General features: G+C 36.3%; 115 protein-coding genes, 1 tRNA gene, 1 pseudogene and 2 riboswitches (2 of these 119 running past the window's edge). Of the genes and pseudogenes, 36 read left to right on the forward strand and 81 right to left on the reverse strand.

Translation table 11 applies throughout. The annotated features are described in order from the left end of the window. The 12 genes in view from HCB45_RS02380 to HCB45_RS02435 are tightly spaced (at most 46 nt apart) and all read right to left on the reverse strand, a layout consistent with a single transcriptional unit that may run on beyond the window. On the reverse strand, positions 1-496 hold the 5' portion of the coding sequence (locus HCB45_RS02380) for a flagellar motor protein MotB (protein WP_185318165.1). 332 nt of this gene lie to the left of the window's left edge; the window shows 496 of its 828 coding nt (coding positions 1-496); it begins with the start codon at positions 494-496; the stop codon falls past the left edge of the window. Next, complete coding sequence (gene motA / locus HCB45_RS02385) at positions 456-1307, reverse strand: flagellar motor stator protein MotA (RefSeq protein ID WP_003760939.1); 852 nt, start codon at positions 1305-1307, stop codon at positions 456-458. The genes HCB45_RS02380 and motA overlap by 41 nt, the downstream gene beginning before the upstream one ends. Before the next feature lie 26 nt (positions 1308-1333). Continuing rightward, positions 1334-1669 (reverse strand): DUF3964 family protein, encoded by a 336-nt coding sequence (locus HCB45_RS02390; protein ID WP_185318164.1) that lies wholly within the window; start codon positions 1667-1669, stop codon positions 1334-1336. A 25-nt stretch (positions 1670-1694) separates the two neighbouring features. Further along, positions 1695-2483 (reverse strand): CheR family methyltransferase, encoded by a 789-nt coding sequence (locus HCB45_RS02395; protein WP_185618577.1) that lies wholly within the window; start codon positions 2481-2483, stop codon positions 1695-1697. A 28-nt stretch (positions 2484-2511) separates the two neighbouring features. After that, complete coding sequence (locus HCB45_RS02400; protein WP_185318162.1) at positions 2512-3291, reverse strand: flagellar basal-body rod protein FlgG; 780 nt, start codon at positions 3289-3291, stop codon at positions 2512-2514. After that, positions 3288-4511: a flagellar biosynthesis GTPase FlhF gene (flhF, locus tag HCB45_RS02405; RefSeq protein ID WP_185318161.1), complete on the reverse strand. Its 1224-nt coding sequence runs from the start codon at positions 4509-4511 to the stop codon at positions 3288-3290. The genes HCB45_RS02400 and flhF overlap by 4 nt, the downstream gene beginning before the upstream one ends. A gap of 21 nt (positions 4512-4532) precedes the next feature. Next, the gene (locus tag HCB45_RS02410) at positions 4533-6608 is read right to left on the reverse strand and encodes a flagellar biosynthesis protein FlhA (RefSeq protein ID WP_003721800.1); all 2076 of its coding nucleotides are present in this window, start codon (positions 6606-6608) and stop codon (positions 4533-4535) included. A gap of 46 nt (positions 6609-6654) precedes the next feature. Then, positions 6655-7701: a flagellar type III secretion system protein FlhB gene (flhB, locus tag HCB45_RS02415; protein WP_065419682.1), complete on the reverse strand. Its 1047-nt coding sequence runs from the start codon at positions 7699-7701 to the stop codon at positions 6655-6657. Positions 7702-7716: 15 nt separating this feature from the next. Next, the gene (locus tag HCB45_RS02420; protein WP_185318160.1) at positions 7717-8478 is read right to left on the reverse strand and encodes a flagellar biosynthetic protein FliR; all 762 of its coding nucleotides are present in this window, start codon (positions 8476-8478) and stop codon (positions 7717-7719) included. A 2-nt stretch (positions 8479-8480) separates the two neighbouring features. Then, positions 8481-8753, reverse strand: coding sequence for a flagellar biosynthetic protein FliQ (locus HCB45_RS02425; protein WP_003718817.1), 273 nt, complete (start codon positions 8751-8753; stop codon positions 8481-8483). Positions 8754-8765: 12 nt separating this feature from the next. Then, on the reverse strand, positions 8766-9533 hold the full coding sequence (locus HCB45_RS02430; RefSeq protein ID WP_003721796.1) for a flagellar type III secretion system pore protein FliP: 768 nt from the start codon (positions 9531-9533) through the stop codon (positions 8766-8768). Next, entirely contained in the window at positions 9526-9840 is a 315-nt protein-coding gene (locus HCB45_RS02435; RefSeq protein WP_003729398.1) for a hypothetical protein, read from the reverse strand. Before HCB45_RS02435 ends, HCB45_RS02430 begins: the two co-directional genes overlap by 8 nt. Positions 9841-10211: 371 nt before the next feature. Here HCB45_RS02435 and mogR point away from each other — a divergent pair, with 371 nt between their 5' ends. Then, positions 10212-11132: a motility genes transcriptional repressor MogR gene (gene mogR, locus HCB45_RS02440; RefSeq protein ID WP_185318158.1), complete on the forward strand. Its 921-nt coding sequence runs from the start codon at positions 10212-10214 to the stop codon at positions 11130-11132. A 20-nt stretch (positions 11133-11152) separates the two neighbouring features. Next, positions 11153-11362, forward strand: coding sequence for a lmo0673 family protein (locus HCB45_RS02445; RefSeq protein WP_003721793.1), 210 nt, complete (start codon positions 11153-11155; stop codon positions 11360-11362). A gap of 40 nt (positions 11363-11402) precedes the next feature. Here HCB45_RS02445 and HCB45_RS02450 read toward each other — a convergent pair whose 3' ends face one another. The 8 genes from HCB45_RS02450 to HCB45_RS02485 form a co-directional block, all read right to left on the reverse strand. Continuing rightward, positions 11403-11825, reverse strand: coding sequence for a DUF805 domain-containing protein (locus HCB45_RS02450; RefSeq protein WP_185618579.1), 423 nt, complete (start codon positions 11823-11825; stop codon positions 11403-11405). Positions 11826-12370: 545 nt separating this feature from the next. Then, positions 12371-12547 (reverse strand): DUF2188 domain-containing protein, encoded by a 177-nt coding sequence (locus tag HCB45_RS02455; protein WP_185318156.1) that lies wholly within the window; start codon positions 12545-12547, stop codon positions 12371-12373. Positions 12548-12564: 17 nt separating this feature from the next. Beyond that, on the reverse strand, positions 12565-13449 hold the full coding sequence (locus tag HCB45_RS02460; RefSeq protein WP_185318155.1) for an SDR family oxidoreductase: 885 nt from the start codon (positions 13447-13449) through the stop codon (positions 12565-12567). A gap of 263 nt (positions 13450-13712) precedes the next feature. Next, a complete protein-coding gene (locus HCB45_RS02465; RefSeq protein WP_185318154.1) occupies positions 13713-14483 on the reverse strand; it encodes an ABC transporter permease in 771 nt (256 codons plus the stop codon). Beyond that, positions 14476-15411, reverse strand: a complete 936-nt coding sequence (locus HCB45_RS02470; RefSeq protein WP_003765547.1) for an ABC transporter ATP-binding protein — start codon at positions 15409-15411, stop codon at positions 14476-14478. Before HCB45_RS02470 ends, HCB45_RS02465 begins: the two co-directional genes overlap by 8 nt. Positions 15412-15524: 113 nt before the next feature. After that, on the reverse strand, positions 15525-15902 hold the full coding sequence (locus HCB45_RS02475) for a DUF423 domain-containing protein (protein WP_185318153.1): 378 nt from the start codon (positions 15900-15902) through the stop codon (positions 15525-15527). 9 nt (positions 15903-15911) lie between these two features. Next, positions 15912-16175 (reverse strand): DUF5327 family protein, encoded by a 264-nt coding sequence (locus tag HCB45_RS02480; RefSeq protein ID WP_185618581.1) that lies wholly within the window; start codon positions 16173-16175, stop codon positions 15912-15914. Then, positions 16172-16735 carry a maltose acetyltransferase domain-containing protein gene (locus HCB45_RS02485; RefSeq protein WP_185318151.1) on the reverse strand — a complete coding sequence of 188 codons (564 nt, stop codon included), beginning with the start codon at positions 16733-16735 and terminating at the stop codon, positions 16172-16174. The genes HCB45_RS02480 and HCB45_RS02485 overlap by 4 nt, the downstream gene beginning before the upstream one ends. A gap of 173 nt (positions 16736-16908) precedes the next feature. Between HCB45_RS02485 and HCB45_RS02490 the strand changes: the two genes are divergently transcribed. Together HCB45_RS02490 and pdxK are read left to right on the forward strand one after the other, a co-directional pair. Next, complete coding sequence (locus tag HCB45_RS02490; protein ID WP_185318150.1) at positions 16909-17775, forward strand: Cof-type HAD-IIB family hydrolase; 867 nt, start codon at positions 16909-16911, stop codon at positions 17773-17775. A gap of 25 nt (positions 17776-17800) precedes the next feature. After that, entirely contained in the window at positions 17801-18616 is an 816-nt protein-coding gene (gene pdxK, locus HCB45_RS02495; protein WP_185318149.1) for a pyridoxine/pyridoxal/pyridoxamine kinase, read from the forward strand. Positions 18617-18674: 58 nt separating this feature from the next. Here pdxK and HCB45_RS02500 read toward each other — a convergent pair whose 3' ends face one another. The 4 genes from HCB45_RS02500 to HCB45_RS02515 form a co-directional block, all read right to left on the reverse strand. Beyond that, on the reverse strand, positions 18675-20318 hold the full coding sequence (locus HCB45_RS02500) for a MucBP domain-containing protein (RefSeq protein ID WP_185618583.1): 1644 nt from the start codon (positions 20316-20318) through the stop codon (positions 18675-18677). Between the two features lie 187 nt (positions 20319-20505). Continuing rightward, positions 20506-21159, reverse strand: coding sequence for a cyclic nucleotide-binding domain-containing protein (locus tag HCB45_RS02505; protein WP_185318147.1), 654 nt, complete (start codon positions 21157-21159; stop codon positions 20506-20508). Between the two features lie 195 nt (positions 21160-21354). Beyond that, positions 21355-23835 carry a LapB repeat-containing protein gene (locus HCB45_RS02510; protein WP_185618585.1) on the reverse strand — a complete coding sequence of 827 codons (2481 nt, stop codon included), beginning with the start codon at positions 23833-23835 and terminating at the stop codon, positions 21355-21357. Between the two features lie 280 nt (positions 23836-24115). Beyond that, on the reverse strand, positions 24116-24397 hold the full coding sequence (locus tag HCB45_RS02515; protein WP_003765800.1) for a transposase: 282 nt from the start codon (positions 24395-24397) through the stop codon (positions 24116-24118). 232 nt (positions 24398-24629) lie between these two features. Here HCB45_RS02515 and HCB45_RS02520 point away from each other — a divergent pair, with 232 nt between their 5' ends. After that, positions 24630-25526: an Rgg/GadR/MutR family transcriptional regulator gene (locus HCB45_RS02520; protein ID WP_185318145.1), complete on the forward strand. Its 897-nt coding sequence runs from the start codon at positions 24630-24632 to the stop codon at positions 25524-25526. On the opposite strand, the gene HCB45_RS02525 is transcribed toward HCB45_RS02520, so the two are convergent. Together HCB45_RS02525 and HCB45_RS02530 are read right to left on the reverse strand one after the other, a co-directional pair. Beyond that, positions 25523-26152 (reverse strand): endonuclease III domain-containing protein, encoded by a 630-nt coding sequence (locus tag HCB45_RS02525; protein WP_185618586.1) that lies wholly within the window; start codon positions 26150-26152, stop codon positions 25523-25525. The two genes, HCB45_RS02520 and HCB45_RS02525, sit on opposite strands and share 4 nt — an antisense overlap. A 162-nt stretch (positions 26153-26314) precedes the next feature. Next, positions 26315-26731, reverse strand: a complete 417-nt coding sequence (locus HCB45_RS02530) for a hypothetical protein (RefSeq protein ID WP_185618588.1) — start codon at positions 26729-26731, stop codon at positions 26315-26317. Positions 26732-26851: 120 nt separating this feature from the next. On the opposite strand from HCB45_RS02530, the gene HCB45_RS02535 reads away from it, so the two are divergent. Beyond that, positions 26852-27415: a DUF420 domain-containing protein gene (locus HCB45_RS02535; protein WP_003724396.1), complete on the forward strand. Its 564-nt coding sequence runs from the start codon at positions 26852-26854 to the stop codon at positions 27413-27415. A 42-nt stretch (positions 27416-27457) separates the two neighbouring features. Here HCB45_RS02535 and HCB45_RS02540 read toward each other — a convergent pair whose 3' ends face one another. After that, positions 27458-28165, reverse strand: a complete 708-nt coding sequence (locus HCB45_RS02540) for a metallophosphoesterase family protein (RefSeq protein WP_185318143.1) — start codon at positions 28163-28165, stop codon at positions 27458-27460. 73 nt (positions 28166-28238) lie between these two features. Continuing rightward, positions 28239-28448 carry an Lmo0654 family protein gene (locus HCB45_RS02545; RefSeq protein WP_185318142.1) on the reverse strand — a complete coding sequence of 70 codons (210 nt, stop codon included), beginning with the start codon at positions 28446-28448 and terminating at the stop codon, positions 28239-28241. Between the two features lie 189 nt (positions 28449-28637). On the opposite strand from HCB45_RS02545, the gene HCB45_RS02550 reads away from it, so the two are divergent. Then, entirely contained in the window at positions 28638-29612 is a 975-nt protein-coding gene (locus HCB45_RS02550; protein ID WP_185618744.1) for a DUF975 family protein, read from the forward strand. Beyond that, positions 29599-30135: a GNAT family N-acetyltransferase gene (locus tag HCB45_RS02555; protein ID WP_185618590.1), complete on the forward strand. Its 537-nt coding sequence runs from the start codon at positions 29599-29601 to the stop codon at positions 30133-30135. The genes HCB45_RS02550 and HCB45_RS02555 overlap by 14 nt, the downstream gene beginning before the upstream one ends. 8 nt (positions 30136-30143) lie before the next feature. On the opposite strand, the gene HCB45_RS02560 is transcribed toward HCB45_RS02555, so the two are convergent. Genes HCB45_RS02560 through HCB45_RS02575 form a run of 4 tightly spaced genes read right to left on the reverse strand, consistent with a single transcriptional unit; the run spans position 30144 to position 35184 of the window. Beyond that, positions 30144-30791, reverse strand: a complete 648-nt coding sequence (locus HCB45_RS02560; RefSeq protein WP_185618747.1) for a GntR family transcriptional regulator — start codon at positions 30789-30791, stop codon at positions 30144-30146. Positions 30792-30836: 45 nt separating this feature from the next. Then, positions 30837-33527, reverse strand: coding sequence for a YhgE/Pip domain-containing protein (locus HCB45_RS02565; RefSeq protein WP_185618592.1), 2691 nt, complete (start codon positions 33525-33527; stop codon positions 30837-30839). 41 nt (positions 33528-33568) lie between these two features. Continuing rightward, a complete protein-coding gene (locus HCB45_RS02570; protein WP_185618594.1) occupies positions 33569-34210 on the reverse strand; it encodes a GntR family transcriptional regulator in 642 nt (213 codons plus the stop codon). Positions 34211-34233: 23 nt separating this feature from the next. After that, entirely contained in the window at positions 34234-35184 is a 951-nt protein-coding gene (locus tag HCB45_RS02575) for a magnesium transporter CorA family protein (RefSeq protein WP_185318138.1), read from the reverse strand. Positions 35185-35280: 96 nt separating this feature from the next. Here HCB45_RS02575 and HCB45_RS02580 point away from each other — a divergent pair, with 96 nt between their 5' ends. Beyond that, complete coding sequence (locus tag HCB45_RS02580; RefSeq protein ID WP_185618596.1) at positions 35281-35565, forward strand: hypothetical protein; 285 nt, start codon at positions 35281-35283, stop codon at positions 35563-35565. 82 nt (positions 35566-35647) lie between these two features. Here the strand turns inward: HCB45_RS02580 and HCB45_RS02585 are convergent, their stop codons facing one another. Together HCB45_RS02585 and bcaP are read right to left on the reverse strand one after the other, a co-directional pair. Next, positions 35648-36487 carry a VOC family protein gene (locus HCB45_RS02585; RefSeq protein WP_185618598.1) on the reverse strand — a complete coding sequence of 280 codons (840 nt, stop codon included), beginning with the start codon at positions 36485-36487 and terminating at the stop codon, positions 35648-35650. An 88-nt stretch (positions 36488-36575) separates the two neighbouring features. Then, a complete protein-coding gene (gene bcaP, locus HCB45_RS02590) occupies positions 36576-37967 on the reverse strand; it encodes a branched-chain amino acid transporter BcaP (protein ID WP_185318135.1) in 1392 nt (463 codons plus the stop codon). Positions 37968-38201: 234 nt separating this feature from the next. Here bcaP and HCB45_RS02595 point away from each other — a divergent pair, with 234 nt between their 5' ends. Continuing rightward, on the forward strand, positions 38202-40022 hold the full coding sequence (locus HCB45_RS02595) for an LTA synthase family protein (RefSeq protein WP_185618599.1): 1821 nt from the start codon (positions 38202-38204) through the stop codon (positions 40020-40022). Positions 40023-40060: 38 nt separating this feature from the next. Here HCB45_RS02595 and HCB45_RS02600 read toward each other — a convergent pair whose 3' ends face one another. The 5 genes from HCB45_RS02600 to HCB45_RS02620 form a co-directional block, all read right to left on the reverse strand. Continuing rightward, a complete protein-coding gene (locus HCB45_RS02600; protein WP_185318133.1) occupies positions 40061-40711 on the reverse strand; it encodes a transaldolase family protein in 651 nt (216 codons plus the stop codon). 143 nt (positions 40712-40854) lie between these two features. Further along, positions 40855-41583 carry a DUF2238 domain-containing protein gene (locus HCB45_RS02605; RefSeq protein ID WP_185618601.1) on the reverse strand — a complete coding sequence of 243 codons (729 nt, stop codon included), beginning with the start codon at positions 41581-41583 and terminating at the stop codon, positions 40855-40857. A 98-nt stretch (positions 41584-41681) separates the two neighbouring features. After that, positions 41682-43559 (reverse strand): heavy metal translocating P-type ATPase, encoded by a 1878-nt coding sequence (locus HCB45_RS02610; protein ID WP_185318131.1) that lies wholly within the window; start codon positions 43557-43559, stop codon positions 41682-41684. 265 nt (positions 43560-43824) lie between these two features. Next, the gene (locus tag HCB45_RS02615; RefSeq protein ID WP_185618603.1) at positions 43825-44742 is read right to left on the reverse strand and encodes an aldo/keto reductase; all 918 of its coding nucleotides are present in this window, start codon (positions 44740-44742) and stop codon (positions 43825-43827) included. Between the two features lie 63 nt (positions 44743-44805). Continuing rightward, the gene (locus HCB45_RS02620; protein ID WP_185318129.1) at positions 44806-45339 is read right to left on the reverse strand and encodes a DUF3267 domain-containing protein; all 534 of its coding nucleotides are present in this window, start codon (positions 45337-45339) and stop codon (positions 44806-44808) included. A gap of 84 nt (positions 45340-45423) precedes the next feature. Between HCB45_RS02620 and HCB45_RS02625 the strand changes: the two genes are divergently transcribed. Beyond that, positions 45424-45513 (forward strand) — tRNA-Ser (locus HCB45_RS02625). Between the two features lie 406 nt (positions 45514-45919). Here HCB45_RS02625 and HCB45_RS02630 read toward each other — a convergent pair. The 6 genes from HCB45_RS02630 to HCB45_RS02655 form a co-directional block, all read right to left on the reverse strand. Further along, positions 45920-46708, reverse strand: coding sequence for a hypothetical protein (locus HCB45_RS02630; RefSeq protein ID WP_185618605.1), 789 nt, complete (start codon positions 46706-46708; stop codon positions 45920-45922). 367 nt (positions 46709-47075) lie between these two features. Then, positions 47076-47669, reverse strand: a complete 594-nt coding sequence (locus tag HCB45_RS02635; RefSeq protein WP_185618607.1) for a class I SAM-dependent methyltransferase — start codon at positions 47667-47669, stop codon at positions 47076-47078. A 13-nt stretch (positions 47670-47682) separates the two neighbouring features. Beyond that, a complete protein-coding gene (locus tag HCB45_RS02640; protein WP_185318126.1) occupies positions 47683-48099 on the reverse strand; it encodes an Rrf2 family transcriptional regulator in 417 nt (138 codons plus the stop codon). Between the two features lie 110 nt (positions 48100-48209). Beyond that, positions 48210-48914: an HAD family hydrolase gene (locus tag HCB45_RS02645; protein WP_185618608.1), complete on the reverse strand. Its 705-nt coding sequence runs from the start codon at positions 48912-48914 to the stop codon at positions 48210-48212. Positions 48915-49097: 183 nt separating this feature from the next. Further along, positions 49098-49373: a hypothetical protein gene (locus tag HCB45_RS02650; RefSeq protein ID WP_160464148.1), complete on the reverse strand. Its 276-nt coding sequence runs from the start codon at positions 49371-49373 to the stop codon at positions 49098-49100. Between the two features lie 91 nt (positions 49374-49464). Then, positions 49465-54156, reverse strand: coding sequence for a Cna B-type domain-containing protein (locus HCB45_RS02655; RefSeq protein ID WP_185618611.1), 4692 nt, complete (start codon positions 54154-54156; stop codon positions 49465-49467). 488 nt (positions 54157-54644) lie between these two features. On the opposite strand from HCB45_RS02655, the gene HCB45_RS02660 reads away from it, so the two are divergent. From HCB45_RS02660 to HCB45_RS02670, 3 genes are all read left to right on the forward strand, one after another. Then, complete coding sequence (locus tag HCB45_RS02660; protein ID WP_185618613.1) at positions 54645-56324, forward strand: DUF6044 family protein; 1680 nt, start codon at positions 54645-54647, stop codon at positions 56322-56324. Positions 56325-56415: 91 nt separating this feature from the next. Beyond that, positions 56416-57117, forward strand: a complete 702-nt coding sequence (locus HCB45_RS02665) for an SGNH/GDSL hydrolase family protein (protein ID WP_185618615.1) — start codon at positions 56416-56418, stop codon at positions 57115-57117. A gap of 18 nt (positions 57118-57135) precedes the next feature. After that, positions 57136-57585: a GNAT family N-acetyltransferase gene (locus HCB45_RS02670; protein ID WP_312025794.1), complete on the forward strand. Its 450-nt coding sequence runs from the start codon at positions 57136-57138 to the stop codon at positions 57583-57585. Positions 57586-57608: 23 nt separating this feature from the next. On the opposite strand, the gene HCB45_RS02675 is transcribed toward HCB45_RS02670, so the two are convergent. The 5 genes from HCB45_RS02675 to HCB45_RS02695 all read right to left on the reverse strand — a co-directional run bounded on the left by HCB45_RS02675 (position 57609) and on the right by HCB45_RS02695 (position 60001). After that, complete coding sequence (locus HCB45_RS02675; RefSeq protein ID WP_185618619.1) at positions 57609-57884, reverse strand: DUF3116 family protein; 276 nt, start codon at positions 57882-57884, stop codon at positions 57609-57611. Positions 57885-57899: 15 nt separating this feature from the next. Beyond that, entirely contained in the window at positions 57900-58178 is a 279-nt protein-coding gene (locus HCB45_RS02680; RefSeq protein ID WP_185618621.1) for a hypothetical protein, read from the reverse strand. Between the two features lie 83 nt (positions 58179-58261). Beyond that, on the reverse strand, positions 58262-59002 hold the full coding sequence (locus tag HCB45_RS02685; protein ID WP_185618623.1) for a sulfite exporter TauE/SafE family protein: 741 nt from the start codon (positions 59000-59002) through the stop codon (positions 58262-58264). 96 nt (positions 59003-59098) lie between these two features. After that, on the reverse strand, positions 59099-59491 hold the full coding sequence (locus HCB45_RS02690; protein WP_185607580.1) for a DUF1398 domain-containing protein: 393 nt from the start codon (positions 59489-59491) through the stop codon (positions 59099-59101). A 54-nt stretch (positions 59492-59545) separates the two neighbouring features. Beyond that, complete coding sequence (locus HCB45_RS02695; RefSeq protein WP_185318115.1) at positions 59546-60001, reverse strand: hypothetical protein; 456 nt, start codon at positions 59999-60001, stop codon at positions 59546-59548. A 106-nt stretch (positions 60002-60107) separates the two neighbouring features. Here HCB45_RS02695 and HCB45_RS02700 point away from each other — a divergent pair, with 106 nt between their 5' ends. Then, positions 60108-61259, forward strand: coding sequence for a serine/threonine-protein kinase (locus HCB45_RS02700; RefSeq protein ID WP_185618625.1), 1152 nt, complete (start codon positions 60108-60110; stop codon positions 61257-61259). Between the two features lie 79 nt (positions 61260-61338). Then, positions 61339-61839 (forward strand): DUF5067 domain-containing protein, encoded by a 501-nt coding sequence (locus tag HCB45_RS02705; protein ID WP_185318113.1) that lies wholly within the window; start codon positions 61339-61341, stop codon positions 61837-61839. 39 nt (positions 61840-61878) lie between these two features. On the opposite strand, the gene HCB45_RS02710 is transcribed toward HCB45_RS02705, so the two are convergent. Further along, positions 61879-63630, reverse strand: a complete 1752-nt coding sequence (locus HCB45_RS02710; RefSeq protein WP_185318112.1) for a glycerophosphodiester phosphodiesterase — start codon at positions 63628-63630, stop codon at positions 61879-61881. 107 nt (positions 63631-63737) lie between these two features. Here HCB45_RS02710 and HCB45_RS02715 point away from each other — a divergent pair, with 107 nt between their 5' ends. After that, positions 63738-63980, forward strand: coding sequence for a hypothetical protein (locus tag HCB45_RS02715; RefSeq protein WP_185618627.1), 243 nt, complete (start codon positions 63738-63740; stop codon positions 63978-63980). On the opposite strand, the gene HCB45_RS02720 is transcribed toward HCB45_RS02715, so the two are convergent. The 3 genes from HCB45_RS02720 to HCB45_RS02730 form a co-directional block, all read right to left on the reverse strand. Next, a complete protein-coding gene (locus HCB45_RS02720) occupies positions 63977-64510 on the reverse strand; it encodes a GNAT family N-acetyltransferase (protein ID WP_185618629.1) in 534 nt (177 codons plus the stop codon). The two genes, HCB45_RS02715 and HCB45_RS02720, sit on opposite strands and share 4 nt — an antisense overlap. Positions 64511-64604: 94 nt before the next feature. Further along, the gene (locus tag HCB45_RS02725) at positions 64605-65546 is read right to left on the reverse strand and encodes an NADP-dependent oxidoreductase (RefSeq protein ID WP_185618631.1); all 942 of its coding nucleotides are present in this window, start codon (positions 65544-65546) and stop codon (positions 64605-64607) included. Beyond that, positions 65543-65998, reverse strand: a complete 456-nt coding sequence (locus HCB45_RS02730) for a MarR family winged helix-turn-helix transcriptional regulator (RefSeq protein WP_185618749.1) — start codon at positions 65996-65998, stop codon at positions 65543-65545. The genes HCB45_RS02725 and HCB45_RS02730 overlap by 4 nt, the downstream gene beginning before the upstream one ends. A gap of 167 nt (positions 65999-66165) precedes the next feature. Between HCB45_RS02730 and HCB45_RS02735 the strand changes: the two genes are divergently transcribed. Continuing rightward, complete coding sequence (locus HCB45_RS02735) at positions 66166-66792, forward strand: FMN-dependent NADH-azoreductase (protein ID WP_185618633.1); 627 nt, start codon at positions 66166-66168, stop codon at positions 66790-66792. 209 nt (positions 66793-67001) lie between these two features. Next, on the forward strand, positions 67002-68726 hold the full coding sequence (locus HCB45_RS02740; protein ID WP_221771063.1) for a LapB repeat-containing protein: 1725 nt from the start codon (positions 67002-67004) through the stop codon (positions 68724-68726). 45 nt (positions 68727-68771) lie between these two features. Here the strand turns inward: HCB45_RS02740 and HCB45_RS02745 are convergent, their stop codons facing one another. The 4 genes from HCB45_RS02745 to HCB45_RS02760 form a co-directional block, all read right to left on the reverse strand. After that, positions 68772-69071, reverse strand: a complete 300-nt coding sequence (locus HCB45_RS02745) for a rhodanese-like domain-containing protein (protein WP_185318107.1) — start codon at positions 69069-69071, stop codon at positions 68772-68774. Between the two features lie 115 nt (positions 69072-69186). Then, entirely contained in the window at positions 69187-71004 is a 1818-nt protein-coding gene (locus HCB45_RS02750; RefSeq protein WP_185618637.1) for an ABC transporter ATP-binding protein, read from the reverse strand. Further along, on the reverse strand, positions 71001-72725 hold the full coding sequence (locus tag HCB45_RS02755; RefSeq protein ID WP_185607574.1) for an ABC transporter ATP-binding protein: 1725 nt from the start codon (positions 72723-72725) through the stop codon (positions 71001-71003). Before HCB45_RS02755 ends, HCB45_RS02750 begins: the two co-directional genes overlap by 4 nt. Before the next feature lie 6 nt (positions 72726-72731). Next, the gene (locus HCB45_RS02760) at positions 72732-73193 is read right to left on the reverse strand and encodes a MarR family winged helix-turn-helix transcriptional regulator (RefSeq protein ID WP_160465110.1); all 462 of its coding nucleotides are present in this window, start codon (positions 73191-73193) and stop codon (positions 72732-72734) included. Between the two features lie 166 nt (positions 73194-73359). Between HCB45_RS02760 and HCB45_RS02765 the strand changes: the two genes are divergently transcribed. The 3 genes from HCB45_RS02765 to HCB45_RS02775 all read left to right on the forward strand — a co-directional run bounded on the left by HCB45_RS02765 (position 73360) and on the right by HCB45_RS02775 (position 75632). Continuing rightward, positions 73360-74700, forward strand: a complete 1341-nt coding sequence (locus HCB45_RS02765) for an MATE family efflux transporter (RefSeq protein ID WP_185607573.1) — start codon at positions 73360-73362, stop codon at positions 74698-74700. A gap of 149 nt (positions 74701-74849) precedes the next feature. Further along, entirely contained in the window at positions 74850-75194 is a 345-nt protein-coding gene (locus HCB45_RS02770) for a magnetosome magnetite crystal formation protein family (protein WP_185618639.1), read from the forward strand. A gap of 51 nt (positions 75195-75245) precedes the next feature. Then, complete coding sequence (locus tag HCB45_RS02775) at positions 75246-75632, forward strand: hypothetical protein (protein ID WP_185618642.1); 387 nt, start codon at positions 75246-75248, stop codon at positions 75630-75632. Between the two features lie 47 nt (positions 75633-75679). Here the strand turns inward: HCB45_RS02775 and HCB45_RS02780 are convergent, their stop codons facing one another. The 4 genes and pseudogenes from HCB45_RS02780 to HCB45_RS02795 form a co-directional block, all read right to left on the reverse strand. Then, positions 75680-76180, reverse strand: a complete 501-nt coding sequence (locus HCB45_RS02780) for a GNAT family N-acetyltransferase (RefSeq protein WP_185318101.1) — start codon at positions 76178-76180, stop codon at positions 75680-75682. Between the two features lie 105 nt (positions 76181-76285). Further along, positions 76286-77386 (reverse strand): DUF4097 family beta strand repeat-containing protein, encoded by a 1101-nt coding sequence (locus HCB45_RS02785; RefSeq protein ID WP_185318100.1) that lies wholly within the window; start codon positions 77384-77386, stop codon positions 76286-76288. After that, complete coding sequence (locus HCB45_RS02790) at positions 77379-77969, reverse strand: HAAS signaling domain-containing protein (protein WP_185318099.1); 591 nt, start codon at positions 77967-77969, stop codon at positions 77379-77381. The genes HCB45_RS02785 and HCB45_RS02790 overlap by 8 nt, the downstream gene beginning before the upstream one ends. After that, positions 77962-78293, reverse strand: a pseudogene (locus HCB45_RS02795) (PadR family transcriptional regulator). The gene HCB45_RS02790 and the pseudogene HCB45_RS02795 overlap by 8 nt, the downstream one beginning before the upstream one ends. Before the next feature lie 192 nt (positions 78294-78485). Between HCB45_RS02795 and HCB45_RS02800 the strand changes: the two are divergent. From HCB45_RS02800 to HCB45_RS02810, 3 genes are all read left to right on the forward strand, one after another. Then, positions 78486-79034, forward strand: a complete 549-nt coding sequence (locus HCB45_RS02800; RefSeq protein ID WP_185318098.1) for a biotin transporter BioY — start codon at positions 78486-78488, stop codon at positions 79032-79034. Positions 79035-79109: 75 nt separating this feature from the next. Next, positions 79110-79802: a Crp/Fnr family transcriptional regulator gene (locus tag HCB45_RS02805; protein ID WP_185318097.1), complete on the forward strand. Its 693-nt coding sequence runs from the start codon at positions 79110-79112 to the stop codon at positions 79800-79802. Between the two features lie 212 nt (positions 79803-80014). After that, a complete protein-coding gene (locus HCB45_RS02810) occupies positions 80015-81349 on the forward strand; it encodes an LPXTG cell wall anchor domain-containing protein (protein WP_185318096.1) in 1335 nt (444 codons plus the stop codon). Positions 81350-81392: 43 nt separating this feature from the next. On the opposite strand, the gene HCB45_RS02815 is transcribed toward HCB45_RS02810, so the two are convergent. Then, on the reverse strand, positions 81393-81920 hold the full coding sequence (locus HCB45_RS02815; RefSeq protein ID WP_185318095.1) for an HdeD family acid-resistance protein: 528 nt from the start codon (positions 81918-81920) through the stop codon (positions 81393-81395). A gap of 238 nt (positions 81921-82158) precedes the next feature. Beyond that, positions 82159-82259, forward strand: a riboswitch (SAM riboswitch). 108 nt (positions 82260-82367) lie between these two features. Between HCB45_RS02815 and HCB45_RS02820 the strand changes: the two genes are divergently transcribed. Further along, on the forward strand, positions 82368-83645 hold the full coding sequence (locus tag HCB45_RS02820) for an O-acetylhomoserine aminocarboxypropyltransferase/cysteine synthase family protein (protein WP_185618645.1): 1278 nt from the start codon (positions 82368-82370) through the stop codon (positions 83643-83645). Positions 83646-83661: 16 nt separating this feature from the next. Then, a complete protein-coding gene (gene metX / locus HCB45_RS02825; protein WP_185618647.1) occupies positions 83662-84768 on the forward strand; it encodes a homoserine O-acetyltransferase MetX in 1107 nt (368 codons plus the stop codon). A gap of 39 nt (positions 84769-84807) precedes the next feature. On the opposite strand, the gene HCB45_RS02830 is transcribed toward metX, so the two are convergent. From HCB45_RS02830 to secA2, 11 genes are all read right to left on the reverse strand, one after another. Next, complete coding sequence (locus HCB45_RS02830; protein WP_003760764.1) at positions 84808-85608, reverse strand: formate/nitrite transporter family protein; 801 nt, start codon at positions 85606-85608, stop codon at positions 84808-84810. A gap of 223 nt (positions 85609-85831) precedes the next feature. Then, positions 85832-86374, reverse strand: a complete 543-nt coding sequence (locus HCB45_RS02835) for a DUF1269 domain-containing protein (RefSeq protein ID WP_003765692.1) — start codon at positions 86372-86374, stop codon at positions 85832-85834. Positions 86375-86500: 126 nt separating this feature from the next. Then, positions 86501-87271 carry a DUF1295 domain-containing protein gene (locus tag HCB45_RS02840; protein ID WP_185618752.1) on the reverse strand — a complete coding sequence of 257 codons (771 nt, stop codon included), beginning with the start codon at positions 87269-87271 and terminating at the stop codon, positions 86501-86503. Then, on the reverse strand, positions 87271-89037 hold the full coding sequence (locus tag HCB45_RS02845) for a DAK2 domain-containing protein (RefSeq protein ID WP_185618755.1): 1767 nt from the start codon (positions 89035-89037) through the stop codon (positions 87271-87273). Before HCB45_RS02845 ends, HCB45_RS02840 begins: the two co-directional genes overlap by 1 nt. Positions 89038-89039: 2 nt before the next feature. Next, on the reverse strand, positions 89040-89453 hold the full coding sequence (locus HCB45_RS02850; RefSeq protein WP_185318092.1) for a DUF2177 family protein: 414 nt from the start codon (positions 89451-89453) through the stop codon (positions 89040-89042). A 137-nt stretch (positions 89454-89590) separates the two neighbouring features. After that, positions 89591-90994 (reverse strand): cryptochrome/photolyase family protein, encoded by a 1404-nt coding sequence (locus tag HCB45_RS02855; protein WP_185618650.1) that lies wholly within the window; start codon positions 90992-90994, stop codon positions 89591-89593. Positions 90995-91106: 112 nt separating this feature from the next. Beyond that, positions 91107-93572: a hypothetical protein gene (locus HCB45_RS02860; protein WP_185618653.1), complete on the reverse strand. Its 2466-nt coding sequence runs from the start codon at positions 93570-93572 to the stop codon at positions 91107-91109. A gap of 17 nt (positions 93573-93589) precedes the next feature. Next, positions 93590-94615: a WxLIP family cell surface protein gene (locus tag HCB45_RS02865; protein WP_185618656.1), complete on the reverse strand. Its 1026-nt coding sequence runs from the start codon at positions 94613-94615 to the stop codon at positions 93590-93592. 70 nt (positions 94616-94685) lie between these two features. Next, entirely contained in the window at positions 94686-95399 is a 714-nt protein-coding gene (locus HCB45_RS02870; protein ID WP_185318088.1) for a WxL domain-containing protein, read from the reverse strand. 270 nt (positions 95400-95669) lie between these two features. Beyond that, entirely contained in the window at positions 95670-96839 is a 1170-nt protein-coding gene (locus HCB45_RS02875; protein ID WP_185318087.1) for an AI-2E family transporter, read from the reverse strand. Positions 96840-96954: 115 nt separating this feature from the next. After that, positions 96955-99285 carry an accessory Sec system translocase SecA2 gene (gene secA2 / locus HCB45_RS02880; RefSeq protein WP_185618659.1) on the reverse strand — a complete coding sequence of 777 codons (2331 nt, stop codon included), beginning with the start codon at positions 99283-99285 and terminating at the stop codon, positions 96955-96957. A 424-nt stretch (positions 99286-99709) separates the two neighbouring features. Here secA2 and HCB45_RS02885 point away from each other — a divergent pair, with 424 nt between their 5' ends. Together HCB45_RS02885 and HCB45_RS02890 are read left to right on the forward strand one after the other, a co-directional pair. After that, positions 99710-101122, forward strand: a complete 1413-nt coding sequence (locus HCB45_RS02885) for an invasion associated endopeptidase (protein ID WP_185618661.1) — start codon at positions 99710-99712, stop codon at positions 101120-101122. Between the two features lie 90 nt (positions 101123-101212). Further along, on the forward strand, positions 101213-102397 hold the full coding sequence (locus HCB45_RS02890) for a class I SAM-dependent rRNA methyltransferase (protein ID WP_185618663.1): 1185 nt from the start codon (positions 101213-101215) through the stop codon (positions 102395-102397). A gap of 36 nt (positions 102398-102433) precedes the next feature. Here the strand turns inward: HCB45_RS02890 and HCB45_RS02895 are convergent, their stop codons facing one another. Both HCB45_RS02895 and HCB45_RS02900 read right to left on the reverse strand, forming a co-directional pair. After that, on the reverse strand, positions 102434-103093 hold the full coding sequence (locus HCB45_RS02895; RefSeq protein WP_185618758.1) for an alpha/beta hydrolase: 660 nt from the start codon (positions 103091-103093) through the stop codon (positions 102434-102436). A 21-nt stretch (positions 103094-103114) separates the two neighbouring features. Next, positions 103115-103324: a YdbC family protein gene (locus HCB45_RS02900; protein ID WP_003741632.1), complete on the reverse strand. Its 210-nt coding sequence runs from the start codon at positions 103322-103324 to the stop codon at positions 103115-103117. 164 nt (positions 103325-103488) lie between these two features. On the opposite strand from HCB45_RS02900, the gene HCB45_RS02905 reads away from it, so the two are divergent. Next, on the forward strand, positions 103489-104241 hold the full coding sequence (locus HCB45_RS02905) for a threonine/serine exporter family protein (protein WP_185618666.1): 753 nt from the start codon (positions 103489-103491) through the stop codon (positions 104239-104241). Between the two features lie 13 nt (positions 104242-104254). Further along, positions 104255-104713 carry a threonine/serine exporter family protein gene (locus tag HCB45_RS02910; RefSeq protein WP_185318082.1) on the forward strand — a complete coding sequence of 153 codons (459 nt, stop codon included), beginning with the start codon at positions 104255-104257 and terminating at the stop codon, positions 104711-104713. Between the two features lie 105 nt (positions 104714-104818). Here HCB45_RS02910 and HCB45_RS02915 read toward each other — a convergent pair whose 3' ends face one another. The 3 genes from HCB45_RS02915 to gmuD form a co-directional block, all read right to left on the reverse strand. Further along, the gene (locus HCB45_RS02915) at positions 104819-106834 is read right to left on the reverse strand and encodes a MucBP domain-containing protein (RefSeq protein WP_185618668.1); all 2016 of its coding nucleotides are present in this window, start codon (positions 106832-106834) and stop codon (positions 104819-104821) included. A 343-nt stretch (positions 106835-107177) separates the two neighbouring features. Then, complete coding sequence (locus HCB45_RS02920; RefSeq protein ID WP_012681135.1) at positions 107178-107906, reverse strand: GntR family transcriptional regulator; 729 nt, start codon at positions 107904-107906, stop codon at positions 107178-107180. Positions 107907-107949: 43 nt separating this feature from the next. Beyond that, a complete protein-coding gene (gmuD, locus tag HCB45_RS02925; protein WP_185608100.1) occupies positions 107950-109344 on the reverse strand; it encodes a 6-phospho-beta-glucosidase GmuD in 1395 nt (464 codons plus the stop codon). Positions 109345-109465: 121 nt separating this feature from the next. After that, positions 109466-109567, forward strand: a riboswitch (purine riboswitch). A gap of 93 nt (positions 109568-109660) precedes the next feature. On the opposite strand from gmuD, the gene HCB45_RS02930 reads away from it, so the two are divergent. Beyond that, positions 109661-110956: an NCS2 family permease gene (locus HCB45_RS02930; RefSeq protein ID WP_003765667.1), complete on the forward strand. Its 1296-nt coding sequence runs from the start codon at positions 109661-109663 to the stop codon at positions 110954-110956. Positions 110957-110997: 41 nt separating this feature from the next. Here the strand turns inward: HCB45_RS02930 and HCB45_RS02935 are convergent, their stop codons facing one another. Next, positions 110998-112029: a nucleoid-associated protein gene (locus HCB45_RS02935; RefSeq protein ID WP_185318079.1), complete on the reverse strand. Its 1032-nt coding sequence runs from the start codon at positions 112027-112029 to the stop codon at positions 110998-111000. A 75-nt stretch (positions 112030-112104) separates the two neighbouring features. Here HCB45_RS02935 and HCB45_RS02940 point away from each other — a divergent pair, with 75 nt between their 5' ends. Then, complete coding sequence (locus HCB45_RS02940) at positions 112105-112401, forward strand: MGMT family protein (protein ID WP_185618671.1); 297 nt, start codon at positions 112105-112107, stop codon at positions 112399-112401. Here the strand turns inward: HCB45_RS02940 and hisJ are convergent. Further along, on the reverse strand, positions 112386-113213 hold the full coding sequence (gene hisJ / locus HCB45_RS02945; RefSeq protein ID WP_185618675.1) for a histidinol-phosphatase HisJ: 828 nt from the start codon (positions 113211-113213) through the stop codon (positions 112386-112388). The two genes, HCB45_RS02940 and hisJ, sit on opposite strands and share 16 nt — an antisense overlap. Before the next feature lie 151 nt (positions 113214-113364). Between hisJ and HCB45_RS02950 the strand changes: the two genes are divergently transcribed. The 3 genes in view from HCB45_RS02950 to hisD are tightly spaced (each overlapping or abutting the next) and all read left to right on the forward strand, a layout consistent with a single transcriptional unit that may run on beyond the window. Then, positions 113365-114543 (forward strand): ATP phosphoribosyltransferase regulatory subunit, encoded by a 1179-nt coding sequence (locus HCB45_RS02950; protein WP_185318076.1) that lies wholly within the window; start codon positions 113365-113367, stop codon positions 114541-114543. Further along, on the forward strand, positions 114543-115184 hold the full coding sequence (hisG, locus tag HCB45_RS02955; RefSeq protein WP_185618678.1) for an ATP phosphoribosyltransferase: 642 nt from the start codon (positions 114543-114545) through the stop codon (positions 115182-115184). Before HCB45_RS02950 ends, hisG begins: the two co-directional genes overlap by 1 nt. Continuing rightward, on the forward strand, positions 115181-115343 hold the 5' end (the start) of the coding sequence (hisD, locus tag HCB45_RS02960; protein ID WP_185618680.1) for a histidinol dehydrogenase. The gene runs 1121 nt beyond the window's last position; only the first 163 of its 1284 coding nucleotides appear in the window; its start codon is at positions 115181-115183; its stop codon lies off the right edge, out of view. The genes hisG and hisD overlap by 4 nt, the downstream gene beginning before the upstream one ends.

The raw sequence follows: 115343 nt of genomic DNA on the forward strand, positions 1-115343 counted from the left end.
CAGCAGATAATTCTGCACTCCCCGACTGAAATAAAATATCATCACGGATAGTAATCAATAGCCCTTCATCCGAGTATTTCGTCGTGATTTTTGCTCCCAAATGCTCTGCCGCTATATAGCTATCGATTTGTTTTTTAAATGCTTCAATCTTTTCTTCGTTTTGCTTTTTAAGTAAGGCCGCTGCTGCTTTTTTGGCTTTCTCTTGTTCATTTGCTTCCTTCTTTTTATCCTGCTCTTCCATCGCCTTCAAGACAGCATTCACATTGGGATCATCTGGTCCTTTTTCTTTGGATACATATGCTTGGTTGCCTGCCGCGCCTTCCTCGACAATTTTCTTAAATGCATTTCCCATTTGTTCAAATTTCTTTGCATCAACGGAACTGGAGGCAAACAGAACGATAAATAGCGCAAGTAAAAGTGTCAGCAAATCACTATATGGAATTAACCACGTTTCATCAACGTGTTCCTCCTGCGGTTTCTTGCGACGCTTGGCCACGCTCAATTTCCTCCACTTCTCTCGTTTTCTTCCCTTTTCCATTTCGCAGCACATCTTTCTCTTTTGGACTTAAAAAAGATAATAAACGTTCTTCCACAACACGTGGTGCATTTCGCTCTTGAAGCGCGACGACTCCCTCAATCATCATATATCTCAAATGCACTTCTTTTTGTGATTTTACTTTTAATTTATTGGCAAATGGCGTCCAAAGTACGTAACCAGTAAAAATACCGAAAATCGTACAAACAAACGCCGCGGCTATTGCTTCGCTAAGTTTATCTGGATTCGACATTTCGCCCATCGCATGAATGAGTCCCATTGCTGCTCCAAGTACACCGAGCGTCGGGGCATATGCTCCAGCTGATGCAAAAATCTTGGCATAAGCAGCATGACGTTCTTCCATGCTCGCCACTTCTTCTTCCAAAACATCCCGTAAAAATTCTGGGGAAGATTGTCCATCTACAACTAGACGCATGCCTCGTTTCATAAATGGATCTTCAATTTCATCGACAGAGTCTTCTAGCGCAAGTACGCCGCTACGCCTAATTTCATCAGCATATTCCTTGTACTGCACAAGTATCTCTACTTTGTCTGGCATCTTTTCTTTAGTGAAAAGAATTTTAAACAGTTTCGGCACTACTTTTACATCACTCCATGGGTGCGCCATCATAACAGCTGTAATTGTCCCAAGAATGATGACAATTAATGCTTCTGCGCTAAATAACATCGCCAGTGATATATTTTGAATCATAAATGAACCCGCAATGACTATCACTGCCAACACAAGCCCTATAATCGTTGTTATTTCCACGTTACTTCATCTCCCACCTACTTTTTTCAGCGAACTAATTCCACTTCGTTTAACCAAAAAGCAATTAACTCATTCTCCATTTCTGGTAAATGAACGAAAAACGCTTTAGCATCCGCTTCACTTGCAAATGCTTGCGAACGGTAGTTATCTTCTTCCACGCCTTTTAAAGCGAGAAAATAAAATGACTCGAGCCGACCAAGAATGACTTCTTTATCCCCGATCTCGTAACCTACTGTTTGTCTAATTTCAAATTCATTTGGTAAAAAAAGTTGCTCTTTCTTTTCAAGCATGAGAATTTGTTCTGCAAGTCCAGGTTTGTCCTCGAAAAACGCTAAATTTTTAATGTTTTCTATTCGTCCCATCTAACCAACTCCATTTCTTTTTTTGCTAAGTTTTTATGTAGAAAAAATTATTTAATGTGGCAAGTCCGTAGTCAGCTGGGTTTAAAATCTGTTCTGATCCTCCGATAAAAAGAACGCCACCACGTCTTAGTGAATCTGCAAATTTTTGGTACGCTTGATGTTTTCCTTCTGCCGTGAAATAAATCAACACATTACGGCAAACAATTAAATCAAAGCCTTTTTCATAATAATCGGTCAGCAAATCGTGCCGTCTAAAACGAATTGACTTTCGATATTTAGGCAAAATCTGATATGTATCCCCTTTTTCGATGAAAGAACTACGTCGTTCTTGTTCGTTTAATTCTTCCATTTGGCGGCTTTGATATTCTCCAATGACCGCGCGTTTTAAAATTGCTGGCTCAAGATCCGTTGCTAAAATATCATAATGTCCTGTGCCAACAGAACGTTCCATCATTATTGCTAGCGAATACGGCTCCTCCCCCGATGAACAAGCCGCGCTCCAAATCCGAAGCTTCCCGCGGCTATCTTCAAGTAACCTTGGAAGGACTAGTTTTTCCAGCGCATCCCAACGATTGCGATTACGGAAAAACGACGAAACATTAATCGTAATCAAACTAATAAATTCATCTAAAAGTCCAGCATCTTTTTTGAGATGTTTGAAAAATTCTCCAAACGTTATATATTTTTTCTTCACAATAAATGACAAAATCCGACGTTTCATTTGTGTTTCTTTATATAGCGCTAAATCTAAACCTAAGTCCCTTTTGACGACACGAGTAAAGTAAAGATAATCCTTTTCCAAATCTGGAATCATTCTTTTTCCCCTCCCCTTAGCTAGGTCGTTACTGACGAATTAATCCGGTTGCTTCTTTGTCGTACACTTTATCAAACATATTAACGACATTTTTGGAAGCTTGTACCATGCGCTGGTTATCCATCAGTTGTACCATCTCAACGCCTAAATCGACATTGGACGTTTCCAGTACACCGTTTTGAATATTCCCTTGTCCAGCTGGTAGATTCATGGTGTTTATTCCATTTACATGAAGCCTTCCTTCTCCGTCTTTCACTAAGTTGTCCACTTGATTTGCTGAAACAAATTTTGTTCCAAGACGTCCCAAGTATTGATTAGTTTCTGCATTATATAAATCACCGTTTGCCTCGGCTCGAATAGCTGTTTTTTGGCCAACTTGAATCGCTTCTCCTGTTGAGCTGAGTATATTGGCGCCGTCTGCCGTCCGCAAGAAACCAAATTGATCAGTATGGAACTGTCCGCCTCTTGAAAGAGAAATCTCACCATTTTTGGCAGTAATAAAAAAATTACTTCCTTGTTCTGGATTTGTGTCTTGCATAAAGAAATCTCGGTCGCGGTTCGTAATGTAACTTGATCCAGCCGTTAAATTAATATGTGCCGCAGCTGGTCGAACGCCGTAATCAATCGTTCCAACTTGCTTAGCGACAGGACTGTTCTGATAGTTCACCTTATTCCTCGAAATAATTTCACTTGTGAGCTGATCAAATTTAAAACCTGGCGTCTGCGCGTTAGCCACGTTATTAGAATGAACCTGAATATGTTGCATATAGTTCATCATTCCAGCTGCTCCAATGTATAATCCTTTCATTCCAGTACCTGCCTCCTATCCGTCCCAACAAATCGTTCTGCCAACCAACGACTTTTTGGTCTGAAAATATTTTCAGTTATATTTTGCCCGTCAGTCATATAGAGCACCGGCAAATTCGTTTCTTGCATCACCGTGTATAAATCACCAATTCGGGTTGTTTCATCCATTTTTGTAATAATAAAACCATCGATTGGAATTTCTGCTAGTTTTGGTAAAATCGTCATCACATCAGCACTTTTCATGCCAGAAGAAAATGTAAAACACGTTAAGTCTGGATGAACGACATTCGTATATGCAGCGATTTCACTTACCGATTCCTCCGCCAAATAGTTCCTGCCAACCGTATCAATCAAAATATGATCCACACCACTAACATACGTCATGTACTGCACGGCTTCTTCTAGTTCAGCCGGGCTCGTCGCAACGATAAGTTCCACATCGAGTTTGTCCGCATAACCTTGAAATTGCTCTACTGCACCTGAGCGGAAAGTATCTGTTGTGATAAAACCAACTGTCCGGTTTTGTTTTAAGAGCTGCCATCCAAGCTTTACAAGCGTAGTCGTTTTACCAACACCCGTCTGCCCTATTAACGAAATGATTCGGTGATTACTTAAATCAAATGAATCTTCCACCGCTAATTTTCCGGATAAATAAGGGACAAACCAATCTGTAATATCATCCAAATGCGCTGTTTCTACTTGTTTAAATTGCTTCCGACCCGCCTGCATAAAGTCCGCCACATACGTATCACTTATTCCTCGGCTCTTCAAAAATTTCACGAAATCACTGTTTTGCTCACGTTCTTCCCGCATTTTCACAGCAAGCTCTCGGTTTAACGCTGCCAGTTCAAGGCGCATAGTCGAAAGCTCTTCTTCCTGTGTTTTGCGTTCCTCAAGGAGTGGTGTTGACTGAGCAAGTTCCGCCCCCGCGGCAAGCATCTCTAGTAGTTTTTCCTTTTTTAATAAATCGTCCGTTTTTGGTCTCGTTTTCACAACCGATTTTTGAAACGTTTCCTGGAAGTCCATTCGACCATCAGCTATCGCCACTTCACTCATAATGACCGCCGTCACTTCATATTGTTTCTTAAAAATCCCAAGCTTTGTGACACGTTCATCCGTAATTTTATATGGCTCACTTGTCGCTAAGCGTATCTTTTTATGTATTTCTCGCTTAGAGTTCGCCTTAAAAATTTCCATCTTTTCTACTAAATGTTTTCCCATTTCTACGGATTACCTCCCTCATCAAGTTGGTTCAATCAAAGCAATTTGCTCCACTTCTGTTTCCGGCGACAGTTCACTAATAGAGAGCACCGGTACATCCAATTGATACCTTTCTAGAACTCGTACAAAGCCAAAACGAAAATCTTTCCGTCTTGTTAAAATGACTGGTTCGCGTCCAGTAAGTTGCGCTTTATTTACGGTATCTCTAACTTTTTGGATGATTGGTAGTTCTTTATCGAGCGCCCAGTTCAGCGCGTAGCCATAATACGGCGTGTTAACAATTTCCGTATCCATCTCAATCGAATCTTGTAAAAGTAGCGCGTAAATTTTGCCATCTTGGTTTTTCGCTTGCTCACAAATGACTTTTGAAATCCGCTCCCTGACAAAAGCTGTAATGCCATCAAGATCATTCGGATAAATCGTTTGTCCATCAATAATCCCTTCGACAATCGTTGGCAAATCGCGAACCGATATCCCTTCTTTCAAGAGTTGTCGTAGCACCCCTTGAATTAGCGAATAATCAATTTCTTTTTTCTTAATTTCATCAATTAAAATTTGATTTTCATCAGCAAGACCATCAATTAAATCTTTAATTTGCTGGCGCATCAGTAGTTCATGCAAGTTCTTCCTTAGCACAACATCCAAATGCGTAATTAAAATACTAAGCGGCTCGAGCACTTGATAGTTTTTCATTTGCGCGTCTTCTAACTCTCCTGGCAAAATCCAGTAACCATCCTCCCCGAATATCGGATCCTTGGTCGGCTCCGCATCGAGGTCCATCATCACACCCGGCGTTTTCAGAGCTAACAAATGACCCGCTTTCAAAACGCCACTCGCAACCGCCACGCCTTTGACTTTAATTTCATATTTTCCACGCGGCTGAAAACTCGTATTATCTTTAAAATTAATCCCCGGAACCCCAATACCTAAATCTTGTAAAATCGATTTCCGCATTAAGACGACTTTATCTTTTGCCGTTTCTCCGTTCATTTTTTGTTTCACGAGTGCCGCGATATTTAAGCCAAGTTCAACAACCACTGGGAATTTTTCTCGTGCTGCGCCAAATGCTTGGTTATGCTCTGCCTCAGCCGAATTTGTTTCCGACTGAATAAGTTCCATTTCTTTTTCCAGTTCCAACTGTTCTTTTTTCTTTAAATTGAATTGCGTACGATAGCCGATTATTCCAAGTACTACGCCAATCCCGACAAATGGAATCGTTGGTAGTGGGCTAAATACACCCATTAAGATAAACATGGCAGCGAGCGTATAAACGACCACCGAGTTTTGCATTAATTCTTTGAAAATCCCGACTGCAACGTTATCATCTGATCCGTCAAATACCCGAGTAACAATAACCCCAGCAGACATCGCCATTAAAAGTGAACCAATCTGGCTCACGATGCCGTCCCCGATTGTTAACTCCGTATATTTCACCGCAGCTTCCCCGAACGAAAGCCCACCTTGGACCATACCGACAATTAAACCGAATACAATATTGACAACTGCAAGCAAAACGGTAAAAAGAACGTCCCCTTTTACAAATTTCCCAGCTCCGTCCATTGCCCCGTAAAATTCGGTTTCCATATTCAAGTATGCGCGTTTTTCTTTCGCTTCCGGTTCTGTAATCAACCGTTGATTCAAATCCGCATCAATCGCCATTTGTTTACCCGGCAAGGCATCCAGCGTAAATCTTGCTGCTACTTCTGCTGTTCGCGAAGAACCATTTGCCACAATAAATTGAAAGACAATTAGAATAATAAAAATTACAATCCCAACAACAAAGTTACTGCCAATAACAAAGTTTCCGAATTGCTTAATTACTTGTCCTGGATCTCCAGTAGTCAAAATCGCTCTCGTTGTCGAAATATTTATCGAAACCCGAAATATCCCCATCAAAAGTAGCAAAGAAGGAAATGACTTTAATTCATTCCAATCTTTAATTGATGTGGCACGCATGTAAACTAACACAGAGAACGCCAAGATCGTCACAAGCACTAAATCCAACACAAATGGAGGTAATGGCACAATAAGTGCAATAACAAACGAGACCGCAATCAAGATAGCAAAATATTTTTTTATAGCACCTAAATTCCCCATTTTGAAACCTGCCTTTTCTAAGTTTAGAAAGGTCGCTCATATGTTGTTAGAACTTGATTTTGTCTGCGTCCATCAATTCTTTCATCACTTCAATAACATCTTTATATAAATCTTCTTGTATGTATTCATCTGGATTCGTCGTATAGTAAATACTTCGTGCCAGTTGTCTATTTGTAATCATTGGCACCCCGTCCGTATCCGCCACCTGACGAATAAATAGTGCCAGCTCGTCTTCCCCTTTAACGAGCAATTTCGGTGCATGATCTTTTGTTTTGTCATAACGCATCACAACGGAAATATGTGTCGGGTTGTTCACCACAAAAGTCGCGTCCGCCATTTTTTTCGTAATCGAACCTTGGAGAAGCCCACGCGCAATGCTTCTTTGGCGCTGTTTCACTTCCGGTCGACCTTCTGAATCTTTCATTTCGTCCTTAATTTCTTGCTTCGACATCCGCAAGCCTTTTTTATAGTCATAGCGCTGGTAAAAGAAGTCAAGCAGCCCAATTACCGCGATTACTAAGAATAAAGCTAGAAATTCATTTTTGAATAAAGCGAAAATTTGCCCGAGGGAGTAAAGCCAATTTTGTCCGGTGTAACTAATGAGCGTATCTAAGTGATCCCGAAAGCCAATGTAAGCTACATAAGATAGTAGTGTAATTAACAGTAAGGCTTTCACAACCTCAACAATTCCTTTGACACTAAACACACGCTTAAAGTAGTTCGCTGGATTTAGTCGTTTGAATTGAGGTTTCACAGCCTTCGCGGAAAATAAAATCCCGACTTGCACCCCGTAGTTCATCAATCCGAAAATCACAACCATCACCATAATTGGAATCAACACTTTGCCAAACTCCATCAAGTAAAACAAACTGTAACTTTCCATGTTCGCAAGCTTTGGAGGCTGTTTCAAAAGAGCAACAAATGCTTGGATTGTGTTTTTAATAAACATTTCTCCAAAAAAATAAAGAAGCCCAGCTACAATCAGCAGTGAAAAAGCATTATTAAGTTCTTTACTTTTCGCCACATTACCTTCGTTTCGAGCTTTCTTAATGCGGCGCGGCGTTGCTTTTTCTGTCTTATTATCCTTCGCCAAGCTTTTTTCTCCTCCCTATTTTTTCAGTAAATAATCAAAAAACGACACATATTGTTGAATCATCTCATCTGTCAAATTTTTAAAAACTGTACTCAAGATAGGAACCGCGCACGCAAGGATGAAAATCCCAAACGTAATTTTTATAATAAATGCATTCATAAAAATGTTGATTTGCGGAGCGCTCTTAGAGATAAAAGCAAGAATAATATTAACGATAAAAATACTACCCATAATCGGAAGTGCAATCGAAACCGCTGATGCGAGCGCAAAACCAAGCGTCCCGAGCAGCAAATCAATAAACCCTTTTTCAAATAAAATCGAAACCGAAGCCGTAAATTCAAACGATTTCATTAAGTAATAAATTAAGTAATCCATGCCTTGAAGTGACAAGAATATTACGACAAAGAAAGTATCTAAAATCGCAGCAGTAATCGAGTTTTGCGTCCCGTAAGATGGATCAATCAAGTTTACTTGCGAAAAACCTAAATCATAATCAATCATAAAACCAGCCATTTTTGGAATTACCGCAATAATTTCCACTAATTTCGCCAGCGCTAATCCAAATACCACTTCAGACGTTACCCGGAGTAGCAAATCAGGTAGCGTTGTAATATTAGAAACATCCACCCAGGTTGCAACTGGAATGGAGATTGCCATTCCGAATACCACTTTGACACTGTTCGGAATGTTACGCCCTTTTAAAAGCGGAAAGAAAAATAAAAAACTGGCAACTCGGCTGAAAACAATCACTACAGCAAGGAAAAATTCAAACTCCATGTTTACACCCTAATCATCAGGGGTAATTTGGAAAAGATTCCTACAAATAAATCCGTCATGTGTTCAAACATCCACGGTCCAAGAATAAAGAGCGCCACTACAAAAGCAATAATCTTCGGTAAAAACGTCAGCGATTGGTCTTGAATCTGCATCATCGCCATCAAAATCGCTACCACAATTACGACCACGATACAAATGAGCGACACCGGCAAAATAAGCGCCAGCCCACTATAGAAAAAATCTTGAAAAATTTGCGTAATCGGCGTTAAATTCATTTTGCTACTCCCTTAAAAGTGAATTGTTTGAAAAATCATGTTGGTAATCAGTCCGTACCCACCGATGAAAATAAAAACAAGAATCTTAAACGGTAAGCTAATGGTCATCGGCGGAACCATCATCATCCCAAGATACATCAGTAACGTACTAACAATTAAATCTATAAAAATAAACGCTAAGTATATAAACATCCCAGTCAAAAAGCCTTGGGTAATCTGTGTCAAAATAAACGCAGGCATTAAAGCCATAAGAGGGGCATCTTCTTTTTTAGTTACTGGGTCTTCTCCTTCTGCTTTCAACATCATGTTAATATCATGCTTATATGTATTTTCCGCGACATATTTTGTTAGAAGTGGTTGTGTTTCGTCCCATACTTTGGATGCGCTCCACTCTTCCTTTTGCGAAGGTTTATATACATCGTCATACCAAGCTGTAATTAAAGGTTGCATCATAAACAAAGATAAAAATAACGCCAGCCCTACAAGCACTTGATTGGGCGGTAAGTTTGTCGCACCAAGCCCCTGCCTCGTTAAACCAAGAACGATAATACAGTAAGTAAAGTGTGTGAACATTAATACAATCGATGCAGACAAAGAAAGGACCGTAACTAGTACAAACAGCGCCACACTAGAATTAACTCCATCCGTCCCATTCACACCAAGTGAGTCCAGCCAACTTTCGGCATGCACATTCACACCTGGCCAAAAGACAACCAATGAAATTGCAAAAATAACAATAAAAGATACTTGAAATACTCGTCTAGAAGCTATCTTACGCATTTTCCTTAGTCTCCTCTTTCAAAAGTAATTCTCGGAAAAGTGCTTCATTTTGGTCATTTTTTCCTTTTAATGACACTGTTCGAATATCATTATTGGAAATAATCGCCAGCACTTTTTCCCCATCTGCCTCTAGAAGAACTGCACGTAACTGATGAGAGATTAAAAGGGTGTCTTTCAACTTTATAAGGTCATTTTCGCTTTTTCTCGTGCGATTCGCTTGCTTGTTTTTCTTAACTAAAAAATAAGAAATTCCAGCAAGTACTGCTAAAAGTACAATAATTTTTAAAAGTGACAAAAAATATTCCATTCAAATAAGGTAAATTCACCTTTCACTCCCTTCATCAGATTACAAAAATAAATCATTTTTTCAAAATATATATCAATAAAGTGTTTTTTGTAACTGCAATATAAAATTTTACACCAAATCCTGAAAAAATCTATACTTTTTTTAAAAAATGAAATTGTGTGTAAAAATAAAAAAACAGCCATTGTAACAGCTGTATCAAAGGAAAACTTCTCATTATTCGATTTATATTTTTCTATTTAACTCAAAAAAAGGTTCTTCATACCCAATCCTTTTGACCTACTCACGTTCCCTTTACACAACCAACATATATTGTTATTATAAAAATAAACAGAAAATCAATAATACTATAGGATAGAGAGGTATGTGATTGTATGCCTAAATCAGAAATAAGAAAATTACTTCAAGAAATCAAAAAACAAGTAGATAATCCGGGGAATTCATCTACTACTGAAATTAAAAAAATGGCTTCAGAAGCTGGCATTAACGAACAAACTGCCGCAGAAATCTACCAATTACTCACTGAATTTTATCAAGCCGTGGAAGAACACGGTGGAATCGAAAAATATATGCATTCCAATATTAGTTGGTTAAAAATCGAATTAGAACTACTTTCCGCATGTTACCAAATTGCTATTTTAGAAGATATGAAGGTCCTTGATATCTCTGAAATGCTTAGTCTAAATGATTTGCGGATTTTCCCAAAGACTCCAAGCCAACTACAAAACACCTATTACAAACTAAAAAAAGAACTTATCCAAGTAGAAGATATTCCGAAAAATAAGCCAGGAAGAAAAAGAAAAACACAAAAGAATACGAAAAAAGAAAAAACCAACATTTTCGGAAAAGTAGTTCCAGCTGAATTCAAAGCGCCAACTTCCATCAAAGAACAAATCAGCTACGACAAATCACGCGAAAAGAATCTAGTTGATTTACTTTCCGGCGTTAAAAGCAATGTTCAACTTTTAAGTGAAAATCAAGGTGAAGAAAACAATGTATATGACTTACTAAAAAGCATCTACTCACTCTCTTCCCTTGCCGTACAAAAAGAAGAACTCGACAAAAAATATCAAGATCTTCAAACAAAATACCATGAATTGGAACAAGAAAACTCCTACTTAAAACAACAAAACGAAACAATGACCGACTCGTTCCATACACTAGTGTTACAAGTAGCTGATTTCGCTTATGCCAGTGATTTAGACCAAATCCAAGCACTACCACTTTTCAGCCAGCAACTTGTTGTAACACTGAATCAACTTGGTGTATTCAAAGAAAATTATAAACAAATGTAAGTTAGGAGAGGGGTGTTACGATGTATATCGAGATTTATACAGTAAATGGTGAATCAATTCGTCTTGATGACGATGCAAAAATTAATAACATCAGCATCCACGAATTATCCAAAGCAGATTTGAAAAACCTTTTTAACGAAAAATGTATCGAGTTAACGAAATACGACTTAACTTACTTTATTAATACAAATCAAGTGAATTGGTTCCTTGTAAGCGAAGGAATCCATTAAAAAAACGAGCTAGAATTAACTTCTAGCTCGTTTTTAATATTTAAATATCAAATTCACTATCTAAATCACCGTATTGGTTTGGTCCATCACTTTCAAGACACATAAAGACAAGCATAATAATTCCACCAACAAACGGAATTAAATTAAACAATACGAATAAACCACTTTTCCCTGCATCATGTAAACGACGAACCATCAGACTAATTGTTGGAAGTAATATCGCTAGTAAGTATAACCATACAAGAACCATCATAAAGAGCGCCCCACCACTACTCGCAATACCAGTTCCCCCGAGAGCACTTTCCATAAATATAGAAATGCCAAAAATAAGAGCTAAAAAGTATAATACTGCAAAAATAATTGTATTCCAAAGAACGACAAACCAATAGGCAGACCGCGGAGCTCGCCCACTAAAGTTAACGTAATTTTTCCAAAATGATTTATAAGCTTCTAAAAATCCCATATTTCCTCCTATGTATATAAATTTACTGTTCTTCTAAGAATATACGTCCCCACTCCATTATACAAGCTTATGCTATAAAAATTCATAAAATGGACACAATTCAATTTCCCTAGAAAACCGAGTCTATATTCACGGGTCTTTAAGCCTATAATTAGCAGAAATAAGGATAATTTAAATATAAGCAATAATAAACCTTTACATAAAAAGAACAATTTAAGATGGCAATAGTTAACAACATAAAATCAATTCCAGACCGCCGTTACTTTTCCACAAAAAAATACTCCTAGTGGTTGCTAACAACCGCTAAAAGTATAAAAGGGAGTTTAAGGTAAGTAAAGACAACCCACTACAAAAAAGGGAGAAAAAGTAATGGCATTGTCGTTGCTTATGGTTATATAATACCCGCCTCACTCAATTCCAACCCTTTTTTAGTATTAAAATTAGATGACGAATTTAACTAAAATGCAACAGAAGCTCTCTACCAATAAACGATTACAACAAAAAAGCACTTGGATAAATATTTCATTCCAAGTGCTTTTTTTAATTTACGATTCCTTATGATTTTTATACCATTCTTCTGCTTTTGAAGTGGCAATTGGGATGGCGCGACTTTCTGGGTAGCCATCTTTTAAGAGCGCATTGCCGATTTCAATAGCTTTTTCGCGTTCGGACTTTCTTAGATTTTTCCACGAATCCGGATAATCATTTTTTGTCCACGGCACGATCTTTCACCTCGCTTTTAATTAATAGGAGCACCGCCAGTAATTCCGTATACTTGACCGGTTGTATAGCTTGCTTCATCTGATGCTAGTAGCACATAAGCGCTCGCAAGTTCCGCTGGTTGACCTGCTCTTCCAAGGGGCTGATCTTGGCCAAATTCTGGAATGCTATCTTGCGGTTGCCCACCAGAAATTTGTAGCGCCGTCCAAATTGGTCCAGGTGCAACTGCATTAATGCGGATTCCTTTTTCACCTAGTTGATCTGCTAAACTTTTTGTCAGCGAAATTAAACTGCTTTTTGTCATTGCATAGTCAACAAGGTGAGCACTTGGTTTAACGCCTTGAATGGAGGACGTTAAAATGATACTTGCTCCTGCTTTTAAGTAATTAAGTGCTTCTTGAATTGCGAACACAACAGAGAAAACGTTCACTTCAAATGTATCACGCAATTGTTCAGCTGGAAGTTTTTGAATATCTAATTGATATTGTTGTAGTCCAGCATTCAGTACTAGAATATCTAGTCCACCTAACTCGTTATATGCTTTTTTCACTAAATCTTTCGCTAAACCTTCTTTTCGTAAATCACCTGGTAATAAGATACATTTCTGTCCAGCTTCTTCAACAATTGCTTTAACTTCCTGTGCATCTACTTCTTCATCCGGATGATAATTTATCGCGACATCAGCACCTTCTCTAGCATAGGCAATAACCGCAGCTCGACCTATTCCGGAGTCGCCCCCTGTTACAAAAGCTTTTTTCCCGGTAAGTTTATTAGCGCCTTGATAACTTGATTCACCGGTATCTGGTACAGGTGTCATTTTACTTTGCAAACCAGGATAATCTTGCCGTTGTTTTTCAAATTTTCCCGTATAGTATTTGTTTACTGGATTTTCTTTATTCATCATTATTCCTCCTATATTTTTGCAACGTAACCCATTACTAGATAAGCTACGAAGATTATTAAAATAGCTAGTATAAGTATCCACCAAATATTAGCACCAAGTTTTCGCTTCACTTTCTTATTCCCCATTTTAATTACCCCCTCTTATTACTTAGCTTTTCCCTAGTAGTTTTGAGCTAAAACGCAAAACATCGAATTGAAAAAGAATTGTAGCAAACTTGAAAAAAAGAGAAAACGGAAACCCGCTCTCTCTTTAAAAAATTTCTATTAACTTCTCAGTCCTCTTCCTTTATTGATTAAATACCAACAAATCGAGTAAAGTACTACAATAAACAAAATGAGAATTGATAACGAAACTACCACTGGTACATCACTAACACCTAGAAAACCATAGCGAAACCCAGAAATCATATAGACAATCGGGTTTACTTTAGAAATAGCTTGCCAAATTGGAGGTAGCATAGAAATCGCATAAAATACCCCACCTAAATAAGTTAATGGCTGTAACACAAAAGTCGGAACAATCGATACATCATCAAATGATCTAGCAAAAATCCCGTTGATTAACCCTGCAAGTGAAAATAAAATGGCAGTCATTAAAAATGTGATAATTCCAATTGACCATGAATGAATGTGTAATGGCACAAAAACCATCGAAATAAGTGTAACGAGCGCACCTACTAAAACACTTCTACCAATCCCACCAATCAAAAAGCCCCAGATAATAATATGGGTTGGTACCGGCGCAACAAGAATTTCCTCAATATTTTTCTGAAACTTCTGCGAGAAAAAAGAAGATGATACATTGGCGTAAGAACTCGTAATAACAGACATCATGATCAGCCCAGGAACGATATATTCCATATAAGAAAAGCCGTTCATATCACCAATCCGACTACCAATCATTTTCCCAAAAATAATAAAGTAAAGCGACGTCGTAATGACTGGTGGCACAAGTGTCTGTACCCAAATTCGCATATAACGGTTGGTTTCTTTCGCCGCTAAACTTTTTAGCGCTGTATAATATAGATTAAACATGTTTCTCCCCCACTTGATGTTTTTCTTCTGTAATTTTTAAAAATAGTTCTTCCAGACGATTCGATTTATTACGCATCGAAAGCACTTTAATACCGTGTTCGCTTAGTTGCTCAAAGATATGATTGACCCCTTGGTTTCGTTCCACCTCAACAGATAATGTTTGTTTATCTTCAAAAACATGATTATAGCCCGTAATTTCGAAAGCTTCTTCATATGGCTCTAAATCGAAAATAAACGTCTCAAATTGTAATTTAGAAAGTAGTGATTTCATGCTGGTATTTTCAATCAACTCCCCAGACTGAATAATACCGATATTACGACAAAGCATTTCCGCCTCTTCTAAATAATGCGTCGTCAAAATAATCGTCGTACCGCTTTCGTTCAATTCTCTTAAAAACGTCCACATCTCACGTCTAAGTTCAATATCAACACCAGCAGTAGGTTCATCTAAAATAAGCAACTTCGGTTCATGCATGAGAGCACGCGCAATCATCAAGCGACGTTTCATCCCGCCTGAAAGCATCCGCGCACGTTCATTACGTTTCTCCCACAAATTCGATTGCTTTAAGTATTTTTCGCTACGTTTGATGGCTTCCTTCCGAGAAACCCCGTAGTATCCAGCTTGATTAACGACGATTTGTTGAACTGTTTCGAATGGATTGAAGTTAAATTCTTGCGGAACCAGCCCGATTTGCTGTTTTGCCCGGACAATATCTGTATCGAGATCATAGCCAAATACGCTTACTTCACCTGATGTTTTATTAACTAGCGAAGTAATAATACCAATCGTCGTTGATTTCCCGGCACCATTAGGACCAAGTAGCGCATAAAAGTCCCCTTCTTCTACCGTTAAATCAACACCGCGTAACGCTTCGACTCCAGTGGAATAAATTTTTCTTAACCCTTTTATTTCAAGTGCATAAGTCATGTAATTGCTGTCTCCTTATAAATTATGATTCCTTTATTTTAGCACTTATTCGCTAATAAGAAAAAATAATCGTCTTTTCACTGAAATGAACGCGAAAAGACGATTATTTTGATTTAATATCTACTCATCGTTCTTCTTGATACTCCTAAAATTAGTAAGAACCAGCCAACGACAAAGCAAACACCACCGATAGGCGTAATCGCACCTAAAACGGATACTTTGGAAATACTTAAAATGTACAAACTGCCGGAGAAAAAGACAATTCCGATCGAAAATAAAATTGCTGCCCAAGCATAAAGCCGACTAGCTTGTTTTTCCATTAGTAATCCAACGATTAAAATACCAACTGCGTGAAACATTTGGTACTGAACCCCTGTTTCCCAAGTACTCGCATAACTTCCAAGCATGTCTTTTAAAGCATGAGCCCCGAAAGCCCCGAGTAAAACTGCCAGCCCTGCAAAAACAGCTCCAGTAATAATTGTTTTTTTCATACTTTCCCCCTAAAAATCAAGCAACGAATCTCCGTTCGCGCCGTCTTCTAACTCTATTTTTTCACCATCCATACTTGCGATTTGCACCGGTTCTGTTGGCTGTATAGCTATCGGTTCTACTGCCGTACTTCTCTCATCGCTCGTTTTTGCAAGCTGAACAAGCAACATCAAACCATGCAAGTGCTTATCTTGGCTCGCTTTGGTAGTTGCTGCTTTTGCTTTCGCTAATTCACTTTCCATTTGTTCAAAAATCTTTGAATCTGAAATAATCATTTTTCCGCAACCTCAATTGTTTTAATTACGCGAGCTGGATTACCTGCGACAACCACATTATCAGGAAAGCTTTTCGTTACAACTGCTCCTGATGCAACCACGACATTATTTCCAAGTGTAACACCCGGATTAATAATTGCTCGACCACCAATCCAAACATTATCGCCAATTTCCACTGGTTTACCAAGTTCAAGCCCACTATTACGTTCTACTGGATCAAGCGGATGCGTGGCTGTATAAATATGAACTCCTGGCGCCATCATACAGTTATCACCAATATGTACTTCACAAACATCTAAAATCACACAATCAAAATTAGCATAAAAATTTTCGCCAACATAAATATTAGAACCGTAGTCTACTCGAAAATCTGGTTCGACATAAACATTTTCTTTCGTTCCGCCAAATAGACGTTTCAGCACGCTTTTACGAGACTCTGAATCCATTGTATCGTTAATCTCTCTGCAGAACTTACGCGCACGACTTCTTCCGTGTACAAGCTCTCTGTCGCTAGGATTATACATTTCTCCTGCAATCATCTTTTCTAGTTCTGTCTTCATCCTGACACATCCAATCCACGTTTTATTCTTATCCATTATAACTAAATGAAAGACAGAAATATAGTAAAGTAATCGCAACACCCAAAAAACTACGCGCAGCTACCTTTTGTGCATTTTTCTTAAAAAAATGATATTCTAGTGAGGTAGGTAAAATTGGGGAGGAATTTAATATTATGATTAAAGTTATTGCTTCAGACATGGATGGCACTTTACTTAACTCTGATATCGAGATTGCACAAGAAAACGTCGAGGCAATCGAAAAAGCTCGCGCCAAAGGAATTCATTTCGTTCTTTGTACTGGGCGTATGTATGATGATGCCATGGGTTTAATTAATAAAGTTAATTTATATGCACCAGCTATTTGTATGAATGGTGCAGAAATCCGCGATGAACATGGCAAAATAATTTTACAACATCCGATAGATAGAAACTTAGCACGAAACACTTACAACACCTTGACAGAACTTGGCATGTATACTGAATTTTTCACTGATATGGGCCCAATCACAACAGATAAAGCTCGCGGTAAAGAATTCATGATTGAAATGCACAAACGCATCCACCCAGACATTCCAGCAGAAACGATTATGGATAAAGTAGAAGAACGCTTTGAATCAAAAGACGTACACGAAATTCCTGATGTAGAACGCATTTTAGGCAATAAAGATTTAACGATCCTTAAATTTATTTCCTTCTCTTCTGATAAAGATATTCTTCTAAAAGCGAAACAAAAATTAGAAAAAGAATCCGAACTATCCGTAACATCTTCTTTTTCCGATAATATTGAAATCACACACCGCGAAGCACAAAAAGGTATTTCTTTACAATATTATGTAGAAAAATTAGGCGTAACACTTGATGAAACTTTTGCAATTGGAGATAATATGAATGATATTTCAATGCTAAAAATGGCTGGTTATAGTGTTGCTATGGGTAACGGCGAAGAAGAGGTAAAAGAATTAGCAGAACACGTAACCCTTTCCAATGATGAACACGGCGTTGCAGCAGCTATTTATAAAATGTTAGAAACAAATGACTAATATTTATTCTTAGGAGGAAATACGAATGACAATCAAAAAAACATTAACCATTGCAGGTTCTGATTCAAGTGGCGGTGCTGGTTTACAAGCAGACTTAAAAACATTTGAAGAATACGGCACTTATGGTTTTAGCGCAATCACAACAATTGTAACAATGGATCCAGACAACAACTGGGCACACGGCGTGACACCAATTGATGCGCAACTTGTTCGTGAACAATTAAAAACAATCCTTTCTGGCGGCCCAGTTGACGCAATGAAAACAGGAATGCTTGGTTCAATTGACATCATTAAAGCAACTCGAGAAGCCATCGACAAATACGATTTAAAAAATGTTGTAATCGACCCAGTTATGGTTTGTAAAGGTGAAGACGAATTAATCCAACCAGAAAACGCCGAGGCTATCCGTGATTTGCTGCTTCCAAAAGCAACAATCACAACACCAAATCTATTCGAAGCAGGCCAATTGTCCGGTCTTGGTAAATTAACTACATTAGATGATATGAAAGAAGCAGCAAAAAAAATCATCGAATTAGGTGCTAAATTCGTAGTTATCAAAGGCGGAAAAGCTCTAGAAAGCGACAAAGCAATTGATTTACTATACGATGGTAAAGAATTTACTATTTATGAAGTAGAAAAAATCTCTCCAAGCCACAATCACGGTGCTGGTTGTACTTTTGCAGCCGCTATCACAGCTGGACTTGCAAAAGGATTAACAGTTGAAGAAGCTGTCGCAAAAGCAAAAGATTTTGTCACTGCAGCTATCAAAGGTGGATTTGCACTAAACAAATTCATCGGTCCTGTTTGGCATGGTGCATATAATAAAGCCGAAAATAGATAATACAAAAACCGCCCAGTGCTCGGGCGGTTTTTTGTTTTCTAAAAATACCATTCTATCTTTATTTTACTTTTTTAGTTCTATGAAGGAATACAAATAATCCACCTAACAAAAGGATGCCCAAGCCTACTAATAAGCTGCTTTCTAATACGTTATCTCCAGTTTTTGGAAGTGATTCTTTTGGTTGTGTTGTAATTTTATTAGAAGCCTTTTCTTGTGTGGTTACTTTTTCTGCTTTAGGACTTTTCACTTGGGGTTGCGCTTCTTCTTTCACTGTACTGTTACTATTATCATCTGTTGCTTTCCTATTATTGGTATCATCTGTTGTCGAAGTATTATCGGATGAATTAGTTTCATCATTTGTATCTGCTGAATTGTCAGGAGCCGGTGTGACATCTGTATCATCATTTTTTTCATAAACATACGTAACCGTTTGTGCCTCTTTACTAAACACTCCAGTTGCATTATTAGGTGTTTCCTTTAAAGTCCAACCATCAATCGTTTTTGCTTCTGAAGTATAGTTATCATCCACATTACCACTCAATGTTTCAACAGATGCTAGTTCATTTCCTTCTGTGTCAACGTATTTTACAGTAATATCCGCTCCAACTTCTACTTTCTTAAATGGTACTTGCAAATAAACTTGATCACCATCTTGTTCAAAAGTGACTAATTTACTTAGATTTTCTTGATACATTGCTTCATCAAATTTATATCCTTCAAAGTTTCGTGTAATATAATCTAAATCAAAATTCGCTGGTGTTAGCCCAACTGCCTCTTCAAATTGAGCGGCATCTATATCTCCGTTCATGTAGTCTACCATGTAATGTAGCAAATCGTTCCATAAAATAGTAGGCGCTTCGGGAGTATTTCTCAAATCTTTATAAGTCGTATTTTTCGCTAAATCACCGAATGTTACGGTGTCAGATGGGACACCATCTGGGTAGGCATAACTTAAGTCTAATGCGGACTTAAGTTCCCGGCGGCTACCATCAGGAGCATAAAACGAAATACCAACCGTTCCTTTATTTACTTCACTTTTCGTTTTTGAGTAGGTGTACGTAACTGTTTGATTAGTTTCAGCAAATTGACCATTTTGATTGCTAGGAAGTTTTGTTTCGTCTACTTCATATCCATCAATCGTTTTTGGTTCTGAGGTATAGGCTGTATTTAAATCACCGGTTTTCACTGTATCCTCTGCTAATTTATTTCCATCACCATCTACATATTGGATAGTTGTTTTAGATTTTGTGTTTACCGAATAATTGAAAACTCCACCGTTACCTGCCCCGTCGTAATATTCAAGGCTAATGCTGCCTGTTCCAGCTTTTGTTGGTGTTCCTGAAAGTATTATGTCTGCATATTGATAGTGCGTGCCGTCTTCACTTAGCGGTCCATATTTCACATCATAACTAATTCCGTTCATATTAGATAATGTTACTTTCACGTCAGAAATATAGCTGCCCCATTCACTATTTGGTAATGCTTGATCTTGAAGATGTATCGTTTTGGTAATTTCTTCTCCAACCGTTTGTTCTAAATCACTGGTAGCAGTTAAGGCTTGCTTGTTTACGGATATTTTTGGCACAGTAGCTTCTTTTTTTACCTGTTCTTCTCCATTTAAACTTGTTGCGAAAACTTGGAATGGTGTCTGGAAAACTAAAGCTGTACCGAGAAATATTGCTCCTATTTTACCTAATTTCATTTTTTTGCCCCTTCAACTTTATAATTTCAAGTTTTCTAAAAGATGTAATTATCGTATAGGTCTTACTTGATTTGTAAAGTATATCAAAGCTGAAGAGAGCTAATATGTGTAAAATACACTCCATAATATCAATCATGTGTCGTTTTTTCGAATTATTAATTTCGCCAGCAATTGCTGCTTTTTTATTCTATAACCAATCCACATTCTCGCTATTTATAAATCGCGAAATGCGGACAAGTATTTGATTACCATTCATTTTAACCTGTCCTTTTCTTTCTAACTTTTGTAGGTATTTGTATAAACTTTTCCTCGAAATATTACTATAAAGCGACAATTTATTCTTATTAATATAATCAGGCAGTAGATAAAACTCATTTTTCACTTCTAATTCTAAACTTTGGCATAACTGCTGTAATGAATATGCTAATCGATCCTCTGATTTAAGATCATTTTTCATTAATTCGAACATAAAACTCGCGGAATTATCCATAATCGCTCGCATTAATTTTTCAGAATAAGAAGGTTTGTTCGCTGCATGATTAAGAAAGAATTCACGATGTAGTAAAACAATTTGAGCAGGTGTTTCAGCAACTAGCTTTAATTTATTTTGCACTCTTAATTCGTATGGAGATTGATATATGACATTATTCTTCCTAAAATAATGCAGAATTTGTTGATGTTCATTTTCCATACGTAAGACACCTTCTAAAACTAAAATAAAATGCGCCTCTAATTTTTGTATTTCAAATACTTCCGATATATTTAGGTCTTCTCTAATAATCCAAACTTTTTCTAGGATATTATGTTCTAACTCTCCTATCAACGTTGACCAATCGTCCATTTGCCTCACCACCATCAAGTTTATATTTTCCTAACTGCATTCATATTTTGTTAATATACCCTTTTATCCATAAAAAAATCGTTTCTCGTGTTTCTAAAAATACGAATGATTCAAATTTGCAATTTATCTCTTCTCTAGTGGTTTTAAGCTGCAACCAGCACAAAAAACGCAAGTGAATTCACTTGCGTTTTTTGTCTATTTTCTTCTAAGCAAATACCATACTCCCAAACAAAGAACCCCACCTAAGATAGCTTTCGAATGTGTATCCCCTGTTCTCGGGAGTTGCGTTGTTTTCTTGATAACAATATTCTCTTTGGTTTTTTGCTTAGTAGGCGTCTCAGCTGGATTTTCTTCTATAACAATTGGCGCTTTTTTTGCTTCTACAATATGCACGATAAACGTTACTGGATCAGCTGGGATACCATCTTCATTTACTGCATTCAGTGTCACAGTATAGCTTCCCGGCGTTTGCCATTTCACTTTATCAGGAGCATCAGAAGTAATAGCTGAGTTATCATTAGTATCTGCGCGAACTTCTTTTAATAGCTCTGTTTCATTTTTTATTATTGTGGAATCATAGGTTATATCTGGATCCACCGTAATAATTGGTGCTGGACTCTTTAAAATATGAACGATAAATGATTTTGCTTCTGCTGCCACGCCGTCTTCATTTACCGCATTCAAGGTAACCTCATAATCACCTGGCACACTCCATTTTACTTTATCATTCATATCTGAAACAAGAGGTGAACCATCGTTTGTTTTGGCGTTCACTTCTTGAAGGAGTTCCGCTTCCGTTTTAGTTATTGTTTTCGGATACGTTATTTCTGGGTCTACTGTAATAATTGGTGCAGGGCTTTTCAAAACATGAACGATAAATGATTTTGCTTCCGCTGCAACGCCATCTTCATTTATCGCGTTCAAAGTAACTTCATAATCGCCTGGCACGCCCCATTTTACTTTATCGTTAATGTTAGAAGTTATCGTCGAATCATCATTTGTTCGCGCATTTACTTCATTTAGTAATGTACTCTCATCTTTTGTCACTGTTTTATCGTAGGTTATTTCTGGGTCTACTGTTATGACTGGTGCGGGATTTTTGGAAATCTTAATTGTTACGGGAACCGGATCTGCTACTTGATTATCCTCATTCACTGCGGTTATAAGAACTGGGTAATCTCCCGGAATCCCCCATTTCACATTCGTTAAATCACATTTTATATCAGCTGGAATATCTGTTTTTGCTTCCACATCTTCTAAAAACTCTTCCATTGTCCTATTCACTGTTTTACTATATTCGATTTCAGGAAGTGCGCTAATGACAGGTTTTTGGAGTGCTTTTATTTTGTATAAAACATCATTTTGGTAGCCACGCTTTATTTGAATACTTAAATTATCCGCTGTTTCAGATAGTTTATTAGGAGAAGTTACCTCTAATAATTTATATTTATTAGTATTCAAAAGAGTATCATAGGCGTGTTTATCCACGTTTTGGACGGAGTTATGTAAAAAAGGTTCTGCTATTTCAAATTTACCGTCTTGATTGACTTTTCCTGGGGTTGTTACAGTACTATAATCATCAAAAGTAACCGGATTGCCTAATTCATCCTCAAAACGTGTCGTTACTTTCCCAAAAAAAGCAGCTGTCATTTTTGTATCAGCATTATTCACTGGATAGAATTCTAATGACTTAGTAGCTGATGATACGGAAGAAAGACTAACCAAGTATGGATCTGTTGTTCCAGGTTTCCCGTCCACATTCGTATCAATATCAAAACTAACACGTGTTTTAGTAGAAATACCTTTAAACGGAATAGTGCAATTCATTTGGAAAATAGGACCGCCTACAAATGGAGTTCCAACATCGTATGTAATCGTGCCATAATCCACGCCTTCTATACCAACTCTATAAATCTCCTTTGCTTCATCCCAAACCTCAACTTTAATATTTTGCACATTTCCAAGCGGAATTCGTTTTTCAAAAAGCGGATATGATACTAAAATTTCTGTTTCGTAATTCACTTTGCTACTCGGCTTTTCATATACTAAAATCGCATGATATAAATCGCCACTTTTTTTAGAAAAATCGCTAATTCCAACTGGTGGCCAGTCACTTGCCATATTTACGTTCAATTCCACACTGCTCGTCCCAATATTTTTAAAATTTTTCGCAGCACCACTATAGGAAAGATTAATAACGTTTTTATCGCCATGCGCCGGCATCACCTGTATTTTAAAATTCGCATCAAAGCTTTTTATAAAAAAAGACTCAGAATCTTCTGTAAAAACAAAGTGCAATGTTGGCGAACCGTTAATTTTTTCTACAGTAACCTTACCAACTACTTGTTCGTTAGTTCCCGCTGTTGGGTCAACATCCACTTTCAAATCATAGGCTTTCTCTGTAGAGAGTAAAGCGTCAGATGATAAAGTAATATTAAAGTAGTCCCCTTTTTGGAAAGAATTCCCTCCAAAAGCTACTTCTAAAAAATAATTGAGTTTTTCATTATAGTTTTCCTTCGCCGTTAGATTTTGACCATTTGATTTATAAAAACTGACAGATTTAATGAGATCATCTCTCTTATTATTAGTATCTGCTTTTGCGGACCAATCCACCGGCGCTAAAATTATCGAACAAATTACACTAAGCGCGATAATAATATGTAAAATTTTCTTCAAATACATCTCCTCCTTTGTAGTATGGTTTGTCTGCCTCAATTTCCCCTGTTTTCTTGCGTATCCTTGTAGCTAACTAAGAACAATTATACCTACTATGAGGCCCGTTTCAGTCCATTAATATAAGCAATTCCATCTTAAATGTGACTAAAAATCAACAAAAAGTACTCCAAAGAAAACATTTCTCTGTTAAACATAAAAAAACAGTTATCCTCTATTTATAATTAAGAGAATAACTGTTTTTCGTGATTTCAATGCAACCACTTTCATTCCAATACAAAATTCAATCTTTACTAGGGGGATTTTCAAAAACCGCAATCGCTTCTGTCAAAATAGACAACTCTTCCTCAAGTAATACTCGCTGTTTTTTAAGTTCCTGTGCTTGCAAGATATTTAAGATTTCGTTCGATTCAATATTATCATCATTATTAAATTTTTTAACCCATTTTCCAAAAGTTGAGTTAGGGACACTAAATTCCTGACAGATACTATGCTTCGTTTTTCCTCTGCGATATAAAGCAACCAAACTTTTTTTAAAATTCTCGTCATATTTTGCTTTAGCCATAAAACTTCCTTCTTTCTATAGTTAAATATCATAAAAAAAGATCTAAACGAATCTGTTCTTCAGTCCTAATATATCAAGTTTTTCAACCATTTTTTCATAAAGTCCTAAAAATAGGACTTCTTCCACCACATTTTCTATGCTACGATTTAAAAGTAAAATGGCTGTTAAACTCCTTGCCACACCTCTTAGATGCAGCCCTCATCTAAATTTTGAAACAGAAGGAGTAACTTGAATGAATGGGTATGGAAAAACAGTGAGAGATATTCGCACTTCGAAAGGAATACATCAAAAAGATTTATACGATAATATCATTTCCAAATCCTTCGCTATCGAATTTGAAAAAGGAAAGCATGATATCACTCTAAGCTTATTTGAAAAAATATTAAAACGAATGAATATGGATTTAGATGAATTTTTCTATATCCATCGAGAGCTTTCTGAATCGGCAGAAAAGAATTATTTGTGCATGAATCAAGAACGAGGAAACATCTATGACCTTGCGAGTTTAGAGCTACTTTATAGTCAATTGTCTCAATATAACGGAGAATTAGCAGAAGTATGGAAAGCGTTTGTTCGCTCAAGAATAAAAATGGTTGAACATCTATTTAAATATAATGAATTCACCGTTGACCTCATTACACCAGAAGATAAATGTACCATCCAAAAATATTTATTTTCGATTGATACGTGGACATTAGAAGAACTCAAGATTTGCGCTAACTCCATCTATTTTTTTGAAGAAGATTTACAAATTCAATTTTTAAATCAAGTCATAAAAGCAATTCATCCTTATAAAAACTACGACCGGGCTAGACGTGTTTTATGTACGCTTTTAATTAATACGATTGAAATGTTTATTTCGCGTGGTCAAGTATCCTCTGCCAGCAAACTCATCATCCTGTTAGACTCTTTATGTATTTATAATGAAAGCGCCTTTTACCGAAATATTTCCCATTTTTTAAAAGGATTAGTAAAAATGCAGAACAATCACATCCAAGAAGGTTACAAGCAAGCAAAAAAAGCCATTCAAATTATGAATGACCTCCGTTTTGAAGAAATTGCTTATTTATATGAAATTTTATTAGATCAGTTTATCAGGTTAAAAGGTATAGATATTCTTAAGAGCTAGCTTTCTAACAGCCACGATTCATTCATACTTTTGTCTTTCCCAAAGTGCTTTCCGTGAACATCAATGACTGAGTGCCATTCTTTACACAGTTTATGTGGAACATTTTCGGTTATCGGCATAAATTCTTCGCGCATTTGTTCGTAGGTTTTAAATTCGCCAAAGCCTAACCTAGTAAATAGTCGTCTAGCGTATAAATCAGCAATAAAAACATTACGTTCAAAAATATACAGCAACATTGCATCGGCCGTTTCTTCCCCTACACCTTTAATACCTAGTAGTTCTTTGCGCAAATCTTCTGTTGCATAAGATCTAAATTTATCCAAACTAGCCCCGTGACCAACAAACCAATCGATAAGTGCTTTAATATAAAGGCTTTTTTGTTTATAAAAACCCGCTGGATAGATTAACTCTTCTAGTTTTGCCGTATCCATCTTGGTTAAACTATCTAAATCTAAATAAGGTGCGAGATTGGCTAAAGCTTGATTAGCATTTTTCTCGGTTGTACGCTGGATTAATATCATCGAAAGCCAGTCAGCAAGACGATTGTCATCTTCCCACCAATCTTGATAACCATAAAGCTCAACTAAATTATTTAAAACCTGCACTTTTTGCTTATTTATATTCAACCATTATCACCTCTCACTAAAACTAGCCTATTAATCCTTTCACTGTAGCATAATATTTTGCTAATATCTATTATCGCTAATCTTTCAAAGTGAACAAAAAAAGAGAAAGCCATTCACATGTTTTCTCTTCAAATAATCTGTTTTAATAACGTACTCGTTCCATCATCCGATAACCCGGAATCCGTCCTTATTACCTATCATATCGGGCATTAATTCAAATAATTTCTTACTATTATCCGGTTTATTTCGAACAATCACTTGCATAAAATAATCATGCACCATTAATGTGTAACCATGTTCTTTTGATGTGATTGCGTATCCTTCTACATCATTTTCAGAAATAAATAGCCAACTCCACTGATACTTTTCACGGACAGCTTCTCCATACAGCGACCCTAAAATATAACCAAGTTCCTCCGCCAAATCGAAGTCTGGTGAGGTATCTTTTAAATATTTGGCTATTTTTTCAATTCGCTCTTCTGGAGTTCCGTCCGTTTCGAGCATCACTTCGCCTTCTTCTTTTAAACGGATAATTTCTGCTTCTTCCGTTTTTGTTAGTTCTCGCGCAATAATCGCCATTAGAAACACCCTTTCCTAACCCATTATACCTTAAAAGTTCAATCTTTCGCATCCGTTATGGTCGTCATGTATAATGAAAGTAGTACAGCAATTTTTTATATTTAGGGGGCTATTTTTTTCATGGAACAAAATAAAGAAAAACTCACAAAACCGACATCAGAAAAAAACTATTTTTGGCCGATAATGATTATTTCATTTGTTGCGGTTGTAGTAATTTTACTACTCTTCTTCTCACCGATTGGGTATCAAGGAGCAGTACATTTCGACATTACTATCTTCCCACGCATGAACGCCATCTTTAATAGTTTTACCTTTGTATTTTTAGTTATTGCACTTTGGGCGATTATAAAAAAGAAAAACATTAAGATGCACCGTGGCTTTATTTTAGCAGCATTTACATCCACTTTATTCTTCTTAGTAACTTACTTAACGTTCCATTATCTCTCAGCAGAAACTTCTACGTTTGGCGGAACCGGGATTATCCGACCAATCTACTTTTTCATTTTAATTACACATAGTTTCTTAGCTGCAATCGTCGTTCCATTAGCGCTATTTGCACTTGTTTGGGGCTGGACAATGCAAATTGAGAAACACAAAAAAATCGTTCGCTGGACTATGCCGATATGGCTATATGTCAGCTTAACTGGCGTACTAGTTTACTTATTTATGGCACCTTATTATTAAAAAAAGTATCAAATGAGCTCTTTTAATGAGCTCATTTGATGCTTATTTTTTTACTGAAAAACTTTTTGTAATGACATTTTCCTCCACAACAACTCCGTGAAGTTCCCCGCCAAAAACAGCGCCGCCATCAATATCAAGTCGAGTTCTATCTTCAGAAACCCATATTCTAGCACTTCCATCATTATGTAAATTTTGCACGGGAGTATGCCCAAAGATAAAGACTTTCCCGGTTTTATTTTTCCCAAATAAAAATGGTTCCCGAATCCAGAAAAAATCACGTTCCTCCGTATCTTGCCAATTTGGTTTAGAAAAATCTACTCCCGCATGGACAAATACATATTTACCTTCTTCATAATAAAGTGGCAAATGTCGAATGAAATCAATGAGTTCAGAAGCTTCTTCTTTTACACGTTTAGCTAATCCTTCTGGCGTCATTTTTTTGTCTGATGAGTCAGCGATTAAAGATTGGATTGTTTCCATCCCACCTTGGCTTAAATAATAATGCATTTTTTCAGAAGGGTTATCTAGAAAATCAAGCAACATTTGCTCATGGTTACCTTTTAAAACTATCACTTCTGTCTTATCAGCCAGCTCTTTCACGCGTCTAAGTACTGCTGCCGGATTTTCCCCGCGGTCAATTAAGTCCCCTACAAATAAAAGCCGCTCTTGCTCTTTATTCCAGTTTTCTAGTAGCTCATCTAAAAGTGTAATTTCACCATGTACATCTCCAATAGCAAAAATAGGCTTCATCGTTATACCTCCAAACCCTCGTAAAAGAAACGCCCTTTCGCTAACATAACATTAGCAAAAGGACGTCTTTTCCTTATTTGGTATTACCTTCTACTTTTTTAATTTTTTTCTCTACTTCAGTAATTTCGTGACGTAATGCACTTAATCTTACTTCAGCAGCGTTAATTGGTCCATTTTGAAGTTGTGGATCTTCAAATTCTCGTGTTTCACTTAAAGCTTCTTGATATTGTTGCCGCAATGCAATTAATTGATCTTCTAACTCTCTTAAATTCTCATGGGCCATCTGCGCCACCTCCAAATTATTCATACCATATAACGTTACTTTTCCCTTATTAAAAGAAAATTAATCCTATTTTAAACATTTTTTTATAACACTTCATATTGCTGTATTAGTGCCTAAAAGTATGCTATTTTAAAAGTAGGTATTTTTGCTATTATACTTAAAATAAATTAAAAAGGAGTTTTCATTATGATGACTATTTCACAAGTAAAACAGACAGCGAAAGAGTCGCTACGTGGCAACTGGGGTATTGCCATTGGGATATTTGTTCTTGCATGGTTAATTGAAACTGTTGGCGGAGGGGTACTTGGTTGGATTCCTGTTGTTGGCTGGATTGCCCTGTTTCTATTGACAGGACCACTTTATACGGGGGTCGCTTGGGTATACTTAGCAATTAGCCGCCGTGAACAACCTGATGTTGCCTATATGTTTAGTGGCTTTAAAGAATTTGGTCGTACGTTTTTAGCTTACTTACTTATTTCCATTTTCACATTCTTATGGAGCTTATTACTCATCGTACCTGGAATTATTAAAGCTTATTCCTATTCGCAAACATTCTTTATTTTACGAGATAATCCTAACATCTCGGCACTTGATGCTATTACAGAAAGTCGCCATATGATGAACGGACATAAAGGCAGACTATTTGGTCTTTCCCTTACATTCCTTCTTTGGTATTTAATTCCTTTAGCTGTAGCAATTGCAGGTTCTGTCATCATTGCTGGTGGTATGGCTACTACTTCTTATACAACTGATCCTGCTGAATTAGTTACCGCACTTGCTGCCGGAGCTACATTTGGTGGTCTCGTATTAATACTTGCCTCTTGGTTAATTACTCTTGGTATTTCACTTTATGTTTATCCGTATTTAATAACTTCTATCGCTGTATTCTATGATGATTTATATGCAGCAAGCGAAGGCACTTATACTGAAGAAACAGTTATTGTGGAAGAAGAAATTGATCCATTTGGTACAAGAGAATCTGATCCTTTTGTAGAAGACACTCATCCAGAGGGATTTGGACCTGAAACAAAGGTAGAACCCGAAACACCAGAAGTTCCAGAAGCTCCTGAAACGAAGGAAGCACCAGAAACTCCTGAGACTCCAGAAACTCCTGAGACTCCAGAAGCTCCTGAGGCTCCAAAAGACAATAATGAACCAAAATAAAATAACAGCTGGCGGACTGGAATTTCTAGTCCGCTTTGCTTTGCCAAATGATCGTTCCGCAATAAATAAATTAATGGTAAATACTGCGCGCTGGTTAAAAGAATCGGGTTCGACCCAGTGGAGCGATATTTTACATGGATTTGATGTTCATAATATTGAACAACGGATTGAGCTTAGCGAGGTTGCCCTTTTTGAGGCGACTGATGGAAAACTAGCTGGAGTAATGATTATCAGAAAAACGCCGAGTGACTGGGATACGGATTTATGGGGTGATAGGCATGAACAATCAGCTTATTACTTACACCGAATAATGGTATCAAGAGATTTTAGTGGCATTTCTTTAAGTAAACAAATGATTAGTTTCGCTGAACAATTGGCGCTTAACATGTCTGTTCCGTTTGTTCGGTTAGATTGCATCAAAACAAACAAAGCCCTTAATCAAATGTATCTGCGTTATGGCTTTATGTTTTCTGGTGAGAAGAACGGGTTTAATTTATATCAAAAAGAGCTGTCACTTTTGTGACAGCTCTTTTATCGATACGCTTGAATTGTAAGTTCAGCAAACATGGATTTAATTGTCTTCCTAGCTATTTCGGTTTTATCTTGCGCGAGTAGCTCATATATTTGGCTGCTTTTTTTATTGGTCCATTCTCTAATTTCAACTGATTTAAAAATATTAATACCATCCGAAAAATGAACCATTTGAAAGAAAATATCTTTTGCAATCTTCACTTGGTATGGGTTTTCAGCGAAACTAATTAAACAAAGAATAAAACGATGATGAGCATCAAAATAGCTTTTGACATCTGTTAAATAAGAAAATCGTTCCATTTCTTGTAAACGTTCATATAATTTTTCTATGTCTACCTTCAAACCGAAGTGTTCTACTTTTACTATTGCTGCATCAACTAAAATATCAATAGTGTCCATTAATTGCACATAGCGATCTGAATCAATAAGTACATCATTTAAAACGGCCCCACTATTTTCGTGATAGCTAACAATACCTTGAGCTGTGAGAGTAGCAATTGCTTTTCGAAGTGGGGAGCGACTAACTCCGAATTCAGTAGCAAGTTTTTCTTCAGCGAGATGTTCATTACAAACTAAATCGCCTTTTTTAATCTTTTCGAGAAGTAAGTTATAAACCATTTTATCTAATGTTTTATATTTATTCACTATTAATTCCGCCCCCTGTTCGCTAGTAATTATATCATAGAAAAATTGTTAGTGAATAAGCTTGCTTCGTTTTGCTTTTTCGGATAGTTTTGGTACTATTTTGTCGAGCGGTTTTTTGAGTAACAAGCCTAATGCAATAAACAAGATGGCAAATCCAGCAAGAACGCTCATGTCAATCCAAACAGTTGGCATATAAAGCCCGCCTACACTTTCCCTGATTAAACTAACAGCATAAGTGAACGGCAAGAACGGATAAATCGCTTGGAAAAATGGCGGTGAAACTTGAATTGGGAAGTTTCCGCCTGCTCCTGAAATTTGTAGCACTAACAAGATAATCGCAATCCCTTTTCCGACGTTATTAAATAAAGATACGAGTGTGTAGACAATCGTCATGAAGACTACACTGATAAACATGCTAAAGAGCACATGAAGTAAAGGTTCGGTGATGGAAACACCAAGCAAGAATATGTTTCCAAGCGTAACAATAAGAGCTTGCATTAACCCGATTGATAAGAACGTTAATAATCGGCCAAAATAACGATGGTAATGACTGAAAATACCCGCTGGCACCTCTACATCAACGCGTAGTAATGAAATAAGTAAGAGCGCCCCAACCCATAAACAAAGTGCTGTATAAAATGGCGAGCTTGCCGAGCCGTAGTTTGGAATCGGATAGTAACTTGTTTCTTTTAAGTTAACTGGGTTCGCAATAAAGGAACTATCTTTATCGGCATCATTTCTAAGCATTTTAATAATACTTTGCAAATCATAATTTTTATCAAAATCGGTAATTTTATTGGCGGCATTATTAATTGCTTTTTCAAATTCTGGCAGTTCTTCTCTGGAAAGATTTGCTGCAATTTTAATGGCTTTTTCGAACTCTGGCATTTTTTCTTGAATAAGATTGGATGCTTGATTTATTTCTTTTTCGAGTCCTGGTAAATCATCGCGAATGAAGTTGGCTGCTTTTTTGATGTTAGCTTTTACGCTTGGATAATCGTTTTGATAAAAATTAGCTGCTTCGTTAATACCCGCGATAATTGTATCTAGTTTCGTATTAATAACTTTAGTTGCTTCATCCAATGTTTTCTGGATTTCTGGCAGTCGCTCTTGAAATTCTTTTAAATACGTTTGCCCAGTTTGCAGTGTTTCTCTGGAATCTTTCAATACTTGAGTAATTTCTGGGATTTTTGCTTGCAAGTTTTGTAGTAATTTTTGGCTGTCTTTTAAGTCACCTTGAATTTGATTTAAGCCAGTTTTGATTGCTGGAACAATCTCCGAATCATAGTTTGCTAAAATTTGGTCTAATTTTGCGCTAACATTTTTGGCTTGTTCATTCAATTGATTTAAAAGTTCCTCAGCCGGTTGTTCGCCATTTTCTAGTGCTGTGCGTATTTTTGTGATTGTTTCTTTTTGTGCGCCTAGTTGGCTATTAATCGTTTTTAAGTTTGCGATTAAATCTGTAAATGGCTTATTCGGTAAAGTTTCATTTAAGCTTTCCAAAGTCGCAGTTTGTTTTGTAATCATTTGTTGTAAGGAATCAATGTCGTTTTCCATTTTCTTCAGTTCTGAAATCGCTTGTTCGGAGTTGATAGAACCATTTTTGATTGCTTCTGTTACTTGATAAATATTATCTGCCATTTGCTTCATTAGCGTTAAGTTTTGTTTAATGGCAGGCGCTAATGTATCAAATGACTTATTAATTTCGTCTGCAAAATCGGATACTTTATCGACATATCCACTACCATTTTCAGCAATTTTTTCAACTGTCGGAATCGCCGCTGTCGCAGTATCAATCACATCAAGCGCCTTGCCTGATTCATTTACTGCGTCATTGACTGTTTTTTTGATCGTTCCGAAGTTTTCATCTACTTCTTTTACTGACTCTGCAATTTGTTTAATTTCTGGGATTTTCTTTTGGAGCACAAGAATATCTTGCCCAAGTTGATCGATTTTCGGTAGCTGTTCTTCTACTAATAAAACGTTTTCTGTCGCTTTATTTAGTTCAGGTATTTTTTCATTTAGCTCAACAATTTGGTTCGCTTTTGTTTTTAGTTCAGGTAATTTGGCTTCAATTTTAACAGCCTCTGCGCCCATTTTTTTAAGTTCTGGTAAAGCATCTTGTACTTGGAATACTTTGGTCTTTAAACGTCTAATTGTCGGAAGCTCGTTTTCAAGGTCAATCCCTGCTTTATTAAACTCTTCTAAAACAGCCTTACTCACCGTCCCTACAAACTCGGAACTAATTTGGTTAACAATCGTTGTTGCTCCACTTTCTGTCATTTTTGGTGCGATAGCATTGATTTTTTCATTAACCGAGTAGTCAATTGTTGGTTTTTTGACGTTATCACTTACAACCGAAACCATATCCTCTGAGAAATTTTTCGGAATATGAATTGAAGCATAATATTTTCCGCTTTTTACACCTTTTTTCGCTTCTTCTTCACTAACAAAAGTCCAACCAAGTTTTTTATTTTTCTCCAGTGTTTTCTTAAGCTGATTCCCAACGTTCACTTGTTGAGGATTTTTTCCTGGTACGTCTACTTCTGCGCCTTCATCATCAATCGAAACAGCTACTTTGATTCCTGATGTATTGGAATAAGGATCCCAAAGAGCTTCAATATTAAACCATGCATATAACGACGGCAAAATAATTAAGGCAATAACTAATAATAAAGCTAAAGGCGCTTTAAAGAGACGGCGCCAGTCTAAAATAAATATTTCGTATACTTTCCGCATCAAAAGCACCTCCTGTATATAAGCAAATCATTTTAGAAATACTATCTAAATGTACGGATAATATACAAATTCACTAATTTTTGCATTACCTCTTTTGCTAAGTCATATTTCTTTTCTACCATGTAAAAAGTAAGTTGTTCTAACGTATCCATCGTTTCTTCTTCCAAAAGCACTGGTATTATTTTAATATCTTTTTGTGCTTTATTAAAGAAATCACGTTTCATTTTCCGTACAATATCTTCTGCATAACTATTAGCTAGTTGTGCGACAAATTGTAAAAGCCATTTGCTCAACAAAGTTAAGTAAGCATCCACGTTTTCTTCTTTTTGAATAATCCTCATTTCTTTTAGCAATTCATTGCCTTGTTCCGGTTTGTAAGTCAAATTTTTACTTCTACATTTTTCAATGGTTTGCGCGACGAGTATTTCTGCCATTTCGAGTAGTTCGATAAAACGACCAGCGCTCATGCTACTTTCAATCACAATTGCCCCCCGGTTCAGCTCATATTCGATTAATTCTTCGGATACTAAAACCGCAATTGCTTTTCTGACAGGAGTTCTACTAATAGATAATTCTTTTGCAATACCCGCTTCTGAAATATGTTGCCCAACATGAAGCTTCCCACTGAGAATTTTTTCTTTGATTGTATAATATGCTAATTTTTCGTATGTTTGTTTTTCCATGCTCATCCCTCGTTTTCTATATATTAAAAGTATTTTCTACGCCAAAAAATCACTGTTACCCCCGTTGTGATTAATAACGTAAATAAAAGAATTAATGCAAACGCGTGATCATTATGCATAAATGGCAACTTAATATTCATCCCGTAAACGCTCGCCACAATAGTTGGTAAAGATAAAATAATCGTAAAAGATGTTAAAAATTTCATCACGATATTCAAATTATTAGAAATAACAGAAGAAAACACGTCTGACATGCCACTAATAATTTGCGTATATGTATCAGTCATCGCAATGGCTTGTTTATTTTCAATAATAACATCCCTAAGTAAATCATGGTTATCTTCTTGTTGCATAAAATGTTCCACATCTTCCATTTTATCGAGTATTGCTTTATTCGATTGAAGTGCTGTTGCAAAAAAAACTAAACTTTTCTGAACTGCCATAAACGCATACAGTTGTTCATTTTTCATCGACTGTTTAATCTGTAATTCTAAATTATTTGTTTGTTTGATGATTTGATTTAAGTATTTGAGGTAATAATAAGATACAGCGTACAATAATTTTAACAAAAATTGTTTATGGTTCGTTGTATCGTAAGTTTCTAGTTTCATGGTACGAACATCTTCTAAGATAAGTAAGTCGCGCAAAGAAATCGTGACTAGATAGTTCCTCGTTAATATGATACCTATAGGCAATGTTTCATACATCGTGTAGCCAAGTTCATCCTCTGATTCATATGGATAGTCGACAATAACTAAGGAGTGTCTTACATCTTGTTCTGCTCGTTTTAATTCTATTCTTGAGCGTTCCTCTGAATCAAGGGCATCTAAGATATAAGGTCTTGGCACATCCATTTCTTTACTTAATTGCTCAATTTCTTCTTCTGTTGGAGCGGTTACCTTTACCCAGCAACCATCTTCTAACTCGGATAATTGCTCCATTTTTTCGTTCGTTGTTTTAAAATATTCAATCATTTGTGTATCTCCTTTCTTCTAAGTTCTTTACAAAATATTTCATTTATGTTACATTATTATTAATAATAATTCATTTATGACGAAGGAGCGATGAAAATGGAATTTATGTCAATGATACTTACTGGAGTTGTTTTAGCAGCAATTATCTCAGGACTATCTTTTATAGTTGGTAAACTAGGTGGCTTATCTTGGTTTTGGATTGCTTTTTGTGCAAACAGCGGTTTCTTTATCATTTTTATCCTTGTACAAAATTCATTTCCAGATAATGCAGCTTTAGCTCTTTCATATTTAAATCTTGGAATCGGCGTAGTTTTAATCGCTTTAACACTTTTCCAATCAAGCAACTGGCTTTTCAAGAAAACAATCCAACGAAAACATTAAAATAAATAATCTAATCTACCTTTCCCTTATTATCGCATCAAAAAACTGTTTAAGCTCATTTTTCGCTTAAACAGTTCTTTTTTTATTTAAAGTGTATCATAATTCCATTTGAATCGGTAACTGAAATTGCTTCGTCTAATTGTTTTACTTCATAACCTTGTTGCTTTAAATTCGTTGTTATCGCTTCTTTGTCTGGGGTGGTAATTGTAAACCAAGCTAGGCCAACTTCATTCTCACGACGATTTTCCAAATTACGCCCAGCCCACATATTTGAGCCAATATGATGATGATAATCACCTGCTGCAAAAAATCTTGCTGATGGAATGGCTGTTGTTAAATTCATGCCAAGCGCTTCTTTATAAAATTGCTCTGCCTTGTCTGCATCAGCTACCTGTAAATGAACATGTCCGATACTTGTCCCACTTGGCATTCCAGTGAAAGGTTTTCCAGTTGCGATTTTTAATAAGTCATCCACATCTACTTGCTCTGTTACCATGGGTAAATTCCCAGCACTATCACGCATCCAACTATTTTTTGGCCGATCAGCGTAAATTTCAATACCGTTTCCTTCAATATCATGTAAGTAAAGCGCCTCACTATATGCATGGTCCCCCGCTCCGTCAATCGGATAACCTGACTGAGCTAAATGCACGAGTACATCTGCTAAACTTTCTCGACTTGGTAATAAAAATGCAGTATGGAATAATCCAATCCTCGGTACTTCTGGAACAACGGCACCCTCTATTTTTTTTAGAACTAGTAATGCCTCATTCGAACCATTTACTCCTAATCTCACCATTCGATCATTTTCTTCTAATAAAGTTAGACCAATTACTTCTTGATAAAAACCTGCCATCTCTTTTAAATGACCTACATTTAAGACAACTTCGCCTAATCGTAATTTTTCATTAATTTTCACCATGTAAAAACGCTCCTTTTATTGTAATACATTCATTACAACACAAGGAGCGTCCAAATACCAACAAAACGACTTACAAAAAGTAAGTTAATTATTTTTTAAGTAATTCACTATGTTTTCTACCATATGCAAAGTACACAATTAATCCGATTACAAACCAAATCCCGCAAAGAATCCAAGTGTGAACAGATAAGCGGCTTATGAGAAAGGCGCATAGTAAAAATGAGATTATTGGTAGCACAGGATAAAATGGCACTTTGAAGCCTGCTTGTTGAATGGAATTATTTTTGCGCAAGAAAATAATTCCGATAGACACCATCATAAATGCTAAGAGAGTTCCAATATTGACTAATTCAGCCAATCTATCAAGTGGTACAAGTCCACTAATAATTGCCACAATGACTGCAAAAATCCAGGTGTTTTTGACTGGGGTTTGATATTTTTGATTAATTTCTGCTAGTACTTTTGGTAATAAACCATCACGTCCCATTGCAAAAATCAATCTTGTAGCACCGTAGCTCATTACTAAAATAACTGTAATCATACCAACTACAGCTCCGAGTGATACAATACCAGCCACCCAATCTTGATTAATCACTTGCAAAGCATAAGCCACTGGATCAGTAACATTTAAAGCAGTATATGGTACCATTCCAGTTAGAACAGCTGAAACAGCTACATATAAAATAGTACAAATAAGTAGCGATCCTATTATCCCAATCGGCATAGTTCGTTGCGGGTTTTTCACTTCTTCTGCGGCGGAGGAAACAGCATCAAAGCCTAAATAAGCAAAGAATACAAGTGCAGCTCCGTTCATTACACCACTAATCCCAAACGGCATAAATGGTTGCCAATTATCTGGTTTCACATAAAATACGCCAACTACTAAGAAAAGTAAAATAACACCTACTTTGATGGCTACCATAATTGTATTCACACGTGTTGATTCTTTTATTCCAAGTGTTAATAAGAAAGCTATCACTAAAACGATAATAATTGCCGGCAAATTAATAAATGTACCTACTTCTGGATTAAAAGACCCAGATACTGCTTCAGGGATGGAAATATGAAAACCTGAAAGTAACGCATTTAAATAAGAAGACCAGCCACTTGCGACAGATGCCACAGCAAGCCCGTATTCTAAAATAAGTGCCCAGCCAAGCAACCAGCCGATTAACTCGCCAAAGACAACATAGCCGTATGTATAAGCGCTCCCTGCAACCGGAACACTAGATGCAAACTCTGAATAACACATCGCAGCAATCGCACAAACAATCGCAGCAATGACAAAAGAAAATATAATCGCCGGTCCAGCATTTTTTGCAGCTACAGTACCAGGTAAAATAAAAATCCCGGTTCCAACAATTGCTCCAACACCTAGTAAAGTTAAATCTAGTGGTCCTAACGTTTGCTTTAAATGGATGCTTCCACTTTTATTATGCATTAAATCTTCTATCGGTTTTCTTCTAAACAATGAATTCATTTTGTCGCCTACCTTTTTACGATCTTCTAAAATAGTATACTTTTACGCTTTAAAGGTCAATAGAATTGTGAAAAAAAATACAAAAACTAATTATAACTTCCTAAACTAGAACCTATTACCCATATATATCTGAATCATCTTTCATGATTTGCACTGTAAGCATGATTAGGCTAAAATTAGAGAGAATGGATTTGTGCGTATTCGGCACAAAGCATGCTAGAAAGAGGAATTCAATTGATTTTATTTTATTTTTTATTAATTATTAGTAAGTTCACTTTTGCCTATTTCCAGATTTTTAAAGACCCCAATTTCTTGGCGCTCGGAATGGACCTGCTGTTTATCGTATTACTTCTTGGCTTAATTCATTTATTTGCTCCGGTTCGTTCTCACGTTTATTGGTATGCTGGAATGTCTTTATTTATCGGCATTCTTATGCTTGTTTGTGTACTTTATGCCCGCTTTTATAATGAAGTGCCTACGTATCATAGTTTCTCGCTTATCGGCGAAGTTGGTGTTGTAAAAACAAGCGCTTCTAGTTTACTCAGTGGAACTGATTGGCTTTACATCATGGATATTATATTACTGCCATTTATCCTCTACTTCAACATAAAAAAAGGCCATGAATTTCCATCATTCCGCCTAACTAAACGTATTTATGGTGTATCTTTTTTAAGTACTTTGCTAATGCTTAGTGGATTTACTTATTTCATGATGCAACAAAATATTATTAGCGATTCGAAACGAGCAAAGCGGATGGGGATTTTTACATTTAATATTAGTACTGCTCTTGCTGGAACTGATCACGTGAAAGCTGCAGATATTACAGCAAAAAATGTTCGTGATATTAAAGGCGTGAACCTAAAAGAAAAACCTGATTACTTCGGAGCCGCCAAAGGGAAAAACTTAATTATCGTGCAATTAGAATCATTTCAGCGTAACTTAACTAATATTAAAATTGATGGACAATCGATCACTCCTACGCTAGATAGTTTACAAAACGAAACAATGTATTCCAATAAATTTTTCCAAACAGTTTCTAAATCAAATACAGCTGATGCAGAATGGTCTGTTTATACATCGACTTTCCCAAGCGGTTACTACACAAATACCCAAACTTACGGCGACCGTGTCATTCCATCTATGCCTCGACTACTTGGTAAAAATGATTATACAACATCCACTTTCCATACAAATGACGCTAGTTTTTATAATCGAGATGAATTTTATCCTGCAGTTGGTTTTGATAAATTTTATGATCGTAAATTCTTTGGTGATGAAGATGTAATTGGCTTCTCTCCAAGCGATGAAGTATTATATAACAAAGCGTTCCCCATCCTAGAACAGCAATATAAAAACAATCAAAAATTTTATGCGCAATTAATTAGTGTAAGTAGTCATATGCCATTTAACATTCCAGAAGAAAAACAAGAAATCAACTTACCAAGTGACTTAAAAGATACAGAACTTGGCAATTATTTTGAAGCAGTTCATTATGCGGATAAACAGCTTGGTGATTTTATTCAAAAATTAAAAGACAGCGGCATTTGGGAGGATTCTGTAGTTGTTTTCTACGGTGACCATCATATTATCAAAACAGATCAACTCCCTGAAGAGCAAAAAAAATATGTTAATCGTTCTACGGAGCTTAAGGCAGATCCAGCAGATGATTATCGTATTCCATTCTTCTTACATTATCCAGGAATGAAAAATCCTGGCGAAATCAAAAATGTTGGCGGCGAAATTGATATTATGCCAACTGTGATGAATTTATTAGGTATTAATACAGGCAATCAAATAATGTTTGGTACGGATATTCTTAATTCAACAAACAATTATGTTCCCGAACGATACACTATGCCTGAAGGAAGCTACTTTACTGATTCTTACATGTATCAGCCCGACGAGAGTTTCGAAACAGGGGCAGCAACAAATTATAATGGAACAAATAAAGAACTTTCAGAAGAAGTGAAGAAAAGATTCGATACAAGTCGCAAACTCTTACAGTATTCTGATAGTTACGTAAACAACTTACCGTTACGTGATGAGGACAAATAAAAAAGTAAGTATCCATGATATTGGATACTTACTTTTTTTCATTTAGGTAAAGCTGCATTATGTTCGTTAAATTTTTCAATGCTTTCGAGCGCCAGTGGTTTATTCATCATTTGTAAGAACAAATCATAACCAATTGTCACTGTGTCCGCTCCACTCGCTAATGCTTGCATAATTTGACGGCTGTTTTTAAAGCTCGCCCCCATGATTTTTACATCTTCAAGACCTTGTAAATCTAGAACATAGCGCAATTCTTCGATCGTTTTTGCTGCATCTAACCCGCTTACTTCCATGCGGTTATAGTATGGTGCTAAATAGTCTGCCCCAGAAAGAGCCGCTATATAACCTTGCTCAGATGAAAAAATTGCCGTTGCTAAAATAATCGCTTCCGGAAACTTAGCGCGAACTCTAGCAATAACTTTTACTCCAGCTTCATGAGCAGGAATTTTCAAGCCAATAACAGATCCTTCAGCTGGCTTAATTTCTTGAATCCGCAGTACATCTTCCCAAATTTCTTCTTCTGTTAATCCCGCGGCTTGAACAAATACTAATTTTGCTGGAATGTGAGCAATATGGGTTTTCCTTGGCTGATTTTCTTTCAGTAAAATGGTTGGATTTGTAGTTACACCTTCAAAAAACGGAAATTGAAGCGCTTTCTTTATTTCCTCTAAATTCCCTGTATCTAAAAACATTTCCTCACTCCTTTAAAAGTTTTCTTCTCAATTTAAGTGTAGAAAAGTTCTAAGAAGCAGTCAATCATTTCATGGCCCCAAAGTTGTCGGCGATTTTGTGCAACTAAAAAAGCATTTGAACTTACTCAAATGCTTTTTTTATTTTATTTTTTCTTGGGTTCTTTTTTCCAATTTTTTCGTTTAAATTCAAAACGTTCCATCCAAGGACGACCTTTTTTCAGTGCGAAATAGCCAACAATGACGATGAATAGCGCACCTATAATATCAACAATGATGTCTGTCATCGTATCTTCTAGAACTGCTCGACCATTTAGTGGTGTACCGTTTGACAGGTTGTAGCGTTGCATATTTAAGTTCATAATCCCGTCAAAAGTATATTCATACACTTCCCAGAATGCCCCCATCGTCACAGCAAAACAAAATGCAAAGACAGCGATAAAACCAGGCTTCAGTTTCATCACTACTTTATCATTCGCGTTTAACAAGCTAACGAACGAAAAGCCAATAGCTCCGAGCATTGCCCCACTAAAAGTATGTAAGATTTTATCCCAGTGCGGCACGGTTGAATAGAATTTTTGAACGGTTCCAAGATAAATCGAGCCGTACAAAAAAACAATAAACAAAATATAAACAAGTCCAGGTATTTCAAATTTAAAACGTCGTGCAATAATCGAAGGTAATAACAAAATAAAAATTCCTAGTAAAATTTCAAATAGTAAAAAGATATAATCCCCTCGTAATGTCACATGCGGCCCAGTTGCTGGTTGCTTTATCGGCGCTGTAAAAATTTCATAGATAGTAAAAACGACTGAAATTCCCATTGATGCAAAAACAAACAGTGCTATCCATTGTGTCCAGTTAATCTTTCTCATGCGCTCATCTCCAATCTATCATGCAATACCCCTTTTTTTCTAAAAAGAAACTGCTCATCTATCTTAGACTAGAGATAGACGAGCAGTCAAATGAATCACTATTTCCGGTTGGATTTAAGTAGTCTAAGCCCATTTAAAATAACTAAAATCGTACTTCCTTCATGCCCCACTACTCCAAACGGCAAATTGATTGCTTGAAAAACATTCGCTATGATTAAAAGAACAATTACAGCAATAGCAAAACAAATATTTTGCCAACTAATCCAGTGAAGTCGTTCGGAAAGCCTGTAAGCATATGGAATCTTTTCTAAATCATTCTTCATTAAGACAACATCTGCTGTTTCCATTGCAATATCTGTGCCCTCTCCCATCGCAATGCCAATAGTCGCATGAGCTAGAGCAGGAGCATCATTGATTCCATCCCCAACCATTGCCACGCTTCCGTAAGTAATGGACAGTTCTTTTAAAACATCTACTTTTTTCTCAGGTAAACAACCGGCAACAACCCTATCCATACCAAGTTCAGCTTGTATTGCAGCGCCAGTTTGTGCATTGTCTCCTGTCACCATAATTGTTTTAATACCTTTTGCTTTTAGAGCTTGAATGGTCCGAATCGCCTCAGGTCGGCAAGTGTCTTTGAGTGCAAACATTGCAAGTATTTCGCCTGCTTTAGCGACATATACAATCGTCTTCCCTTCGCTAGCAAGCCGTTCAAACGCGCCATTTGAAAACTTGGCAGCATTTTCCACCCCAACATAACCGGCTTTACCGACTTGCCAAGTTTCGCCTTTGTAACTAGTTTGCACTCCCCAACCCGGCACATCTATTACTTCTATTTCTGTTAGTTTATCCGTTACTTCTATATCCAAAGCTTTAGTGATTGCTGCGGCTAATGGGTGCATTGACTGCCGCTCCATTGCTGCTGCCACATTTATTACTTGCTGTTTATCGATGTGTTCCTTAAATATTTGGTCTGTTAGTTCAGGTGTTCCGTTTGTCAAAGTTCCTGTTTTATCAAATGCAATTGCTTTTACACCGCGCAAATTTTCTAAGTGTACGCCGCCTTTGAATAAAATTCCGTGACGCGCTCCATTAGAAATAGCTGCTAAAGTCGCTGGAGTCACCGAAGCAACTAGCGCACATGGAGAAGCTACAGTAAGTAAAACCATCGCGCGATAAAAAGTTTCATTCCAAGACCAACCGAGCGCAAAATGCGGTAAAAACATCATCACTAAAACAAATAATAATACTGCTTTAACATACGCATCCTCAAATCGCTCAATAAAACGAGCGGTTTTTGAAGGTTCACTCTGGGCGGTTTCTACTAAGCGAATAATCTTGCTGAAAATCGTATTATCAAAAGTTTGCGTTACTTTAATGGTGATAGCACTGCTGACATTAACTGTCCCACCAAACACCTCAGCATCAACAGCTTTCTCAACTGGAACCGATTCACCATTGATTGCTGCTTCATTCAAAGTTGTTGAACCACGAACAATCACACCATCAATTGGAACACTTTCCCCAGGTCGAACAAGTACTCTATCATCTAATTGCAAATCTTTTGCCGCCACTTCTTCAACATCACCATTTGAAAGAAAACGAAAAGCTCGTTCTGGTTGAAAAGCCATTAATTTCGTGATTTCGCGCTTACTTTTATTCGTCGTATATGTTTCTAATGCCCCACTAACCGAGAAAATAAAAATAAGTATGGCGCCTTCAAACCAATAACCGATAATTGAAGCCCCTGTAGCCGCTAATATCATCAAAAGCTCTACATTAAGTTTTTTCGTTTTAATCGTCGCCTCTATCCCTTCCTTAGCTTGTTCAAATCCGCCAATAACAAAGGCACTCAAGAAAATCACCGCTGTCCAAAAATCACCGACATCATTCCCGATTAAACTACCAACAACAATTAAAATCCCACTAATACCAGTCGTTACAAACTGCCAATTCCGCTCCATCCAGTCTTTCATAACACTCATCCTCTCCAAATGATAATGATTCCCATTACCCTAAAAAACACAAAAATCTGCTTTCGCAAGTGCGAAAAACAGATTAAACAATAATTATTATAATTAAATTCCGAAGAAAATAGCTTTAACTCACTTGTTATTATAGCATTTTTTAAAAATCATATCAAACTAATTGATAAAATTAATTTATAATTGAGAATGAATTTCACTATCATTATTGCACATAAAAAAACACTTGAGCAAAAAGCCCAAGTGTCAGTTTACTTTAAGGTAATTGGTTTCCAGCCGCACGGTAAATTTCATACCATTCTTCGCGACTAAGTGTTACATCAGAAGCTTTTGCAATATCAGCGATTCTTCCAGGATTCATTGTACCAACCACTGTTTGGAAGCTTGCTGGGTGACGCTGTATCCATGCAACCGCGATTGCCGAATTAGTCACGCCTTTGTCAGCAGCAATTTTATCGATTGTTTTGTTTAATTCAGGGAATTTATCGTTATCTAAAAATACACCTTCAAAGAAACCATATTGGAACGGAGACCAAGCTTGAATAGTCATATTATTTAAGCGACTATATTCCAAAATCCCGCCATCGCGATCAAGAGAAGGATCAATCGTCATATTTACGTTAAAACCAGTATCAATCATTCCTGTATGCATAATACTAAATTGCAGTTGATTGGCAATTAATTCTTGGTCTACGTATTTTTTCAGTAATTCGATTTGCCCGGGATTTTGATTACTTACACCGAAATGACGAACTTTCCCGCTTTTTTCAAGCTCTGTGAAAGCCGCTGCCACCTCTTCTGGTTCAAAAAGTGTATCCGGACGATGAAGTAATAGTGTATCTAAATAATCTGTTTTCAGGCGTTTCAAGCTACCTTCCACAGAAGAAATAATGTGCTCTTTTGAAAAATCAAAGAATCCTTGACGAATTCCGCATTTTGATTGAAGAATCATTTTTTCACGAACAGTTGCATTCATATCAATTGCATCAGCAAAGACTTCCTCTGATTTACCGCCGCCATAAATATCCGCGTGATCAAAAAAATCAATACCGTTTTCAAGTGCTGTATTAATTACTTTATTCGCCTCTTCTTTACTAAGATCTGCCATTCTCATACATCCTAGCGAAATTTCTGAAGCTGTTAAATCACTATTTCCAATTGTTATTCGTTTCAAATCAAGCACCTCTTTCTAAAAGTATATCCTTATTCTAACACTTTGTTGAAATCGTTACCAAACTTAACCTTCTGAATAAAAACTAATTCCTTTATCCGTATCCTCCACAACGATTCCGGCTGGTTGATTAATCAAAAGAATGCAGTAATAAAAGTCCCCGACGCAACCAGACGTATGTAGCGCAAAAATCAAATATAGAACAGCTTCATTTACTCCAAGAAAGCGCAGAAAAATGAACAATCCCGTAAGAACGATAAATGGCGCAATCGAAATAATAAAGAATTGTGCTCTCGAATAAAATGCTCCTGGACTTCCCGCATAAGCCATCCCATTTTTAAAACCAAATTTCACTTTTGCTTTTGGACAAAATGCTTTGAAGAAAATCCCGTGTACAGCTTCATGAAGAACAATAGCTACTGCATAACCACCAAACATCCAAATAATCCCCATAAAAGCATTCGTAATTGCAAAACCACCTGAAAAAACAAATCCTAAAACAGTTAATACAAGCACAATAACAATCGCAACAATATTCAAATTCATAACCAATTTTTTATTTTCTAGTAAATTAATTTCTTGAACCAATTTTCTTTCCATTTAGCACGCTCCTTTTATAAAAAACACTGGTATTTTTGTTAATATTATTATACAATACTTCTTGTCGGCATTCTATGTCACAGTGGAGAAATACCCAAGTCCGGCTGAAGGGGACAGACTCGAAATCTGTTAGGCGGTGTATGCCGCGCCGGGGTTCGAATCCCCGTTTCTCCGTAAAAATAAAAAAGGTTGACTACTGCTCAAGAAACTATTTGAACAGTAGTCAACCTTTTTTATTTGCGTTCTCCTAATTAAGTATTTAAAAAATAGGTGATTATATCCATTACCTATTTTAAAAAAACCTTTTAAATTTGAAAATTATTATAAACTAATGACTATGCTAACTAAGAAAAAAAACACAAGGCTCCCCGTTAAACCACTTAGTATAAACTTCTTACATTTATAAAAATATAAACATGAAGCTAAAAAGCAAAATACTGCAATTATTTGAAACCAAACAGAAAAGAATGACCCTTCTTGATATTTAATTACATTAAATATAACATTACAGTACACTACTGCATATATTATTAATAAAAACCATATAACTAACTTTTTCATTATTCTCCCCTTTTATTACTTAATATGGCGTAGAGTTAAAGAACCATTTGCCTGCACTTTTTAGCTGTTTATTCATATCTTTCTTTTTAACTGAACCAACACTTCTTATATCTTGATATCTGAACGCGTATAATTTTTTACTTCCATAGCCAGTTGGCACAAGCCCACTAGTCCTATATTGCTTAAATGTCACAGCCCCTCTAAAAACAGGCCCATCTAATAGGGAACCTAAACCTACAATACTAGCCCAAGAACTTACAACTTGTACTATTACTGACTTTGCGATTGTAACACCTGCTAATCCTGCAACTCCAACAGCTCCACTTATTAAAGTAGCGATTGCTAGGACTGTTTTAACTGTTTTAGCTATATTAACTCTTCCAGATCCCATATATTTAGGTGTCCATGGTGAAGAAGCTTTTAGCAACTGCTTAGTTGGTTCTTGCGTATTTTCCAGGAATTCTGATTCTTTAAAATTTTCTATTGATAATTCTACTTTTTCCCCATCCATCACAGCATAATTATCCCCTTTTTCATACTCAAATTTATGCTTTTCATCCTCTGTTGAACTAGTTAAAACAAATGAATCATCATCTTTCACGATTTCAAAATCAAATTCTTGATCCTCTATCTCAAGAGTATAACTTTCTGTATTACCTTCTACTTTTTCATTGGTTATTTTTACATCTGGTTTAACTTCTACTTCTTCAGCTTTCACTGCATGTGAAAATGATAAACTCACGGTGCTTAGAAAAATTGCTCCAACAACCAATCCTTTACATAGCTTGCTTGCTAACTTTTTTTTCATGTAGTTTTCCATCCTTTTTATGTGTATTTAGTTACAAAGAAAGCATACTATAGAATCTTACTGTATAACCAAAAAAGTAATGAAATGTCCATTTTTTGTCATGAACGACAAAGTTATGCTAGTAAAGCCCTTATTTTCAACTCGATTTGAATTCTTTTGCGAGAAGTTTCTCAAAAAAAAACGTTTATTATGCTTTTATACATTATTTTATGCATTAGTTATAAAATAGACACCAAATGTTCAAATACATCTGATATATTTGTTAAGTTTTTCACTAAATTAACTTTATAATTGAGCATCGAATGTATAACATATTATATTTATTCAATTTACTCTTCAAATTTTATCTATTTATACTTCTCGAAATTCAAGCTTTCTTCTCCGCAATACTCACATACATTCCCTCATCAAGCTCCCAGTTCTGTACTACTTCAAATCCAACCTCTGCAAGCTCTTCCTTCAATTTCTCAGCTGAAATTTGAATTTCCATTGGGGGACCTTTCAAATCCGTTCCTTGTGTATCAAATTCTATGGTAGCAAAGTAGCCACCTGGTTTAACGACTCTACTTACTTCACGCAAAACATCCAGAAGTGAACCCGCTTCATGTAACACGAGCGATGCCAGCACAACATCCACCGAACTAGCTTCAAGCGGAATATCATCCATGCTCACTTCTAATGTTTTTACATTGGTTAATTCAGCTTTTTTCGCTTTCGCCTCAATTAATTCTAGCATTTTCGTATCTAAATCTAATGCAAAAACGGTATTTTCAACCAATTTCGCGGCTGGAATCGTTAAAAATCCTGTTCCCGCTCCTAAATCTAAAATACTCGCTGTTTTTTCCATTGGGACTTTTTGTAAAAGTTCCTCTGGTGACAGCACTTCGCTTCGCTCTGGTCGATCCAAATAAGCTACTTTCCTCTTAAAACCAGCTTCCCCGTGGTGATGGTGGTGATTCATTTTTAGCACTCCTTTAATGTTGATGTTTTTCAATTTCTACGACAATACTACCTACTGTCTGTTTGCTTAAATAGTCTTCCATTTGTTGCTCCGCTTTATTCATCACTTCGCCGATTAAGCAGTGCGGCTGACTTTCGCTATGGTTTTTAGGATCACAGTGAAATAAAGCGCCTTTCCCTTCAATAGCATGAATTACATCTAAAAAACTAATACTACTTGCTGGTTCGGCTAATTTATAACCGCCATTGACACCTGTTACTGACTCAATGAAACCAGCTTTTACTAGCATTGTTAACACTTTAGAAAGATACGTCGGCGAAACATTTTGCTTTGTCGCAAGTTCTTTCACGCCTACAGATTTTTCTGGAGACAAATTCGCTAAATAAACCATCGTATGTAGCGCATAATTGGTGGCTTTTGAAAATTTCATACTTTCACCTTCTTAATTAAAGACTTAATAACTCTATAATATCCTTATTAAACAAATTTGTCAATTTACAACAAAAAACCTTCCCCTAAAAAAGGAAAAGATTTTAGCATTTAAAATAAATCTTGCAATAAAGCAGCTAGTTCTTGTTCATTTTTAATACAATAATCTGGTTGGTAAGCGGCATTTTTAGGTTGTATGTGTTGTCGTCTGTTCAGCCAAATTGATTTCCAGCCGGCACTTTTTGAACCGATCACATCATTTTCAAAAGAATCACCAATATAATAGGTTTCCGCGCTATTAATGCCGATTTGTTCCTCTACTAGCTTAAATATTTTCTTATCTGGTTTTTCGATACCTACTCCGCCAGAAATAAAAGTATGTTCAGCTGGAATATAGTCGTTTATTTGTAAATCATTTATTTTGTGTTGTTGATGGTCTTTTGGGCCATTTGTAATAATTCCCATCGTTATATTTTTCTTTTTAGCCCAAGTGAGGATTTTTTTAATTCCCGGGGAAAGTTCGATTTTACGTTGGTTTTGTTCATAAGCGCGTTGAAATGCTTCTGCTTCTTTTTTCGTAATTTGGTAATCAAAATCGTTCAATGCTTGTGTAATTCGATAAACGTGCATTTCTGCTTTTGGCATTTCACCTCGAACAACCTTGTGATACACTTCATCACTATAAAATCGACTTTTAATATATAAATTTTCAATTTTCAGGCGGTCAGTTTTCCCAAAAATGGTTTTAAAGGCCTCTTCAAATGGTTTTAATTGGTCATAGACAGTATCATCAATATCAAAAATTAAATTAATCATCATTTCCTCCTGCAAAATTCGCTTCTTTTACTCTACCATTAAATTAAAAAAGTAGAAAGAGCCTAAGAATGATACCAAGGCTCTCTCATTTATTTTGCTATTTTATTTAAATCCAATTGTGGTGGATATGTTTGGTGATATATTTTGACCGTCAAAGCTATTCATAACTTTTCCTAATTTCTATCACCCTGCTGTTGGCGCCACATAAGCTTTCCAGCCGCCAATCATTTCGTCTTTTTCTGATTTACTTAGTAGTTGCATACCGATTACTTGGTTGATATTCACTGCCAAGCCTCGACTAAAGCGATTCACTCGGGAAGCTGATATGCAATTAATATATACATCGGCCAAACGAATCAATTCTCCTTTAGTTTCTACAATCCCAACAATGTATCCAATAGCTGTCACAAGTAAAACTGGCTCTCCAACTTCAATTGCTTGTAGTAGTTCTTCTTTCATTATGAAGCCCCCCATTTCATTTCTTTTTATATACCCGATTTTAATTCGTTCAAAAAAGCCGACCCAAAATTACTTGGGTCGACTCCGCTCTTTATTTGACACTTTTTCTTTTAAGGTATAGACCTAGGAATAATAAGGCTACTCCACTAACAAATAACAACATACCATTTGCATCACCGGTTCCAGGTAATTTTTTCGTTTTACTTGGTTTAATAATTTTATTGGTAGAATCTGTATTTTTTGGTGTTATTGTTGTAGTTTTTGTGTTCGTTAAGTCCATGCCTTTTACTTTTGCGCTGTATCCAGCTACTTGTTTTTCGGACACAGTGTAGTTGTATTTCTTGCCAGTTGCGTCTTTTTCTGGAAGATTAGTAAAGCTGTATTTCCATTTCATTTCTTTGGTTACTTTGATTGGCGTTCCATAAGCTTTACCATCTTGTAAAAGTTGGACTTCGATGGAATTTGGGCGTGTTTTTGCATTGTCACCTACCCACGTTTTTGTACCGCTTGCTGTAGTTACATTTTTATCATCTGTTACTTTAGTATTGGTTAAGTTCATTCCATCTGTCGTTGTTTTATAACCTGGAACTGCTATTTCAGCAACAGAGTAACGATAATCTTTATTCGTAGCATCCGCTTTCGGCAAATCTTTAAAACTGTATTTCCAATCGTTTTCTTTTGTTACTTTGACCAAATCACCATATGCTTGACCGTTTTGTAAAAGTTGTACTTCAATATAGTTTGGACGGTCTTTAACTGTGTCATTTTCCCATGTTTTCTCACCAGAAACAGATGTCTTAGGTGTATCTATCTTCGTATTTATAATGTTCATGCCATCAACTTTTGTTTCATAGCCAGAAACGGCTTTCTCTACAACTGTGTAAGTGTAAGCTACGCCATCATTGGTTGTTTCAGGCAAGTTTTTAAATTCGTATTTCCAGTTATTAGCTTTTGTAACTGTAACTGGGAAACCGTAATCTTGACCATTTTGTTGTAATTGAATTTCGATTGATGCAGGACGGTCGTTCTCTGTATCGTTTTTCCATGTTTTTTGACCGTCAAGATTAATCATTTTTATATCTGGTTTAATTAATGTGTTGTTGATATCGAGACCAGTAACAGTACTTGTATAGTTAGTGACGGTGTTTTCTAGTACTGTATACGTGTATTTATCTCCATTTGCATTTGTTTCTGGAACATTTTTGAATTCGTATTTCCAGTCGTCTGCTTTTGTGACCGTCACGGAACTCCCATATGCTACACCATCTTGTAAAAGCTGCACTTCAATAGAATCTGGACGGTCGGATTCTTTATCACCAGTCCATGTTTTTTCCCCATTCACGTCAATCATTTTTACGTCTGCACGATTATCAATTACAGCGGTAGTTGAACCATTTACATCATTGTTTATTTTATAATTAGGTTCATTAATAGTTGAAATACTCAAATTACCTGCTTCATCACTCTTTACTGTAAGTGGGAATTCTTTGTTTTCATTTGATTCATAACCAGTTGGTGTTTTTGTTTCAACAAGCGCTATTTGCCATTCTTGATTGGCGGCAGAAGTCTTATAACCATCTGGGATAAATGAAGCCGCACCAGTAGTGTCAGTTATAGTAATCTCATTGCCATTAATATCTTTTACTGGCTTCGTTAAATCTGCCTTCCCATTTTCATCGGTATAGTAAGTTTTGAATTCATAGCCTGTCAGTGCCACTTTGCTAATATCGTCTTGTTTCAATATATTTAATTTAAGTGGTACTACCGTGTTTACTTCTGAACCAGCTGCCCGGTTAACTAGTTTTGTTCCAAATTTCACGTCTTTATAATTTACTTTAAATAAAACATTATAAAGTTGCATTTGAGGAATATCAATCGGATTGGTGATAGTTAATTCATCGCCATTTACAGAAGCATCTAAAGCATAGTCACTTATATCTAAGGCTTTTGGAGATTCGAGCTCTCCATTTTGTAAGAAACCGGTATTAGCTGTTGCTTCAAATCCGTTAATTGACACATTTGAAATAGATTTGAAGTTGGAAGCCGGAATTTTATCGTTAATATTAATAGCTGCTTTATCAAATTCATAAGCACTTCTCACACGGACTTTATAATCTACAGATAGATTACCATTAGCATCCGGTGTAGCAATGCTGTACTGACTTCCCCCTAAATAATTATTCGTTTTATCATCTAAAACATATTTTTTAGCATAAGCAGTCCCGCCGCCAGCAGCCCAACTCATTTCACTATTTTCATAAGAAACAATTTCTTTTTCATTATAAGTGTAAGTTGCTTTATTTTGCATGATACTACTGTAATCAATTTCATTAGGATCAATAATGACAATCATGTACACTTTATACGCAGCTTTTGTTTCATTATAAAACGGATCCGTCGATGGCTGTCCAAAATTAAGTGTTAATGTACGAGCATCATTTGTTACTGAACCAGTCACACCCATTTTTTCCGCATTATTTCCGAAATATCTAACGCCGATATCATTTAAAGTACTATTCGCAATACAGACTTGCTTACTAGAGTATAATCCGTCTTCATAAACAATGACATCATCTCCATCTGCATTGGTATATTTCGGGGTCCCCTCATACTTATTCATTGTAAAGCCATATATATGTTTATTACTTGAATTTAAACTATTAATATCATATTCCAACATTTTTAACCCTTTTGGTAAGGTATCAGTAATAGTGGAATTTAGTGTATCTTTTATGCCATCTGGATTAATGTCCATCTCATAAACCATATATGTTTTTGGAGAAGTAATCACTCCATCATCAGCTAGCGGAACATAATCCTTTAACTCTTTTCCAACAATATCCACACCTAACAAATTACGTGCAGTTTCTTGTGCTTTTGCGGCAGATAAGCGTTTTTTCTCAAGTATTTTACCGTTCGTTGGAATCACTACTGGTGGTTCAATAAAACTTACATAATCATAATCAAAATCATCTTCATCCTGCAAAACAGTGGTTGATTTGGCGTTTTGATTAATTACATGTGCTTTTTCTTTTTCAAAGTTATCAATTGGTTTTACTGTTCCGTCAACGTTACTTAATAAATCATTACCCGGATTCATATCTGGCGTAGAATCTACATCTGTAATGCTTCCATCTAGCGTAGTATCCCCATTAAAATTAGAGAATGAGCCAATTTCTCCAGCTATATAAAAATCAGTTGACTCATATGAACCATCATCTGGCATACCTTGTGCTTTTGCATAGAGTAAAGTAGATTTATTTCCGCCCGATTCTATCCCGCTTGGTAATGTGTAAGAATAGACTTTGATGTCGCTCCATACTCCATTTCCTTTATCTTTGGAAACTGTTTTTTCATATTTCCATTTTTGATTGGCTGTTTTAAATGTATCAGTTTCGTTATTTAGTTCGAAACCTGCTGGAATATAGGCATAGATTACATTATTTTTCGTATAATTGCCTTGGTTAACTGCTGTATAATTAATACTAACTGTTGCTCCTTCTGAAATAGAAACAGGTGTAACATCTGAAGCAACTTTACCTACAAATTTATTATTTTTATCGTAAGTTTCAGTAATTTTGGTTTTTAAAGCCATATCATAAATATCTTCTCCACTAGGAGTTACGGACCCTGTGGAACCTTCTCCGCCAGCTGAAGGAACTTTTGCAATATTAGTTAAGTCTTTGGTTACGTCTACTACTTTAGCCGCAAGTCCTCTATTCTCTCCTCCATTAGGTGCAAATTCTTTTGCTGGATCATATGGAAAATCATATCTTTTTGCTCCTGGTGCTAGGTTCGTTTGATCATCAGATAATTTCCAGCCTCTTTGTAATTGACTTCCGCTTGCCTTTATTAACGCCTGCCATTCCGTAGAATCTTCTTCAAGAATAGCGTAACCTGAAGGAAGTTCATCCGTCATTTTGCTAACTACTGCTGTTTTTCCAGAATAGTTATTTGTATAAATATTGAAATACACCAAATCCCCATTTTGCGGAACATAATTCTCAGGATTATCCGCTATTTTTATATAATTTCCAGTATTTGAATCTATTCGCCAAGCAGATTCCAATTTCTTAACTGTACGCATCACTCCATCTTTGTCATCTGGAGTTATCGGCGTTACTGGTATTTCAATTTCACTAATCTTAATATCACTATTATCTTCAATAATAATTGGTGTATAAACATCTTTTTGAGAGATTGTTGAGCTTAATGTAAAGAACATATCAAATTTTGCATTCGTTAATGGCTCATTTGCATACTTCTCTAAAACTTCGGGGTTTTTATTAAATTGAAGTGTATAACCTACATATTCAATTCCATCAATTATCTTGCTTCCAGTAGGATTCTTGATGGAATCTTCTGTGAATATATACTGCTTCGGCGTCATTCCGTCAATCACTGGATTAACAAAGGTTGCTTTATCTCCTTGGAAAAAGGACTTTTGAATCCAAAATGTATACGTATCATTTAACACCGACTCCGAATAAGATGGGATCGCTATACTTACTGCCAACTTGATAGTATCTCCTGGTTGGTATTCTGCTTTTGTATTCCCGTTAACATCAGTTACTTTATTTGAAAACGTCCAATTTGTCCCGCTTTTTAATAGCTGATTATTTTGGACTGTAGTATCTATCTTCTCTTTATTTTCTTTTGTACTTACAGTTTCTTGATTATTTCCGTTAGCATCTGCAAAGATATTTGCCCACGGTACTAATTGGAAAACTAATGCTATCGCAACGATTGCAACAAACAGTTTTTGCCAATTATATTTCAACATAGTAATCCTCCCCCACTGGAACATAACAAATTAACTTCATCAAAACTTTAAAGTAATATTTGTTATTCTCCTTTTGTAGTATTGCTTATTTGTAAATTATTGTTTCCAAAATTTATGCTAAGCTACAATACTTATCCAGTATGATACTATTTAAAAACACTTAAGAGAACTAGATTACAAAGCAGGATTTCCTCCAAAGCAAATTAAATTGTGTCTATTTTGACATAAATGAATTTGCTGTTGGTATGAAGCCATTTGTAAAGATAAAAACAGAAATTTATTTCACGAGGTAAACTTAAATTAGTACTAAAAAAGACTAGTAAATAAGTTCACCCAAATTCGTTCCTCTTCCATACTTAGCTTATAAAATCTTGGGTTTTGCTGACTTAACAATACAATTCATAATGAACAAATGTAGTTTCTTTTGGTATAATTGAAAATAGTTTTCTTGGGTACATATATAGTAGAGATAAAGAAGGAGGAGAACTATGTGGAAAAAGCATAAGTGGCTAATTATTGCAGTATTATTATTGGTAATTTATGTCGCTCCATTGTTTATTCTTGGCGGGAATAGTCACGTGCGGATACATGATAATTTAGATTCTAATGTAACATGGTACAAAATGGTCTTGGATAGCGGGGACTATACGGCCAAAGTTGGGACAGCAAATATTGATCAAATAATGGATGATAGTGTTCCACGAGATTCATTTGATTCAGAATTTGTTGGAATTGATTGGCTTTATATGATTTTCAGTACACCTATTGCGTTTGCGGTGAGCCAGTTGATTACTCGTGTATTTGCATTTTTAGGATTGTTTTTATGGGCAAGGGATTATCTTATAAAAGATAAAAAATATCTCGTGCCACTTTATTTTGTTTCTTTAGCTTTTGCACTCACGCCTTTTTGGCCATCAGGTATGCTTAGTACGCTAGGGATGCCACTAGCTTTATGGGCATTTTTAAACATTAGAAATAACAAGCGGCGGATATGGAATATAATTATACTGACACTGCTACCATTTTATTCCAGTCTAATTTTAGGATTTTGTTTCTTTTTAGTAATGGTTAGTTGTATTTGGTTATATGATGTCATTAAGGAAAAGAAGGTTAATATTCGCTTTTTGCTCAGTATGATTTATATGGTTTTGTTGTATGCACTTGTAAATTATCGTTTTATTTACGCAATGTTTTTGAACCCGATACCAGATTCAAGAAGCGAATTTAGTTTACCAGGGTTATCATTTTTAAGTTCAATTCGACTTAGTTTTAAAAATTTCATTCTAGGGCATACGCATGATCAGGCATTGGCTGGATATGTTATTTTGCCCATATTATTACTTGTGCTTGTGTTAATCATTATTAATCGAGAATGGGTTAAAGAAAAGCTTTTTTTATGGTTATTAGGGTTAAATGTATTTTTATCATTTTGGTACGGTTTTTGGTGGTATCGTGGCTGGAACTGGATCAAAGAAAATGTAGAAATCATGCGGACATTTAATTTTTCGCGATTCCATTTTTTACAACCGTTTTTATTTTATGGTTTATTCGCAATCGCAATCGCTTATTTAATCAAAAAAGGAAATTGGTGGCGCAAATTAGCGTATGTAGCAATTGTGTTGCAACTTGTCGTCGTTTTCGCGAATAACTCTGAGATTTACTACCGGGTTGGAAATGGTTCCCCTACTATCAATCAATTTTATGCAACAGAGCAATTTACAGAAATTAAAAACTATATCGGTAAACCACAATCAAGTTACCGCGTTGGTAGTATCGGACTCCATCCATCTGTTTCTCAAGAAAATAGCTTTTACACTGTGGATGGCTATGTTAATTCTTATCCGCTTGCTTATAAAAGAGCCTTTCGGAAAATCATCGCTAAAGAGCTAGACAAAAGCCCCGTTCTAAAAGATTATTATGATAACTGGGGAAATCGTTGTTATTTATTTTCTGCTGAGTTAGGGAAAAATTACGATTTCGGCAAAGATTCGAAAAAGCATATTAAAAAACTAGACTTTAATATTGATGCATTTAAAGCAGTTGGCGGCGAGTATATCTTGTCTGCCGTTCCAATTGACAATGCTTCTGATATTGGACTAACATTCGAAAAAGCATTTAATAACAAAGCATCTTACTGGAAAATTTATTTATATAAGGTTACAGATTAAGAAGCAGAAAGGCTCGTTTAATCCTCTTTTTAGGATGCAAACCGGGTCTTTTTCTTTTTTTATGGTATGATAAATGAAAGGAGTGATGATTATGAAGAAAACCATTCAGTCAGTTGGTGTTTGGGGCGATAGTATTATGAAAGGCGTTCTTTTCAATCCAGAAAAAAACCGCTATACTTTGCTTAAAAACAACTGCATTAAACGAGCATCTGAAAAACTTGGCCTAACTTTTCAAAATCATTCCACAATGGGTCGAACGATAACAAAAGGTCACGAAATTCTGACAAAAGACTTAGCGAAAGATGCGACAAACGATATTGCCATTATCGAATTTGGCGGAAATGACTGTGATTTCAATTGGGTAGAAGTGTCCGAAAATCCGACAGCTGAACACATTCCGCGTACACCAATTAACATTTTTGAAACCCAACTTCTTGAAATGATTGCACGACTAAAAAAACTGGATATTAAACCTGTTTTAATGACATTGCCCCCTCTTCACGCGAAACGTTATTTTGATTTCATTACAAGAGATGGGCTGAACAAAGATAATATTTTGCGATTTTTGGGCGGCGATGTAGAGATGATTTACCGCTGGCAAGAAAGATATAGTAATGCTATTTCGCAGATTGCAGCCGAAACAGGCAGCCACCTTATCGATATTCGCGATAGCTTTCTTGCCGAATTCCATTATGAAAATTTACTTTGCGCTGATGGCATTCATCCGAATGAAGCAGGCCACATTAAAATGTCACGTAAATTCATCCAATATGCAAGTTTTCATCGAGCATAAATAAAAGGAGGAAATCCTATCTTACATTTACAAAAAATGACCGCTTCTGATTTAGAAGATTTTTTAACTACAGCAATTCCAGACTATGCCGCAGAAAAAATAGCAGCCGGCACATGGACCAAAGAGGAAGCCTTAACCAATTCAAAAGCTTCTTTCAACAAATTACTATATGACGGAATTACTACACCGAATGAGCATCTCTATAGTATTTTCACTGACCAAAAAATCGGTTATTTATGGTTTCATGTCGATGAAAAACAGGCTTTCATTTATGAATTTGTGATTTTCGAAGCATTTCGAGGAAAAGGTTTTGGTACGAAAACACTTGAGGCGCTAGATGTTCTTGCAAAAGAAATGGGCATTACTAAAATCGAACTTCATGTTTTCGCTCATAACCAAACCGCCATTAAATTGTATAATAAAGTTGGATTTAAAAATACCGACATCACTATGGCAAAATATATATAAAGAAAGGCTTGAAGTCCTATTTTTTAGGACTTCAAGCCTTTCTTTTTTTCAAGTTCTAATTCTGCCAATTTTTCATGACCTTTTGTTGTTCGAAAATATCTTGTAGTGTGATTTTCTGTATTTCGAAAAATATAATGAAACATTTCTAACCAGTAGACGCCAAGAAGTAATTCATTTTTCGTAAATGCAGCGGCTCCCGGAAATTGCATCATTTCAAAAACTAAGTAATCCATCGTCGCATTTTTTTCTTCTGTTTTAGATAAAATTTGATAGATTACCGCTTCCGTAGGCTCATCCATTCTATCAACCTCCGCTTACAACATCCCTATTTCCCCAATATGGTATACAAAATAAATTAAAATGAGGAATAAAATATTAAAACCAAGCAACATCCATTTTATCAATTTTTCTTTCACAAAAAAGACACTAATTGTTGAAATAATTCCTAAAAAAAGTGGAATTAATTTATAAAAGATACCTTTCTCTCCTCCTGGTACAATATCTGAAATATGTAATCCCCAAGTTAAAACTATCCAAGTTACAGTTAGGATTGTTAGTAAAAATGCAACAAAATCTTGCCAGTTCCTTTTCATCATAACCCCTCCTACTCCTTCTAAGCTTAACATAAAATTGGATGACAACAAAAAACAAGCTAATTTTCATAGCTTGTAAATTGTTAAATTCTAATTAAATTTAAGGCAAAAAGAGTTACAAGTAAAATATTAAACAAAATGGCAATCCATTTTTCATCCAAAAGTTTATTTAACCTTGTCCCAATAAGCGCACCTAGTATCGCTCCTGGTATCATATAAACACCAATAGAAAAGTCACTTCCACCAACAATCGCGTAAGAGCCTATACTAGCAAGAGAAGTAAGAAGTGTCACATAACTTGATGTCGCAGAGGCAGTCTTTTGATTTAGCATAAAAATAAGTAATAAAATTGGTATAACAATTGGCCCGCCACCGATTCCAAATAAACCAGCTAAAAATCCAATAATCACCCCAAATAAATAAGGCATTATCCGATATTTACTTAAAAAATGAGGCTTTTCATTGTTGCGTCTCTTTTTCCAAACCATCAAAAGTAATAAAATCACGATTAATGCACCATACATAAAACGATAAACCGCTTCCGGTAACATTTGGTTCACGATTGCACCAAGAAAAGTAGTTGGAATACTCGTTATAGCAATTTTTAGTGCTAATCCTACGTTTCCTTGCTTCCGTTTATAATAAATACTACAAGTAAAAATCGCCATCGTGAAAACTGTCAGCGCAGAACTAAAAGCCGCAGTTCCTTGAGCCACGCCCATTAGCAGTAAAATTGGCAAAAGAATTACTCCGCCACCAATACCTAAAAAGCTCCCCACAACACTTGTACTAAGCGCTATTAGAAAGTATGTTATCATATCCATTTTCCGTTACCTCTCTTCTTTCACCTTTTTCAGCTTAACATATTTCCCCGTTTTTAAAAGTACTAAAAAAAGACAATAAATTATTGTCTTTTGAATTTAAATGCTAGGGATTGGTTCAACCATCAAATTATTACTAGCCTTATCTATATATGTTACTTTCATTGCAGTTAAATCGGCTTCCCACAGTTCGATTCCTGCCAAACCTGCTAATTCAATAAATTTCTCAAAATCTATTCGTCCCGCTTGTGCTTGTTTTATTGCCTCGCGTAATTTTTCTACTGAACTTTCTTTAGAAACAGGCATAGCAACTCCATTTAACTGCGCTTCTACCATGTTATTTTGATTGTCCCAAAATACATAAACACCTTTTTGAACTAAAAATTGATATTTAATAATACCTAATTCTTTAAAACCTTGAATAACTTGCGGAAAATCACTAGCATTTTTTTCACTTGTTGCTGCTTGCAAAATCATTTGTTTGTTTATCATAACTAATCTCCAATCAAGTAAGTTTTCTATATTATACCTGATTTCTAGCTTAATCTAAACAAGCGGTTTTTCTTCTTTAAAAGTTTCAATAAGTGCTTCTTCCAAATCATATAGAGAATCATTAGTTTGGTCTAAAGTATAACCGTGATCCAGCGCAAAAATAATAATGGCATCGCGGCGATTTTTTGCATATAAAGGTGGATATTCGGTATATTTTAATAATCTACTCGCTTCATTACCTGAAAGCTTAAAACCAAACGAAAGTGCAATGGTCCGGTCACGAGAAGGTCTTCTAACTCCACTAAAAATCTGATAGCCATATGTTTCATGGAGCCTTGCCGCACGAATAACACTTGCTTTTGTTAATTTTTTCTCTACTAATAACTCTTTTAAATATGTTACCATTTCACTTGATTTAAATTCCGCCTCATTTTCATCTAAAACCTGGCGTAGATTTGTCGCTTTTTTTAATTCATGAAGTAATTTACTTGTCTCTTTTTCCCCATCCATAAGGCACACCCCCGATTGTTTTTTATATTATATCACGAAGTAAGTACCCGACTACTATGCTTCATGCTATAATTTTACTATAAAGTGTAGAAGGGATTTTAAATCAATGGGAGAAATGACACTCGCTTTTATAGAAGAACAATATAAAGAATTAGATAATCTAAATAATAAAGAAAATCCTGCTGTACTAACGCGTAATACCGCAACAGGAGAATTATTAGTTCGTAAAATAATCCCTATTAGTTTCGCTCCAGTTTTAGAGGAACTTAAAAAATTATCAAGTAACTATTTGCCCAAAATTGAAGTGATGATTCCAAATGGCAGCGAACTGATTGTATATGAAGAATATATTAATGGGAAAAACTTAGCTGACTTAATGAAAATAAATGCGCCCTTTGATGCAGATGAAGTGGCACGACTAATGTTGATGCTTTCTGACGCGCTTACAGAACTTCATACAAATGCAATTATCCATCGTGATATAAAACCGTCCAATATTATGATTTCAAGTGATGGCGTTTTAAAATTAATTGATTTTGATGCTTCTCGTGTTTTTGAAGTGGGAAAAAATCAAGATACAGTCAATCTCGGGACGATTGGATATGCTGCTCCTGAGCAATATGGCTACTCGCAAACCGACGCTCGTTCAGATATTTATAGTATCGGCGTCCTCATGCTTGAACTTTTACGTGGAAAAAATAATTTACCTGACAAAGAAACCGCTACTTCTTTAGAAAAAATCGCCATGCAAGCAGCATCATTCGATCCAGTGCAGCGTTTCCAAACCATCCAAGAATTCCGAACCGCTATTAAAAATGATTCGCTTGGACCTACCTTTGTTTCCGAGTTAACAGACTTAGGCGACTTCGCTACCATAGAAGACAGCTCAGACGAAATAAACTGGGCAACTCAAACAAATGAATACGAAAAAGATTTTATTCCCTGGTATAAACATATTCCCGGTTTTAGAACTGGTCATACCTGGAAAATGGTAGTTGCAATATTAGGCTATATTTTCATGGCATTTGGATTATTTACCCCACCAACAGAAGGCGTTAAAATGAATAACATCGAAAACTTTTTTGCTAATTTTTTCTTGATATTTCCTGCCTTCATTATATTTACTAATTTATGCGGCATCTGGTCCAAATTACCTTTACTTAAGTCCTCATCTAAAGGAACAAGAAAAGCTGGAATTATCGTATATATTTTTGTTTGTATTATAATTTATGGAATTTATACAGAAATCTTTTCTTAGTCCTATGCCCGTTGCATAGGACTTTTCTTATCTCCGCATGGTGTAATAGAAACAGATAAATTAAGAAGGAGAGAAGAAAATGAAAAATTTAAAACGCGTTTTACTATTAATGGGGATTATTACTTTTGCCCTAGCCCTAACTGCATGCGGTGGGACAGAAGATAAAACAAGTACAGAAAAAACAGAAACAGCAAAAGCAGAGACGAAAGAAAAAAAGAAAACAGATCCAAATACACTTGGCGATTATAAAGTGGAAATCCTTAGTTCTGAAGTCGTAAAAGACTATGCCGGAAACGATGCAATTGCAGTCAAAACAAAATTCACAAATAACAGTAAAGAAAATACTTCCTTTATGGTAGCCATCGATCAACAAGTTTTCCAAAATGGGACACAATTAGAAACAACCGTATCCGCTGATGGCAGCATGGGCGGTGTAGATAAAGATGTTCAACCTGGAGCTACTTTAGAAATAACCGATTACTATAAACTACAAGATACACAAAATAAAGTAGATGTTGAAGCCAAAGAATTAATTAGTTTCAGCAAAAACACAGTCAAAAAATCATTTGAATTAAAATAAAAAATCGGCCGCAGACAATCAATGTTTGCGGCTTTTAATTTAAAATCCTAACCTATTCTCGATACGGCTTCGCAAAGAATCATTTTCATTAAATGATTCCCTAAGTTCTATCGCTTTTTTAGGATAATTGGTGATGATTCCGTCTACATTTTTCCGTAAATACATTTGCATTAATTTTTCTTTATTTACCGTCCAAACAAACACCTTTTTATTATTTTGCCTGGCTTGTGTAAGCAATCGTTTATTGATGGAAAAATCTTCTAAAACAATAAAATCAGCTGATGTTTTTGGTAAGTTTCCAATATTAAGCGCTAATATAACGCCAGTTTCAAGTGTAGGGTCGGCCTGTTCTATTTTTTCGATAACTGATTGGTCCAGCGATTGGACTAAATATTTATCAGTTACTTTTTCTTTCTTTAACAATGTGACAAGACGTTCTACCATATCGCTAGATTCCCCGCCATGCAACTTCACTTCCACGAGTATATCTATCTTATTCTTTTTCGCTGTCTTGATAATTTCATCGAAAGAAGCTATATGAGATGAATAGTCGCCACTCTTCACTTTAGTTTGTTGCAACTCTTTTAAAGTCATATCTGCGACACGCTTAGAACTGCCAGCAAGTCTTCTCAGTGTCATATCATGGAAAACAACGAATTGATGATCTTTGGTTTCTTGAATATCAATTTCACTGTAATCTGCCCCGGCCTTTGCAGCTGATTCAATTGCTTCCACCGTATTTTCAACAGCATTCATTGTTTCACCGCGATGGGCTATTATTTTTGTGTTTGGTTCATATAAAGTCGCATTTACTGTATAAATATTAAAACCACTAAAAATAATGAAAACGATTATCGCTACAATAATAAATCTCTTTTTATGCGGAAACTGGTTGCGCGCGACAGGAGCTGGTTGCCCTTCGATAGCAAAGGCATTCTTCACTAATAATTGCGCAATGATTCCTTGAAAAATCCCGGCGGCAAAAAAGCCTATCACTTGCAACATGGTTAAAGTAATACCAGCTATAACAACCGCAATTCCCGGAGTTATTTTTTCTACTAAGAGAAGTGGTAACATAATAATCGTCGCGATAATAGATACTAAAAAGCCAATCACAACAATTATTAAAACCCATTTTAGTAACATGAAAAACAAGTGTTTTTGCGGGTATTTCCAACTTTTTCGGATAGCTCCACTTATTTTGAGTGATTTATCTTCAATAAAATATGGTAATGCGAATACGAGTCTCGCGCTAATATAGAAAATAATCGCCATTGCAATAACATATAGCCACGTTCCCGTCGTCGTTTTCATTAATTCATCTGTAATAAAGTGCGGCAAATAGAGGTTTTCTGTAATCGTAATTGGTAAAGATAATCCTGCAATTGGCAAAAGTAAAAAGAAATATAGCAGAAAATAAATCGCTTGATAACTAAGAAAGTATTTCGCTTTTACGTTTAGCCTTTGTATGATTTTGAATACGGTATAGCTTTCTCCCCGCAATTGATAAATGGCCATCATTATAAAGAAACCCAGCTCATAATATACAAACAGTAAAATGAGTAAAGCTAAAATCAGCAGCATAATAACAGCAACTGGGCTCGAAAAAACTTCTCCGAGATTGGCGTCTGTAATTCCTGGCACTCCGATAACTCGGAGAATAAAGAAAAAGAAATAATAAATAAAAGGCCCAATCACAAATGCCTGCAAAATCGTCAACAACAAGGTTACTTTTAGGTAATCTGTCTTAAATTGATATAAAATTTTCAAACTGTCTTTTAAATCTTTCATTTGCTTCTCCCTTTTTTGTTCAATTTTCAAGGCTTTATAGTTTATCAACGAAGCAAATTTAGTTATAATTAATTCATAAAGTTAACTATTTAAAAAGAGGTGATATGATGCATCCGATTGAACAATTGTTAGCAAATAAACATATTACTACCATTGATATTGAATCAAATACTCGCTTAAAAGAAGGTAGTTTGCAAAAACTTATTGATAAAGATATTCGCACTTCTGATATTAGTCTTCGTGTTCTCAGCCAAATAGCTATTTTTCTTAATACGGGAGCGGATATCGTCGCTAAACAACTTAGCGATTTAGAAGTAGCTAATGACCTCGCCTTTCTTATAGAGGATTAAAGAACTAAGTACATCATTGTTACGTCCAAATACCGCCCTTCCACTTGCATTAATGCTGGAATCTCACCAGCTTCAATAAAACCGAACTTTTTGTACAAATTAAGTGCTCGCTTGTTTTCAGAAACAGCTTCTAAGTAAACGAGTTTTAAACGTTCAGTTTTTTTAGCATGTTTTATTAATTCTTCCATAATAATCGACCCTATCCCTAAACCCCAAAATTTCTTCTGTGTAGAAATAGTTAGCTCACATGTATGTAATTCTCGCTTTTTTGTATGGCCAATAAGTTGAGAAACACTTGCAAGTTCATCTTCAATAAAACTTAATAACATTATAGAGCCTGGGTTTTTAGCCGATTCTTCTATGTATTCCACTTCTTCTTCTACGCTAAATGAAAAATCACCTTGCCCAAAAGATAAATAATCTGTCTCACCTGCTACTTCATTCAGATAAGTAACAATATTGCTCGCATCCTCTTTCGTAGCCTCTCTAATCGTCAGTATTTGTCCGTTCTTAAGTTCGCTAGTTTCCATACAGACACCACCTTTTTTGCTATTATAGCCTATCCATTCTACACACGCAAACAGCAAAAAAAGCTAGATGCTGTCATCTAGCTTTCCGAAAATCTTATTTATTAAAAGAAATTACTATTTTTCCAACTGCATGGTGAGTTTCACTTAATGCATGTGCATCGAAAACCCCTTTTTCAGAAAATGGGAAAGTTGCGCCAACAATTGGTTTCACTGTTTTATTTGCAAGTAATTCACCTAATTTTTTCAGTTGTTTACCGTTTGGTTGAAGCCAAATTCCATTCGCAGTCACATTTTTTTCTTTCGCGCGGTCTTCATTTGAAATACCAACGATACTTACTAAACGACCTGTTCCTTCTTTTAATACATCATAGCTATCAGTTTCGATTTGACCACCCATTGTATCAAAAACAACATCGATGTCTGAAAGGACATCTTTAAAATTCACTTTTTTATAATCAATGACTTGATCTGCTCCAAGAGATTTTAGTAGTTCATGATTTTTCGCACTAGCTGTTGTGATAACTTCTGCTCCAGCATATTTTGCAAGTTGAATTGCAAGTGTTCCAACGCCGCCAGCTCCAGCATGAATCAATACTTTCTCACCTTTTTGAAGTTTTGCGTGATCAAATAATGCTTGCCATGCTGTTAAACCTGCAAGTGGAATCGATGCTGCTTCATCAAAACTAATACCTTCTGGAAGAGGTGCAAGTAAGTGATCATCTACTGCTGTATATTCAGCATACGTACCAAAACGCGTTGTTTCAGGACGAGCAAATACTTCATCACCAACTTTCCAATCTGTTACACCTTCTCCAACTTCAGAAATAACACCCGCTACATCCCAGCCTAAAATAATTGGGAATTCCCAGTCCATCATTTGTTTTAAGTATCCTTCACGAAGCTTCCAATCAATCGGATTAATTGACGTTGCGGCTTCTTTTACGATTACTTGATTTTTACCCGCTTTTGGCATTGCTACTTCTTTTTCTTTTAACTCTTCTTTACCACCATAATTTTCAATTACAACTGCTTTCATTTTAACTTCTCCTCCATTTTCTCTACATTATTCATCATTTTTGTGACTGATTTAAGTAACGCACTGACTTCATCCTCAGAAAATTCTTCTAAAGCCCCACTTTGGAATTTTTCTTTTTCCATAAGTAAAGAAGCTAACTCTGCCTCGCCAGCTGGTGTTAAAAATAAATACGTATAGCGTTTATTCTCATCTTGCTTTTTACGAACGATAAGCCCTTGCTCTTCCATTCGCTTCAAATGACGGGTAATACTTGCTGAATCAATATACAGCTTTTCTTTTAATCTGTTCTGACTTTGACCAGGCGTTTGTTTAATATGAAATAAAATCTCTACTTTCGTAAAGCTCATATTCGTTTGTTGTTCAAATACATGACTTATTTCTTTAGATAACAAATGCATCCGGTAAAGCAGTTCCGAACGTTTCGTACATGGTTCCAGCATTTCCACCTCCATAGTTGACATGTCAAATGATATATCAACTATTATACGCTTCCTTTTTTAAAGCACAAAATATCTGCTCAAATATTAGTGGCTAATTTTTTGTAAGCAATATACTTGCCGTTAACTGCTAAAATAAGCTACACTTAATAGATAATTTAAAAAAATGGAGGCAAGATGTAATGACAAACGTACTTTTCATCAAAGCAAATGGTTTACCTGCCGAACGCTCAGTCAGCGTGGCACTATACGAAATTTTCCTAACTGAATACAAAAAGTCCCATCCGGACGATAATGTAACAGAATTAGATTTATTCGAAGCGGATCTACCTTATTATGATGTAACAATGATGAGTGGATTACATAAAGAAGTAGCTGGTGAGACTTTAACTCCGGAAGAAAAACGATTAGCTGATATTGCAAATGGGTATTTAGATCAATTTTTAGCTGCTGATAAAATCGTTATGGCGTTCCCACTATGGAACTTCAGTATCCCAGCACAATTTTTAACTTACTTATTCTATTTAAATCAAGCTGGAAAAACCTTTAAATATACAGCTAATGGTCCAGTTGGTTTAGTAGCAGATAAAAAAATTGCTCTACTTAATGCACGTGGTGGTATTTATTCAGATGGTCCAATGCAAAGCTTTGAAATGTCTTTAAACTATGTTAAAAATGTTCTAGCGCACTTTGGTATCTCTGAACCAGAAATGGTTATTGTAGAAGGTCACAATGCTAAGCCAGATCAAGCAAAAGATATTATCTCTGCTGGAGCAAAAGAAGCAGTAGAGTTAGCTAAAATATTTTAATTTTAAAAAGTCGCCAAAAAGATTTTCTCTATTTGGCGACTTTTTTCGATTTAGCTCGTTAACATTTTCGACATATTTTTGTTTACAATACTATTAAAAGTGGAATTGGAGTAAGACACTATGTGATAAAATATTATAAATACAACTAAAGGAGGTTACAATCTGTGAGAAAGGTAGTTACCAAAATTGGTATATATACTCTCTTAATTATGTCATTTACTATTTTATTTTCTATGGATGTCTCAGCTGAAGAAAAGAGTAATGTGAGAGCTGCACAAGATATTGTAAACATTCCTGATCCTGTTTTAAAAAGTTATTTAAATGGACTTTTAGGACAACCTAGCACAAGTGATATTACCGAAGCGCAAATGGATACTATTATAAACGTTACTATTAATAACAGTAGTTTGAAAGATTTAACTGGGCTTGATTACGCCCACAACCTAATTTTTTTAAATTTAACAAATACTGGTGTGACTGACTACTCTCTCGTTACTAAAATAACTAGTTTAACTAATCTTAATATTTCTGGAGATAACTTAACTACTAATTCATTACCTAATTTAAATGGTTTAGAAAACTTAAATAACTTAACCTTAACCTCTGGAAAGCTCGACAATAGTGCTTTGACAAAATTTAATAAAATCCCCAATTTAACTTTTTTAAATTTAGACAGCAATCCTGCTATCACAAATGTCATGCCTCTCAAATCACTCCCAGATTTAACCACCTTATTTATCCAATTTTGTGGGGTAAATGATTTCCGCGGAATTGATTCTTTTCCAAAATTGACTAATTTATCAGCCTATGGGCAAAATGTTGGTAACGCTGTTTTAATCAACAGCAAAATTAAAAGCTCATCTTTAAATTATAATGAAACAAACCAAACTATTTTTGTGCCATTTACTTTAATGACTGAACGTAGCATTAATTTTGATGGTTATCTATTCCCCTTTACAACTAATACAGGAAGTTCTAATACTTATTTCACTTTAAATGGTGTACAAATTAGTGGCGACCGCTTAAGTATTACTGATACAGGTATAACTGTAAATGGTATTACAAAGGATTACTTTGATTCTATTACTAAAATGGAGTATAATGCCCGTTACGATAATCCTGCTGGAAGTTATCCAACCCCTCCTAGTTTTAATAGGTATTCTGTATCTGCTGGAACATACGACCACTTTTTTGACATTGAGCATTCTCTAACTATTACGAATGATTCAACCATAAGCTATGCAGAGCAGAAGACTGTTACCGAAGAACAGTTTTTAAAAGATATTCATGCTGAAACCGATGACGGAACACCTGTCACCAGTGATTTTGATACTGTAGTAGATTTTAATAAACCTGGTGTTTATACAGTAACATTAAATGCCGAAAATGCGGCTGGTTTAAAAGCGGCTCCGACACAAGTATCTGTGACTATCCTTGCAAAACCAGTAATTACAGCTAATAAGAGCATTTCTTACGTAAAAGATACAACCAAGACAGCGCAACAATTTTTAAAAGATATTTCGGCTAAAACAAGTGATAATAGCCCAGTTACAAGTGATTTTGATAGTGTTGTTGACTTAACTAAAGTCGGAACATATAAAGTAACTCTAAATGCGATAAGTGCTGATGGGATTGAAGCAGACCCAGTTATTGTTTTAGTAAATGTGGTAACAGGTACTGAACCACCAACGCCACCTGCTCCTTCCCCCACACTAGACCCTATGCCAGATCCTGATAATCCAGTTGTAGTTGATGATAATAATGATCCTATTCTATCGGTTGACTCAGCAACTACTCCGATTACTGAAAAAAAAGCTTCTAAAAAAGCAACTCTCCCGGATACGGGTGACTCAAACCAAGAAATGATTGTATTAATCGGTATCATTTTAGCAGGTATAGCCGTTATCTTTTTCCGTAAAAGAAAACATAGTTAAATAAAAAGCAGTCGTGACCTAAAATTTAAGTCACGACTGCTTTTTTTATTTAGTTACTGTACCGTGAAAGGCACCCATACCGCCCATTACATTCGTTACTTCAAAACCTTCCGCTGCTAAAAACTGACTTGCGCGCTCAGAACGACCACCTGCGTAACAAATAATCGTATAAGGTTTTTCTTTATCCAGTGTTGCTAGTTTTTCTGGAAGTTCATTAATTGGAATATTTATTGCGTCTGGAATGTGTCCTTCAATAAAAGCATCCGCATCTCTGACATCTAAGATATAATGCTGTGACTTTTTTAATTCTTGCTCTAAATCATTTGCCGTAATGGACTCATACATCTATTTTCACCTCTTCAATTTCTTCTTTAACAACCATACCTCCTAATTCATTATCAAACAAATTTTCTGCTCAAAAAAAGACAATGCGGCTCTCTGCCACATTGTCTTTTTAAATTTAAACTGCCTGAGCTCCAGTAAACTGACTGTTATAAAGGTCAGCGTAGAAGCCTTTTGCATCAAGTAATTCTTGGTGGGTACCTTGCTCGATTACGCTACCATGGTTCATAACGAGAATTAAGTCCGCATCACGAATGGTTGAAAGTCTATGCGCAATAACAAAGCTTGTGCGCCCTTCCATCAAATTGCCCATCGCAAGTTGAATATTTAATTCTGTTCGAGTATCTACACTGGAAGTTGCTTCATCTAAAATTAAAATAGATGGATCTGACAAAATTGCACGAGCAATCGTTAATAATTGTTTTTGACCTTGTGAAATATTAGAACCTTCTTCATTCAAGATAGTATCATAACCATTTGGAAGTCTTCGAATGAAATCATCTGCATAAGCTGCTTTTGCTGCTCCAATAACTTCATCTTTCGTTGCGCCTTCGCGACCGTATGCGATATTGTCGGCAATCGTTCCATTAAACAACCAAGTATCTTGTAGAACCATTCCGAATTTTTCGCGGACAGCTTCTTTGGTCATATCGCGAGTATCAATACCTTTCATACGAATCTGTCCACCATCCACGTCATAAAAACGCATCAGCAAGTTGATAATCGTCGTCTTACCAGCACCAGTAGGACCAACAATCGCCACCATTTGCCCTTCTTCCACATGGATATTCAAGTCAGTCATTAATGGTTTGTCTAGCGTGTAACCGAATTTCACGTGGTCGAATACTATACTGTGTTCTTCACCAGCAACCTGATTAACATTAGCTGGAATTTCATCTTTTTCTTCTTCTTCATCCATCATTTCAAATACACGTTCTGCCGAAGCAATAGTGGATTGAATGATATTAGCAATATTGGCCACACTAGAAATTGGTTGTGTAAATAATTGGACATATTGCGTAAATGATTGAATATCCCCAACTTGAAGCGTTCCATTAGTAACAAAAATACCACCAGCCACACAGACACCTACATAGCCTAAGTTACCAACAAATTGCATCACCGGCATCATAATCCCGGAAATAAATTGCGCTTTTTTCGCTGCTTTGAAATAATCTTCATTTACTTCATCAAATTTTCCAAGCGTCTTCTTTTCTTGACCAAAAGCTTTAATAATTGTTTGACCACCGTAAGTTTCTTCTACGGTATCATTTAAAATACCAAGGTTACGTTGTTGTGCACCGAAGTAACGTTGTGATCTACCAGCAATAATTGCGACTAAAATAATACTGATTGGGACGGTTACTAAAACGATTAACGTCATTTGCCAGCTAATCGTTAGCATCATGATTAAAACACCAATCATTTGAACAATCGCTGTAATAGCTTGTGTTAGTGATTGTTGCAAAGTATTCGCGATGTTATCCATGTCATTAACAGAACGACTTAGAATATCACCATTTGAGCGCGTATCATAATATTTCAGTGGAAGACGTGCCATTTTTGCTTTTAAATCTTTCCGCATATCATAAACAGTTCGCTGCGCAACGCTCGACATGACGTATTGCTGAATGAAACTGAATAAGGAACTACCAAGGTATAAGACTAAAACAATCATTAATATATTGAAAATCTTATCGTTGTCAATCCCAGCTGGACTCATAACACCTTTAAAAATTTCTGTTGTTGCTTTCCCGAGCTCTTTCGGGCTAAAAATATTAAAAATCGTGGATAAAATCGCAAAGATAAAGACGACAATAATTGCGACAGAACGAGGTTTCATATAGCCAAGAAGCCGGAATAGTGTTTGTTTAAAGTTCTTTGGTTTGGCGGCTGTTTGCATTCTCATGCCACCACCTGGACCTGGACCACTCATGCGATTTCCTCCTCTGACAGCTGTGACCTCATAATTTCTTGATAAATTTGATTTGTTTCTTTTAATTCTTCATGTGTTCCAATGCCAGCAATCTTACCTTCATTCATAACAATGATTTGGTCGGAATTGACAACAGATGTAATTCGCTGTGCCACAATGAGTGTCACGGCTTCGGTTGTTTCAGCTTTCAGTGCCTCACGTAGTTTCGCATCTGTTTTGAAATCAAGCGCTGAGAAACTATCATCAAAAATATAAATTTCTGGTTTTCTAATTAAAGAACGAGCGATGGAAAGGCGTTGTTTTTGTCCACCAGAGAAGTTGTTACCACCTTGCTCTACACGACTACCAAGCCCATTCGCAAGTTTAGATACAAAATTTTCCGCTTGAGCTGTTCGAAGTGCTTCCCAAATTTCTTCGTCGGTTGCATCTTCTTTACCGTAGCGCATATTCGAAGCTATTGTTCCAGTGAATAAAACTGCTTTTTGCGGAACAAGTCCAATTTTTTGGCGCAAACTGGACTGATCCATTTCACGCACATCAATTCCATTAATTTTAACAACACCGCTTTCGACATCATAAAAACGTGGAATCATATTAATTAAAGTAGATTTACCAGCACCAGTACTCCCTATAATAGCAACCGTTTCGCCAGCATTAGCTTCAAAAGTAATATCTTCAATTACTGGTTTTTCAGCCCCTTCATAACGGAAAGTCACATGTTCAAAAGAAAGTTTTGCTGGTGGTGTGCTTGTTTTTGGATTTTCTGGGTTAAGTATTTCTGCATTCATGTCTAATACTTCATTAATACGTTCAGCAGAAGCTCCAGCACGTGGAATCATAATAAATACAGCAGAGAGCATCATAAAGGACATCATAATTTGCATCGCGTATTGAATGAATGCCATTAGGTCCCCTACTTGCATATCACCATTTCCAATAAAAATTGAACCAATCCAAACAATCGCAATAGAAGTTAAGTTCATAAGTAACATCATTAATGGACTCATTAGGGAAAGCAACCTGTTGACTTTAATTGCTGTAGTCGCGTAGTCAGCATTTGCTTCTTCAAATTTTTCAAGTTCATCTTCATTGCGGTTAAAGGAACGAACGACACGAATTCCTGTTAAACCTTCGCGAATAACACGATTTAATTTATCCATTTTCTTTTGTAGTGATTTAAACATCGGCATTGCTTTTCCGCCGAGAACAACTACTAATAGAAGCAGTAATGGTAAAACAACAACAAAAATAAGCGATAATTTCGCATCCCTACCAACTGCCATAATAATACCACCAAGCAACATAATTGGCGCCATTACCATTAGTCGCATCATCATATAAAGAACATTTTGGATTTGAACAACGTCATTTGTCGTTCTAGTAATTAGGGAAGAAGTTCCTACTTTATCAAATTCTTGTAAGGAAAAGTCCTCTACCTTTGTAAAAATTTTATCGCGTAAATCTTTCCCGAATCCCATTGAAATTCTGGATGCAAGATAAACTACGGTAACCGATAAGATAACAGAAGCAAACGAGATTAAAAGCATCTGCATCCCAGTGCTCCAAATGTAATCTGTATCGCCTGTTACGACTCCTTTGTCGATAATATTCGACATGAGTGTCGGCAGATAAAGCTGTCCAATAACTTGCCCGAAAGTAAGGACTAATACGGCTGTAATGCTCAGCCAATAAGGTTTTAATCTTTTCATCAATTTCATCATTTGCGTTTATGCCTCCTTATTTTCGGATTTTGTGTTTAAATAATCTGTCAGTTTTTCTAGGAGTGTAATCAATTTTTTCATATCGTCTTCACCTAAAAATTCCTGCATATCTTCAAAACTAGCTTGAAACTCATCAAACATTTTTTTCGATACACCTGCTCCGACTTCTGTTAGTTCCACATACATCGAGCGCTTATCTTCTGGGTTCTGAACTCGCTTAATGAGCCCTTTCCCTTCCAAAGATTGTATCATTTGCGTGACGCTTGGTTTTGAAATTCTGAGCATGTGACCAAGATCGGAAACACGAATTTTTGGCCCTCTGCTTTTAAGCCCACGAGATAAAATAAAAATAAATCTTGTTTCAGATTTACTGTAACCTGGAATTTGGAAACTCTTTATTTCAGCATGCTTAAAATTCATGAAAGCCTTGATTACCGAGTGCCCCAAGTCTTGATTTTTTGAAGACATTTCTCCACTTCTTTCTATTATTTGATTAGTTTACCTAACTAATTATATGAGTTATTCATTTTTTGTCAAGCAATATCTTAGCGTTATTTTAAAATTAATCTATACTTTTAACTTTAATTACCTTATAATGGCTTTAATTGTATTTAAAACGAAGGGAGGGAAACAATTGAATTCAGTGCATAAAGTTGCTAGCCTCAGTCTTTTTACACTTGCTTGGCCGATATTTCTAGAGCAATTTTTACGACTGATGATTAGTTATATTGATGTATTTATGTTGGGGCATTATTCTGATGATGCGGTGGCTGCGACTGGGGTTGCTAATCAGATTCTTGTTATTTCTATTATTATTTATGGCTTCATCAGTGTTGGTGTGCAGATTATCGTTGCACAAATGATTGGTGCGAAAAAACATAAAGAAATCGAGAACGTGATTACAAATGGCTTAGTGGTAGCTTTCTTAATCGGTATCGCGATGAGTATTATTTTCATATTTATGTCGAAAAACTTTCTAACTTGGATGGGAATTGATCCTCATTTAGTTCAAGTTGGTGCGCCTTTTTTAGAAATAATCGGAGGAAGTTCAGTTGTAATTGCCATTCATGCATCCATTTTACCAATTCTCCGGGCACATGGTTATGTAAGACAATCCATTCTCGTCCCTGTGACAATCAGTATTATCAACGTTGTCGGTAATTACCTATTTCTTTACGGACCACTTGCTTACTTAGATTACGGGGTGGCAGGTGTTGGGATTTCTACTGCTGTCGCGAATTTTGTCGGAATGGTTCTAGCTATCTGGATGTTAAAAAAATACATCGGTTACACTTTTCATTTCAAAAAATTGGAGCAAGTGTCCAAAAAACTACTTTATTCTATTTTACGTCTAGGTCTTCCTTCTGCTGGAGAAAATTTGTCCTATGCGGGTTCACAACTTGTTGTTACCGCAATTATTGCTATTTTAGGTACAGAGGCGCTTACAACAAAAGTATATGCTTCAACAGTTAGCCAATTTGTCGCACTCTTTGCTATCGCGCTCGGCCAGGCCTCGCAAATAATTATCGGTCGTGCGGTTGGCGCAAAAGAAATTGATAAAGCTTATAAGCAAGGTCTCCGCAGTTGGAAAATAGGATTAGTCGTTGCCATTGTGGTTAGTGTTTCGATTTATCTATTTGCCGAACCGATTATGAGTCTATTTACAACCAATACCGAAATCATAGCGATGACGAAAGAATTATTCTTGCTTTCGATTTTCCTTGAGCTTGGACGTGCCACCAATATTATTATCATTAGTAGCCTTAACTCTACTGGTGATGTCCGCTTTCCTTTCATATGTGGACTTATAGTCATGTGGATTGTTAGTTTGCCATTCTCTTATGTACTTGGAATTTCCGCTGGGCTAGGACTTGTGGGTGTTTGGCTTGCCTACATTATTGATGAAGGAGTTCGAGCGGTTCTTATGTACCGAAGATGGCGCAGTAAAGTTTGGTCATTAAAGTCAATCATATAAAGAAACGTCTCTTTGATTTTTTTCGAAGGGGCGTTTTTGTATATGACAAAACTGTCATTTTTAATTTCATATCGTCACCTAATTCGATGGTTCCATTTCTCTTTCCCCGCTATACTAGACTTATAAACAAATGAGAGGATAGAGGAGAAATGTTAGATAAAAAAATTATTAGTGCACTTAGTTATTTTAGTCTTTTCTTTGCCCCAGTTATCACGCCTGCTATTTTATGGTTTACAAATAAAGATAAAGAAATTCGTCACCATGTGAAATGGGCTTTGCTTACACAAACAACATTTGTAGCTGGAATCACTGTAATGATTTTGCTTTATAATAATGTTCCTTTTAGTACAAATAGTGCGGATACTATTAACTTTTTAGCTCTAGCTACCGTCTTTTTTATCGTTTTTCTTAATGTATCAATACTTATTTTTACTTTGATTCGAGGTATTACACGTATCGTAAAGCATAGTGACGATAACTGGGCTAGATGTTAAGCTAACTTCCTAATTTATGCTATAATATAGTGTACTTTAGGAGGTTTTTTGATGCGTTTTATTATTGCTTATTTATCAATATTTGTTTTAGGTATTTTTTCAGCACTTTTAATCGAAACAATCCTCTATGAAAATGTTACACCTCAGCTTGTTTTTTCAGCAATTCTTTTTGCTGCTCCCGTAATTTTAGTCGCTTCCACGTTAGGTGAAATATTTTATGGCTTTAGCAAAAAATCGAGCTACTTAACATTTGCGGTATGGGGATTTGTCTACGGCGTTTTTGTAACTGTCATTATCCTTAGCTTTATCCAAGTTTCTGGTATGCTGATTTCTGTTGGTATTTCTGTTCTTGCAGGGGTAATTATGGCAATTTTAGCTGTTATTTTCTTCTTTTTGCGAGGTGGGAAATCGACAAGTGGAAAAGCTGCTACCAAATAAAAAATTGTCTATCCTAATTGATTCATTCAACTAGAATAGACATTTTTTTATTCTTCTTCAAACGCATGATGACTCAAGTTAAAACGAATCGTTTGAAGAGGATAGCCATAAAAATCTTCGGTAAATTCCTCCACTTGCACAAACCCTTTCGCCTTATAAAAATGAATTGCTGTTTCATTACCTTTTTCCACGTTAACAAACATTGGCAGTGGTACGTGAAATAGAGTCATCCCCACTTCTAAAAGCTCTGTTCCAAGCCCGCGTTGTGTCACTTCAGGTAGTAAATAAAAAGCCGCGAGTTCACTTTTCCCCTTTTCAAGCTCAATAAAATTCGCAAATCCAATTACTTGGCTTGCTTGTTCCACGACTGCAAAAGGAGTTGCTGAAATACGATTATGAAGCGTTTCAACATTATAAAATCTTTCCAAAAAATCATCTTGTACATCACTTGGAATTAAATCTTGATAAGTATGATGCCACGAAGTAATCGCCACGTGCTGAATGGCTTCGGCATCTGAATTAGTTGCTTTTCTAATATGAAAATCCATCATCCATTCTCCTTTCAATTGCGCTAATTGATGAAACAGTTTATCTGACTTTACCCCTTTTTAACAAAAAGAATGCGCTAATTAAATAATTAGCGCACTGATTTTTTATTTATCGATTTTAATGTCTCCGGAACTAGTTTTCACCGTTACGCGGTTATCGGTATTCGAATCACTTGTTGGTACTTTAACGCTACCAGAATTACTGCTTGCTTCATAAATAGCTTTAAAATTACCTGGTATTTCAATCTCTACCTCACCAGAATCTGTATTGATTTCGATGTTTTTCACTTGTTTGATAAATGCTACATCGATATCTCCTGAGCTCGTTTTCGCCGTTATGTTATTTGTTACACCTGCGAGTTCAATTGTTCCTGAATCGGATTCAGCTTGTACTTTACCTTTTGTATTTGCATCAATATCTCCAGAACTAGTGGTTAAAACAGCCAAGTCGGTTACAGCACTATTTGTCAGTTCGATGTCACCGGAATCAATAGCAATTTTAAGTTTTTTCGCTTTAACACCAGTAGTATTAACATCCCCTGAACCACCATTTACCTCTAAATCACCCGTCAAACTAGTAAGCTCAGTCTTTCCAGAGTCTGTTTCAATCGATGTATTTGCTTTAATTTTCGATAAATCCAAATCTCCAGAAGAAGTAGTCATTTGAGCACTATTCGCTTCTAAATTATTCACTTTTAACTCACCAGAATTTGTAGAACTAACAAATTTCTTTACTTTAAAATCGGTAACATCAATATCTCCTGATTGAGATTTTACTTTTAAATCAGCCACTTTTGTATCTTTAGTTAAAAAGACAGTTACTTTTTGCTGCCCATATGCATAGATTTTCCCAAAATTATTATACCAAACATTTTCTTCTGGAACTGTTATATTGAATGAAGTGCCATCTTCAGAAACTGGTTTTAATTTTTGAATTGCTTTTTTATCCTTTGCAGAATAATTTCCTTTCAGTTCGATATAATTTTTCCCAGTTGTACTTTCTTTCCATTCAATTAGTGCATCTCGCTCGGAAGAAAAGGAAATTGTATTAATATTTTCAGATGACAAGTCCCACTTTTTAGTAAGTGGTTCCCCTTTTTCAATCATAGTTCCTGAGTTCATTGTGAATGCTACGCCAATAGCACCAATAATAAATAGCACCAAACCGGCGAAAAATAATTTCTTACTTAAATGATGTTTACGCATTTTTCCCGCCTCCTTTGACTGCATATTTGTGCCACTGGATAATTCCCATAGTTGTTTTACTTGTAAACTTAGTAAGTGCATTCGCTACAAAAAGCAGCATGAGACCAAGTCCTACAAGTCCTATAGACACAAACATTTGATAGAATTCGAAGTCAGCGCCAAATAAAAGTTCTACACCGAATAATACTGGCGAAAGGAGAAACGCACCAACCGTTACCCAAAGTGAAATAACTACCGACCATAACGTAGCCATAATTGGAACAACAAGGCAAATATCCAGGAAGAATAAACCTATGCCAATTAAAACTTGTTTACTAACTGTTCTATTTTCATTTTGATTTTTTCGAGGTACATAATAATAGTCTGTCTCCACTTGTTCCTCGCGGATATCCCTTTCACTTAAAATATCTGCTGCAATTTCTTCAGGTCTTCCGAGGTCAAAGACGATTTGTTCTTCGCTTTTCCCTGCCTCTACACCATTTCTAAAATGCTCTTGGTAATCAGATAATAGTTCTCTCCGCTCTTTTGGATCCAGCAATTCTAGGCGCTGGTTTAATTCATTTAGAAAATCTTGTTTATTCATTTACTGCTTCCCCCTCTGTTAAAAGCTTAGCGACACTATCTGTAAAATTATTCCATTCAGAGATAAGCTCATTCAAGTAAATCTCTCCTTTTACCGTCAGCTGATAATATTTTCTTGATGGACCTTCATTTGATTCTACTAAATAAGTGGAGCAATACTCTTCTTTTACTAATCTTCTAAGTACTGGATAAATGGCTCCTTCTGCAACTTCAATATATTTAGACACTTGATTTGCTAATTCATAACCATAACAATCTTTTTTTGAATTAAAAACAAACAACAAAGTTCTAACACACCTTTTTTGAATTGCGGGTTAACTTCCATGCTAACTCCTCCATTCTGCTAAATTACCACTAGTAACAAGTAATCACTACTATATATTATTCACTACTGCTATAGTTTATCATACACTAGTGTTCATTGCAAGGTACTGCCTAAAAAAAATAGTATTGTTTTTTCACTTAATAAATGTTAACCTATTTTAGTATTAAGTTTACATTAAGGAGAGATAAGTTTATGCGTGATCAGAAATTGAAATTTTTAGTCGTAGATGCTTTATTCGCAATCATCATTGCTTTACTCGCACAAATTGCTATTCCACTTGGTCCTATTCCTCTTACTGGACAGACATTTGCCATTGGTTTAGCTGCAACAATTCTTGGAGCTCGTCATGGTACGATATCTGTTTTAGTTTATATTGTTCTTGGAGCAGTTGGTATTCCAGTTTTCCAAGGCATGACAGCAGGTATTGGAATTCTTTTTGGTCCTACTGGTGGATTTATTGTCGGATTTATTTTTAATGCACTCCTTACAGGTTGGCTACTTGAAAAAACAAAATTCACTGTTCCATATGCTATCGTCGCTAATATATTAGGTGCTATAGTTACGCTTATTTTCGGAGTTTTATGGCTTAAAGTTAGTACTGGTCTTGACTGGCCAACTGCCTTTTTAACAGGGATGGTACCATTTATTATCCCAGGTATTATTAAAGCGATTTTTGCTGCTCTATTAGGTATTCTCATTCGTGATCGTTTAATTAAGGCAAAACTACTCAGAGCATCATAAGTCCCATTAATACACATTTTGATTCATCTCCTATATAATGATAATGATTAGCACTGAGAAAAGGGGACTCGGTATATGTCATTACTGAATGATGAAAATAGCTTTTACAACACAGATTTACTTGAGTTATTAAAAGATTCAAATGAAGCGGTTCTTCCATATAAAAGAATTCGTTTTAGACGAAATCAGAAAATCTTAACAGAAGGCACAGAAACAACATACTTTTATATTATTGAAGACGGGGTCGTCTCGATGAGTAAAAATACGTGTAAAGAAGATAGCATTATTAGTTTCTTAGGTAAACATGATTCTATCGGTCCGCTTACATTACTTGGAGGAGCTCAATCACCTGCAAACTATACCACTATAAGCGAAGTGAGTGTTTATCAATTTGAACGTAAATATGTTCTGAATAAGCTCTTAAGCTCACCAGAGGTATTCTGGCAAATGAATAACCTTATGCAAAGTATGGTTGCTCCAATATTGGAACGAGAAGCTTATGTGAATTTACCTTCTAGCGAGAAAGTCTTGGCAGGATTAATTGCTTGTGGGGAAAGGTTTGGAAGAATGGAGTCAGATGGTTCTTGCCTAATTCCATACTATTTTACACAAAAAATCTTAGGCAATTACTTAAATTTAGCTCGAGCTTATGTTGCTACCAACTTGCGGAAACTGGAAGAAGATGGTGTGATTGCTTTATCGCCGAAACCTTGGCGTATAACTGACTTCGAGAACCGCAAACAAAATTTAAGCAATACATATAAATAGTTTTAAAGTCGCATATTTTAAAATATGCGACTTTTTCATATTAAAAAAAGAGATAAAATTTAGTATTTAAGTTTGGCAAGGTAATTTCTCGGATTTTTGTAACATTAAGGTAATTTTTTCGTAAAATAAATTTAATATTCTCTTTCACAAAGTTAAATAATATTGTATAATTAATTAGCAACATAAAATAAAAAGGGAATTGGGGATATAGAATGAAAAACATCAAAAAAAAGTTAATCGTAATTTTAGCATTTGGACTAATTTTATCAATTAGCACTCCTGTTTTTGCTACAGAAACCGGAGAACAAAATGAATCGACAACAGAAATAGCTCCACCAACACAAACAACTACGAAAAATAATTCGGTTGAAGAACAAAAAACTAAAAAAGAACTTTTAAAAGCCAACGCAAATGCAGTAGTAGGAAAAACAAACCTTTCTTTTAAAATTGGAGATACGCCCGCTGCACAAGATTTTGTAACAGTCAATGATGCTTCAAATAATCCAACATTTACTTTTAAAAACGGACAACCTGTAACAAATGCTTCTGGAAACTACTCAATAGAAATTCAGGTGACTTTCGATGATAATACTTCTACAGATATAACAGTGAACTACATAGTAAAAGAAGCCGCACCACTTGCAACGCTAAAAACAACAACACCTGTGATTGAATTAGGCTCCAAACCAACACCGAATCAATTCGCAACACCTGCAGCAGGAGCAAAATTAAGCTTTAAATCCGGAGCGCCTTCTACCAAGAAAACTGGTACTTTTACAACAACAATAGTAGCTTCTAAAGATGGAAAAACTATTGAATTAATAGTTACTTACAAAGTTCTAGATCAAGAACCACCAAAGATTAGTGTTAATCCAGACGACTATCCGTTTATTATCAAAGGAGAAACTATAACGCCCTCTACATTTGTAACAGCTACTGATAACTCGGGTAAAGTTACTTTAACTTTTAAACCTGGATATGAACCAACATATTCTCGACTTGGTATGCATGCCTTTGTTGTTATCGCAACAGATCCATCAGGAAATACAACAGAGTTTTATTCTTACTACGTTATCGTTAGTGATAAACCCACACTTAAAGCACCTACTCTTGATTTGAATAGAAGTACACCTTCCATCCTTTACGGAGTTACTATGCCTAACTTAGGTGTAATTGCAGAAGATGAGGACGGAAATTTGATTGGATGGTCTATAGAAGATGAAAAAGGAAACTTCACCATTACATTCGAAACACCCTTACAACCAGGTGATATATTTGCTTTATATAGCAGTACTGAAGTAGAATACAGTGAAGAAACATACTATATTTATGACCCAGAAACGTTAAAAATTAGAGAACTAAATGAATCACCCTTTGAAGTAAAAACGATAAATACTAAAAATAGTAATACTACAAATAGTAATACTAAGAATAGTAATGTCACACAAAAAATCATACCAAAAACTGGCGATGCGAATCCAAATCCATTCACACTTTTTGGTTTTATCTTAATTAGTAGTTCAGTAATTATTTTACGAAAAAAATAGCACAAAAAAAGTGAAACCAGTTTAAAACTGGTTTCACTTTTTATTAATAATTTTTTCCCATAAAGAAAAATGTTGCGATTGCGCCTATACCTTGAACGATGAAGAAAATCGCTACAATAAGTACGATACCAATTGCGGAAACAACTGGATTGAATAGAGCAATGAAGCCAACAATGATACCAATAATACCAATAGTTAATATCCAGCCCCAGCCTTGTACGTTGTTTTGTTTAGCTGTAAATGCGCCTATTGTACGCATAATACCAGCAAACAACACCCACATACCAAATAGCAATACAAGCGTTAAAGTTCCATCAAATTCATTAAATAATAGCAAGAAACCTAATAAGATTGATAAAATTCCGTCAGCTAGCACCCAACCAGAAACATTTTGCGACTTTCTATCTGAAAAATAAGAGATAGTGTGGAAAATACCTGAAATCAGTAGTAAGAATCCGATCATCAATGTTGAGGTTAATAATGAAATACCTGGATGGAATAAAAACCAAATCCCAAGTACAATCATTGCAATCCCTGCTAATAAAACAAGAATTCGTGTAAATGTCTTCATTTTTTTATTTCAACTCCCCTTTATTTGTTCTAATACAACCTCACTTTTAATGAAATATAATTAGTCTTAACTATAATAGCCTAAAAAAACGATTTTAAAACCTTTTTAACGTTAAATATTAACCTAAAAATAGCTTTGTCACAAAAACTCCATACAAAAGCACTATTTTGGGACTTTTAAATACTTAGTTGACAATTTGTTTCATCCAGCGTAATATATAACTTAATTTAATAGTATTTTCTTATCACGAAAGGTGGAGGGACTGGCCCTTTGAAGCCTTAGCAACCGGAATTTATTTTCACGGTGCTAATTCCAGCAGTATATTCTGAAAGATAAGTCGGAAATCCAAGTTTAGGAAACTCTATCCTCTCTGGCGGCTTATATACTGCTAGGGAGGTTTTTTGATAGAAATTACTGATAAATACATATTAAAGAGGAGTGGATTTTATGAGTAATGAGTATAAATTCGAAACAATTCAAGTACACGGCGGGCACACACCAGACGGAGATACACATTCTAGAGCCGTGCCAATCTATCAAACGACATCATATACATTTGATAGTCCGGAACATGCCGCAGCCTTATTTGGTTTACAGGAAACTGGAAATATTTATACACGAATTATGAATCCTACTACAGCTGTATTAGAAGAACGATTAACTTTACTTGAAGGTGGCATTGGTGCGGTTGCAACGGCTTCTGGCATGGCTGCTATTACTTACTCTATTTTAAATATTGCTGGTTCCGGAGATCATATCGTTGCAGCTGCAACACTTTATGGTGGAACACACACTCTTTTCTCGCATACATTTAAAACGTTTGGAATTGACGTTACTTTTGTCGACCCTAACGAACCTGAAAATTTTGAAAAAGCAATTAAAGATAATACGAAAGCTGTCTTTGTTGAAACAATTGGCAATCCTGATATAAATATTGTCGATATCGAAAAAGTAGCAGAAATTGCACATGCATCCGATATTCCACTCATCGTTGATAACACATTCGCGACCGCTTATTTAAATCGCCCGTTTGATTTCGGCGCAGATATTGTCGTTTACTCAGCAACGAAATTTATCGGCGGTCACGGGGTTGCAATTGGTGGCGCGGTCATTGATTCCGGTAAATTTAATTGGACAAATGGTAAGTTTCCAAAGCTAGTTGTACCCGACGACAGTTATAACGGCTTGTCTTATACAAATGATGTTGGCGCAGCGGCTTACATTACTAAACTACGCGTCTCACTCCTTCGTGATACTGGTGCAGCGCTTTCTCCTTTTAATGCATTTCTACTCATTTTAGGGCTAGAAACGCTATCTTTACGTCTTAAACAACATGTAAAAAATGCCAAACAAGTGGCTAATTTCTTAAATGACCACCCTAAAGTAGCTTGGGTGAATTATCCAGGTTTAACAGACAATCAATACCATGAGTTAGCTCAAAAGTATTTACCAAAAGGCCCTGGTTCCATTTTCACATTTGGTGTTAAAGGTGGTTACGCGGCTGGGAAAAAGGTTATCGAATCTGTAGAATTGTTCTCGCATCTAGCCAATGTTGGTGACGCAAAATCGCTTATTATTCATCCAGCATCCACAACTCATCAACAACTAAGTGAAGAACAACAATTAACAGCTGGTGTGAAACCTGAGTCCATTCGTCTTTCTATTGGAATCGAGAATACGGATGATATTATTCAAGACTTAACGAAAGCGCTAGAGCAAATTTAGGAGGAAGTGAAGAGAATTGACCTTACAACAAAAAGAACTATTTCAAAAAAGTCCTCTTCTACTTGAAAACGGAGAAACGTTAAGCCCTGTTTTAGTTGGCTACGAAACATACGGGACCCTTTCTGAATCACGCGATAATTGTATTTTGTTAGAACATGCGCTCACTGGGACAGCTCACGCGGCGAAGCATTTTGAAGATGATGCTCCTGGTTGGTGGGATGATTATATTGGACCAGGGAAAACAATTGATACAGACAAATATTTTCTGGTATGTACGAATGTATTTGGTGGCTGTAGTGGAACGACTGGCCCCTCCTCTATTAATCCAAAAACAGGTGAGCCATTCCGGTTACAATTTCCCGGGTTTTCTATTAAAGACATTATTAAAGTGCAGCGTGAACTTTTGGAACAACTTGGAGTTACGCGGGTTGTTTCGGTGATTGGTGGATCAATGGGTGGAATGCAAGCCACAGAATGGGCGATTGATTATGCGGATATAACAGATAGCATTATTAACATCGCTTCCCCACTCGCTGCCGGACCTGATGCGATTGGCTATAACTTAATTATGCGGATGGCGATTCTGAATGATCCCGATTTTAATGGCGGCAACTATATTGGTCAACCTGAGGGCGGGCTTGCGACTGCGAGAATGGTTGGGATGATGACTTACCGGACGAGCGAACTTTTCTCTAAACGGTTTGAACGTTTCACTGTCGCCGAGTCTTCTCCTGCTGCTTTCTCAAAAGAGCATTTTCAAATTGAATCGTATTTACAATATCAAGGGGATACTTTTGTCGAGCGGTTTGACGCAAATAGTTATCTATATTTAACAAAAGCGATTGATTTATTTGACGTTACGACTCCCGCGAAAGATGATTTACCCGCTTTTTCAAAAATTAAAATTCCGTATTTGCTCATTGGTATTACGACCGACCAGCTTTTCCGAATTCATGATTTACGTCGTGGTTACGAGCTTTTAAAAGAATGGGATGTGCCGGTTACTTATCATGAAGTGGCCTCTGAATACGGTCATGACGCATTTCTAGTGGAAAAGGAAGTACCGAAGTTTGAGCCGCTCATTCGGTCATTTTTAAGTAATTTACCTGTTAAAAGCATATAAAAAAAGAGACCTCTAAAAATTTCAGAGGTCTCCTTTTTATTAGTCTTTGTAAATAGATTTCGTTCGGTTAAGCCACGCATAGCCTAGTCCGATAACGAGGCCACCACCTACAAAATTCCCAAGTAAAGCAAGGACTAAATTGACGGTCACATTGCCTGCTGTCATTGCAGCAAGTGTTCCACCAGAAGCGAAAAATGCTAATGAGAATGATGAGAAGTTGGCGATAACGTGCTCGAACCCTAAGAATGCAAAGATGAAAATAATGAAAATCATCGCAATGACTTTACCAGCATCATCTTTCATTCGGAGCGTACAAAGCACAGCCGTATTTACAACAATATTGGCGAAAATACCTTCTACAAAAATTTGTAGTGGCGCTTTTTCAAGTTTACCGCTAACGGCAGTAAATAAGAAATGATCCGCAGGCAAATTATGGAAAACAGATGTCAGAGAAACTAAATACCCTGCAAGAATTCCACCCAATAAATTACAAACAATACATAAAATCAAAATTTGTAACGCTTTTCCTGGTTTAACAATTTTTTGATAAACACCAGTTGTCATATACATCATGTTAGAAGTACCAAGCTCGGCATTCATATAAATAATCATCACGAGTGACCAACTAAACATAAACGCATACGTGATTTTACCAAGTCCTGGAGCAAAATGATCAACTTTATCACCAATCATTACAGCGACCGCAGTCCCTAGTGTTAAGAATAAACATGCTAACATCGCGCGCACGATATAACGAAGAATACTATTATTTACTAAATCAATTTTTTTGCGCGTACTATAATCAATTTTCTGCATTAATGGACTACTTTCCACATCCAAATTATTTCATCTCCAAACAAAAAATTTTCTTGTGAAATTCACAACTTGTTTATTGTAGCATGTTTTTAATTTGATGCAAATAGTTTTCAGAAAATAAAAATGAGTTAAGCGTTATCATCTTGAATTTTTTTTCATCTGGAAGTTTTATGTTGTTAATTTCCCCGTTTTATCATTATTAAAACCAAAAAAAGAGAACAGATTTCTCTGTCCTCGTTTAGCTGATTTATTTTCCAAACCAATGTTTTTTAGCTGAATCTTTTGCTTTTCCTTCTGTTTCTTGAGCACTTTTGATTTCTTGAGCTACAATTGCTTCATCCATGCGTTGCACACGACCATGTAACTCATCCATTACTACATCGTTTACATTTGCTAATTCTTGCTCTGTCGCAATCAGGATAACGCCTGTCGAACCTTCTGGAATTGTTTTTAGCGTTCTTTCAAATACGGATAGAGCGTTTTTCACTTCACCAGCATCTTGCATAGAACCAACGATTGCTCCGACCATCCAACCAATTAAAATACCGAATGGACCGCCTAAAATACCAATTAACATACCAATAAGGCTATCTTTCATATTTTTATCGGCACCAGTAAAATCAAGAAAATCTTGTGCAACAAGTTTATTTCCTGGCTCATGTTTTACAACCGCCATTTGATAACCAATGATTTTGCGTTCTTGGTGCAATCTTTTCATTTCAGAGAAAGCTTGATAAGAAATACTTTCTTCATCGAAATTCATAATTAACACTGTTTTTTCTTTTTTCATCTGTTGTACCCCTCTCGCCTCATAAAGCATTGTATTTAGGCATGTTTTTTCATACCCAACTCTTATTCTACTCGCACTAGTCGGCAAATAGCAATTAATAGCACCTTCCTACTTAAATCAGTACTTTTACAGACCTTTTTTACCAATAAATGGGAAGAATTTAGAGGTTTTATTGGCATAAGCTTGAAAGTCTTCGCGGTCTCGATATTTTTTTTCAAGTAGTGGGACACCGGAAACAAATAGTAATAATAAGGTGATAACAATCGGACTCGTAATCAGCCAAAGATCTGTTATTTGTGTTAACGCGACTAAAAATACACCCCACCAACTAAGAGCTTCGCCGAAATAATTAGGATGCCTTGTAACAGACCAAAAACCTGTCGTTAGTAGTTTTCCTTTATTAGCTGGGTTCTTTTTAAAGTTTTCTAACTGAAGGTCACCACCAACTTCAAACACAAAACCAATAACCCATATTACGATTCCTGCAATTTGCCACCAAGTAAATTCCGCTGATTCATTGGCAAAACTATGTGTGATTGGTAAAGCGATAATAAATAAGAGAATACCTTGCAAAACGAAAACATTTAAAAATGCTTTTAAATTAACCAATGTCGTTCCCCAGCGTTTGCGCATATTAACGTAGCGATAATCTTCTGGCTTATTCCAATTTCTACGCGCTAAATGCCAAAATAAACGTATGCCCCATAAAGTAACTAAAATAAGAATCGTCAAACTTTGCACCGTTACACTAAAGGTAGTTAAAAACCCGGTCCAAGCAACAACAACAAATCCCCCACCCCAAGCAATATCTACTAATGAATATTTACCTTTTATTTTTGAAATGATAAACCAAAGTACAAAATAGACAAGTAAAGCGAGTGCTACTATCCAATACATCATATTGTTTCCTCCTTTTTAATTCCTGCGACCGCGACACTAGAAAGTCCGGCACTGATGGCAATTGCAGCTGAACTATCCACTAAATAGCTACTTCCTCCTATTTTCGCCTCAAGTTCTTTCTGCCAAAGTTTCGCGTCACGCTCTGAAGAAACATGCGTAATAGCAAGCTCTTTCAGTCGTAATTTTGCAACTTTTCTAATGATTTTTTTCATACTTTGTTTTTGACTAAATGACACACCTATTAATTTCCCTTCACCGTTCCTGTCCAGACTAACAATTGGATATAATGAAAGTTTCTGTGCCAACATGCCTAAAATTCGCGGTATCCGACCAGATTCCACCATTGGCGATAAATCTGCCACTGCAACATAAATAAATATCTGAGTAGTTAACTGTTCGATTTTATAAGTAACTTCATCAAAAGACTTTCCAGTTTCCACTAATCCCACTGCCTGCTTTACTAGAAGCCCTTGAGCAACGGAATTCAATTTGGAATCAATAACGCGAATCCATTCTGACGACAAATCGCGCGCTTTAATTCGTTGCTTGATTAGTTGATACGTCCCGCTTAATTTAGCTGAAACTGCAATAACCAGTACATGTTGATACTTATTTTCTAAGAACGATAATAATGCGTCAACTGTTCGAATGGTAGGTTGCGCTGTGCTCATTTTATATTGCTGTGTTAGTTTTTGTTGTATCAAAGTTGGTCCAACTGTTAATTTATCGAGGAAATTTTCCTCCCCAGCTAAAATATTCATCGGCAAAACGTGCACTTGATGTTCTAATAAGAAATCTTTAGGTAAGTCAGCAATCGAATCAGTTACAATCGCAATTTTTGCTCGTGGATTTCTCGTTACATCATATTGAAGCCGCATATCGTCTACTTTTTGATAGGTCATTTTTCCGAATTCTGATAGTAAACTTACTATTTCTTGTGGTTCATTTGTATGAATGTGTATTTTTGTTTGTTTTTCATTCCCTGCAATCGCCAAGGAATCTCCTTTTGGCGCAAGGACTTCTCGTAATGTTTGATGGGAGATAGTCGCTTCTTTAATAATAAATTCAGAACAATATCGATAAATTGGTTCACTTGTCTCAAAATGGCTGTGTTCTTTCGATATTTCTTGCTCCACATAATTATTTGGTGTAGAAACTGTTTCCCCACAATAAGCATTGGTCAGCCCGGCAATGAAGTAATAAAAACCTTTCGCCCCCGAATCGACTAACCGGTTCTTTCGTAAAATAGCCATTTGAAATTCGGTATTAATTAATGCTCGTTCCGCAACTTTTTGCGCATTTAACAGCGATTGTTGAAAAGAACGTTCTTGTTCATATGTCCCAGCAAGCGCCTCAGACCAAGCCTTCATTACCGATAAAATAGTACCTTCTTTTGGATCTAACAGGGCATCGTAAGCTTTATAAACCGCTTTTTGAAATGCTAGAACTAATCCGTCAAAAGTAGATTCGAAGTGATGATAACTTTCCGCAACGGCATTTAAATATTGCGCAAAAATCATCCCAGAATTTCCACGGGCTCCTATTAGTGCCGCGCTGGCCACTTCATCAAGTAGTTCTTTCGTGGAGTATTCTCGTGGCGAAACATGATCAATAATCGCTTGCATTAATGAAGCTAAATTACTTCCTGTATCACCATCTGCTACGGGAAAAATATTAATTCGATTTAGCTCATCTTTTTTACTAATTACTTCAGCTGCCCCGTTCAACATGCTTTGTAATAGACGTTTGCTTTCAGACTCCATCATTAGGAACCTACTCCCGAGAAGAAATGTAGATTAATGAAGTAGACAATTACGGAAGTCACAGTCGTCACAGCTGTTCCCCAAATAAGATCAATAATTGTCATCGTAATTGGCCAATCTTTTAATGTTGCTAGGTTCGTCAAATCGTACGTAGCATAACAAACTAAACCAAATAATGCTCCGGCTAAAATCGTGTAACCTAAGCTACCTTTCTCCGTTCCAGGCATTAATACGAAAAAAGTAACCCCAACAACATAAATAAAATAAAAAATTACTGCTGGAGCAAGCCTTACATCCCCCATTAACTCCCCAATAAACTGCTGATACATTTTCTTAGAAACTACGAGTAACCAAAAAAGATCGAAAACTAAGAAAACTACAGCACTTGTTACAAATAGCTTTAAAAATTGCGCCATTTCGACTCCCCCTTATCACTTGATAAGTGAATTTTAACATACCTAGGTTCTTACTCCTAAAAGATTGCTCAAGACCCACTCTTCTTACTTTCTGCCATAAAAAAATCAATCATTTAACGCAATGATTGATTCACTATCTATATATTTCCCCTAGAATGCTCCTTGCTAAACTCGTATCGCGCAATCGCTAATTTTCGTCGCTCTTTATGGTCAATTATCGGAAGTGGATAATCTTTTCCTAAAATCATACCATGCTCTTGTTGCTCTGTTTCAGACATTTTTTCTGGCTGATGAATAAATTTAGCAGGCAAATCCCGTAATTCCTTTACATATTTCCGAATAAATCTACCATCTGGATCAAATTTTTCCGATTGGGTTGTTGGATTAAAAATTCTAAAATACGGCACTGCATCTGTTCCAGTCGAAGCCGCCCACTGCCAACCACCAATATTACTCGCTGGGTCGTAATCAATTAGCATCTGTTGAAAATATTTTTCGCCAAAGCGCCAATCAATCAGTAAATCCTTCGTTAAAAAGGAAGCCGTAATCATTCTTAGGCGATTATGCATCCAGCCGGTTTCTTTTAATTGGCGCATCGCAGCATCGACAAGCGGAAAACCGGTTTGCCCGTCTTGCCACTTCTTAAAAAATTCGCGATTATTTTCCCATTCAATAAAACGATAATTTTCTTGAATAGGCTCATTTTTTTGCTTTGGGAAAGAAACATAAATCATATTATAAAAGTCCCGCCAGCACAGTTCTTTTTCGAATGTTGCTCGTCCTTCTGTAGCTTCTTCTTTTTGAAGCGCCTGCCAAACTGTACGAATCGAAATCTCTCCCGTTCGTAAATAGCGTGATAAATGACTCGTTTTATCAAGTGCTGGGACGTCTCTTGCTTTATCATAGTTTGCTAAGTCTTCTTTTACAAAGTTTGCAAGTCTCGTATTTGCTGCTTTTTCACCGGAATCAAAGGCTGGTAAATCTTGAATCAATTCTCTAAACTGTTCCTCATATTTTGGAAATAGGCTTTCTTTCCTAATATTTTCTGGTTTTAAAGCGACTTTTAAAGGTATTTCTTTTATTTCTTCGCGCCATTTTTTGTAGTAAGGAGTGAAAATTTTGTAGTATTCTGTAGCGGATTTTTTCACTTCTTCGGCTGAATGAAGGTAACTATCGTGATAGCTGTGAACTGTGATTTCCTTATCAGCAAAGAATGCTTGAGCTGCCTCATCTCGACTTGCTCCGTAGCCTGTTTCATCGCGGTTGAAGAAAACTTTATCCCAAGTTGGTATTTTTTCTTTTAATTGTTTTAAGAGCTCGATTGGCTCGCCAAACATGATTTGCAAATGGGTGTTTTTATTTAGTTCTTGTTGAAAATGGGCTACACTCGCGAAAAATGCTTGGTGACTAGGGCTCCCTTTGATAAATTGCTCTGGATTTACTTGAAATAACAAAATTAAATCTTCTTCTTTACAGGCATGATAAAGAGCTTTATTATCATTTACTCGAAGATCTCTACGAAACCACATTGCTGAAGTCATTTGCTCCCACCTTTCGCACATTACTTATCGTTATTATACGAGAAATGACTAGATATAGAAAAACAAAGGGCTTATAACGCAAAAAACCTATTAACTTTAATTAATAGGTTTTCTACGGAGCATCCGTCAATGTCCATTCAATCGTTGTTTCGTAGTCCTCATCCGTATAAGCGTGAGCCACGTCTGCTTCTACAAGGATGCCTTGATTTTCTGCCCACGTAATGGGAACAATCATGTCATTGGTCGCATTGGACTGGTAAATAGTCATTGGTTCATCTGAAAGCGGTTTTTTCTCGCCATTGTTATCAATGAAAATAAGCCCATTAGGTAATGTGTGTGCTGGATTCGTTGTTGAAGTTAGCGGTGATTTTACTGATGCTGTCACGCTGAACTTGCTACCTGCTCCTCGTGAGTCAAGTACAGATAAATCAAAATCCGTATTTCGTTTCGCGATACTTTTTTGATTATTAAGTTCGATCGATTCAAAAGACATTGTTGCTGGCACATGGTTGAATTTCAGCTCACCAGTTACTTGAATGGTAATTTCTTTTGTCAAAGTTCCAATTTGGATGGTGGCTGTGTATGTTCCGGTTTCTTTTTTTAGATTTGTGCTTGTTACTTTCACATCAGGCGTTAAATCTTTACCAGTTAAGATATTGAACGCTTGTGCTTCCGATTTATCTAGAATGAATTGTTTCATTTCTTCATCATTAAGATTAATGAAGTCTTTTACATTGGCGGAAAAATCTTTTGCTCGTAATGCTTGCTCATCTTGTATTTCTGTCAAATCATCTTTAATAAAAACTGGTACATGAATATCAGCGTAATTATTCGCCTTGTCTTCTAACCTAACAATTGCTTCTGTAGGTCCAAATACATTCGTATCTGGTTCATTTAGTATGGTAATAGTAACACCTTCACCTGTCGTACCATCTGAGTGATCTGTAATGTTCGTAACTAATTTATATGCATCCGGGAGCGAATCCCCTATGTTTAATACTTGCGGAACAGCATCTCCGCTTGGAGGAGTCACATCTTTTACAGTTACCGGATCTAAGGTAATTCGTTTTTGGTCTTGTGTAATTGTTGTTACTAGATCAGTGTAAGGTTTAATAAAGCCATTCGAGATAGCAATTCGATAAATGCCTGTGTCATCTGCTTGTCCTGCTAATAGCTTATTTTCACCATTTTCTGTATATGCAATACTAACAAATGCATTTGGTGTCGCTGTTCCGGTGACTTCGTTGTCTCCATCCGTCACTGGATTTATCGTTCCTTCAAGGCGCCCCATCGCAATCATTCGCGCCGTATTTTGGTTAAAATTCGTTGGCGTCATTCCAGCATTAGTAGACAGAATTTTTGTCGTTGTTCCTGAATAAGTTAAACTCCCAGTAACATTTTCCCCATTCGGTAAATTAAAAATTTGTGCTGGTTGGTCTGTCCGATCAATTGCTCCAGCTGTATTCCAGTAATTTACCAATTGTGCATCTAAATTAAATGTATTTGCATAAGGCCAGTAAAACATTGGCGTATTACTATTCGTTGCAATCAAAAAGCTTAGCGGATCCTGAATGTCTAATTTCGCAGTTGCATTATAAAATTGGATAATATAGCCAGTACCGCCTGTTTTATTTAAGATTAAGCGAGCATTTGGACTGACAGTAATATCATCCGCTGACCAAAGAAGTGGATTAGAGCCTGCTGTTTTTGTCATTGTCACATCGGCGCCCTCAGCAATTTTAACTGTCCCACCTGGCGTATCTCGAAAAACATTATTGTTTGAGGTAATATTTAATTTCGCATTCTTTTTTACATCAATATCAATTGGTTTTGCGCCTGAGCGATAAAACATCCCTGTCCCGTTAGAAAGCACGGTTACATCTGCATTTTCTTCAACTGTAAAAGTATTGACATCAGCTGTTCCGCCACCAAACCAGAACGCACTATTCGCATTTCCGCTTGCATGATTAATATTTAGTTTTCCAGAAACGTTTACTCCTTTAATTTCCGCAACTTCATTTACTGCTGCTGATCCGCTTACAACGGAGGCAATCGTTATATCATTTGTCCCTTTGAAATTTGCTATTCCATTTAAATTATAAATCATTTGCGGACCTTGATAATGAACATTTTCATAGTTTTGAACGACGTCTTTTGCAGCCCCATAAACCGAAATAGTTCCATAGTAGTTTTTCCCAATAACATTGATATCTTTTAATGTGGTTTCTTTTGTACCTGTATTTGTGTTAACTGTGATGACACTGCTCTGCGCTCCTGCTGATGCCATTGTTTCGGTTAATGTGTGAATTTCACCAGTTGCTGGATTTTTTCCTGATAAAGTAAAAGTTTGTTTCGAAGCTGGAATAACAATGCCACCAGATAATTCAACATCTGCTCCTAAATAAACAGTATTAATCCCGTTGTCTTCTGAAATGGCTGCTTTCAGTTCCGCGAAATTAGTGACTACCGCTTCATTTGCCGCTAAATTATCACTACCAGTTTCAGCATCTACTACTAGGTTAAAACTTAGAAAAAGAGCCGCTATGGTCAATACAATCATTAATTTTTTGAAAGCCAATGTGCCAGCTCCTTTCTTTATTTTTCTTGGTTATTTCTTCGTTTTCTAATTACTAGAATAATAATTAATACTATAAGTAAAACACCTGCAGCAATCGCAACATACAACCATTGGCTCGTTTGTTTCAAATTCACTGCTTCTTTATTTAAGCCTTGATCTTTTTTACCAATCGTAAATGTTTCATCCCAATTCCAAGTTTCTACGCCATTCGTAGCAGTCATTTTCAATCTGTATTTACCTTCTTTTAATGGTTTATTCTCCCAATCAATTCCAAAGCCAAAACTGGAATTCGGTGCCATCGTCATATCTGCCTTTTTAGTTTGGTACAGCATTTTATCCGAACCATCTTGATACACTTTTGCATCAATACTTAGATTTTTGATAATAACTGGTTGGTCGTTTTGTAATTTGGCAACTATCGCTGTGTGATAATTGATAAGAGTTGGTTTAATACTTAATAAATTCATATGTGGTTTGACTTGTTTGTCGGTTTCAGATAACTGCATACCAACAATATAGGAATATTCATTTTTAAGTGAGACACCTTTTGTTTTTTTGGTCTCCGTTTGATTTTTCTTTTTGAATTGTACTGCGCCCAAAACAATTCCATCGATTGATTCGTCTGGCATTTCGATTGTAACTTGAACGGTTTTTTTGCCGTTTACAGGTATCGTTAGAAGTTTTTGGTCGTCTGGTATTGTAGCTAATGCGGGTAATGGGTACTTTAGGCTTTTATCTTTTTTAGAAAGGTCGTTTTTCGTGTAATCAATCACACCTGTTCGATTGGTAGTTGCGTAATTGACGGATGCTTCTACTTGAATTTCTTCATTCGAGCTATTCATTACATCTATTTCTACTGTTTGCTTTTGTTTTGGTTTCATCTTCAAGTCAAAGTAGGTTTGTCTTTTATCTATTTGATTGTCCGGAATATTAGCTTGAACGGAATAGCCGACATCCCCTTCTGCTGCTTTTGCTTCTGTAAAATTGCCGAATGTCATTAATAATGGAACGAGGAATAATATGCTAAGAAAACTTTTTTTCAATTAAACCTTCCTTTCATCGCCTTTAATAAAAAATTTTGCGTCTAGAAATAAAATTCTAAACGCAAATTTTTTAAACACCAGGTGCGTCAGATAATGTCCATGTAATTGTTGCTTCATGGTCTCCAAGTGTTGCACTTCCTGCTGGTATCGTTAACTTAACATTGTCATTTAAGCTAGCTACATCATTTGGTGTCGCGCCAAACCAACGATTAATCCATGTTCCCATACCTTCTGATTCTTTTGCCGAAACAACATTTACAATTGAAGTTCCGTCAGCAGGTAATTCCACTGTTTGAACGGCGGTTGGAGTTGTTGCTGTTGTACTGGAAGAAACAGTTTCCCCATTTTTAAATGACAGTTTAGCTCCTGATAGTGAAGCAGCTCCTTCCTCATCTTTAAAAGCAGTAGCTGTTGCCGTAACTGTCCAACCAGCGCCTGTTCCCCGGCGGTCAGATACTTGAATAAACGGCTTTCTAGAAGTAGAAGAATAGCTTTGTTCTGTGGATGAAACTTCATGCTCTCCGAAATTTACAGAAGATACGTAATCCATTGTTAGTGAACCAGTATTTCCAGTTCCAGGGTCAGTCGGATTACTTGGATCTAGTGGATCTATTGGTTTTGTTGGATCTTCTGGATCTACCGGATTAACTATCCCAGTCCCCGCTTTAAATTTAATTGATGCTTTTGAATCCCCTTCTGAAGATACTGCAAAAGCAGACGGTGCAAAAAGTGTGACTGAAGTTATGCCAATTAATCCTACAATTAATGTTTTTTTGAAAATCATTTTGTTTCTCCTTTCGTCATACGTTATCTTTATAATATGATGAAAAGAGCTCCAAAAATATGTACAACTTATGAAAAATGATAAATTTTATCACATTATTTTTTATAAACGTTAAAAAAATTACACAGAAACCGCTCTGTTAACGGACTCACCTTGTAAAGAAAAAAATTATGTCTGTTTTGTGAACTTTTTTATTCATTTTTTATTCATCAAAAAAGAGCCCTATTAAGCTAGAAAATACCTTTCTAACCAATAGAACTCTTGTTAGTTTTATTCTTTTTCTTCAGGAGGCGTTACAACGTATTCACTCTCAGGCTGTTCTCCGTAAAGCCCTGAAATTCGTTTGAACCAGATAAATACATGTGTTACAACTACTTTAAGTACAGCATAACCTGGTACTGCAAAAATAACTCCGAGCACTCCAAACAGATTTCCTGCTACTAAAATAACGAATAAAATTGTAATTGGATGTACTTTTAATGTTTTACCCATTACTTGAGGCGAAATAAATTTACCTTCTAATAATTGAACAACACACCATACAATAATTAATTTAATTAATAGCCAAGGAGAAGTTACGATTGCGATAATAATAGCTGGTGTAATAGCGATTGCTGGTCCTAAGTATGGAACAATGCTAGTACATGCAGCAATAATTGCAAGCGTTAATGCGTACGGTAAACCGATAATTAAATAACCAATAAATAGCAGAATACCTATACACAAACTAACAATAATTTGGCCACGAATATAAGAACTAATTTGGTGGTTTGCTTCACCAAGTACTTGACGTGTATGCGCACGACCATTTACAGGTAGCATTTTTAATAGGAAGTCTGGCAACTTTTTCCCATCTTTTAATAAGTAAAATAATACAAGCGGTGTAGTCACAATAGCTAGTACCACTTCAGTTACAGTTCCAACAATACTTCCTATACTAGTAATTGCGCTATTAATAACGGAAGTCCCTTTCGTCGAAAGAGTTTTCATAATATCACTCATATTAGTGCTTAATTTATCTTTTATTTGATCAAATAAGCTTGAACGGCTAAATTCATTAAATTTTTGAGTGATTTGGTCCCAATAACCTGGGAATGATTTAAATAAGCTAACAATTTGGTCTTTCACTGCTGGAATAACAAAACTAAATAATAGAATGATTAAACCGATAATTACTAAGTATAACAAGGCAATTGCCCAGCCTCGTTTCCACTTTTTTTTCTCCAACCAGTCAATTATTGGGTTAAATAAGTAATAGGAAATTCCTGCTAAAATAATTGGTGCAGCAACGGTTTTAAGTATTACCATTAGTGGATCAAAAATAAAGGCAATCTTCGTTAATACATAAATATCAAGCGCTACTAGCAAGAAAATTAATAATCCTAGTACAAACTTATTCTCAATAAAAAACTGTTTGAATTTTGTTAATGTCCCCTTCACTTTTCCACCTTCTTTTGTCTAAATTTATTTTTGTTTGTTACTATTATATAGGTTAATACCCTCGTTCTCACTAAATTACCCATAAATTTGAAAAAAATCAGGCGTAAGTTGTAATTTATCCTTGAATCAATCCATCTGGATCTAATTCAAGTAAAGCATGTGCAAAATAAAAATGATAGTCAGCTTGGAATTTCTCAAATAATTGCGCGCCTTCTTTTTGATACATAACGAGCGGATCTTGTTGTCCATATGCGCGTAAATGAATGCCTTCCCGCAATTGAACCATAGCGTCGAGATGCATTACCCACATTTGGTCCATTAAGTTTAAATACACTTCTTTTTCAATTGCAGTAATTGTTTCAACTGGAAATTTATTACGTTCTTTTTTGTGCCAAGAGACAATTTCTTCCACTACTTCTCTTGGATCCATCAATGTCACTTGATCGAAAGAGATGGGAAATTTAGTGCCACCAAGTAATTCTTTTTGGCGACTATAGTATTTCTCCAGCTCTTCTTCCTCGAGTTCAAGTGGATGAATAAATGAATATTCCGCAACTTCCCGAAGAATTTTTTCCGAAGAGATACCAAGCTTATTTCGTTCTAAAAGTTGGTCTCGCTCTTTATAAACCATTTTCCGCTGTAAATCGATAACTTCATCATAAGAAAGCAAATCTTTCCGAATATCGTAATTTGCACCCTCCAAACGTTTCTGAGCATCTACAATGACAGAGTGAATTTTGCGCGAGTTAACAGGCTTTCCATCACGAGGTGCTTTACGTTTAAGTTTTGTGGACAGTTTTTCCCAACTTTTACTTTCAAATTGCTCTAATAAATCATCTTCTAATGAAATCATAAATTTACTAAAACCAGGGTCACCACGTCGGCCAGAACGGCCCATTAACTGTAAATCAATTCGACGACTCTCATGACGTTCAGTCCCGATTACTGCTAATCCACCAAGTTTATGAACATCCGCATCTAACTTTATATCCGTTCCTCGGCCTGCCATATTCGTTGCTAAAGTTACCATACCGCGCTTCCCAGCTTTTGCAATAATTTCCGCTTCTTGGGCGTGGTTTTTAGCATTTAAAACTTGGTGAGGAATTCCAGCGGCATCAAGTAAACCGCTAATCCATTCGTTACTTTTAATAGAAGAAGTTCCAATTAAAGTTGGCTGACCTTTTTCATAACGCCAAGAGACCTCGTAAACAATCGCTCGCCCTTTTTCCTTTTTCGTATAAAATATATCGTCCGGCATATCTTCACGATTCACGCGTAAATTCGTTGGTATTACGACTACATCCATATTGTAAATCTGCCGAAATTCTTCTTCTTCGGTTTTCGCTGTACCTGTCATACCAGAGAGTCTCTTATACATTCGGAAATAGTTTTGAATTGTAATGGTCGCAAGCGTGCGCGATTCTTCTTTTACTTCCACACCTTCTTTTGCTTCAATTGCTTGGTGAAGGCCATCATTAAAGCGGCGTCCTGGAAGCGCACGTCCAGTATGCGGGTCGATAATTAAAACTTCCCCATCTAGAACGACATAGTCTTTATCTTTATGCATCAAAAAATGAGCGCGCATTAGAAGCATTGTAATACGGAGTTCCACTTGTGCTTCCGCGGAATAAAGTGATTCAACACCCCAAAATTTTTGTGCTTTTTCAATTCCTGCATCATTTAACCAGACAAAACGTTTATGTTCTTCTATTTCATAATCATCTTTCATCATTGTTTGCACAAGATTATTCGCAGTTTGATAAAGCGATAAATCTTCTTCTTTACGATCAGAAATAAGTAAAGGAGTTCGTGCTTCATCTATTAAAATGGAATCTGCCTCATCTATCAAAACAAAATCGAGTCCACTTTGTACCTTATCTTCTTTTTGACGAACCATGTTATCACGTAAATAATCAAAACCAAATTCAGAAGCTGTTCCATAAATGACATCTGCTGTATAAATCGCTTTTTTCTGATCTTTATCTAAACCAGATTCGTTTAAAGCAACCGAAATACCGAGATATTCTAACACTTGCCCGATTTCTTCCCGATCCCGTCTTGCTAAATACTCATTCGCAGTAACAAGGTGGACACGGTTGCCACGCATCACTTCAATAAACATCACAAATAATGACATCAATGTCTTACCTTCACCGGTTTTCATCTCTGCCACTTTACCATCACCAAGAACAAGCGCACCAATTAATTGAACGACAACGGCATCCAAGCCAATAATTCTACTTGCCGCTTCTCTTGCTAATGCAAAAATATTAATCTTATCTCGTTCTGTCATTGGTTTTGTTTTAAATTTTTCGCGCCAATAATTCGTTTGTTCGCGAAGTTCATCTTGGTCCATATTTTTATATAAGCCCTCTTTTCTAACGATTTGACGGGCTATTTCTCTGTACTGTTTCACAATTTTGCGATCATCATAATTCTGTCTCATTATATAACATCCTCCATACCTTCTATTATAGAATACCACAAAGTCATCTGGCAATTTATTTCAGGTTTAGTAAAAACGAAAAATTGATGAGAATTATATTACAAATGTATTAAATTTTTCTATTAACGAACAACAATAGGTTTCTCATAGCGAAAGTTATTGCTTTTTGTTCATATCTCACTTACACCTTAAAGGACTCCCCAGCAGTACATCTCAAGCCCTAAGAATGCACGTTCGCTTTTCCTTTATTACAAATTCATTACAAATAGTTGGTATAGTCCGCTATCTCTTTTTAAAACAGTTTTTATTCATTTGTTTTTTGCGTAAAAACTGGGTAAACTAAGTATTAATCACTATAAAATTAATTCTCAATTACTAATTGCGTACTGAGATTTTCTGAAAAAAAGAGAGGAGTTTTATGAATATGAAAAAAGCAACTATCGCGGCTACAGCTGGGATTGCGGTTACAGCATTTGCTGCACCAACTATCGCATCCGCAAGCACAGTAGTAGTTGAAGCTGGAGATACACTTTGGGGTATCGCTCAAAGCAAAGGGACTACTGTTGACGCCATTAAAAAAGCAAACAATTTAACCACTGATAAAATCGTACCAGGTCAAAAACTACAAGTAAACGAGGTTGCTACTGAAGAAAAAGCAGAGAAATCTGTTAGCGCAACTTGGCTTAACGTACGTTCTGGCGCTGGAGTTGACCACAGCATTCTTACTTCCATTAAAGGTGGAACTAAAGTAACTGTTGAAACAACAGAATCAAACGGTTGGCACAAAATTACTTACAATGATGGAAAAACTGGTTACGTTAACGGTAAATACTTAACTGACAAAGCAACTAGCACACCAGCTGTTGCTACTCAAGAAGTGAAAAAAGAAGTAACACAACAAGCTAAACCTGCTACAGAAGCAAAAGCAGAAGTAAAACAACCAACTACGCAACAAACTGCTCCTGCACCAAAAGCAGCAGAAACTAAAGAAGCTCCAGTAGTAAATCAAAACGCTACTACACATAATGTTAAAAGCGGCGACACAATTTGGGCATTATCCGTGAAATACGGTGTTTCTGTTCAAGATATTATGTCATGGAATAATTTATCTTCTTCTTCTATTTATGTAGGTCAAAAATTAGCTATTAAACAACCAACTAAAACAGTAGCTCCAAAAGCAGAAACAAAAACTCAAGCTCCTGCAGCTGAAAAACAAACAGCTCCAGTAGTAAAAGAAAATTCAAATACGAATACTGCTACTACGGAGAAAAAAGAAACTGCAACGGAACAACAAACAACTACTAAAGCACCAACTCAAGCTGCGAAACCAGCTCCTGCTCCGTCTACTAACACAAATAAAACAACTACAACAAACAACAACACAAATGCAAGTACACCATCAAAAAATACAAATACGAACACTAATACGAATACGAATACAAACACGAATACCAATACAAACCAAGGTTCCACTAACAATGCGAGTGCAAGTGCTTTAATCGCTGAAGCTCAAAAACATCTTGGAAAAGCATACTCTTGGGGTGGTAACGGACCAACTACATTTGATTGCTCCGGTTTCACTAAATACGTATTTGCAAAATCTGGAATTTCTCTTCCACGTACGTCTGGCGCACAATACGCTAGCACTACAAGAATTTCCGAATCACAAGCAAAACCTGGTGATTTAGTATTCTTTGACTATGGTAGCGGAATTTCTCACGTTGGTATTTACGTTGGTAATGGTCAAATGATTAACGCGCAAGACAATGGCGTTAAATATGATAATATCCACGGTTCTGGCTGGGGTAAATATCTTGTTGGCTTTGGTCGCGTATAATTAATTAATAACTTAAAGTAACCTGTGGAGCAGGAAGTTCGCTTCACAGGTTTTTTGTTGGAATTTTATCTTAATGAAAGACGGTGCATGATGAAAAACTCGATAAAACTAAAATTATTTCCTAAATTTACTAAAGGCTATAAAGAAGGCTATCCTTTAATTCTAAAAGAACGTTTCGAAAAATGGCCAAAAGATTTACAAGAAGGCGACCTAGTAGAATTAATAGATACCAATGGTCAATTTATAGCTCGAGGGTATCACGGAAAACAAAACAAAGGCGATGGCTGGCTTTTCACCTGGGATAAAAAGCAACAACTTGATGAGCACTTTTTAACGACTGTCATTACAACGGCTATCGAAAAGCGTCAATTTTTATTTGCAGATGATTCTACTACGGCTTTTCGGATTTTTAACGGTGAAGGCGATGGCTTTGGTGGTTTCACTGCTGACTTTTATGACGGCTATCTTGTTATTCAATGGTATAGCCTTGGTGTATATTCTTTCCAAAAAATGATTTTAGAGATTTTCTTATCTTTTCCAGAAGTCAAAGGTATTTACGAAAAAAGACGTTTTCAAGAAGATACAAAAGAGGATTTTGTCGCTGGGCAAAAAGCTACTTTCCCGCTGATTATTAAAGAAAACGGCATTAATTACGCTACTTATTTAGATGATGGTTGGATGACTGGTATTTTCCTTGATCAGCGAGATGTACGGAGACGAATAAGCGAAGACTATGCTGTTTCCAAAAACGTACTAAATACTTTTTCTTATACAGGAGCGTTTTCCGTAGCAGCTCTATTTGGCGGGGCTAGTAAAACAACTAGTGTGGACGTTGCCGGTCGGTCGCTTAGTAAAACAAAAGAACAACTTGAAGTAAATGGGCTAGATCCAGGTTCGCAAACTATAATCGTAGAAGATGTTTTCCATTATTTCAAATACGCTTTACGAAAAAAACTAACTTTTGACTTAGTAGTGGTTGATCCACCAAGCTTTGCGCGCACAAAAAAAGTAACCTTCCGTGCTGCAAAAGATTATCCAGCTATGCTACGTGAAATTATTGATATTACAGCTCCAAATGGCACCATTATTGCTTCTACAAACTATGCGGGATTTGGGATGAAAGCATTTAAAAAACTAATTGCCGAAGCGTTTCAAACAAGTGATCGCACTTATAAAATTGTCGAAACGCATTCACTTCCAGCAGACTTCACAGTAAACAAAAACTTTCCTGAAGGGAATTATTTAAAAGTTCTTTTTCTCACTTTGGATAAATAAAAAACAGCGGCCAATTGCTTGGTCGCTGTTTTGTTATTATTTTTTTACTGGCTGATTTTGATTTGGCAAGAAACTTTCAAACCAGCTGTATAGGTCGTCTTCTTCTGCTTCATTGACATTATGGCCAACAAAATAACTATGTTTTTCTACATTACATCCCATTTTCTCGAAAAACTGAGCAATTTCTTCTGCTTCGGCTATTTGTATAACCGCATCCTCTATGCCATGACCGATAAAAATACGTTTATCTTTTAACATTAAATTAGCTGGTCTTTCTTCTAAATAATGTGGCAAACGACCACTAAGTAGCGCAGCAGCTTTGTATTGTCCGCCATAACTTTGCATTATAGAGATGGTTAACACTGCTCCTTGATCAAAACCTGCAAGAAATATTTGATTTTTATCAATAGAAACATATTCATTACAAATTTCATCAATAAATTGTGCGATTCGTAAGCTAGTATAATCGACCTCACGTGCATTTGGATCGCCCTCTGTTACCATATGATAAAATCCATAAGTTGGTCCATATTCAACGTCCCCTCGCATAGAGACAACAACAAAACGATCCATTAATAATTCTAATCGTCCTGCCATATCAAGCTCATCCCCACCAAATCCGTGAAGTGCGAATATCACTGGAAAAATCTCCCCATCTTTCCTTCCAATTGGCTCATAAATATCATACGCATACATTTTCATTCTTTACACCAGCCCTTAATCTAACAGTTTTTTTAGTACTTCTGCCTCTTCATCAGTTAGTGTAATCCCTTTTCCCATTTTTTCATGATCCTCTGACCAGTCGCGGATATCATATTTAGGCGGACGGCCGTTCCAGCTTATTTTATTTAACTCTTTCCGCCAGCCACGTGCATTTTCGGATAATACGCCTATTTCTTCTATGATTTCATATTCAATATTTGCCAAAATAATCCTTATCCTTTCTGAAACTATATCTACCATACTAACAAACATTTACCCCAATTTACATTGAAACAATCGTGAATTTCAAAAAAACACCCTTCCTACTAGAATTTTTAGATTGATTGCGTTACGATTGAGAAGTACGAAAGGGTTGGAGGTGCTTAGTTATGACGAATGAAACAACGGATTATTTACTGGAAACATGCTTAATGGCCGGTAAAATAATGATGGAAAGTGGTGCAGAAATGTATCGTGTGGAAGATACGATGAACCGGATCGCCACCATCGCTAGTAATAAAAAAGGGATTAGTTTCGTGACGCCAACTGGGCTTTTTATGTCACTTGAAGGTGAGCGTAATGTGCAGTTACAACAAATACCGACAAGAACAATTAATTTAGAAAAAGTATCTATGGTCAATGAATTTTCCAGGGATTTCGCTGAAAAGAGAATTTCCTTAAAAGAATTACATACAAAACTCATTAATTTAGATAAAGATGTTCGCTATTTTCCTATTTGGTTGCAAATTTTCGCTGCCTCGCTCGTTAGTGGCTCTTTAATGGTTATTTTTGGCGGTGGTTGGTTTGATTTTATTCCAACTTGTCTTATTGGCGCGATTGGTTTTATTATTTTTTACTATACGCAAATTTTTATGAAAGTGAAGTTTCTGGCAGAGTTTTTAGCTTCATTGAGTGTTGGACTATTAGCTGTTTTAACAATTTCGATTGGTTGGGGTATTAATTTAGACACGATGATTATTGGTGGTGTGATGCCGCTTGTTCCCGGGGTGCCAATTACGAATGCGGTTCGAGATTTGATTGCTGGGCATTTACTTAGTGGAATGGCACGTGGAACGGAAGCGCTACTTACTTCTTGTGCAATAGGAATTGGGATTGCGGTTATTTTCCGCTTTTTCTTATAAAGGAGGCGCTATGATGGATTTAGTTTGGACAATTATTATTCAATTAGTACTGAGTTATGTTGCAACTGTCACATTTGCGATTATTACAAACGTGCCAAAAAGAGCGCTGAATACTTGTGGTATCACTGGTACTTTTGGCTGGATGGCTTACTGGACCTTAATGCAAATGGATTCTGGGACCGGTGCATCGTCGTTAGCTGGAGCTTTTGTTGTCGCTGTACTAAGTCACTTTTTTGCGAAATATAAGAAATTACCGATTACGATTTTTAACGTTCCGGGAATTGTACCACTTGTTCCAGGGGGACTTGCTTACCAAGCTGTACGGAACTTTGTGTTAGGCGACTACACAGAAGCAATTGGTTTTTCCGTGCAAGTTACAGTGGTTGCTGGCGCTATAGCAGCGGGGTTAATGCTCTCAGAAGTATTCAATCATAGTATTAGAGCATTTCGTGAGCGTAAAGAGCACATATAGAGGAAAACCAATTTTTTAAACTAAAAAAAATACGTATCAAAAATCTACTGGTAGATTTTGATACGTATTTTTACTTTCGTTCAATAAACATGTTTCATTACTTAATCAAGGAGCTGGGATTAATATTGCATAGCCCTCTATTTTGTAAGTAACTACAACATCTTTATCAGTCAAGACGCCTTCACGATTATCTGGTACAGAAGTAATATTATAATAATTAATTATCCCAGTCTGACTATCATCTGGATCGAGGGAAACAAGGTAAGGAACAGGATTACCTTTATCATCTATTATATTAAAAGTCATTCTTGAAGGTAAAGAATAGGTTTCTCCTTCTTTTCCCTGAATAACAATATCTGGTACTAATTGATTTTGATTATATAATTGTTGATTATAATCTAACTTCAATTGATATTGGTTTAAGTTAGGGTAGTTAGGAACAAATTCACCGTTTTTCATGGTTGTGAAATCTGGGACAGTAAATGGATTTCCATTCATATCAACAAACTTAACTGTTATTGTAACATCTGCTAACGGGTTTTTAGTATAGACATAAATTACTTGTTGTGCTTCACTAGTAAATACGCCTGTTGCATTTGCTGGTAGTTTACTTGTATCTAATGTGTAGCCTTCGATTTGGAGTTGGTTAGCTTCTCCTGTTGCATCGTAGGAATCTCCCACATTACCACTCATTACTTTTGGTTCATGGATTTGTGTACCATCTTGGTCCACATATTCGATAGTTACATTAGCAGCAGGAACAGGGTTTTTAGTATAAACATAAATTACTTGTTGTGCTTCACTAGTAAATACACCTGTTGCATTTGCTGGTAGTTTACTTGTATCTAATGTGTAGCCTTCGATTTGGAGTTGGTTAGCTTCTCCTGTTGCATCGTATGGATCTCCCACATTACCACTCATTACTTTTGGTTCATGGATTTGTGTGCCATCTTGGTCTACATATTCGATAGTTACATTAGCAGCAGGAACAGGGTTTTTAGTATAGACATAAATTACTTGTTGTGCCTCACTAGTAAATACGCCTGTTGCATTTGCTGGTAGTTTACTTGTATCTAATGTGTAGCCTTCGATTTGGAGTTGGTTAGCTTCTCCTGTTGCATCATATGGATCTCCCACATTACCACTCATTACTTTTGGTTCATGGATTTGTGTGCCATCTTGGTCCACATATTCGATAGTTACATTTGCAGCAGGAACAGGTTTTTTATCATAAATATATGTTACTACTTGCGCTTTGTTTGTAAATTCTCCTGTTGTATTTCCTTGTACTTCTTTAAAATCGTAACCTGCAATATCTTTTTGTACTGTTTGATATTTTTCTCCCACATTACCTTTTAATGTTTCACTTGATGCTATGGAATCTCCTTGTTCATTTTGATAATTCACTGTTACCGTTCCTTGTTCCACAGGCGGTGTTGGCGGCGTAATATCATTCTCACTTGTATGAATATAGCCTACATAAGTGTATCCTTCAATGCTTGCGGGTTTTTTAGTTTCTTTTGTTCCTTTTGTAACAGTCATTGTTTCTTCTGGTTTTATGTTGGTGTTCTCTACTGCTTGAGCAACAGAACCAATCATTAAGCTTCCTCCACTAAACACAACCAAGAACAACAAAAGCTGTTTTGCATGTCTTTTTTTCAGAGTAAGAAGCCCAATACCGCTTCCTAATAAAATAAAACCTAAGATAATTAAGTAAACATCAGGACCTACATCTCCTGTTTTCAGAAGTGTATTCCCATTGTCTGAGTTCCCATTTCCGGAATTTCCGTTGTTTGAATCTCCACCTGAACTAACTTCAGATACAGAAATACCATTATTGTTGCTTCCTCCCGCTTGATTATTATCTGGATTGGGAGAACCACCTGAAGTATTTTTTTTGTAAACAAAAGAATAGTTTTCATAGTCATTTGTAAGAACCTCACTTGGGTTACCTTCTATAATACTATCTTTTTGCTCATCGGTTAATGTTTCAAAATCAATATATTTGTAAGTAATATCACTGGTATCACTTTCAGCAGCATATACTTCAGAATCTCCTAAAAGAAAGCCTGCGAATATTAGCATTACTGCGAACAAAAACATTCCTAGTTTTTTGTTCATATTAATTTCCCTCCTTTTTCGTTTTTTAATTTGAGTAAAACATAAACGTACATGTTTTACCTCCAACATTATACTATCCTATGTGTTTATCTACTATGTATAAAGGTAAAAAAAATTAGAACTATGTGAACAATTAGTGTGCAATGTGAACATTTAACGTCAAAAAAGTTAGGATTATGTGAACAGTAAGGAAACTCCATACTTTAAACTGGCATTTCATAGACGTTTAATTATTTTATTCCACTTTTATTCTTAAACAAAACCAAAAACTTGTATTTTTTCACATAAAAAGACTATAGACAAATGATTTCTCATTTATCTATAGTCTAGGAGCTTTATATTTTCACCGTCTAGCAATATTCACAGTAGTAAAAACAAATTTATCATAACGATGACGCGATTTAGAAAATTCAAAAGCGAGTCCGTTATTTAAATAGACGGTTTGTTCTACTTCGACAACCGGATCATCAGAAGCACAATCGAGATATTGCTGGTCAAGCTGTGTCGCTTTATCCGCGCGAATTTGTTTATAAGAACTAGCAATTTTCAGGTTCAAATCATCTTGAATATATGAATAAATCGACCCTTCCAAAATTTGCTGATTAATGCCCGGGATAACTCCGACTGGCATATACGTATGTTCTAATACATATGGCTCGTCTTTTACTAGCCGAACACGAAGAATGTCATAGATTGGCGTTTCCATTTCAATATGAAGGCGCTCTGCAATTTCTTCAGTTGGAAAAATGACTTTAAACTCAATTACTTTACTTATAACTTTCTTCCCATTCAAAAGTTTAGTGAAGCCGTTTACCTCTTGATTATGAATCTGCAAGCGGTCCGCGTCCAGCGCCGATTTGATAATGAAAGTACCATGCCCACGTTTACGGTATAGTAAGCCTTCAAGTACAAGGACTTCCAGTGCTTTTTTCATTGTCATTCGACTACAATCAAACTCTTTCGCCAAAGTTATCTCATCAGGAATAGGTTGATTAAGCGGATAAGCGTGATTCATAATTCTTTTGCGGATTTCTTCAGCAATAAAGCTATATTTCGTCTGGTTCTGAGCCACGGAAGTTCACCTCTTTACACATAATACTTTTATTTTATCACATTTAGTCTTCAAAACCATTGTTTTCTGAAAGTTCTTTGTACCAATGACCAGATGCTTTTACAGTACGTTTGAAATCATTGTCCAAATCAACTTCAACTAAGCCGTAACGGTTTTTGTAAGCATTGGCCCAGCTCCAGCAATCCATGAATGTCCAAAGATGGTAACCATGACAGTTAGAACCTTCTTCAATTGCTTTATGCAGCCATTTCAAGTGACTCTTAATGAAATCGATTCGGTACGTATCTTCAATCATTCCGTCTGCATTACGATAACGACTTTCGCCTTCTACTCCCATACCATTTTCAGAAATGAAGAATGGAATATTATCATAGTTGTCACGAAGATTAATCGCAATATCATAAATCGCTCTTTCAAAAATTTCCCAACCACGGTACGGATTCATTTTGCGATACGGCATTTCATAATTATCGAAAAGATGTTCAGGCATAAATGGCGCATTCGGATGAGCTGCGTATTCTTTCGCTTTCACGCGGCGCGGTTGGTAGTAGTTTACACCAAGAATATCAATAATGTTGTTTTTAATAATCGCCAAATCTTCTTCCGTATATTCTGGAAGCGCGTCATGTTCGCGAATAATTTCTACAAGGTCAGCCGGGAATTCCCCTTTTGTTACGGGGTCAAGGAAACTACGGTTGAAAATTAGATCCGCAATATGAGCCGCTTTTAAATCAGCTGGATTTTGGCTTCTTGGATATGATGGCGTTAAGTTTAAAATAATACCGATTTGGCCTTCTGGAATTTCAAGGGCATGGAATTCTTTCACAGCAAGGGCATGAGCTAAAGTAGTATGATAAGCAACCTGTGTCGCGCGTTTAAAATCAACGACATTCGGATAGTGCATATCGTATAAATAACCTGCTTCAACAGGAACAATAGGCTCGTTAAACGTGAACCAGTGCTTCACGCGGTCTCCGAACAACTCAAAACAAGTTTTTGCAAAAGTAGCATATGCATCCACTACTTCCCGGCTTTCAAATCCACCTTTTTCTTGCATCGACATTGGCATATCAAAATGGTATAAATTCATAAATGGCTCGACATCATTTGCAAGCATTTCATCAATAACACGATTATAAAAATCAACCGCTTTCGGATTCACTTCGCCAATACCATCTGGAATAAGGCGCGACCACTGAATCGAGGTACGGAAAGAATTATGTCCTGTTTGCTTCATTAAAGCAATATCTTCTTTGTATTGATAGTAAAAATTAGATGTGTTTGTAGGACCAACATCATTAAAGAAACGACCTGGTTCGATTTTATACCAGTGATCCCAAATACTTGGTTTTCTACCGTCTACATCTGCTGCACCTTCTGTTTGTGGGCCGGATGCTGCACTTCCCCACCAAAAATTATCTGGAAATTTATAAGTCATTTTTTTACCTCCAACTATTATTTGATTTTATTATACCTTATTTTTTTAAAAGTATAAACTTATTTATACAAAAGTTTGTTTTTTGTTTTTTATTTCTTACACGTATTGCCAAAAATCGGCTAATCCGCTACAATAATAAAGTCGTATAAGTTCGGTAATATGGACCGTTCGTTTCTACCAGGCAACCGTAAAATGCCAGGCTACGAGCTATTGTAAAATTTAATTGGGATTTTTTTGCTTTTTTTATTTATTATTCCCTTTTTTACCTATGCTCTTTCCGTTATGTGCGACAACATAAATAGGGAGGCTTTTTTTAATGGATAAACTTTTCAAACTACGCGAGAACAAGACGACTGTTCGAACAGAAATACTCGCGGGGCTAACGACTTTTCTGTCAATGGCTTATGTACTTTTCGTCAACCCATCTATGCTTGCAACGACTGGAATGGAATTAAAAGCTGTTTTTGTAGCAACGATTCTTGCGTCAGTCGTTGGTTCACTTGCAATGGGACTTATCGCTAATTACCCAATCGGACTCGCTCCTGGTATGGGATTAAATGCGTTTTTTGCTTATACGGTTTGTGCGCAGTGGGGAATTCCTTGGCAAACCGCGCTAGCTGGAGTGCTTGTTTCTGGTTTAGTTTTCATTTGTTTAACTCTTTCCGGACTTCGCGAAAAAATCGTTAATGCAATTCCAACAGAACTAAAATTTGCAGTTGGTGCTGGAATTGGCTTTTTTATCGCCTTTTTAGGGCTTAAAAATGCTGGAATTATTGTGCCAAATGACTCTACTATTGTAGCGCTTGGAGACTTACATTCTGGTCCGGTTTTACTGGCCGTTTTTGGGATTATTATAACTGTAGCTTATATGACAATTGGTTGGAAAGGTGCGATTTTCTTCGGAATGGCAACAACCGCTGTTGCTGGAATGTTGTTTGGGCTTATTGATGTGCCGACTCAAGTTGTTTCTTCTGTACCAAGTATGGAATCAACATTTGGTCAAGCAATTATTCACTTGCCAGATATTTTCACACCGCAAATGCTCATTGTTATTTTGACATTTTTCTTTATTGATTTCTTTGATACTGCCGGGACACTTGTTGCGGTTGCGACTCAAGCTGGATTTGTAAAAGATAATAAAATCCCGCGCGCAGGTCGTTCGCTGTTTTCCGACTCACTGGCAACGGTTTTTGGAGCGATTTTTGGGACTTCAACAACTACTTCTTATGTAGAATCAACTGCCGGGGTTGCGGTTGGTGGTCGAACAGGTTTAACAGCTGTCGTTATTGCTATCTGTTTCTCACTGTCACTATTCTTCTCGCCACTTCTTGGTGTCATTACAAGTGCGGTTACGACTCCAGCGCTTGTGATCGTAGGGATTTTAATGATTGGCAATGTCGCTCATATTGATTGGACTAAATTCGAAGTAGCTGTTCCGTCATTTTTCGTTATCTTAATGATGGTACTTACTTTCTCTATTGCAACTGGTATCGCGATTGGTTTCATTTTCTATCCAATTACAATGGTGCTTAAAGGTCGTTATAAAGAAGTACATCCAATTATGTATGTGATGATGGTGCTGTTTATACTGTACTTTATGTTCGTCGTTTAGACAGCAAAAAAACCGGGGATGCGGAATCCTCGGTTTTTCTTTTAATCGTAATAAACAATCATGTAGTTTTTGCCTTTTTCCTCGTCATAACCTTGGACAAAATCAGTTTCTTCTAGTTGTTCTAAATCTTTCACGACAACTGAAATGTTTTTGCCAAGTTTAATCGTTTTGCGAATTTTTTTCGAGAGTTTTTCCCGCTTTTCTTCATCTAATTGGAAAGTTTCTGGAAAACGGACATTATTTTCTCGTTCGAACGTATCGACCATTGTATTGAATTCGGTAATTTCTTCCGGTTTTTCAATTGTCGTACGGGCAAATTCCGCAATATTTAACGTTTCTTCGCCTGCCAAATATTCGCTCGTCGCTTTCACAAAATTCGATTTATCAAGTAGCGACTCCTCGCGTTGCTTAATATAATCAGTACAAACTTCCACAAAACCTTCCGTATAAAATTTCTCATCCGTTATTTTATCAATACTTAAAAACTTATCTTTCCAATAAACAGAATCACCGCGATTAAGCCGATCTAAAATTAACACTTTATTTCCTGTGTCATGATCAACATTAAAGATCAAACAGCCTTTATCCAGATCTGTCCCGGTAATCCCTTTATCATAATCAATTTGAAATTCTCTGCCGTTGAAATCATTTTTAAGAAAGACTTCTTTATTTTCGACTTTGAAAATCCCGATACCGTTCGTAAAATCGCCATCTACAACACAGCCTTCAATAAAGAAAATCCAAACATCGCCACTTTTAATATTTGGGTGGGTTGTTTCGCTATATAAATGCTCTAAAATCTTCTTGGATTCATCCAAAAATTCTTCTTCCATGGCAAACATATTCGCAGCAAAAGTCCGGACTTCATTAAAATCCAAGTCTGTTTCATGGGTAAACTTAAAATATTCATCTTTGGTAAATGGCTCTAAGAAAATAGAAGCTAGTGTTTGATTCATTTCCGAACCTATATCAGCGAGCACGTTCGCCGAGACTTCCGTTCCCTCTTCTCTCGCTTTATTTCCAGCAAAATGAACCACGAGTTTGGTAATTTTTGCGTATGAAAAATCTGGCATTCCTTTATCATCCTAACTTTTATAAAATAGATATTTCCTGTATACTAAATTTATTATGAAAAACGGAGGTGCGTAATGATTCCAGCAGATTTTGAAGATCGCGTTTATACAGTCGTTCGCCAAATCCCGCGCGGTAAAGTGACCACATACGGTCAAATCGCCTATATGATTGGTTTTCCTAGAAATGCGAGACTCGTTGGTACTACGCTGAAACATTCGAAGCGTAACCAAATTACACCTTGTCATCGTGTTGTAAATGCAGCAGGTCGGCTTGTCCCGGGTTGGGAAGAACAGCGCGACCTCCTTTTATCAGAAGGTATAACATTTAAAGAGAATGGACACGTAAAAATGAAAGATCATTTTTGGCAATAAGTGTTATAACCACGCCCAATATCTTGAACGCCGTGTGAGTCCGACCCATAGACTAATGGAATCTGTAACTCTCTAGCTAACGTCACGATTTCTTTTGGTGGGTATGTTTCTCCGCAAAGTGGTTTAAATAGACCCGCCGTATTAAAATCAAGCTCATAGTCACGTTTTTTCACTAAAGCAAAGATTGTCTGAAATTCCTCTATAACATCTCTTGAAAAATCAGCTGCATCTGCTCCAAAAAAATACTGAAACTTCTGGCACAATGAAATATGCCCGATTCGCCGCGGTTTAAAAGCTCCTAAATCCGCTTCAATGGACCGTTTCACGCCTTCTAAATAAGCAAGTTGCGCTTGTTCAAACCCACCATAGAATTGCACAATTCCTTCATTATAATCTTCCGCTGAAAAATCAATTGAGCGAAAGCCGTCTTGTCCTTTTAAAAAATGTAACGACAATATTCCATCATCCGTTTGCGGCCCGTACTCATTCAAAAAATCTTGCGTAAAATCCTCATAACCAATCAAATAATCCACTTCAAACCCGATATGTATTAATAAATCGCTCGCATATTTTTTCTTTAAATGATTCATTTTCTTAAAATAATAAGGGAGATCACTCATTGCCATACTTGCTGTCGTCACTGCTTCACTATCACCAGCAGTATTTTTCATAAATTCACTCGAAAGTGGTGCATGCTCAACAATAGAATACTCATCAAACCCCAGTTCAATCGCTTTTAAAATCATCTCTTCCACATCATCATGCGAACCATGTGGACAAAATTCTGTATGTGTATGCCCGTCTCTTTTCATATTCAACCCTCTTTCAAAATTCTTTTCCCAAATTACACTAAATGATACACTAATTATACCATAAGCCACTATTTTTCTATTCATCATTTACAAAAACGCTTTAACGTGCTAATATGCTAATAAACTAAAATATTGTAAAGGAGCTAGCCAGATGAACTTAAATAAGAACTTACCAACTGGAACACGTGATAAACTCTTTCGTGAAGCACAAGCTGCATACAAAATTGAGCAACAAGTGAATTATTATTTTGCAAACCGTGGATTTAAGCGTATTGAAACACCTGTTATCGAATTTGGAGATGTCTTTTCTTCTGAACATCAGACCGATACAAATTTGTACCGTTTCTTTGATGAAAAAGGTCGCTTGACAGTGCTTCGGCCAGACATGACCCTTCCAATTGGTCGAGTCGTTAGTACAACTGGTGTGACGCTCCCTCTAAAACTTTCTTATAGCGGAAAAATCTTTCGTGCAAATGAAGACTTTGGCGGTGAACAAAACGAACAAACACAAGCCGGAATTGAAATTATTGGCTACCCTTCCATTAAAGCAGAAGTGGAATGTATATTAAGTGGAATTGGGGTTTTAAATGCTCTAGAAATTCCGAATTTTCAAATTGAACTTGGTCATGCAGCAATTTATAGGCGTGTAATCCATCTTTTAAATCTACCTGAAACTACTGAAACGGATTTCCGTCTACTAATTCAAAATAAAAGCCTTACTGGCATTCGACAATTTGTTACCGAGAATCCAAGTACGCTCGATGATTTTATTCTCGCCTTACCACGCTTATTCGGCCCAGCGACAATTATTTTAAAGCAAGCTAAAAATTTAACAACTGATAAAGGAATTTTGACGGCACTAACTGAAATGGAAACTATCGTAGGCGCTGTTTCTTACGCAGCAGATATTAGTGTCGATTTAGGACTCGTACAAGATTTTCATTATTATACTGGTATTATTTTTAGAGGATATGCCGACCTTGCTGCGGATAATTTTTTAAGTGGCGGTCGTTACGATCACTTACTAGAACAATTCACCAGCTCTTCCTCTCCAGCAGTTGGTTTAGCTCTTAATCTCGACTCCCTCACGACCCTACAAAACCGCGCTGGTATCATCAAAAAACAAACTCCAACAACGCTTTTAATCCACTACGACCTAGATGCAATCCAACAAGCAGAAAAACTCATGCAAGAAACACCGAACAGTGAATTAAGTTTTTTTGAAACTCCAACAAATGCCATCTCTTTCGCAAAAAAATGGCAAATTCCAACTGTTGTTCACGTTGCGCGCCATAGTATCCAAACTATTTTTCATAAGGAGGCGGAATAATGAAAGCTTTAAAAATCGCCTTAACGAAAGGTCGCCTTGAGAAAGACGCGGTCGCTCTTTTAGAAAAAGCTGGTCTTGATTGTTCTTCTATGACAGATAAAAAGCGTAAACTGATTTTCCATAATAGCACCCAACCAATTTCTTTTATTTTAGTAAAAGCTGTTGATGTCATGACCTATGTAAAACACGGTGTTGCGGATATTGGCATCGTTGGTAAAGACGTTTTAATGGAAGCCTCCAAATCCCATTATGAAATGCTTGACCTTGAAATCGGTAAATGCCAATTCTGCCTTGCTTCCACGCCCGATTTTGACCCAAGGAGCTATCGCCGAAAAATTATTGCTACCAAATATCCAGCCGTAGCCTCCAAATTTTTTCGTGAAAAAGGCGAAGATGTAGAAATTATCAAAATTGAAGGCTCGGTTGAAATTGCACCTGTACTTGGACTTGCTGACGCTATCATTGATATTGTCGAAACCGGCTCCACTTTAAAAGAAAATGGCTTAATTATTTATGAAAAAATGTACCCTATCTCCGCCCGACTGATTGTTAATAAGGCTTCCTTAAAACAGAATAAAACACAAATTTTCCAATTAATTGAACAATTAGAACAAACGATAAAGGAGGAGCACCCGCGATGAAATTTTTAACCGGAACAACGGAGGCTATATTAAAAGAACTGAGTGCTGAAAATTCAAGTAATACCTCAAACCAAATCGTAAGCGAAGTAAAAGCAATTATTGAAGAAGTAAAAAACTCTGGTGACCGAGCCCTGTTCGACTATACGGCAAAGTTCGATG

The sequence above is a fragment of the Listeria farberi genome (genome assembly GCF_014229245.1).
Lineage (GTDB): Bacteria > Bacillota > Bacilli > Lactobacillales > Listeriaceae > Listeria > Listeria farberi.

Coding starts and splice junctions, on each gene's coding strand:
- HCB45_RS02390 (WP_185318164.1), bottom strand. CDS start 1,669: ATGGGACGAATAGAAAACATTAAAAATTTAGCGTTTTTCGAGGACAAA.
- HCB45_RS02395 (WP_185618577.1), bottom strand. CDS start 2,483: ATGATTCCAGATTTGGAAAAGGATTATCTTTACTTTACTCGTGTCGTC.
- HCB45_RS02400 (WP_185318162.1), bottom strand. CDS start 3,291: ATGAAAGGATTATACATTGGAGCAGCTGGAATGATGAACTATATGCAA.
- flhF (WP_185318161.1), bottom strand. CDS start 4,511: ATGGGAAAACATTTAGTAGAAAAGATGGAAATTTTTAAGGCGAACTCT.
- HCB45_RS02410 (WP_003721800.1), bottom strand. CDS start 6,608: ATGGGGAATTTAGGTGCTATAAAAAAATATTTTGCTATCTTGATTGCG.
- HCB45_RS02420 (WP_185318160.1), bottom strand. CDS start 8,478: ATGGAGTTTGAATTTTTCCTTGCTGTAGTGATTGTTTTCAGCCGAGTT.
- HCB45_RS02425 (WP_003718817.1), bottom strand. CDS start 8,753: ATGAATTTAACGCCGATTACGCAAATTTTTCAAGATTTTTTCTATAGT.
- HCB45_RS02430 (WP_003721796.1), bottom strand. CDS start 9,533: ATGCGTAAGATAGCTTCTAGACGAGTATTTCAAGTATCTTTTATTGTT.
- HCB45_RS02435 (WP_003729398.1), bottom strand. CDS start 9,840: ATGGAATATTTTTTGTCACTTTTAAAAATTATTGTACTTTTAGCAGTA.
- mogR (WP_185318158.1), top strand. CDS start 10,212: ATGCCTAAATCAGAAATAAGAAAATTACTTCAAGAAATCAAAAAACAA.
- HCB45_RS02445 (WP_003721793.1), top strand. CDS start 11,153: ATGTATATCGAGATTTATACAGTAAATGGTGAATCAATTCGTCTTGAT.
- HCB45_RS02450 (WP_185618579.1), bottom strand. CDS start 11,825: ATGGGATTTTTAGAAGCTTATAAATCATTTTGGAAAAATTACGTTAAC.
- HCB45_RS02460 (WP_185318155.1), bottom strand. CDS start 13,449: ATGATGAATAAAGAAAATCCAGTAAACAAATACTATACGGGAAAATTT.
- HCB45_RS02465 (WP_185318154.1), bottom strand. CDS start 14,483: ATGTTTAATCTATATTATACAGCGCTAAAAAGTTTAGCGGCGAAAGAA.
- HCB45_RS02470 (WP_003765547.1), bottom strand. CDS start 15,411: ATGACTTATGCACTTGAAATAAAAGGGTTAAGAAAAATTTATTCCACT.
- HCB45_RS02475 (WP_185318153.1), bottom strand. CDS start 15,902: ATGAAAAAAACAATTATTACTGGAGCTGTTTTTGCAGGGCTGGCAGTT.
- HCB45_RS02480 (WP_185618581.1), bottom strand. CDS start 16,175: ATGATTATTTCAGATTCAAAGATTTTTGAACAAATGGAAAGTGAATTA.
- HCB45_RS02485 (WP_185318151.1), bottom strand. CDS start 16,735: ATGAAGACAGAACTAGAAAAGATGATTGCAGGAGAAATGTATAATCCT.
- HCB45_RS02490 (WP_185318150.1), top strand. CDS start 16,909: ATGATTAAAGTTATTGCTTCAGACATGGATGGCACTTTACTTAACTCT.
- pdxK (WP_185318149.1), top strand. CDS start 17,801: ATGACAATCAAAAAAACATTAACCATTGCAGGTTCTGATTCAAGTGGC.
- HCB45_RS02500 (WP_185618583.1), bottom strand. CDS start 20,318: ATGAAATTAGGTAAAATAGGAGCAATATTTCTCGGTACAGCTTTAGTT.
- HCB45_RS02505 (WP_185318147.1), bottom strand. CDS start 21,159: ATGGACGATTGGTCAACGTTGATAGGAGAGTTAGAACATAATATCCTA.
- HCB45_RS02515 (WP_003765800.1), bottom strand. CDS start 24,397: ATGGCTAAAGCAAAATATGACGAGAATTTTAAAAAAAGTTTGGTTGCT.
- HCB45_RS02520 (WP_185318145.1), top strand. CDS start 24,630: ATGAATGGGTATGGAAAAACAGTGAGAGATATTCGCACTTCGAAAGGA.
- HCB45_RS02530 (WP_185618588.1), bottom strand. CDS start 26,731: ATGGCGATTATTGCGCGAGAACTAACAAAAACGGAAGAAGCAGAAATT.
- HCB45_RS02535 (WP_003724396.1), top strand. CDS start 26,852: ATGGAACAAAATAAAGAAAAACTCACAAAACCGACATCAGAAAAAAAC.
- HCB45_RS02540 (WP_185318143.1), bottom strand. CDS start 28,165: ATGAAGCCTATTTTTGCTATTGGAGATGTACATGGTGAAATTACACTT.
- HCB45_RS02545 (WP_185318142.1), bottom strand. CDS start 28,448: ATGGCCCATGAGAATTTAAGAGAGTTAGAAGATCAATTAATTGCATTG.
- HCB45_RS02550 (WP_185618744.1), top strand. CDS start 28,638: ATGACTATTTCACAAGTAAAACAGACAGCGAAAGAGTCGCTACGTGGC.
- HCB45_RS02555 (WP_185618590.1), top strand. CDS start 29,599: ATGAACCAAAATAAAATAACAGCTGGCGGACTGGAATTTCTAGTCCGC.
- HCB45_RS02565 (WP_185618592.1), bottom strand. CDS start 33,527: ATGCGGAAAGTATACGAAATATTTATTTTAGACTGGCGCCGTCTCTTT.
- HCB45_RS02570 (WP_185618594.1), bottom strand. CDS start 34,210: ATGGAAAAACAAACATACGAAAAATTAGCATATTATACAATCAAAGAA.
- HCB45_RS02575 (WP_185318138.1), bottom strand. CDS start 35,184: ATGATTGAATATTTTAAAACAACGAACGAAAAAATGGAGCAATTATCC.
- HCB45_RS02580 (WP_185618596.1), top strand. CDS start 35,281: ATGGAATTTATGTCAATGATACTTACTGGAGTTGTTTTAGCAGCAATT.
- HCB45_RS02585 (WP_185618598.1), bottom strand. CDS start 36,487: ATGGTGAAAATTAATGAAAAATTACGATTAGGCGAAGTTGTCTTAAAT.
- bcaP (WP_185318135.1), bottom strand. CDS start 37,967: ATGAATTCATTGTTTAGAAGAAAACCGATAGAAGATTTAATGCATAAT.
- HCB45_RS02600 (WP_185318133.1), bottom strand. CDS start 40,711: ATGTTTTTAGATACAGGGAATTTAGAGGAAATAAAGAAAGCGCTTCAA.
- HCB45_RS02605 (WP_185618601.1), bottom strand. CDS start 41,583: ATGAGAAAGATTAACTGGACACAATGGATAGCACTGTTTGTTTTTGCA.
- HCB45_RS02610 (WP_185318131.1), bottom strand. CDS start 43,559: ATGAAAGACTGGATGGAGCGGAATTGGCAGTTTGTAACGACTGGTATT.
- HCB45_RS02620 (WP_185318129.1), bottom strand. CDS start 45,339: ATGGAAAGAAAATTGGTTCAAGAAATTAATTTACTAGAAAATAAAAAA.
- HCB45_RS02630 (WP_185618605.1), bottom strand. CDS start 46,708: ATGAAAAAAAAGTTAGCAAGCAAGCTATGTAAAGGATTGGTTGTTGGA.
- HCB45_RS02635 (WP_185618607.1), bottom strand. CDS start 47,669: ATGAATCACCACCATCACCACGGGGAAGCTGGTTTTAAGAGGAAAGTA.
- HCB45_RS02640 (WP_185318126.1), bottom strand. CDS start 48,099: ATGAAATTTTCAAAAGCCACCAATTATGCGCTACATACGATGGTTTAT.
- HCB45_RS02645 (WP_185618608.1), bottom strand. CDS start 48,914: ATGATTAATTTAATTTTTGATATTGATGATACTGTCTATGACCAATTA.
- HCB45_RS02650 (WP_160464148.1), bottom strand. CDS start 49,373: ATGAAAGAAGAACTACTACAAGCAATTGAAGTTGGAGAGCCAGTTTTA.
- HCB45_RS02655 (WP_185618611.1), bottom strand. CDS start 54,156: ATGTTGAAATATAATTGGCAAAAACTGTTTGTTGCAATCGTTGCGATA.
- HCB45_RS02660 (WP_185618613.1), top strand. CDS start 54,645: ATGTGGAAAAAGCATAAGTGGCTAATTATTGCAGTATTATTATTGGTA.
- HCB45_RS02665 (WP_185618615.1), top strand. CDS start 56,416: ATGAAGAAAACCATTCAGTCAGTTGGTGTTTGGGGCGATAGTATTATG.
- HCB45_RS02675 (WP_185618619.1), bottom strand. CDS start 57,884: ATGGATGAGCCTACGGAAGCGGTAATCTATCAAATTTTATCTAAAACA.
- HCB45_RS02680 (WP_185618621.1), bottom strand. CDS start 58,178: ATGAAAAGGAACTGGCAAGATTTTGTTGCATTTTTACTAACAATCCTA.
- HCB45_RS02685 (WP_185618623.1), bottom strand. CDS start 59,002: ATGGATATGATAACATACTTTCTAATAGCGCTTAGTACAAGTGTTGTG.
- HCB45_RS02690 (WP_185607580.1), bottom strand. CDS start 59,491: ATGATAAACAAACAAATGATTTTGCAAGCAGCAACAAGTGAAAAAAAT.
- HCB45_RS02695 (WP_185318115.1), bottom strand. CDS start 60,001: ATGGATGGGGAAAAAGAGACAAGTAAATTACTTCATGAATTAAAAAAA.
- HCB45_RS02700 (WP_185618625.1), top strand. CDS start 60,108: ATGGGAGAAATGACACTCGCTTTTATAGAAGAACAATATAAAGAATTA.
- HCB45_RS02705 (WP_185318113.1), top strand. CDS start 61,339: ATGAAAAATTTAAAACGCGTTTTACTATTAATGGGGATTATTACTTTT.
- HCB45_RS02710 (WP_185318112.1), bottom strand. CDS start 63,630: ATGAAAGATTTAAAAGACAGTTTGAAAATTTTATATCAATTTAAGACA.
- HCB45_RS02715 (WP_185618627.1), top strand. CDS start 63,738: ATGCATCCGATTGAACAATTGTTAGCAAATAAACATATTACTACCATT.
- HCB45_RS02720 (WP_185618629.1), bottom strand. CDS start 64,510: ATGGAAACTAGCGAACTTAAGAACGGACAAATACTGACGATTAGAGAG.
- HCB45_RS02725 (WP_185618631.1), bottom strand. CDS start 65,546: ATGAAAGCAGTTGTAATTGAAAATTATGGTGGTAAAGAAGAGTTAAAA.
- HCB45_RS02730 (WP_185618749.1), bottom strand. CDS start 65,998: ATGGAGGTGGAAATGCTGGAACCATGTACGAAACGTTCGGAACTGCTT.
- HCB45_RS02735 (WP_185618633.1), top strand. CDS start 66,166: ATGACAAACGTACTTTTCATCAAAGCAAATGGTTTACCTGCCGAACGC.
- HCB45_RS02740 (WP_221771063.1), top strand. CDS start 67,002: ATGTCATTTACTATTTTATTTTCTATGGATGTCTCAGCTGAAGAAAAG.
- HCB45_RS02745 (WP_185318107.1), bottom strand. CDS start 69,071: ATGTATGAGTCCATTACGGCAAATGATTTAGAGCAAGAATTAAAAAAG.
- HCB45_RS02750 (WP_185618637.1), bottom strand. CDS start 71,004: ATGAGTGGTCCAGGTCCAGGTGGTGGCATGAGAATGCAAACAGCCGCC.
- HCB45_RS02755 (WP_185607574.1), bottom strand. CDS start 72,725: ATGATGAAATTGATGAAAAGATTAAAACCTTATTGGCTGAGCATTACA.
- HCB45_RS02760 (WP_160465110.1), bottom strand. CDS start 73,193: ATGTCTTCAAAAAATCAAGACTTGGGGCACTCGGTAATCAAGGCTTTC.
- HCB45_RS02770 (WP_185618639.1), top strand. CDS start 74,850: ATGTTAGATAAAAAAATTATTAGTGCACTTAGTTATTTTAGTCTTTTC.
- HCB45_RS02775 (WP_185618642.1), top strand. CDS start 75,246: ATGCGTTTTATTATTGCTTATTTATCAATATTTGTTTTAGGTATTTTT.
- HCB45_RS02780 (WP_185318101.1), bottom strand. CDS start 76,180: ATGGATTTTCATATTAGAAAAGCAACTAATTCAGATGCCGAAGCCATT.
- HCB45_RS02785 (WP_185318100.1), bottom strand. CDS start 77,386: ATGCGTAAACATCATTTAAGTAAGAAATTATTTTTCGCCGGTTTGGTG.
- HCB45_RS02790 (WP_185318099.1), bottom strand. CDS start 77,969: ATGAATAAACAAGATTTTCTAAATGAATTAAACCAGCGCCTAGAATTG.
- HCB45_RS02800 (WP_185318098.1), top strand. CDS start 78,486: ATGCGTGATCAGAAATTGAAATTTTTAGTCGTAGATGCTTTATTCGCA.
- HCB45_RS02805 (WP_185318097.1), top strand. CDS start 79,110: ATGTCATTACTGAATGATGAAAATAGCTTTTACAACACAGATTTACTT.
- HCB45_RS02810 (WP_185318096.1), top strand. CDS start 80,015: ATGAAAAACATCAAAAAAAAGTTAATCGTAATTTTAGCATTTGGACTA.
- HCB45_RS02815 (WP_185318095.1), bottom strand. CDS start 81,920: ATGAAGACATTTACACGAATTCTTGTTTTATTAGCAGGGATTGCAATG.
- HCB45_RS02820 (WP_185618645.1), top strand. CDS start 82,368: ATGAGTAATGAGTATAAATTCGAAACAATTCAAGTACACGGCGGGCAC.
- HCB45_RS02835 (WP_003765692.1), bottom strand. CDS start 86,374: ATGAAAAAAGAAAAAACAGTGTTAATTATGAATTTCGATGAAGAAAGT.
- HCB45_RS02840 (WP_185618752.1), bottom strand. CDS start 87,271: ATGTATTGGATAGTAGCACTCGCTTTACTTGTCTATTTTGTACTTTGG.
- HCB45_RS02845 (WP_185618755.1), bottom strand. CDS start 89,037: ATGGAGTCTGAAAGCAAACGTCTATTACAAAGCATGTTGAACGGGGCA.
- HCB45_RS02850 (WP_185318092.1), bottom strand. CDS start 89,453: ATGGCGCAATTTTTAAAGCTATTTGTAACAAGTGCTGTAGTTTTCTTA.
- HCB45_RS02855 (WP_185618650.1), bottom strand. CDS start 90,994: ATGACTTCAGCAATGTGGTTTCGTAGAGATCTTCGAGTAAATGATAAT.
- HCB45_RS02870 (WP_185318088.1), bottom strand. CDS start 95,399: ATGATTTTCAAAAAAACATTAATTGTAGGATTAATTGGCATAACTTCA.
- secA2 (WP_185618659.1), bottom strand. CDS start 99,285: ATGAGACAGAATTATGATGATCGCAAAATTGTGAAACAGTACAGAGAA.
- HCB45_RS02885 (WP_185618661.1), top strand. CDS start 99,710: ATGAAAAAAGCAACTATCGCGGCTACAGCTGGGATTGCGGTTACAGCA.
- HCB45_RS02890 (WP_185618663.1), top strand. CDS start 101,213: ATGAAAAACTCGATAAAACTAAAATTATTTCCTAAATTTACTAAAGGC.
- HCB45_RS02895 (WP_185618758.1), bottom strand. CDS start 103,093: ATGTATGCGTATGATATTTATGAGCCAATTGGAAGGAAAGATGGGGAG.
- HCB45_RS02905 (WP_185618666.1), top strand. CDS start 103,489: ATGACGAATGAAACAACGGATTATTTACTGGAAACATGCTTAATGGCC.
- HCB45_RS02910 (WP_185318082.1), top strand. CDS start 104,255: ATGGATTTAGTTTGGACAATTATTATTCAATTAGTACTGAGTTATGTT.
- HCB45_RS02915 (WP_185618668.1), bottom strand. CDS start 106,834: ATGAACAAAAAACTAGGAATGTTTTTGTTCGCAGTAATGCTAATATTC.
- gmuD (WP_185608100.1), bottom strand. CDS start 109,344: ATGACTTATAAATTTCCAGATAATTTTTGGTGGGGAAGTGCAGCATCC.
- HCB45_RS02930 (WP_003765667.1), top strand. CDS start 109,661: ATGGATAAACTTTTCAAACTACGCGAGAACAAGACGACTGTTCGAACA.
- HCB45_RS02935 (WP_185318079.1), bottom strand. CDS start 112,029: ATGCCAGATTTTTCATACGCAAAAATTACCAAACTCGTGGTTCATTTT.
- HCB45_RS02940 (WP_185618671.1), top strand. CDS start 112,105: ATGATTCCAGCAGATTTTGAAGATCGCGTTTATACAGTCGTTCGCCAA.
- hisJ (WP_185618675.1), bottom strand. CDS start 113,213: ATGAAAAGAGACGGGCATACACATACAGAATTTTGTCCACATGGTTCG.
- HCB45_RS02950 (WP_185318076.1), top strand. CDS start 113,365: ATGAACTTAAATAAGAACTTACCAACTGGAACACGTGATAAACTCTTT.
- hisG (WP_185618678.1), top strand. CDS start 114,543: ATGAAAGCTTTAAAAATCGCCTTAACGAAAGGTCGCCTTGAGAAAGAC.